This is a genomic window from Hafnia sp. HMSC23F03, assembly GCF_001816025.1.
In the GTDB taxonomy this organism is placed as follows: domain Bacteria; phylum Pseudomonadota; class Gammaproteobacteria; order Enterobacterales; family Enterobacteriaceae; genus Hafnia; species Hafnia paralvei.
The window spans coordinates 460,123-547,534 of record NZ_KV824214.1; the positions used below are offsets into that span (position 1 = coordinate 460,123).

General features: G+C 49.1%; 73 protein-coding genes, 1 tRNA gene, 1 rRNA gene and 1 riboswitch. Of the genes, 41 read left to right on the forward strand and 34 right to left on the reverse strand.

The window, feature by feature from the left end:
- Positions 1–158: 158 nt before the first annotated feature.
- The gene (gene pspG / locus HMPREF3091_RS07825; protein ID WP_070715161.1) at positions 159–383 is read right to left on the reverse strand and encodes an envelope stress response protein PspG; all 225 of its coding nucleotides are present in this window, start codon (positions 381–383) and stop codon (positions 159–161) included.
- A gap of 159 nt (positions 384–542) precedes the next feature.
- Positions 543–1,556 (reverse strand): tRNA dihydrouridine(20/20a) synthase DusA, encoded by a 1,014-nt coding sequence (dusA, locus tag HMPREF3091_RS07830; RefSeq protein ID WP_070715163.1) that lies wholly within the window; start codon positions 1,554–1,556, stop codon positions 543–545.
- A gap of 329 nt (positions 1,557–1,885) precedes the next feature.
- Between dusA and HMPREF3091_RS07835 the strand changes: the two genes are divergently transcribed.
- The 4 genes from HMPREF3091_RS07835 to zur all read left to right on the forward strand — a co-directional run bounded on the left by HMPREF3091_RS07835 (position 1,886) and on the right by zur (position 3,886).
- A complete protein-coding gene (locus HMPREF3091_RS07835) occupies positions 1,886–2,491 on the forward strand; it encodes a TetR/AcrR family transcriptional regulator (RefSeq protein ID WP_070715165.1) in 606 nt (201 codons plus the stop codon).
- Between the two features lie 121 nt (positions 2,492–2,612).
- Positions 2,613–2,774 carry a hypothetical protein gene (locus tag HMPREF3091_RS22650; protein WP_016361106.1) on the forward strand — a complete coding sequence of 54 codons (162 nt, stop codon included), beginning with the start codon at positions 2,613–2,615 and terminating at the stop codon, positions 2,772–2,774.
- A 122-nt stretch (positions 2,775–2,896) separates the two neighbouring features.
- On the forward strand, positions 2,897–3,199 hold the full coding sequence (locus HMPREF3091_RS07840; protein ID WP_004095362.1) for a hypothetical protein: 303 nt from the start codon (positions 2,897–2,899) through the stop codon (positions 3,197–3,199).
- A gap of 177 nt (positions 3,200–3,376) precedes the next feature.
- Positions 3,377–3,886 carry a zinc uptake transcriptional repressor Zur gene (gene zur, locus HMPREF3091_RS07845; protein ID WP_008814735.1) on the forward strand — a complete coding sequence of 170 codons (510 nt, stop codon included), beginning with the start codon at positions 3,377–3,379 and terminating at the stop codon, positions 3,884–3,886.
- A 190-nt stretch (positions 3,887–4,076) separates the two neighbouring features.
- On the opposite strand, the gene HMPREF3091_RS07850 is transcribed toward zur, so the two are convergent.
- The 5 genes from HMPREF3091_RS07850 to dpiB form a co-directional block, all read right to left on the reverse strand.
- On the reverse strand, positions 4,077–4,286 hold the full coding sequence (locus HMPREF3091_RS07850; protein ID WP_004095352.1) for a CsbD family protein: 210 nt from the start codon (positions 4,284–4,286) through the stop codon (positions 4,077–4,079).
- 345 nt (positions 4,287–4,631) lie between these two features.
- The gene (gene dinF, locus HMPREF3091_RS07855) at positions 4,632–5,966 is read right to left on the reverse strand and encodes an MATE family efflux transporter DinF (RefSeq protein WP_070715168.1); all 1,335 of its coding nucleotides are present in this window, start codon (positions 5,964–5,966) and stop codon (positions 4,632–4,634) included.
- A gap of 108 nt (positions 5,967–6,074) precedes the next feature.
- Entirely contained in the window at positions 6,075–6,683 is a 609-nt protein-coding gene (lexA, locus tag HMPREF3091_RS07860) for a transcriptional repressor LexA (protein WP_004095345.1), read from the reverse strand.
- 165 nt (positions 6,684–6,848) lie between these two features.
- On the reverse strand, positions 6,849–7,547 hold the full coding sequence (dpiA, locus tag HMPREF3091_RS07865; RefSeq protein ID WP_004095340.1) for a two-component response regulator DpiA: 699 nt from the start codon (positions 7,545–7,547) through the stop codon (positions 6,849–6,851).
- Positions 7,516–9,177 (reverse strand): sensor histidine kinase DpiB, encoded by a 1,662-nt coding sequence (gene dpiB / locus HMPREF3091_RS07870; RefSeq protein ID WP_070715171.1) that lies wholly within the window; start codon positions 9,175–9,177, stop codon positions 7,516–7,518. Before dpiB ends, dpiA begins: the two co-directional genes overlap by 32 nt.
- A 391-nt stretch (positions 9,178–9,568) precedes the next feature.
- Here dpiB and citC point away from each other — a divergent pair, with 391 nt between their 5' ends.
- The 7 genes from citC to HMPREF3091_RS07905 are packed head-to-tail and all read left to right on the forward strand — an operon-like array spanning position 9,569 to position 16,331.
- The gene (gene citC / locus HMPREF3091_RS07875) at positions 9,569–10,645 is read left to right on the forward strand and encodes a [citrate (pro-3S)-lyase] ligase (RefSeq protein WP_004095338.1); all 1,077 of its coding nucleotides are present in this window, start codon (positions 9,569–9,571) and stop codon (positions 10,643–10,645) included.
- Positions 10,642–10,938 carry a citrate lyase acyl carrier protein gene (gene citD / locus HMPREF3091_RS07880; protein WP_004095337.1) on the forward strand — a complete coding sequence of 99 codons (297 nt, stop codon included), beginning with the start codon at positions 10,642–10,644 and terminating at the stop codon, positions 10,936–10,938. The genes citC and citD overlap by 4 nt, the downstream gene beginning before the upstream one ends.
- Complete coding sequence (gene citE, locus HMPREF3091_RS07885) at positions 10,935–11,843, forward strand: citrate (pro-3S)-lyase subunit beta (protein ID WP_070715173.1); 909 nt, start codon at positions 10,935–10,937, stop codon at positions 11,841–11,843. Before citD ends, citE begins: the two co-directional genes overlap by 4 nt.
- Positions 11,844–11,853: 10 nt before the next feature.
- Positions 11,854–13,386, forward strand: a complete 1,533-nt coding sequence (gene citF / locus HMPREF3091_RS07890; RefSeq protein ID WP_035503931.1) for a citrate lyase subunit alpha — start codon at positions 11,854–11,856, stop codon at positions 13,384–13,386.
- Positions 13,387–13,389: 3 nt separating this feature from the next.
- Positions 13,390–13,944 (forward strand): citrate lyase holo-[acyl-carrier protein] synthase, encoded by a 555-nt coding sequence (gene citX / locus HMPREF3091_RS07895; RefSeq protein ID WP_070715174.1) that lies wholly within the window; start codon positions 13,390–13,392, stop codon positions 13,942–13,944.
- Positions 13,916–14,836, forward strand: coding sequence for a triphosphoribosyl-dephospho-CoA synthase CitG (citG, locus tag HMPREF3091_RS07900; protein ID WP_070715176.1), 921 nt, complete (start codon positions 13,916–13,918; stop codon positions 14,834–14,836). Before citX ends, citG begins: the two co-directional genes overlap by 29 nt.
- Positions 14,837–14,867: 31 nt before the next feature.
- Positions 14,868–16,331, forward strand: a complete 1,464-nt coding sequence (locus HMPREF3091_RS07905) for an anion permease (protein WP_004095329.1) — start codon at positions 14,868–14,870, stop codon at positions 16,329–16,331.
- A gap of 81 nt (positions 16,332–16,412) precedes the next feature.
- Here the strand turns inward: HMPREF3091_RS07905 and HMPREF3091_RS07910 are convergent, their stop codons facing one another.
- Positions 16,413–16,778, reverse strand: a complete 366-nt coding sequence (locus HMPREF3091_RS07910; protein WP_070715179.1) for a diacylglycerol kinase — start codon at positions 16,776–16,778, stop codon at positions 16,413–16,415.
- Positions 16,779–16,962: 184 nt separating this feature from the next.
- On the opposite strand from HMPREF3091_RS07910, the gene plsB reads away from it, so the two are divergent.
- A complete protein-coding gene (plsB, locus tag HMPREF3091_RS07915) occupies positions 16,963–19,440 on the forward strand; it encodes a glycerol-3-phosphate 1-O-acyltransferase PlsB (RefSeq protein WP_004095323.1) in 2,478 nt (825 codons plus the stop codon).
- A gap of 71 nt (positions 19,441–19,511) precedes the next feature.
- Here plsB and ubiA read toward each other — a convergent pair whose 3' ends face one another.
- The 5 genes from ubiA to malK all read right to left on the reverse strand — a co-directional run bounded on the left by ubiA (position 19,512) and on the right by malK (position 24,695).
- Positions 19,512–20,381 (reverse strand): 4-hydroxybenzoate octaprenyltransferase, encoded by an 870-nt coding sequence (gene ubiA / locus HMPREF3091_RS07920; protein ID WP_035503930.1) that lies wholly within the window; start codon positions 20,379–20,381, stop codon positions 19,512–19,514.
- 24 nt (positions 20,382–20,405) lie between these two features.
- Entirely contained in the window at positions 20,406–20,921 is a 516-nt protein-coding gene (ubiC, locus tag HMPREF3091_RS07925) for a chorismate lyase (protein ID WP_070715267.1), read from the reverse strand.
- A 207-nt stretch (positions 20,922–21,128) separates the two neighbouring features.
- Positions 21,129–22,040 carry a maltose operon protein MalM gene (malM, locus tag HMPREF3091_RS07930; protein ID WP_070715269.1) on the reverse strand — a complete coding sequence of 304 codons (912 nt, stop codon included), beginning with the start codon at positions 22,038–22,040 and terminating at the stop codon, positions 21,129–21,131.
- 146 nt (positions 22,041–22,186) lie between these two features.
- A complete protein-coding gene (locus HMPREF3091_RS07935) occupies positions 22,187–23,485 on the reverse strand; it encodes a maltoporin (RefSeq protein WP_004095308.1) in 1,299 nt (432 codons plus the stop codon).
- A 100-nt stretch (positions 23,486–23,585) separates the two neighbouring features.
- Complete coding sequence (malK, locus tag HMPREF3091_RS07940; RefSeq protein ID WP_004095306.1) at positions 23,586–24,695, reverse strand: maltose/maltodextrin ABC transporter ATP-binding protein MalK; 1,110 nt, start codon at positions 24,693–24,695, stop codon at positions 23,586–23,588.
- A 511-nt stretch (positions 24,696–25,206) separates the two neighbouring features.
- On the opposite strand from malK, the gene malE reads away from it, so the two are divergent.
- The 3 genes from malE (at position 25,207) to malG (ending at position 28,995) form a co-directional block, all read left to right on the forward strand.
- Positions 25,207–26,397: a maltose/maltodextrin ABC transporter substrate-binding protein MalE gene (gene malE / locus HMPREF3091_RS07945; RefSeq protein WP_004095303.1), complete on the forward strand. Its 1,191-nt coding sequence runs from the start codon at positions 25,207–25,209 to the stop codon at positions 26,395–26,397.
- 119 nt (positions 26,398–26,516) lie between these two features.
- Positions 26,517–28,088 carry a maltose ABC transporter permease MalF gene (gene malF / locus HMPREF3091_RS07950; protein WP_070715182.1) on the forward strand — a complete coding sequence of 524 codons (1,572 nt, stop codon included), beginning with the start codon at positions 26,517–26,519 and terminating at the stop codon, positions 28,086–28,088.
- A 16-nt stretch (positions 28,089–28,104) separates the two neighbouring features.
- Positions 28,105–28,995, forward strand: coding sequence for a maltose ABC transporter permease MalG (malG, locus tag HMPREF3091_RS07955; protein ID WP_004095298.1), 891 nt, complete (start codon positions 28,105–28,107; stop codon positions 28,993–28,995).
- A gap of 246 nt (positions 28,996–29,241) precedes the next feature.
- Here the strand turns inward: malG and psiE are convergent, their stop codons facing one another.
- Entirely contained in the window at positions 29,242–29,649 is a 408-nt protein-coding gene (psiE, locus tag HMPREF3091_RS07960) for a phosphate-starvation-inducible protein PsiE (RefSeq protein WP_004095296.1), read from the reverse strand.
- 240 nt (positions 29,650–29,889) lie between these two features.
- Between psiE and HMPREF3091_RS07965 the strand changes: the two genes are divergently transcribed.
- Complete coding sequence (locus tag HMPREF3091_RS07965; protein WP_070715271.1) at positions 29,890–31,137, forward strand: dicarboxylate/amino acid:cation symporter; 1,248 nt, start codon at positions 29,890–29,892, stop codon at positions 31,135–31,137.
- Between the two features lie 127 nt (positions 31,138–31,264).
- On the opposite strand, the gene pgi is transcribed toward HMPREF3091_RS07965, so the two are convergent.
- Entirely contained in the window at positions 31,265–32,914 is a 1,650-nt protein-coding gene (gene pgi / locus HMPREF3091_RS07970) for a glucose-6-phosphate isomerase (protein WP_008814716.1), read from the reverse strand.
- A gap of 333 nt (positions 32,915–33,247) precedes the next feature.
- Between pgi and HMPREF3091_RS07975 the strand changes: the two genes are divergently transcribed.
- The 3 genes from HMPREF3091_RS07975 (at position 33,248) to panS (ending at position 38,019) form a co-directional block, all read left to right on the forward strand.
- Positions 33,248–35,050, forward strand: coding sequence for a cation:proton antiporter (locus tag HMPREF3091_RS07975; protein WP_070715184.1), 1,803 nt, complete (start codon positions 33,248–33,250; stop codon positions 35,048–35,050).
- Between the two features lie 215 nt (positions 35,051–35,265).
- Positions 35,266–35,483: riboswitch (Lysine riboswitch) on the forward strand.
- Between the two features lie 117 nt (positions 35,484–35,600).
- On the forward strand, positions 35,601–36,950 hold the full coding sequence (gene lysC / locus HMPREF3091_RS07980) for a lysine-sensitive aspartokinase 3 (protein ID WP_070715186.1): 1,350 nt from the start codon (positions 35,601–35,603) through the stop codon (positions 36,948–36,950).
- A 118-nt stretch (positions 36,951–37,068) separates the two neighbouring features.
- A complete protein-coding gene (gene panS / locus HMPREF3091_RS07985) occupies positions 37,069–38,019 on the forward strand; it encodes a ketopantoate/pantoate/pantothenate transporter PanS (RefSeq protein ID WP_070715188.1) in 951 nt (316 codons plus the stop codon).
- 300 nt (positions 38,020–38,319) lie between these two features.
- Here the strand turns inward: panS and metH are convergent, their stop codons facing one another.
- On the reverse strand, positions 38,320–42,003 hold the full coding sequence (gene metH, locus HMPREF3091_RS07990) for a methionine synthase (protein ID WP_070715190.1): 3,684 nt from the start codon (positions 42,001–42,003) through the stop codon (positions 38,320–38,322).
- 303 nt (positions 42,004–42,306) lie between these two features.
- On the opposite strand from metH, the gene iclR reads away from it, so the two are divergent.
- Positions 42,307–43,146: a glyoxylate bypass operon transcriptional repressor IclR gene (iclR, locus tag HMPREF3091_RS07995; protein WP_070715192.1), complete on the forward strand. Its 840-nt coding sequence runs from the start codon at positions 42,307–42,309 to the stop codon at positions 43,144–43,146.
- 39 nt (positions 43,147–43,185) lie between these two features.
- On the opposite strand, the gene ynfE is transcribed toward iclR, so the two are convergent.
- The 4 genes from ynfE to parC form a co-directional block, all read right to left on the reverse strand.
- Positions 43,186–45,627: a selenate/tellurate reductase subunit YnfE gene (gene ynfE / locus HMPREF3091_RS08000; protein ID WP_070715194.1), complete on the reverse strand. Its 2,442-nt coding sequence runs from the start codon at positions 45,625–45,627 to the stop codon at positions 43,186–43,188.
- A 178-nt stretch (positions 45,628–45,805) separates the two neighbouring features.
- A complete protein-coding gene (ftsP, locus tag HMPREF3091_RS08005; protein WP_035503921.1) occupies positions 45,806–47,224 on the reverse strand; it encodes a cell division protein FtsP in 1,419 nt (472 codons plus the stop codon).
- Between the two features lie 126 nt (positions 47,225–47,350).
- Entirely contained in the window at positions 47,351–48,097 is a 747-nt protein-coding gene (locus HMPREF3091_RS08010; RefSeq protein ID WP_008814710.1) for a 1-acylglycerol-3-phosphate O-acyltransferase, read from the reverse strand.
- Positions 48,098–48,313: 216 nt separating this feature from the next.
- Complete coding sequence (gene parC / locus HMPREF3091_RS08015; RefSeq protein ID WP_070715196.1) at positions 48,314–50,593, reverse strand: DNA topoisomerase IV subunit A; 2,280 nt, start codon at positions 50,591–50,593, stop codon at positions 48,314–48,316.
- 255 nt (positions 50,594–50,848) lie between these two features.
- Between parC and HMPREF3091_RS08020 the strand changes: the two genes are divergently transcribed.
- From HMPREF3091_RS08020 to agaF, 6 genes are all read left to right on the forward strand, one after another.
- On the forward strand, positions 50,849–52,027 hold the full coding sequence (locus HMPREF3091_RS08020; RefSeq protein WP_070715197.1) for an AgaS family sugar isomerase: 1,179 nt from the start codon (positions 50,849–50,851) through the stop codon (positions 52,025–52,027).
- Positions 52,027–52,755: a GntR family transcriptional regulator gene (locus HMPREF3091_RS08025; RefSeq protein ID WP_070715199.1), complete on the forward strand. Its 729-nt coding sequence runs from the start codon at positions 52,027–52,029 to the stop codon at positions 52,753–52,755. The genes HMPREF3091_RS08020 and HMPREF3091_RS08025 overlap by 1 nt, the downstream gene beginning before the upstream one ends.
- Before the next feature lie 191 nt (positions 52,756–52,946).
- Entirely contained in the window at positions 52,947–53,420 is a 474-nt protein-coding gene (gene agaB / locus HMPREF3091_RS08030; protein ID WP_004095259.1) for a PTS galactosamine transporter subunit IIB, read from the forward strand.
- A gap of 55 nt (positions 53,421–53,475) precedes the next feature.
- Positions 53,476–54,261 carry a PTS galactosamine transporter subunit IIC gene (gene agaC / locus HMPREF3091_RS08035; RefSeq protein WP_070715200.1) on the forward strand — a complete coding sequence of 262 codons (786 nt, stop codon included), beginning with the start codon at positions 53,476–53,478 and terminating at the stop codon, positions 54,259–54,261.
- Complete coding sequence (gene agaD, locus HMPREF3091_RS08040) at positions 54,251–55,111, forward strand: PTS galactosamine transporter subunit IID (protein WP_070715203.1); 861 nt, start codon at positions 54,251–54,253, stop codon at positions 55,109–55,111. The genes agaC and agaD overlap by 11 nt, the downstream gene beginning before the upstream one ends.
- 45 nt (positions 55,112–55,156) lie before the next feature.
- The gene (gene agaF, locus HMPREF3091_RS08045) at positions 55,157–55,594 is read left to right on the forward strand and encodes a PTS galactosamine/N-acetylgalactosamine transporter subunit IIA (protein ID WP_004095256.1); all 438 of its coding nucleotides are present in this window, start codon (positions 55,157–55,159) and stop codon (positions 55,592–55,594) included.
- A gap of 48 nt (positions 55,595–55,642) precedes the next feature.
- Here the strand turns inward: agaF and HMPREF3091_RS08050 are convergent, their stop codons facing one another.
- From HMPREF3091_RS08050 to HMPREF3091_RS08065, 4 genes are all read right to left on the reverse strand, one after another.
- Positions 55,643–56,179, reverse strand: coding sequence for a YbbD-related protein (locus tag HMPREF3091_RS08050; protein WP_070715204.1), 537 nt, complete (start codon positions 56,177–56,179; stop codon positions 55,643–55,645).
- Between the two features lie 2 nt (positions 56,180–56,181).
- Positions 56,182–57,432, reverse strand: coding sequence for an ABC transporter substrate-binding protein (locus HMPREF3091_RS08055; protein ID WP_246839964.1), 1,251 nt, complete (start codon positions 57,430–57,432; stop codon positions 56,182–56,184).
- A gap of 25 nt (positions 57,433–57,457) precedes the next feature.
- Positions 57,458–58,849 carry an ATP-binding protein gene (locus HMPREF3091_RS08060; protein ID WP_070715276.1) on the reverse strand — a complete coding sequence of 464 codons (1,392 nt, stop codon included), beginning with the start codon at positions 58,847–58,849 and terminating at the stop codon, positions 57,458–57,460.
- 67 nt (positions 58,850–58,916) lie between these two features.
- Positions 58,917–59,627 carry a response regulator gene (locus HMPREF3091_RS08065; protein ID WP_070715206.1) on the reverse strand — a complete coding sequence of 237 codons (711 nt, stop codon included), beginning with the start codon at positions 59,625–59,627 and terminating at the stop codon, positions 58,917–58,919.
- 364 nt (positions 59,628–59,991) lie between these two features.
- On the opposite strand from HMPREF3091_RS08065, the gene HMPREF3091_RS22490 reads away from it, so the two are divergent.
- The 10 genes from HMPREF3091_RS22490 to HMPREF3091_RS08110 all read left to right on the forward strand — a co-directional run bounded on the left by HMPREF3091_RS22490 (position 59,992) and on the right by HMPREF3091_RS08110 (position 70,643).
- Entirely contained in the window at positions 59,992–60,333 is a 342-nt protein-coding gene (locus tag HMPREF3091_RS22490) for a hypothetical protein (protein ID WP_139146203.1), read from the forward strand.
- 366 nt (positions 60,334–60,699) lie between these two features.
- Entirely contained in the window at positions 60,700–61,416 is a 717-nt protein-coding gene (locus HMPREF3091_RS08070) for a hypothetical protein (RefSeq protein WP_246839965.1), read from the forward strand.
- Complete coding sequence (locus HMPREF3091_RS08075; protein ID WP_070715211.1) at positions 61,409–62,935, forward strand: GH3 family acyl-acid amido synthetase; 1,527 nt, start codon at positions 61,409–61,411, stop codon at positions 62,933–62,935. The genes HMPREF3091_RS08070 and HMPREF3091_RS08075 overlap by 8 nt, the downstream gene beginning before the upstream one ends.
- A 9-nt stretch (positions 62,936–62,944) precedes the next feature.
- The gene (locus HMPREF3091_RS08080; protein WP_070715213.1) at positions 62,945–64,348 is read left to right on the forward strand and encodes a B12-binding domain-containing radical SAM protein; all 1,404 of its coding nucleotides are present in this window, start codon (positions 62,945–62,947) and stop codon (positions 64,346–64,348) included.
- A gap of 3 nt (positions 64,349–64,351) precedes the next feature.
- A complete protein-coding gene (locus tag HMPREF3091_RS08085; protein ID WP_070715215.1) occupies positions 64,352–65,698 on the forward strand; it encodes a B12-binding domain-containing radical SAM protein in 1,347 nt (448 codons plus the stop codon).
- Positions 65,698–66,768, forward strand: a complete 1,071-nt coding sequence (locus tag HMPREF3091_RS08090) for an N-acetyltransferase (RefSeq protein WP_210403545.1) — start codon at positions 65,698–65,700, stop codon at positions 66,766–66,768. The genes HMPREF3091_RS08085 and HMPREF3091_RS08090 overlap by 1 nt, the downstream gene beginning before the upstream one ends.
- Complete coding sequence (locus tag HMPREF3091_RS08095) at positions 66,765–68,075, forward strand: B12-binding domain-containing radical SAM protein (protein ID WP_070715217.1); 1,311 nt, start codon at positions 66,765–66,767, stop codon at positions 68,073–68,075. Before HMPREF3091_RS08090 ends, HMPREF3091_RS08095 begins: the two co-directional genes overlap by 4 nt.
- A complete protein-coding gene (locus tag HMPREF3091_RS08100) occupies positions 68,072–69,415 on the forward strand; it encodes a B12-binding domain-containing radical SAM protein (protein WP_070715220.1) in 1,344 nt (447 codons plus the stop codon). Before HMPREF3091_RS08095 ends, HMPREF3091_RS08100 begins: the two co-directional genes overlap by 4 nt.
- Before the next feature lie 12 nt (positions 69,416–69,427).
- Positions 69,428–70,087 carry a phosphatase PAP2 family protein gene (locus tag HMPREF3091_RS08105; RefSeq protein WP_070715221.1) on the forward strand — a complete coding sequence of 220 codons (660 nt, stop codon included), beginning with the start codon at positions 69,428–69,430 and terminating at the stop codon, positions 70,085–70,087.
- Positions 70,050–70,643 (forward strand): YybH family protein, encoded by a 594-nt coding sequence (locus tag HMPREF3091_RS08110; protein WP_070715223.1) that lies wholly within the window; start codon positions 70,050–70,052, stop codon positions 70,641–70,643. The genes HMPREF3091_RS08105 and HMPREF3091_RS08110 overlap by 38 nt, the downstream gene beginning before the upstream one ends.
- Positions 70,644–70,703: 60 nt before the next feature.
- On the opposite strand, the gene HMPREF3091_RS08115 is transcribed toward HMPREF3091_RS08110, so the two are convergent.
- The 6 genes from HMPREF3091_RS08115 to nudF form a co-directional block, all read right to left on the reverse strand.
- Entirely contained in the window at positions 70,704–71,648 is a 945-nt protein-coding gene (locus HMPREF3091_RS08115) for a fatty acid desaturase (RefSeq protein ID WP_070715225.1), read from the reverse strand.
- Positions 71,649–71,867: 219 nt separating this feature from the next.
- A complete protein-coding gene (parE, locus tag HMPREF3091_RS08120) occupies positions 71,868–73,763 on the reverse strand; it encodes a DNA topoisomerase IV subunit B (protein WP_004095246.1) in 1,896 nt (631 codons plus the stop codon).
- A 108-nt stretch (positions 73,764–73,871) separates the two neighbouring features.
- Positions 73,872–74,456, reverse strand: a complete 585-nt coding sequence (gene yqiA, locus HMPREF3091_RS08125; protein ID WP_035503916.1) for an esterase YqiA — start codon at positions 74,454–74,456, stop codon at positions 73,872–73,874.
- Positions 74,457–74,458: 2 nt separating this feature from the next.
- On the reverse strand, positions 74,459–75,286 hold the full coding sequence (gene cpdA / locus HMPREF3091_RS08130; protein WP_004095244.1) for a 3',5'-cyclic-AMP phosphodiesterase: 828 nt from the start codon (positions 75,284–75,286) through the stop codon (positions 74,459–74,461).
- Positions 75,287–75,374: 88 nt separating this feature from the next.
- A complete protein-coding gene (locus tag HMPREF3091_RS08135) occupies positions 75,375–75,800 on the reverse strand; it encodes a DUF1249 family protein (RefSeq protein WP_008814697.1) in 426 nt (141 codons plus the stop codon).
- Between the two features lie 17 nt (positions 75,801–75,817).
- On the reverse strand, positions 75,818–76,477 hold the full coding sequence (gene nudF / locus HMPREF3091_RS08140; protein ID WP_004095240.1) for an ADP-ribose diphosphatase: 660 nt from the start codon (positions 76,475–76,477) through the stop codon (positions 75,818–75,820).
- A gap of 218 nt (positions 76,478–76,695) precedes the next feature.
- On the opposite strand from nudF, the gene tolC reads away from it, so the two are divergent.
- A complete protein-coding gene (gene tolC / locus HMPREF3091_RS08145) occupies positions 76,696–78,186 on the forward strand; it encodes an outer membrane channel protein TolC (protein WP_070715226.1) in 1,491 nt (496 codons plus the stop codon).
- Positions 78,187–78,412: 226 nt separating this feature from the next.
- Positions 78,413–80,302 carry a dihydroxyacetone kinase operon transcriptional regulator DhaR gene (gene dhaR, locus HMPREF3091_RS08150; protein ID WP_070715228.1) on the forward strand — a complete coding sequence of 630 codons (1,890 nt, stop codon included), beginning with the start codon at positions 78,413–78,415 and terminating at the stop codon, positions 80,300–80,302.
- An 82-nt stretch (positions 80,303–80,384) separates the two neighbouring features.
- Here the strand turns inward: dhaR and gltP are convergent, their stop codons facing one another.
- Positions 80,385–81,689: a glutamate/aspartate:proton symporter GltP gene (gene gltP / locus HMPREF3091_RS08155; RefSeq protein WP_070715230.1), complete on the reverse strand. Its 1,305-nt coding sequence runs from the start codon at positions 81,687–81,689 to the stop codon at positions 80,385–80,387.
- Between the two features lie 739 nt (positions 81,690–82,428).
- On the opposite strand from gltP, the gene acs reads away from it, so the two are divergent.
- From acs to actP, 3 genes are all read left to right on the forward strand, one after another.
- Positions 82,429–84,387 carry an acetate--CoA ligase gene (gene acs, locus HMPREF3091_RS08160; protein WP_070715234.1) on the forward strand — a complete coding sequence of 653 codons (1,959 nt, stop codon included), beginning with the start codon at positions 82,429–82,431 and terminating at the stop codon, positions 84,385–84,387.
- A 122-nt stretch (positions 84,388–84,509) separates the two neighbouring features.
- Positions 84,510–84,821: a DUF485 domain-containing protein gene (locus tag HMPREF3091_RS08165; protein ID WP_004095228.1), complete on the forward strand. Its 312-nt coding sequence runs from the start codon at positions 84,510–84,512 to the stop codon at positions 84,819–84,821.
- On the forward strand, positions 84,818–86,476 hold the full coding sequence (gene actP, locus HMPREF3091_RS08170; protein WP_004095227.1) for a cation/acetate symporter ActP: 1,659 nt from the start codon (positions 84,818–84,820) through the stop codon (positions 86,474–86,476). The genes HMPREF3091_RS08165 and actP overlap by 4 nt, the downstream gene beginning before the upstream one ends.
- A 40-nt stretch (positions 86,477–86,516) precedes the next feature.
- On the opposite strand, the gene HMPREF3091_RS08175 is transcribed toward actP, so the two are convergent.
- The 3 genes from HMPREF3091_RS08175 to HMPREF3091_RS08185 form a co-directional block, all read right to left on the reverse strand.
- Entirely contained in the window at positions 86,517–86,894 is a 378-nt protein-coding gene (locus HMPREF3091_RS08175) for a YjaA family stress response protein (RefSeq protein WP_070715236.1), read from the reverse strand.
- 239 nt (positions 86,895–87,133) lie between these two features.
- A 5S ribosomal RNA gene (gene rrf / locus HMPREF3091_RS08180) occupies positions 87,134–87,249 on the reverse strand.
- Positions 87,250–87,288: 39 nt separating this feature from the next.
- Positions 87,289–87,364 (reverse strand) — tRNA-Thr (locus HMPREF3091_RS08185).
- Between the last annotated feature and the right edge of the window lie 48 nt (positions 87,365–87,412).

Consider the following 87,412-nt stretch of genomic DNA (forward strand, 5'->3'; position numbering starts at 1 on the left):
TTGCGCGCTGGCAACCTCTCGTCGGACGCCTACGTCAGCGGTGTCATGGATGCACAAATACTCACTGGCGGACAAAATCTTTCTCGGCTTTTTCATAGACAACTCAAGATGCTTAGACATCCATCACCGTTCGAACGTAGATATAAGCACACCCAAACTTAATAATACCGCCTTGGCTGCGGTTTCTTCTGCATAGACCGGTAGATCCACACCACGACAATGGCTAAAGCCATCCACGGCAGCAGTTTAAGCATCATCACAAATAGGCCACCAAATAGCATGAGCACTGTGGCGACCGCCACGGCTGCGATGATGCCAAGCATTGAAACCCCGGTCACCATCAGCACGGCAAAAAAGCCAAGAATAAAGAGGACTTCAAACATGGTGATCTCCTGAGTGAAATTTAACGGCAATACCGTTAGCTACTCAGTCTTTTACAAGAATCATGCCAAGTAAGAATTTGTTGTAACTCATTGATTTTGATAAGACACGCTGTAACAGTCGTTACAGCGCTTGGTGAAATTTACTAACTTTTCGTTTATTTAGCCACGCGACTGATTCACGAACTGTAATGCGGCTTCGACAACCTCAACACCAGCACCCGGCTTATGCGCATTTTCACTCAAATGCCGACGCCACTGGCGGGCTCCAGGGATACTTTGGAACAAGCCGAGGATATGACGCGTAATGTGGCCTAAATAAGTTCCGTTAGACAGTTCACGTTCAATATAGGGATAGAGCGAACGCACCACATCAATACTGTTTGGCACATCAGCGGTCGGATCAAACAGTTCACGATCGACATGCGCTAAAATACTTGGGCTTTGATAAGCTTCACGCCCCATCATTACGCCATCCAAGTGCTGTAGATGGATTTTTGCTTCCTCCAGCGTTTTCACGCCACCGTTAATGGCGATATTTAGATGAGGGAAGTCACGTTTGAGTTGGTAGACACGTTCATAATCCAGCGGTGGGATCTCACGATTTTCTTTCGGACTCAGTCCGGAAAGCCACGCTTTACGCGCATGGACAGTGAAGCTATTACACTCACCTTTCCCAGACACGATACCAATAAAATCGCACAGGAACTCATAGCTGTCCTGATCGTCAATACCAATACGCGTTTTTACCGTAACTGGAATAGAAACAACGTCGCGCATGGCTTTGATACCATCGGCGACCAACTGAGCCTCCCCCATAAGGCATGCACCAAAACGACCATTTTGTACGCGGTCGGATGGACAGCCAACGTTGAGGTTTACTTCATCATAACCACGCTGTTCGGCCAAACGGGCACAATGCGCCAATGCTTCGGGATCGCTGCCCCCTAGCTGCAACGCCAACGGATGTTCTTCTTCGCTATAGGCCAAATAGTCACCTTTGCCATGAATAATGGCTCCCGTCGTGACCATTTCGGTATAGAGGAGTGTTTGGCGACTCAGTTTGCGATGAAAATAGCGGCAGTGGCGATCGGTCCAATCCAGCATCGGAGCAATAGAAAAACGGCTCTGGCTGAACGGCATTGCAGAAGAAAGATTAGTGGCGTTTTGGGTCATTATTCTCAGAATTTCAGTCAGTTTGAATCAAATACGGTAAACTGCGTCACCGCTGGTATAACGCAAGTATACCGTGAATTGACGCTTATCCTACTGACTTCCAGTATTGAAACCGTGTATCGACCACGCCGCACAGTTGATACAGGTGCTCAACTCCCCCTCGCCGGCAATGTTTGGCACCTGCTTTTTCAGCGCAACTAAGATACTCTTAGCGCCAATAACAACGGTGGCAGATTTCACCTGCGTAAAGTTTTTATTACACGCGTGTTCTCGCTCACATAATGAACCGGATATTGACTTAGACCAACCGGTCTACTATATTAAATCACATGAACAAAACGACTAGCACGACCAACAACACCTGCGAACACATCTTAGATGTGGGTGAGGAACTGATTTTAAACCTCGGCTTTACCGCCATGGGATTAAATGAACTTCTTGCCACTGCGGGAGTACCAAAAGGTTCGTTCTACCATTACTTCAAATCGAAAGAGAAGTTTGGTGAAGCTATGCTTAACCGTTATTTCAGCGATTATGTCGTCATGCTGAAAGAGAAATTTTCGGATGGGCAAAAGACACAGCGTCAGCATTTGTTAGATTATTTCTCTCATTGGATGACGCAAAGCTGTGAAACGGTATGCCACAGCAAGTGTTTAGTCGTGAAGCTGGCTGGTGAAGTTAGTGACTTATCTGAGGTGATGCGTGAAGCACTCGACTCAGGTATCACAAGAGTCATCGCCCAGTTGCAGTCGAGTATCGAATCTGGCGTTGAAGAAGGGTCGCTTGCGATTGATGAATCGCCCGAATTACTCGCAGATTCACTGTATTCTTTATGGTTAGGCGCAGCGTTACGGGCTAAGGTCAACCGATCTGATGCACCGTTTGTTTCAGCGATGCAGCGTACGGAACGCTTACTGAAACCCGGCACCATATAGAGATATTATCGCAGCACAATGAATGCCTGCGTGAAAACGTTTGGCATTATTTTTTACCCATTAACTAGACGACCGGTCTAATAAACCAGTATACAGATCACAAAATTTGAGAGATGACACCATGAAAACTATGACTTTGACCGTTCTGATGACTCTAGCCCTTGCGGGTTCTGCTTTCGCACAAAGCTTCTCTGATATGACCGCAAGCGAACAGCGCGCCACCGTAGTGAACCATTTAAACAACGGTAGCGCCCAAGCTCATCAGGTTACGTTGAATAAATAATCGGCTATGCCCAGTGCCGTTTCGTTTAAGCATGTATTTGTTATTAACACCTGCAATGTAGGCCAGTCCGCAATAACAACGCCGTCTGACCGACTTAAAAAATTTAAAGAAGAGAAAACATCATGAAAACTTCAATCGTATTATCTGCCATCGTTGCTTTAACCCTTACTGGTTCTGCTTTTGCTCAATCGTTTTCAGAATTAAGCCCCGCTGAACAAAGCACTTTGGCCTATTCAAACCATAACGGTTCCTCTTATGCTCATCAGTTGATGGCACAACAAAAATTGGAACAGGCTGGCATTGAGCGTTCATCGATTAACGGTAGCGCTACGTTTTCTCAGTTAAGTGCACAGGATCAACGTGCAACGATTATCAATAATCTGAATAACAGTGATGCCTATGCCCATCAATCTGAAATCAAATAACAGATTGAATATGAGCCACTGCCGCATGAGCTAAAAGCGGGCTGACGGGAATGACCTGTCAGCCCGTTTTGTTTTCCCTCGTTTATCAGACATCTTTCCCCCACAGATTTTGTGCTCTTCGGCCTATCTGCTATTTATGTTAAAATAACGGAATCTTACTGGCCGGAAGCAAACACCATGACCACAACCTCTTTAGAGCGACTGCTCGCACAGGCAGAACAAATTTGTCTGCAACGCAATGTTCGACTGACTCCGCAGAGGATGGAAGTGCTGCGTCTGATGGCGTGTCAGAAAGGCACTATCAGTGCTTATGATTTGCTAGATTTACTGCGGGTATCCGAGCCGCAGGCAAAACCGCCGACCATCTACCGAGCATTGGATTTTCTGTTGGAGCAGGGTTTCATTCACAAGGTGGAATCGACGAACAGCTATGTGATGTGCCATCACATTGAAGAACCTAGCCATACTTCGGCGTTATTTATTTGCCATCGCTGTGGTCAAGTGACGGAGCAAACCACCAAAGAAGTGCAGGAACATTTAGAAAAATTGGCCGCTTTGACCGGTTTTTCCCTGCAACATAGCGTGGTTGAAGCACATGGGCTGTGCCGAGATTGTGGCAAGATAGAGTCTTGCGATAGCAGAGATACTTGTCATCACGATCATTCCGAGCCCAAAAAGAAAAAATAGCACTCATTCGGAATTTATATGCGAACATAAAAAAGAGCCGCATCAGCGGCTCTTTTTTTCATCATTGGCAATAAATATAAGCAGTAGCACACTATCAATAAAGGAATATTATTTATCGCAATATTCGAGTCCATACTTTATTTATAATGCGTTTTGCCAAATGATTATTTTATGCTGGCAGACAATAATATCACCAACGATATTTATTGTGCTCTTCCCAAGCTTTGACTTCTTTCTCTGCGGCTTCTTTCTGATAGCCGTAGCGCTCTTGGATCTTACCTACCAGCTGGTCTCGTTTACCCTCAATGACTGTAAGATCATCGTCGGTCAACTTACCCCATTTCTCTTTCACTGTACCTTTAAACTGCTTCCAGTTACCGCCGGCTTGATCTTTATTCATAATAACTCCGTATCACTTATGTAATGGAATGTATTCCCCTCGCATTTGTAACTTAAAAATATTTAATTTCTAAATATAAATTTCGCTGCGAGGCATTAGTTAACGTTCACCATTAAGACTAGCGGATAATCAGAGTAAAAAAATTTTCAGCTAAAATTTCGGTGCGACTAAATAAAATATCTTACGGACAAAGCATAAAAGCAGTTAGAAAACAGGCGATAAGCAGAGAATAATTTTTTCACTTAGAATGTAAGAAAATATTAATGAAGCGCTATTTTAGGGCAACATAATAACTATAGGAATTATCATATTGCCCCAAGCTGAACCGTTAACAACTAAATGATTTTAATACATATTATTGGCTTTAAACCACGTATTACTCCGCCAATGCCTTCTCCAGACGATCCATAGCGAAAGGCCACGTAGAGATAAAAACACTGCCAACGCCAGCCATAAACCGTGATTACCTAACCAAGGTAGAGTAAAAAGCGTCAATCCATAACCCACGGCAGCTACCGCCATGCTGTTCCGCATTTCAGTTCCACGCGTCGCCCCAATAAACATCCCATCCAGCAGATAACACCAAACGCCCAGCAAAGGCAGAAGAATTTGCCACGGGAGATAGTGGGCAGCCAGCGCCTGAACATCAGGCAGCGACGTTAACATCTGAATGATATGCCCGCCAAACAATGCGTAGAGCAGGGCAAAAAATATGGCCACAATGCCAGCCTGTCGGCAGGCTGAATGCCAAATACTTTGCAGCCTGCGGCCATCCCGAGCACCATAAGCCTGTCCTGAATGGGCTTCGACCGCGTAGGCAAAGCCGTCCAACGCATAGGCCGTGAACGTGAGTAGGTTCATTAGCACCGCATTTACCGCAACAATTTCGCTTCCCATGCGTGCCCCTAAAATGGTCAGCGATGAAAAACATAATTGCAGCAGTAAAGAGCGCAGCATGATGTCGCGATTTAGAGCCAACAGGCGGCGCAGGTTGCCACGCCACGCATTACGGAAATACTCCACGTGTAGCCCACGTAACTTCATTACATGCCACACAAGGCCAATCCCTAATAAGAAAGTGGCATAATCGGCAATCACCGTCGCACTCGCGGCCCCCGGAACCTTCCAGCCCAAACCAACCACAAACCATAGATCAAGCGTAATGTTAATGAGGTTTCCGACCACAAGCAGCATGACTGGCGCACGAGCATATTGAACGCCAAGCAGCCAGCCTAAAATCACCAGGTTAGCCAATGTTGCCGGTGCGCCGAGCCAGCGGATATGCATAAACAAACGAGCCTGCTCCAGCACATCCTGATGCCCGCCAACAATGCGTAACACGCCCTCAATTAACGGTTCACGCACTGCAATAATGACAACACCCGCCAGCAAAGCCAGTAGCAAAGGCTGAACCAATGCACGGGCTAGCGCCGTTTTATCGCCAGCGCCAAATGCCTGTGCAGTCAGCCCCGTGGTGCTCATTCGTAAAAACAACAGCAGCATAAAAAGGAAGGATGTCGCCATCGCACCTACGGCAACACCGCCCAAATAGACAGGGCTATCCAAATGACCAATAACTGCGGTATCAACCAGCCCCAAAAGCGGAACTGAGATATTCGATAAGATCATCGGCAGCGCAAGAACCCATAGCGCTTTATCGGTTGGTGTCAGTAATTTCATTTTTTAACGTCATCCCACATCCACTTGTCAGCCTTCCCCCAATAAAGAAAAAGCCCCAAATAAGGGGCTTAGTCTATCGGCGTTACCACAAACACAATAGCGAGAAGTTTAGATCCAGTCGCCGTTGCGGATAACACCAACGGCCAGACCTTCAATCGTGAAGTTTTGTTCACGTAGGTCAACCACAATCGGTTCAAAATCGCTGTTTTCCGGCAGTAGCTGAACAATGTTGCCTTGTTTTTTCAAACGTTTAACCGTCACTTCGTCTTCAATACGAGCAACAACAACCTGTCCGTTACGCACATCTTGGGTTTTATGCACGGCCAGTAAATCGCCGTCTAAAATACCGATATCACGCATCGACATTCCATTAACGCGCAGCAAGAAGTCGGCATTAGGCTTAAACAATGAAGGGTCGACCTGATAGTGGCCTTCAATATGTTCCTGTGCTAACAGAGGCTCACCGGCAGCGACTCGGCCAATGAGCGGCAGACCGGTTTCATCTTCCATCAACAGACGAATGCCGCGTGAAGCACCGGACACAATCTCAATAACACCTTTGCGCTGTAACGCTTTTAAATGTTCTTCTGCCGCATTAGGAGAGCGGAATCCCAAACGCTGTGCGATTTCAGCACGCGTTGGCGGCATGCCAGTTTGTTCAATATGGTCACGAATCAGATCGTAGACTTCCTGCTGTCTGGCTGTAAGTGCTTTCATTCCACCACCTGTTTGTTTATACAGTTTTGCTGTGAGTATATACAGGTGGCGGCCATTTTGAAACCGTGAAATACATAAAGATTGAACCGTACCGCATCTGATTGGCCCTAACCGCACACTTTTTGTATTTTTAGAGTCAATATCCACCCATTTCCCGTGAATAAATTAACTGTTTTTTACAGTTTCCAGTGCGCGATAAGTTCGTTGCGGACGCCCAACTTTGCCGTATACGATTTCTGCCATGATCATGTGCCGTCCTGCACAAAACTCTAAATAACGTCGTGCCGTCGTACGGCTGAGTTTCAGCTCCTGCGCCACAGTTTCAGCAGTATGGCGAGCATCAAGATCGGCAAACAGCCCCTGCACTTTATCTAAAGTCAGCGCGTCAATACCGACAGGCAACTCTTCTTTATGTTCGCCGCGCGCATAGGCATTAAACATGTCATCAATCTGGCGCTGGCTAGCGCTATTGTTACTTGCCAGCATTCGCATCCGCTGATGGTAACGCTCTAAAGTTTGGCCTAAACGCTCATAAGCTATCGGTTTTACCAAGTAGTCAAAGACACCGCAGCGTACTGCATCAGAAACGGTATCCATATCGCTGGCAGCCGTGGTGAACACCACCCCACCAGGGAATCGAGCCTGAGTCAGCTCATGCAGCAGGGTGATACCTTTTCCATCTGGCAAATAGTTATCAAGCAGGATCAGGTCTGGCTTGAAACGCTCGACCATCATTCTGGCCTGCGCGAGATTTCCCGCTAACCAAACCTGCCCACAGCCATGAAAATGGCGAATAAATTCCGCGTGCATTTCTGCCAACGGCGTTTCGTCTTCAACTATTAGAATCGTTATTGGTTGTGTCATAAGTCTTTTTCACTTTAGGAATAAATACGGAAAATAAAGTGCCACAAGGTTCGTTGTCTTCCAGCGTAATTACCCCACCGCAGCGGCCAACATAGCTGGCAATCAGATAGAGTCCGATGCCGTGCTCACCCGCATCCTCGGTTTTAGTACTTACGCCTTGCTCAAAAATAGCCTCACGTAAAGACTCTGGAACGCCACATCCCTGATCGGCCACTTCCACGATGACATCATCACCTTCATCGCTAAGGTACAGCTCAATGGTTTTATTACCTTGCGGATTCTTCAAGCTGGCATCGAAAGCATTGTCGAGCAAATTTCCCACGATGGCAGCAAATTCAGTACTATCAAGTCCTGCTGGCAACTGGCGCAGCTGGCTTCCTTCTATCAGGTTTAAGGTCAAGCCAAGCTCACGCGCTCGCTGTGCTTTGCCAAACAAAAGCCCTGCGACTTGTCGATCGTCAAATGAGCCGCGCAGGCTATCAATAAGCTGCTGCTGTGCTTGCGACTCACCTTTTACCATTGCCAAAGCACGATCATATTCTTTCATTTGTAACAGACCGTTGAGCGTCGACATCCAGTTCAGGTGTTCGTGACGCAGTGTGCGCAAACTTTCGACATACTGTTTGATCTGCGTGAGCTGAGCATTCAGCGTGCTAATTTCATCTTTGCTACGGAAACTGATGATGGCACCCAACAGCTCATTTCCTGAATGTATCGCTGCACGATTAGCAATCACACTTAGACCATTAAAAGTGCAAATGACATCCTGACGTTTTTCTTCGATTTGTTCCGTGAAAAACCCCGCAGGTTCGACAACATCACCGATCGGTTTTCCTAGCCATTGCCTACCCGGCGAACTTAAACCGAGCATTTTTCGTGCGTTACGATTGATTGCAGTAATCAAACCATCTGGATCGACAGCTATCAATCCTTCATATACCGAGCCAAACAAGGCTTCTTGCTGGCGAACCACCCGAGCAATTTGATGGGGTTCCATACCTAGCATTTGTCGCCGAATATGGGTGGCAAACATCCATGACAGTAGCATCAGGATAATCAAAATTAAGACAAAGACGCCGCCCATCGGTAATAAGAAGTCTAATCGCCAACTGTCTATTTTGCTGACTAAATATCCCAGTGAAACTACACCGATCACGTTGCCATGCTCATCAAAAATAGGCGTTTTAGCACGCATAGCCATACCAATTGAGCCTTTTCCTGTAATGAAGTAACTTTCTCCGCGCGCTAACGCACCAGGCTTACTCCACTGCATGGGATAGCCGATCTTGGCCGGGTTGGGGTGATACAGACGGATGGAGTTTTTGTCGCCAATAACCACATAGTCAAAATCGGAGCCCGTACCGAGTTTATCGGCAATGATTGCGAGACGTTTGGTATCTCTATTTTTAACGGCCGTGACAACGCTGTCGATTGAGGCAATGATCTTAGCCTGATTCATTGCCATATCACGAACATGGTTACTCAGATAATCTTCAAAGGAAGCCGAAAGATATTTGCCTAAGGCGGCAATTAATAACGTCGAAACCAGAAGCAATAAGAGAAAGATTCGTAAAGGAAATGCGAGGCGGCTAAAAAACCTAAACTCTTTAACATTTGGTCTGCCGAACATCGGTATTTCCTCTTTTTTAGGCTAGAAAAGTGAGCTGGTATCAGGGAAATGTAATGAATTTGTTTCCTTGTTTTCTACCTACAACGGATTAGATCGTTGCAGATTCCGCAGATTAAATCAATTAAACAAATAAAAACCACTCCATTAATTCAATTAAAATTAATTAAGAAAATAAAAACCATTAAGTCTATTTAAATCTGATAACTCTTTGTGAAATAGGTCAAGATTTCCCGCCCTAATACTCCTTACGATCATTATGTCGTCGCACAAATATAAACTAAAAAGATTAAAGCGTTGCAACGAGCAATTGAAAATAAAACGTTATTAATATGCAACAAATCACAACAATTGTGATCGCTATGCATACGTGCGGCAGCTAACAGGAATATCTATGTTTGGTAATACCGTATTTTCTCAGGTAAAGCGCTCTGAAAATAAGAAGATCGCGACTATCGCTCATTTTCTGCGAGAAAATGGCCTGAGTATTGATTCCACCGTGGAAATGTTTATTACCGTCACCCGTGATGACCAGCTAATCGCCTGCGGCGGTATCGCGGGCAATATCATTAAATGTGTAGCCATCAGTGAATCTGTACGCGGTGAGGGCTTAGCACTCACACTGGCCACCGAATTAATAAATCTGGCCTATGAGAAACACTGTACTCATTTATTTATATACACAAAAACCCAGAACGAAGCGCTGTTTAAGCAATGCGGGTTTTATACCGTCACCAGCGTGCCAAATATTATGGTGTTAATGGAAAACAGCGCGACGCGTATTCAACGCTATGCCAGCTACCTAACCACACTGCGCCATGACGGCAATAAAATTGGCAGCATCGTAATGAATGCAAATCCGTTTACTAACGGACATCGTTATTTGGTGCAACAGGCAGCCGCCCAATGTGACTGGCTACATCTGTTTTTAGTGAAAGAAGATACCTCGCGTTTCCCTTATGAAGATCGCCTTGAACTGGTACGCGCAGGGACATCAGACATCAAGAACCTAACGGTGCACCGTGGTTCTGAATACATCATTTCCCGCGCCACTTTCCCTTGCTACTTCATCAAGGAACAAGGCGTAGTCGATGATTGTTACACCGAAATCGACTTAAAAATTTTTCGTCAGTATTTGGCTCCCGCGCTGGGTATTACCCACCGTTTTGTCGGTACCGAACCGTACTGTGAAGTCACAGCCAAATACAACCGTGACATGCGCCACTGGCTAGAGACGCCGTCTCTGTCTGCTCCGCCGATTGAACTGGTGGAAATAGAGCGTTTGCGCTACCACGACACGGCGATCTCTGCCTCGTGGGTACGCAAACTGCTGGTGCAAAAAGATCTTCCGGCCATCACGCCTTTAGTGCCTGAAGCGACCCGCGCTTATTTACAACGCCTGCTCGTTCCTCGCTCAGAAAACGTGACTGACCGGCCGCAGGAATCCGCATTAGCAACAGGTGAAAAATGAAGATAACTCACGCAGCCGTCGCAGGCACTCTCGAGTCTAGCGACGTAATGGTGCGCATCGCGCCCATAGATACACAGGACATTGACCTGCAAATCAGCAGCAGCGTTCAAAAACAGTTCGGCGATGCTATTCGCGCAACGGTGCTGGAGATTCTTGAGCGCCATGACATCCGCGGCGTCCAACTGATCGTTGATGACAAAGGTGCGCTGGATTGCATTCTACGTGCTCGCCTAGAAACGCTGTTAGTACGCGCCAGCGATGTTAAAAATTTACCTTGGGAGGATCGCGCATGATTTCTCGTATCGCTCAAGAGCGTAAATCCCGCACTCGCCGCAGCATGCTGTTTGTTCCAGGTGCCAATGCGGCAATGGTGAGCAACTCCTTTATTTATCATGCCGATGCGCTGATGTTTGACCTCGAAGATTCCGTCGTGCTGCGTGAAAAAGATGCCGCTCGCCGTTTGGTCTATCACGCTTTGCAACATCCACTGTATCAAGACATCGAAACCATCGTACGCGTCAACGCGCTGGACTCTGAATATGGTGTAGCCGATTTAGAAGCCGTCGTTCGCGGTGGCGCTGATATCGTTCGTTTGCCAAAAACCGATACAGCACAGGACGTTATCGATATCGAAAACGAAATTGCACGTATCGAAGCCGAATGTGGCCGTGAAGTGGGCAGCACAGGTCTGCTGGCTGCGATTGAATCCGCACAGGGTATCACTCAGGCAGTTGCTATCGCTCATGCCTCTCCACGCCTGATTGGTATCGCACTTGGCGCCGAAGACTATGTACGCAACCTGCGCACCGAACGTTCTCCTGAAGGCGTTGAGTTGCTGTTTGCCCGCTGCTCCATTTTGCAGGCCGCACGCTCCGCTGGCATTCAGGCTTTCGATACCGTCTATTCCGACGCTAACAACGAAGAAGGCTTCTTACGTGAAGCTGCGCACATCAAACAGCTGGGTTTTGACGGCAAATCGCTGATCAACCCGCGTCAAATCGAGCTGTTGCATAACCTGTACGCCCCAACTCAGAAAGAAGTCGATCACGCCAAGCTCGTTGTGGAAGCCGCGGAAGCTTCAGCGCGTGAAGGCCGTGGCGTTGTTTCACTGAACGGCAAAATGGTTGATAGCCCTGTGATTGAACGTGCGCGTCTGGTTCTGTCTCGCGCAGAACTCTCTGGCATCCGTGAAGAATAAGGCGAAAAAAATGACTCAGAAAAAAGAACTTCTTCAACGACAGGAACGCGTTTCGGCTTATGCCCGCCAAACTGAAAGCGATCTGCCAAGCTATAAAAACGTTTCAAAATTAAATCTGCAGGCACAAAAGCCACGCGATAAGAAACTGTGCTCCACGCTGGAAGAGGCGATTCGCCGCTCTGGTCTACATGACGGTATGACCATCTCTTTCCATCACGCTTTCCGCGGTGGCGATCTGACGCTCAATCTCGTGATGGCTACTATCGCGCAGATGGGCTTCAAAAACCTAACGCTGGCCTCTAGCTCATTAAGCGACTGCCATGCACCATTGGTTGATCATATCCGTAACGGCGTTGTCAGCCGTGTTTATACCTCCGGTCTGCGTGGCCCGTTGGCGGAAGAAATTTCCCGCGGTCTGCTGGATGAGCCGGTACAAATTCACTCACACGGTGGCCGTGTTCATCTGGTTGAAAGCGGTGAGCTGAATATTGACGTGGCATTCCTTGGGGTTCCGGCTTGCGATCCGTTTGGTAACGCCAACGGCTACACAGGTAAAGCCTGCTGCGGCTCGCTCGGATATGCGAAAGTCGATGCAGAGAACGCCAAGCAAGTGGTTCTGCTGACGGAAGCCTTGCTGCCGTATCCGCACAATCCAGCCAGCATCATGCAGGATCAAGTCGATTTGATCGTGCAAATTGATCAGGTCGGCGATGCCGATAAGATCGGTGCAGATGCTACCCGTATGACGTCAAACCCACGCGAACTGCTGATCGCCCGCAGCGCTGCCGACGTGGTGGTGAACTCCGGCTACTTCAAAGAGGGTTTTTCACTGCAAACTGGTACAGGCGGTGCCTCTCTTGCGGTAACCCGTTTCCTCGAAGACAAGATGCGTAGCCGCGACATTCATGCCGGCTTCGCACTGGGGGGGATTACCTCCACCATCGTCGATCTGCATGAAAAAGGCTTCATTAAGAAACTGCTGGATGTGCAGAGCTTTGACCGTGCAGCCGCAGAGTCTTTGGCACGTAATCCAAACCACATCGAAATCAGCGCTAACCAGTATGCCAATTGGGGTTCAAAAGGAGCTTCCGTTGACCGCTTAGACGTGGTGGTGCTGAGTGCGCTCGAAGTGGACACTCACTTCAATGTTAACGTGCTCACCGGTTCTGACGGTGTTTTACGTGGTGCATCCGGTGGTCACTGTGACACAGCGGTTGCTGCGGCCCTGTCTATCATCGTTGCGCCACTGGTACGTGGCCGCATTCCTACACTGGTTGACGAAGTCACAACCTGCGTTACGCCGGGCTCCAGCGTCGACATTTTGGTTACTGACCACGGTATTGCGGTAAACCCAGCGCGCCCAGAGTTAGCCGATCGTTTGAAAGCCGCAGGTCTAAAAGTGGTGTCTATCGAATGGTTACGCGAACGTGCGCAAATCCTTACCGGACAGCCTCGCGCTATCGAATTCACTGACCGTGTGATCGCCGTAGTGCGCTATCGCGATGGTTCCGTGATCGACGTGGTTCGTCAGGTTAAGGAATAAACCATGTTTTACCTGCTCCCAACTTTGGCGACCAGCCACACCGTGACATTGCCGGAACTGCTATTCAGCCGTGAATGCAGGCAGTCCCGACAGACGGAGTGGCTGGCGCGCCATACCTCTACCCTGATCTCGTTTACCGTGGTCGCTCCAGGGCCGATTAAAGATAGCGTGATGACACGAAAAATCTTTAATCACGGTCTGAAAGCGTTATGCCAGCGGGCAGAACAATCAGGTTGGGAGATCAAGGAGCAGGCCTCTTTTGCATTGGCGACTGGCCCTGAGGGGCTGCTCGCCATCGATGCGCCCGCGCGCATCGTGAAAGAAGCCATGATCGCGCTGGAGCATGAACAATTGCTTGGCCGTTTATGGGACATCGACGTACTGAATCCGCTAGGAAAAATTCTGTCGCGTCGTGATTTTTCACTGCCTAGCCGCACCTGTTTGCTGTGCAACCGCGAAGCCGCACTATGCGCTCGCGAACGGGCACATCCGATTCCTGATTTGATCACCCGCATGGAGGCATTACTGCATGATGCCGATAAAGCAGCAGCCGTCTGATTGCACCGCTATTGATGAGCATTCCGTTGCTTATTACAGCGAGCTTGCTTACCGCGCCATGTTGGCTGAGGTAAACCTCACGCCAAAACCGGGCTTGGTCGATCGTAATAACTGCGGCGCCCATAAAGATATGGCGCTGGAAGATTTCCACCGCAGCGCATTGGCTATTCGTCAATGGCTGCCTCGTTTCATTGAGTTTGGTGCCTGTAGCGCGAATCTCCCCGCAGTCGACGTATTGACCGGTCTGCGCCCAATCGGCATCGCCTGCGAAACCGATATGTTTCGCGCAACTGCGGGCGTCAATACCCATAAAGGCAGCATTTTTTCTTTGGGGTTGCTATGCGCTGCAATTGGCCGTTTACACACCTTGCAACGGCCTATCACACCGGAACTGATCTGTAGCACCGCCGCCACATTTTGCCGTGGGCTGACAGAGCGTGAACTGCAAAACACGATGAATAACCATAAAAACCAACCATCGCAAACCGCAGGACAGCGTCTCTTCCGGCAGCTTGGTCTTACTGGCGCTCGCGGCGAAGCAGAAGCCGGTTATCCGTTAGTTATTCAGTTAGCACTCCCACATTATCGCGACCGCTTAGCGCAGGGTATCGACCCGGAGTTGGCCTTACTGGATACGCTGCTGGTGCTGATGGCACACAACGGTGACACCAACGTGGCCTCACGCGGCGGTCCAAGTGGCCTTAGTTGGCTACAACAGCGCGCTAAAGCATTGCTGTGTCAGGGCGGCATTCGCCAACCCTCCGATCTCAGACATCTACATGATTTCGACCAGGAATGCATTCAACGCAATCTCAGCGCGGGCGGTAGCGCCGATCTGCTGATTATCACCTGGTTTTTAGCTCAAATTTCGCACTTAAATTATCAACATTAATCATTAAAAGTTCCTTCTTGGAGAATCAGTTATGTCTGTTTCAAAAGATAAGATATGGAAGTTGATAGCACCACTCGCCGTTATGGCAATAATGCTACTCATTCCCGTACCTGATGGTATGCCTCCACAGGCATGGCATTACTTTGCTATTTTCGTCGCGATGATAGTCGGGATGATCTTAGAACCTATTCCCGCCACGGCAATCAGCTTTATTGCGGTAACCATCTGCGTTATTGCTAGCCAATACGTGCTCTTTGACGCTAAAGAGTTGGCCGATCCCGCTTTTGATGCCAGCAGCAAAGCATTGAAATGGGGCCTAGCCGGATTCTCCAGTACCACCGTATGGTTGGTGTTTGGCGCATTCATCTTTGCACTGGGATACGAAGTCACCGGACTCGGTCGCCGTATCGCCCTGTTCATGGTTAAGTTCATGGGTAAGCGAACACTTACTCTCGGCTACGCCATCGTCATCATTGATATTATGCTGGCGCCGTTCACGCCGTCGAACACAGCGCGTACCGGTGGTACCGTGTTCCCGGTTATCAAGAACCTACCGCCACTGTTTAAATCCTTCCCGAACGATCCCTCATCACGTCGTATCGGCGGTTACCTGATGTGGATGATGGTAATCAGTACCAGCCTGAGTTCTTCTATGTTCGTTACCGGCGCTGCGCCTAACGTACTGGGCCTAGAATTCGTCAACAAAATTGCGGGAATTCAGATTAGCTGGCTGCAATGGTTCCTGAGCTTCCTGCCTGTAGGCCTTATTTTGCTGATCGTCGCTCCATGGCTGTCTTATGTGTTGTACAAGCCTGAAGTGACTCATAGTGAAGAAGTGTCTAGCTGGGCCGGTGAAGCCTTGAAAGAAATGGGTCGCCTAACCCGCAAAGAAATCACTCTGATTGGTTTGGTCCTACTGAGCTTGGGTCTATGGGTATTCGGCGGCGATTTTATTGACGCTACTGCGGTAGGTATGCTGGCCGTTTCACTCATGCTGGCACTGCACGTGGTTCCTTGGAAAGACATCACCAAGTACAACAGCGCATGGAATACTTTAGTTAACTTGGCGACTCTGGTCGTGATGGCTAACGGCCTGACTCGTTCAGGCTTCATCGACTGGTTTGCGAATACCATGAGCACCCATTTGGAAGGCTTCTCACCAAATGCGACCGTGATTGTGCTGGTACTGGTGTTCTACTTTGCTCACTATTTGTTTGCAAGTCTGTCTGCACACACTGCCACTATGCTGCCAGTGATTCTGGCTGTGGGTAAAGGTATCCCAGGCGTGCCAATGGAGCACCTGTGTATCCTGCTGGTACTGTCCATCGGTATCATGGGTTGTTTGACCCCATATGCAACGGGACCGGGCGTTATCATTTATGGCTGCGGCTATGTGAAATCCAAAGACTACTGGCGTTTAGGTGCCATCTTCGGCGTGATTTACATCACTCTGCTGCTATTGGTTGGCTGGCCAATTCTGGCGCTGTGGAGCTAATCACTCAGCGACATGTCTTGCTTAACATTAAGGCCACCCAAGGGTGGCCTTAATTATTATGGATGTAAGCACACACTTACATTACATGTAGTGTCCCCAGAGGATACTGACCCAGATAAATGCAGACAGCCACAGGGCAACAAAAACAGCGGCCGACCCCATATCTTTGGCACGACCGGAAAGCTCATGAAACTCAGAACCGATACGATCAACAACCGCTTCAATAGCGCTGTTAACAATTTCCAAAATAACCACCAACGTGACGCAACCAACCAACAAGATGCGTTCTACAATAGTGACATCAAGCCATGCTGCAATCACAACGGCGACAATCATCAGCCCCAATTCTTGACGGAACGCTGCCTCATGTTTCCACGCCGCTTTCAGTCCTTTTACCGAGTAACCGGCAGCTTTCACAATTCGAGTCAATCCGGTAGTACTATTCATTTTATTTCCATAAAAGATTTATAGGTATGTACCCTTACAATTCGCGCTGCAACTAACGCGGGTGCAACGCGAAATATGACGGATATAGCAATTTTAGCGACTTCTCATGCAATCATCACCACAGATCTCAACCAGTGTTTCTGGTATCCTTTCGGCGAATGGCTAACAAGAGGCTTTCTGTTTTATGTCAGGTTGGCGTAAAGTTTACTATAAGTTATTGAATCTACCGCTAAAGCTGCTGGTTAAAAGTAAGGTAATCCCTTCAGAACCAGTAGCGGAGCTACGTTTAGACACCACCCGTCCGGTGCTGTATGTCTTGCCCTATAACTCAAAAGCGGATTTATTGACCTTCCGCGATCGTTGTTTGGCTCAGGACCTGCCTGATCCACTCGACGATAATGAAATTGACGGCACTATATTGCCACGCTACGTCTTCATTGACGATGGTCCGCGTGTATTCCGTTATTACGCGCCAAAGCAAGAATCCGTCAAACTGTTCCACGACTATTTAGACTTGCATCGCAACAACCCTGCACTGGATATCCAAATGATCCCGGTGTCGGTTATGTTTGGTCGCTCTCCTGGCCGCGAAGGCCACAACGGCGCGCCACAACTGCGTTTGCTTAACGGCGTTCAGAAATTCTTTGCCGTTATCTGGCTGGGACGTGACAGTTTTGTCCGCTTCTCAAACGTAGTCTCACTGCGTTATATGGCAGATGAGCACGGCACTGACCAAACCATCGCGCAAAAACTGGCGCGCGTGGCGCGTATGCATTTCTCTCGCCAACGCTTAGCCGCCGTAGGCCCAAGCCTACCGGATCGTCAGGCGCTGTTTAATAAACTGCTCTCATCCAAAGCGATTGAAAAAGCGGTTGAAGATGAAGCGCGCAGCAAGAAAATCTCTCGTGAAAAGGCTCAGCAAAACGCCGTTGCCTTGATGGAAGAGATTGCCGCGAACTTCACCTATGAAGCCGTACGCTTATCTGACCGCGTGCTGAGCTGGACGTGGAACCGTTTGTATCAAGGGATCAACGTTCACAACGCCGAGCGTGTGCGTAAGCTTGCGCAAGACGGCCACGAAATCGTTTATGTGCCTTGCCATCGCAGCCACATGGACTATCTGTTGCTGTCATACGTGCTCTACCACCAAGGCTTGGTTCCACCGCATATCGCGGCAGGGATAAATCTGAATTTCTGGCCAGCAGGGCCGATTTTCCGCCGCTTAGGTGCGTTCTTTATTCGTCGTACGTTTAAAGGCAACAAACTCTATTCCACCGTATTCCGTGAATATCTCGGCGAGCTGTTTAGCCGTGGTTATTCCGTTGAATACTTTATGGAAGGTGGTCGCTCACGAACCGGACGTTTGCTTGAACCGAAAACCGGTACTCTGGCAATGACCATTCAAGCCATGCTACGCGGTGGAAAACGTCCAATCACGCTGGTTCCGGTATATATCGGTTATGAGCATGTGATGGAAGTGGCAACCTATGCCAAAGAGCTGCGCGGGGCAACCAAAGAAAAAGAAAGCCTGATTCAAATGGTTCGCGGACTGCGTAAGCTGCGTAACCTAGGACAGGGCTATGTGAACTTTGGTGAGCCAATCCCGATTAACAACTGGCTGAACCAGCATGTTCCTGAATGGCGTGAATCCATTGATCCCATCGAAGCGCAACGCCCAAGCTGGCTGACCCCAACGGTTAACGCGATTGCGAATACCGTGATGGTGAACATCAACAAGTCGGCAGCAGCTAATGCGATGAACCTGTGTTCAACCGCATTACTCGCTTCACGCCAGCGTGCATTAACTCGCGAGCAGTTGCTAGAGCAGTTGGATTGCTACCTGCAATTGCTGCGTAACGCACCTTACGCTGAAGATGCGACGACGCCAAATCAAACGCCTGAAGAGTTGCTGCAACACGCACTACAGATGGACAAGTTTGAAGTGGAAAAAGATAACATCGGTGAACTCATCATACTGCCACGTGAACAGGCCGTATTGATGACTTACTATCGCAACAACATTCAGCACATGCTGGTGCTGCCGTCGCTGATTGCAAATATGGTGATGAACCATAACCGCATTTCGCGCACGGAGTTGCTGCGTCAGGTCGATCTGCTGTACCCAATGCTGAAAGAAGAACTTTTCTTACATCATGAGCGCAGTGATTTGCCGATGGTTATTGAGCCGATTATCACCGAGCTATGCCGTCAGCAGTTGATTTGCGCCCAAGGTGATGAACTGGTGATGAATCCGGGCCGTATTCGTACCCTACAGCTGTTAGCTGCAGGCGTACGCGAAACACTGCAGCGTTATGCGATTACCTTCTCTCTGCTCAGTGCAAATCCAAGCATTAGCCGTGGTGCACTAGAAAAAGAGAGCCGTATTATGGCGCAGCGTTTATCGGTACTGCACGGTATTAATGCACCGGAGTTCTTCGATAAAGCGGTTTTTGCAACGCTGGTGGGAACCTTGCGTTCCGAAGGTTATATCAACGACGTTGGCGATGCGATACCCGAACACACGATGGAAATTTATAATCTACTGAGCGCAATGATTACGCCAGAGATTAAGCTCACCATCGAAAGCGTCAGCGCACCAGAGATAGAAACCTTACCTCCAGCGCAAACAGAAGCAGTGAAAGAAGAAGAGAAAGACGATTAATCGATCGTCGATCTTCGATATAAAAGAGGCGCCTATAGGCGCCTTTTTTATATATGCATGTCACGGCATATTTACGACCAAATCGAAAGTACGATACCGATAAACAGCACTAAACCCGCATAGTTATTATTGAGGAAAGCCTGAAAACACGGCATACGTTCGCGCTGTGCAATCAGCTTTTGTTGATGGATAAACAGCGCGCCCGCCAGCAGAATCCCCCAATAATAAGCACCGCTTAGCTGGTTGAGATAACCAATCCACACCATCAACAAGAGCGTCGCCAGCTGCAGTAGACCAATAATCAGCTTGTCGAAACGACCAAACAGGATCGCCGTCGATTTAATACCGATTTTCAGATCATCATCTCTATCAACCATCGCATATTGGGTGTCATAGGCAACTGTCCAGCAAATATTCGCCAAGAACAACAGCCAGCAGCTCAGAGGCAAACTCTCGCTAACGGCGGCATACGCCATTGGAATTGACCAGCCAAACGCCATGCCCAATACAACCTGCGGCAAATGAGTAAACCGTTTCATAAACGGGTAAACCCATGCCAGCGCCAACCCAGCAACCGATAGCCAGATCGTCATCGCATTCAGCGTTAAAACCAGCCCAAAAGAGATCAGCACCAGAATGACAAATAAGGCTTTACTCTCTTTTTCCGTCACTGCCCCACTGGGAAGTGGACGCTGCGCGGTGCGTTTTACATGCCCATCGACGCGTCGATCGGCAAAATCATTGACCACACAGCCAGCCGCTCGCATGAAAAATACGCCCAGCGTAAAGACCACCAGCAGCTTCAGACTGGGAACTTGACCACCCGCCAGCCACAGAGCCCAATATGTTGGCCAAAGCAATAACAGCGAACCAATAGGCTTATCAATTCTCATCAGGCGACAATAGGCCTGCCACTTGGTTTGAGTCACGAATCCCTCCAGTCATTCATTCCAATGATGACGACACTACAATTCATTATTAACACCATACAACGGAGACTCAGACAAAAAAAGTTCGGTTAACAACAAAGGTTTACCTGATAAACGTAAACGGCTACGCCGCGCCCATAACTCACCCTGCTCACCAACCTGAATAAAGTCACGCGTCAGCTCTGCGGCCTTGAACAAATAACGACCCAGTGGAACCGTACCGAGCGTGAGCAAAGAGACCTCTTCCCCCGTCAGTGAGGTTTCAGGTATGAGTGTGCGACCAAATAGCCAAGGCACATTATCACCACACAATAAAACCTCGCGTAGCCAAAAGCGCTCACAATCAGGAAGCTGGGTGAGTTCCTCACCTAAAGAGTCTACGCCGATAAAGCCTTCGCGCTGCGGAACGATGGTGACTTTGCCACAGTGACGTTCAAAACGAGCGGTCATAGACTGGCATTCCCCCAGCCAGCTCTGCTGCGTCGCAGTTAAACTGACTTCATGGATAGGGTGCCAATGAGTTACGTCCAACGACGGATGACAATCTGCCATTCCGGTGACTCCAAAGCTGAAAATAGCGCCAGCCCTCGCCCACGCTGAAAATTGGATGGTCATTGTAACTCAGTTTACGCTGTGTAGGCAGAGCAGTAGCAATAGATGATCAGTTTGATAACAATTGCAGGATTGGATTCAGCTGAAAAACAAAAAAGGGTGCCCCAAAGGACACCCAGTCAAAGAGCCAGCTTCCGCAGCGTGGGTTTACCCCTTGCCTTTCACACTACGGATAAAGGTTTCACGGGCAGTGGTTGAACCTAATTGTTCCGCTTCATTCATCAGTTTCAATGCCTTATCAATATCCCCGCCCTTAACGGCAGCACGAATACCGCTATTGAAATATTCATCAGTGTCTTTAAGCATTGGCTGCGCCGGCTTAGCAGGAGCGGCTATCGGCGTCGAAACCGGAGCACTAGAGCCTACGACGACCGGCTGTTCTTTGGGTGCCATAGGCAAGATCCCACCGATCATCACGTTGCCAGTGTTTTGCTCTGCTTTCACTTTGATCTTGATCGTGCCGGTAGACTGATGGATCGCGATCGGATCGGGAATATTGGGCACTGCATTGCCAACGCCAGCGGCATAGGCTTTAGCCGGATCAACCATCTGCGTTGTTTTTGCCAGATCCTGAGACGTGGTGTAGATGACCATATAGATCTGCTTTTGGCCCAAAGCTGGCGTCAGTTTTAATGTACCTTCCAAGCGATCGCCGCTCATGACACCCGGTTGCTGATAGCTGAAATAGCTGCTGGGATAAAACGCCGCTGGGCGCATATTTTCGTCCAGAACCATCACGCTTGGCGCATACACTTTCTTGGCGTCCACTAAACTACTGATCGTTATTTCTAGCGATCCGCGATCGGCAGGCAGAGTAAACGCGCCGACAGCACCTTGAATATCGCCTACGTGCAGTTGCGCACTGCTGCCGTTAAGCATTGCCGTTTTGGTTACCGGTGGAACCAGTGGCTCCCATGGCAATTGTTGCAGCGTTGCGGTTGGGATCGCTGGAGCCGTCGCAACGTTCGCTGGCTGGATAGTGCTCTCAGCCTGAGCGCTGAGCGGCATTGCACTGAACATCGCTAAGGCGACGCTCAAAGCGACGATATTTTTTGTCATGACAGCTTTGATTTTATTATTCATTTTGCTTTTCATTTTATTTTTCATTGTAGAGCCCCACCTAGAGATGGCTCGGCCACAGTGGCAAGAACGTGGCCGAACCCAATGAAGTGCGGCGGAATAATTCCGCCGCCGTCAAACAACTGTTACCACCAAACTTCCATCTGTGCGCCGAAGGTGACTTCATCGTCGTTTCCGCGGCTGAATTTATGGGTATTGTTATCGTTGTACGCGACGCCATCGCTATAACCCGTGTCGTCTTTCGTGGCGTAGCCCCATTTCTCATCCCATTTAGCGTAGGTTGCGAACAGTCGAATGGCTGGACGAGACCAAATACTGTCACCAGCCTGCCATTGCTGTGCCAACGTCACTTTGTACTGGTTGTTATTGTCGCCGGTACGCTGAGATTTCACGTTGTCATAGCCAAATTCCAACAGGGTGCTCATGATTGGCGTCCATTTGTACATCGGGCGAATACCTGCGGTGTACCATGTGGTGCCGTTCTTATCATCACGATCAATGTCCTGATACATACCCACGTACATCAATGCCCACTTATCGTTGAAGTCGATACCGCCGTGGTCAAGAATTCGGATCATGTGGCCATTGTTATTGATGCTGGAACCTTCAGAGTGACCTGAGTTATTTGAGGTCATAGAATCGGTGGCATACTGAACCACAAATTTGTTAAAGCCGCTGTAGATCGCCTGAGTATGCTCTGCCGTCACCATCACGCCATCTTTTGAGGCATCTTTCGCACGATGGTAACCGTCGGTCGGATTAGAACGACCGTAGTCAAAACCTAATTCCAGCGTACCACCAGGGTTAGTCTCCAAGCCGGCTAAGCGCACGTCATACACATCGTTCGCGGTATCTTTAATCAGGTCGCGTTGGTCCTGAGAGCTGAAATTGGTGGAGCCACCGGTTTCAGTATTGCGCGTTGCAGCCACAGACAATTTACCGAAGCCCAAATCGATATTTTCTAAACCAGCACCTGGACCAGAGATATCCCAATAGTAGAAGTCGATCATGTGAACGTCGTGGCGCTGATAGAAGCGTTTACCTGCCCACAGCGTAGAGCCCGGAGCCCACTCAATAACGTTTTTAGCCTGAATATTGGCTTCACGGAAGGCTGGATCTGTCGCTTCCCAGTCATTGGTCTGTTGCACGGAGTACGCAACGTTGGTGTCAAAATAGAAACTCTTGTCGCCGTCTTTCCACAGCTCCTGACCCAACTTTAATTCTGCGTAAGTTTCACATTCGTTACCCAAACGGTATTTGCTCTGAGCGCCTGTCGCTTTGAAACATTGCTGCTCGCCGCCGCTTGCGGTCCAACCGATACCTGAACGTGCGTAACCATGGAAATCTACAGCCAGTGCCTGTGTTGACAGCACCGCACTCGCAACAGCCAGTGCTAAAGGTACCTTGCGCAAAGTCATCATCATTCTCCTGATAGGGTTGCCTGACGGCATAAAGTTATAAGTGTTCTCTATCTAACGTTTTCTCACTCAACACATTGTTAACTAACAACTCTCTAACCAAGAGCTAGACACCTAGCTCTTTATGCAGCCGTCGGCAGGCGACACCGTCTTCTCGGAATAGATGACAGCGTTCAGGTGGCAAGCCAATGGCAAATTTGGCGCCCTCATCAACCAACACCACGTCGTTCTGGCGATAGACAAGGTTTTGACGAATAGCGGGAATTTGAATGTGGATTTGAGTTTCATTGCCTAACTGCTCTACCACCTGAACATCACCTTCAAGAGTGACTTCGGCGTCATGGCTTGGCAGTAAATGCTCAGGACGGATACCCAGAGACAGGTTGCTCCCCACCTGAACATTCGTTCCTTCCACGGGTAACCAGACCTGCTGGCGATTAGGCAACTCAATTTGCACACGCTGCGGCTCAGCGGCGGTGACTTTAACCGGTAGGAAATTCATTTTCGGCGAGCCGATAAAGCCCGCCACAAAGCGATTAGCCGGATAGTGATAAAGCTCTAAAGGCTTGCCAATCTGCGCTACGCTACCGCCGTCGAGAACAACGATTTTGTCAGCCAACGTCATGGCTTCGACCTGATCGTGGGTGACATAAATCATGGTGCGTTCTAAACGCTTATGCAGGCGTGAAATCTCAATACGCATTTGTACGCGTAGAGCGGCATCAAGGTTGGATAGCGGTTCATCCAGCAGGAATACGTCTGGCTCAGCCACTAACGTACGTCCAATCGCCACACGCTGACGCTGCCCGCCAGAAAGCGCTTTAGGGCGGCGATCCAGAAGATGTGCCAATTGCAGAACTTCAGAGACTTGATTAACGCGTTGGGTAATTTCCGCTTTTTTCGTACCTGCCAGCTTGAGGCCGAATGACATGTTATCGGCTACAGAGAGATGCGGATAAAGCGCATAGGATTGGAACACCATACCGATGCCACGCTCTGCCGGAGGCACTTCATTCATGCGTTTACCGCCGATGAGTAATTCGCCGGAAGTGATATCTTCTAAACCAGCAATCATGCGCAGCAACGTCGATTTGCCGCAGCCTGATGGCCCAACAAACACCACAAATTCGCCGTCCTGAATCTCAAGGTTCACGTCTTTAGAAATAACGACGTCTCCGTAAGCCTTATATACGTTGCGCAGTGCTACGCTCGCCATGCGTTACTCCTGTCTATCACTCGCTAAAAAGGTCCACTAACGCGGCATCTCACACTGGCCTAATCCGTAGCCATGCGTTTTCAGCAGATGCGCCTTATCGATTGCTGCCGATAGTGCGTGAGAAGCAAGCAAGCGTAATCATCCGTAACAAGGTTTTTCGTGGGGGAGGAGATGGGAGGATGAGAGAGAATGGCTAATAATGAAAAGTTCATACCTTTCAGTGAATTCGTGATCCTGCTAGCAAAAATAACCCTGCGATTTTGTGCCTACATCCACAGAATAGGCGGTAGTGTTAACCAGATCACAAGAAACCCTCTAGGGGCGTAGAAGGGGGGAGGATGAGAAGCAATCTCGTGTAATAGAGTATGGCACTGCATCAGAAATCCCTTAACCACGGGGTCAAGCAACGAATTCGTGCTCTACGGCTTATCTGAACTGTTTTGCCTTCCTCGCAAAGCCGGACAGACATCAAACTCATACCTCGACAGAACAGAACAAGAAGGATTGGATAATGACTAAGAAATCAGGCATCAGAACGCTCGCCCTCTCGGCACTGGCTACGCTGGTTCTCTCCTCTTCCGCGTTCGCTAAAATTGAAGAAGGCAAACTGGTTATCTGGATTAACGGCGATAAAGGCTATAACGGTCTAGCTGAAATCGGTAAAAAGTTTGAAAAAGAAACCGGCATTAAAGTGCTGGTTGAGCATCCTGATAAGCTGGAAGAGAAATATCCACAGGTCGCCGCCACCGGTGATGGACCTGACATTATCTTCTGGGCGCACGATCGTTTCGGCGGCTACGCGCAGTCTGGCCTGCTGGCCGAAATCCATCCTTCTAAAGCGTTCCAAGACAAACTCTATCCGTTCACTTGGGATGCCGTACGCTATAACGGCAAGCTGATTGCCTATCCTGTCGCGGTTGAAGCGCTGTCGCTGATTTACAACAAAGATATCCTGCCGGAACCACCAAAGACTTGGGAGGAGATCCCTGCACTGGATAAAGAGCTGCGTGCAAAAGGCAAGAGCGCCATCATGTGGAACTTACAAGAACCGTACTTCACATGGCCAATTATCGCGGCTGATGGCGGGTATGCGTTCAAATACGACAACGGCACCTACAACATTAAAGACGTCGGGGTGAACAACGCGGGCTCTCAGGCGGGTTTGCAGTTCATCGTCGACTTGGTGAAAAACAAACATATCAACGCGGATACTGATTACTCCATCGCCGAAGCGGCGTTTAACAAAGGCCAAACGGCGATGACCATTAATGGTCCTTGGGCTTGGTCAAACATCGATAAGAGCAACATCAACTACGGTGTCGCGCTGTTACCGACCTTCAAAGGTCATCCGTCAAAACCCTTCGTAGGCGTGCTTAGCGCAGGGATTAACGCCGCCAGCCCGAATAAAGAATTGGCCACCGAGTTTCTGGAAAACTATCTGATGACCAACGCAGGTCTGGAACAAATTAACAAAGACAAACCGCTGGGCGCCGTCGCGCTGAAGTCTTATCAGGAAACCTTAGAAAAAGATCCTAAGATTGCCGCCACCATGCAGAACGCCCAAAAAGGCGAAATTATGCCAAACATTCCGCAAATGAGCGCTTTCTGGTACGCAGAGCGTAGCGCCATCATCAATGCGGTGAATGGCCGTCAAAGCGTGAAAGAAGCATTAACCGGTGCAGAACAACGCATGACCAAGTAGTTGACATGAGATGCCCCCTAACGCCACAAGGCGCTAGGGGGAGACAGTTCTTGTATGTTTCAGATGAAAAATAGTTGTCCGTAACCGCCTTCGGCGTAAGAGAAATGAGGGAGTGTTTTATGTCGTTATCCCATACAGAATATCCAATCGCGAAGCCGGATAAATGGTGGCAGAGTGACATATTGAAGTGGATAGTTATCGCCGCAATGTGTCTATTTACGGGCTACCTCACCATCGTGATGTATGCACAGGGTGAATATCTTTTCGCCATGCTGACGCTGGTTTTACTGGGCTCAGGATTATACATTTTTGCCAACCGTAAAGCCTATGCGTGGCGCTACGTCTATCCCGGTCTGGCAGGAATGGGGCTATTCGTTCTGTTTCCTCTGATCTGCACTATCGCGATTGCGTTTACCAACTACAGCAGCACCAACCAACTGACATTCGAACGTGCGCAATCTGTACTGATGCAGAGACAATTTACCACGGGGAAAACCTACGGTTTTGGTCTCTATCCAGAAGGGAATCAGTGGCGCTTACAGCTCGCCGACAGCGAAAACGACCAGCTTTATATCTCGGAACCTTTTAGCTTCAGCGCCCAAGAACAGCGGCTGACCATGAAGCCAGAAAGCACAGAACTCGCCGGAGAGCGAGCCACTCTACGTGTTATTACTCAGAATCGTCAGGCGCTGAATAATATTGTGGCAGTCCTCCCGCAAAACAGTGAATTACGCATGAGCTCTCTGCGTCAGTTCGCTGGCACAAGCCCGCTCTACTCACTTGAAAAAGATGGCGAAACACTAAAAAACAATCAGACTGGCACACTCTATCGCCCTAACACCGACATTGGTTTTTATCAGGCGGTGAATGCCCAAGGACAATGGGAGAATGAGCAGCTCAGCCCCGGTTTTACCGTCTCGATAGGCTGGAAAAACTTCATGCGGGTGGTGCAGGATGAAGGTATCCGTCAGCCCTTCGTCAGCATATTTATTTGGACCATCATCTTCTCGGTGCTGACCGTCGTTTTCACCGTCGCCGTCGGCATGGTATTGGCCTGCGTCGTTCAGTGGGAAGCGTTGAAAGGTAAAGCTATTTATCGCGTGATGCTGATTCTGCCCTACGCCGTTCCTTCGTTTATTTCAATATTGATCTTTAAGGGATTGTTCAACCAAAGCTTTGGTGAGATCAACATGCTGTTGAGTCATCTGTTTGGCATCAAACCCGCTTGGTTCAGCGATCCGCTGACGGCCAAAAGTATGATTTTGATCGTCAATACCTGGCTCGGATACCCCTACATGATGATTCTGTGCATGGGCTTGCTGAAGGCGATTCCTGACGATTTATATGAGGCTTCGGCAATGGATGGTGCGGGGCCGATGCAAAACTTCTTTCGCATCACATTACCGCTGCTGATTAAGCCGTTAACACCGCTGATGATCGCCAGTTTTGCTTTCAACTTTAACAACTTCGTTCTGATTCAGCTGTTAACCAACGGCGGGCCTGACATGCTGGGTACTTCAACGCCTGCGGGCTACACCGACCTGTTGGTCAGCTACACCTACCGCATTGCGTTTGAAGGCGGTGGCGGACAAGACTTTGGTCTGGCGGCCGCGATTGCCACTCTGATTTTCCTGTTGGTTGGCGCGTTGGCGATTCTCAATCTGAAAGCCAGCAAAATGAATTTCGATTAAGGAGAGGGACCACGATATGGCAATGGTTCAACCAAAATCCCAGCGTTTACGACTGCTGTTTACTCATCTGATGATGCTGGCATTTATCTGCATGATCATGTTCCCACTGCTGATGGTGATTGCAATTTCGTTGCGCTCCGGCAACTTTGCCACTGGTAGCCTAATCCCAGAGAAAATTTCGTGGGAACACTGGCAATTAGCGTTAGGTATGACCGTCACCAACGCGGACGGCAGCGTCACGCCACCGCCTTTCCCCGTTCTGCTTTGGCTATGGAACTCAATCAAAATCGCCGTCATTACCGCAGTGGGTATTGTCACGCTTTCCACTACCTGTGCTTACGCCTTTGCCCGTATGAAATTTAAAGGCAAGAGTTCGCTGCTCAAGGGCATGCTGATTTTTCAGATGTTCCCTGCAGTTCTCTCTTTAGTCGCGCTATATGCCTTATTTGACCGTATCGGCCAATATGTTCCGTTCCTCGGATTAAATACCCACGGCGGCGTTATTTTTGCCTATATGGGGGGGATTGCTCTGCATGTTTGGACCATTAAGGGTTATTTTGAAACTATCGATAACTCGCTAGAAGAAGCCGCTGCGCTGGATGGCGCTACGCCGTGGCAGGCGTTTCGCTTGGTTCTGTTGCCGCTTTCGGTACCGATTTTGGCGGTGGTATTCATTCTGTCATTTATTGCCGCGATTACCGAAGTGCCGGTTGCCTCCCTGCTGTTGCGCGATGTGAATAGCTATACGTTGGCAGTCGGTATGCAGCAGTATCTCAATCCGCAAAACTACCTGTGGGGCGACTTTGCCGCAGCGGCTGTGCTGTCGGCCATTCCGATTACGGCCGTATTCCTGCTTGCGCAGCGTTGGCTGGTAGGCGGACTGACGTCCGGTGGTGTGAAAGGGTAATGCGTGGAAAAACCTGTGTCTTTGTTATTGCCGTTTTTATCATTAGCTCGAGGTTATAGCCATGTGCGATGACCTCTTTGGCGGCCATTGGCCTAATGCTGATCGTTTAAGAGATCGAGATACACGGGGCTAGCACACCGCGGGGCGCTCCGGCAGCTAAAGCTGCTACGACCCCATCGGTGTACTTCCCCTAAAATCACGATTAAGTGACCAGCCTTATCCATTGGCCGCCTTTTCTTTTTAGCTCTACTCGCGCTTTAGCTTTTCTGTATTCGCAAGGTATAACGCAACCACCAGCACCAAAATGGCAGCAGAATAGATCAATGTATCTGCCGGGTTTTTGTGGTCAACAATAATCAGACGAATAATCGCGGTTATGCCGATGTAGATAAAATAGCGCAGCGGGAAATGGTATCCCGATTGGAAATACTTCACGATCAGCGCAATAAACTCGAAGTAGAGAAAATAAATCACAATCCCTTCGATCAGTAGATAGGATGACGCGGTTTCGCTGGCGTTAAACAGCACCGTACCCAGCGTAAATGTCTCCTTTCCAAGAAAGACCACCAGAATCACGGCCAGCATCAACAGCCCCGCGTTCAGGATCCACTGTAAAATCTTGGCGATAGTGCTCGATTGTTTGCTACCTGGCATTAGTGTTCCTTTTGCCGTTGAAGTCGTTTATGTGATCAAGTTAACAAAATGACTATTTTGCCGTCTATCCCCAGTGAAAAATAAATACCCAAATCCCCTGAGAGAAATCCAACCAGTTCCACATTTTGCGACATTTTTTTGTTAATCGTTTTACTATGGCACCCGGCTAAAATTCGCCAAGAAACGAATCATTGCCGTAGCTTATACCAGGGCGTTCCAACGATTGAGAAACAAAATAATATGAAAATACTGCGTCATTACGGTTTTACTATTTGCTTACTGCTAGGGATTATTCTTGGTGGCTTATCCGGCATCATTTTCGGAGAAAAAGCGGCGATCGTGCAGCCAATCGGCGATCTGTTTCTTAATCTGATGTTTGTCGTCATTGTGCCGCTCGTGTTCCTCAGCATTTCATCGTCGATTGCAGAAATGAAGCAAATGGCTCGGCTCGGGAAAATCATGGGGACGGTCTTTGCCGTATTTCTTAGCACCGCGCTCATTGCCGCCGTTATCGCCTTCATTGGCACCCAAATTTATAATCCATTCCAAAACGTAGACGTCAGTACGCTGATTGCCCATTTGCCACCTGCGCCAGATTCGCACGGTAAAAGTTTGGGGGAAATCATCGTGAATACGTTCACGGTGCCTGACTTCCTTCAGTTGTTTACTAAATCCAGCCTACTGCCGTTGATTGTTTTCTCGGTGCTACTTGGTTTGGCGACCTCAATGTCAGGTGAAAAAGGCCAACCAGTGGCTGATTTTCTTACTGCAGGTACGACCGTTATTCTGCGCATGGTCAAGATTATCATGTACGCCGCGCCTGTAGGTTTAGGCTGTTACTTTGCCGCCACCGTAGGTCACTTAGGTCCACAAATTATCAATGGCTACCTGAACGCGTTTCTGTTGTATCTGATGCTAACGGTTATCTACTTCTTCGGCGCAAATACGCTGTATGCCTTCGTGGCCGGCGGAAAACTTGGCGTCAAAGTTTTCTGGTCAAACGTTTTGACTCCAGCGATTACCGCCGTGGCAACGTCATCAAGCGCAGCCTGTATTCCAGCCAATCTGGTCGCAACGAAGAAAATGGGAGTACCCGATGATATCGCTGAAACCGTGATCCCTTTGGGAGCCAACACCCATAAAGATGGCTCGGTCATTGGTGGCATCATCAAAATTGTGTTTCTGTTTACGCTGTTCCATAAGGATATGAGCGATCCCATGAGCATCGCGGCCATTATCAGCGTGGCATTCTTAGTCGGTGCGGTCATGGGCGCTATCCCAAGCGGTGGTATGACGGGCGAACTGATGATTTGCTCAGTCTTTGGCTTCTCACCAGAACTGGTCGGTACCATCATGATTATCAGCACGATCATCGACGTTCCAGCCACGCTGCTGAATTCCACCGGTAATACCGTGTGCGCCATGATGGTCACTCGGTTTGTGGAAGGAAAGGATTGGCTAAAACGCAGGGTATGTATTCAAGGTTAAGGCCACAAGGAATCTGGGGATTTCCATATAATATCGTGCTTCAGGTTTGAGAGAAGAACCAAATCAAACAAAAATGCCATCCCAAGGGATGGCATTTTTTACACGTTAATTTAACCCATTAACTCGCCTATGCGCGCCAGTTTTTGAAACGGTTAATCAGCGCATTGGTTGAACTATCGTGGCTCTTCACGTCTTCACTACCGTTCAATTCCGGCAGGATACGGTTAGCCAGTTGTTTGCCCAGCTCAACGCCCCACTGGTCGAACGTGAAGATATTCAGGATTGCACCTTGGGTGAAGATTTTGTGTTCGTATAGCGCAATCAACAGACCCAAACTGTATGGCGTGATTTCACGCAGCAGGATGGAGTTGGTCGGGCGGTTGCCTTCAAACACTTTAAACGGCACGATGTGCGCCACTTCAGCCGCAGTTTTACCTGCTTTAGCAAACTCCTCTTCCACTTCTTCACGCGATTTACCGAAAGCCAAAGCTTCGGTCTGAGCAAAGAAGTTGGATAACAGCTTGCTGTGGTGGTCTCCCAACGCATTGTGACTAATCGCTGGAGCGATGAAGTCGCAAGGAACCAGTTTAGTCCCCTGATGGATTAGCTGGTAGAAAGCATGCTGACCATTAGTCCCCGGTTCACCCCAGATAATTGGACCTGTTTGATAGGTGACTGGATTGCCGTTACGGTCAACGTATTTACCGTTGGACTCCATATTCCCCTGCTGGAAATAGGCAGGGAAACGATGCATATACTGGTCATATGGCAGAATGGCTTCAGTTTCAGCACCGAAGAAATTGTTGTACCAAATACCGATCAGCGCCAGCTGCACCGGCAGGTTTTGTTCAATCGGTGTATTAGCAAAATGCTGATCCATCGCATGTGCGCCGCTCAGCAGCTGTTCAAAGTTATCGAAACCAATGCTCAGCGCAATAGACAACCCGATAGCGGACCATAGGGAATAACGACCGCCGACCCAATCCCAGAATTCAAACATGTTGGCAGTATCAATACCAAACTCGCTAACCGCTTTACCATTGGTAGACAGCGCCGCGAAATGCTTAGCAACGTGGGCTTCATCACCAGCAGACTTCAGGAACCAGTCACGTGCGCTGTGGGCGTTCGTCATGGTTTCTTGTGTGGTAAAGGTTTTTGAAGCCACGAGGAACAGCGTGGTTTCTGGATTTAACGTTTTCAGCGTTTCGGCAATATGAGTACCATCGACGTTGGAAACAAAATGCATGTTCAGATGGTTTTTGTAAGGTTTCAGCGCCTCGGTCACCATGTATGGGCCTAAGTCAGAACCACCGATACCAATGTTTACTACGTCAGTAATCGTTTTGCCGGTGTACCCTTTCCACTCTCCACCGATCACGCGCGCGCAGAACTGCTTCATCTTCGCCAACACCGCATTCACTTCAGGCATCACATCTTTGCCATCGACGATAATTGGTGTATTGCTGCGGTTACGCAGGGCGATGTGCAGCACGGCACGATCTTCAGTACGGTTAATCTTTTCGCCCGCAAACATGGAGGCAATCGCCCCCTGCAAATCCGTTTCTTTCGCTAAAGCCTGCAGCTTTTCGAGGGTCTCTGTGGTAATGCGGTTTTTAGAAAAATCGACCAGCATTTGGTCATCAAAGGTAGCAGAGAACTTAGAGAAGCGGTCGGCATCTTGAGCGAACAGATCGCGCATCTGCACAGATTTCATTTGCTCGAAATGCTGCTGCAGAGCATGCCAGGCAGCGGTTTGACTAGGATTGATATTTTTCATAGCGACGCCTTTATGCTTGAGAATAAAAGAGAGTTTGTTCTTCAGACATGTGTTCTTCTGAAAATCGAGACAAGCAAGCTACCGAACTCGACGGTTCCATGAAAACCGGAATGACGACGGGCAGGTACTGAGTCATCTTTTCCCAACGATTTATCAAATTGTATCCTTTTCCCCTCCGGTTGCGATCACTTTTGTTGCGATAGTTGAAAACTGTTAATCCCTTTTCACACCTGATACTGACTCCATTCAGCCAAATCCTCACGTTGCGCCATAATGTTGCTAAACTGTCATGATAACCATCTGTTTTTGTTAATCGTTTCTAAGGTTCATATCATGGAGCTATCAACACCATTGATGCTGGTCATTATTGGCATCAGTTCACTCGCGGCCCAGTGGCTCGCGTGGCGATTACGCATTCCGGCTATTTTACCTCTGCTACTGATCGGTATTGCGTTAGGCCCCGTGACGCATGTCATTGCTCCCGACGCCCTGTTTGGCGAACTGTTGTTCCCTCTGGTTTCACTTTCGGTTGCCATTATTCTGTTTGAAGGCTCACTCACCCTGCGTTTTGAAGAAATTCGTGGGCTAGGTGGCATCGTTCGTAATCTCGTTAGTATCGGTATGCTCGTGACCTTTGCCATCATTTCAGTTTCTTGCTGGTGGCTGTTGGGTTTTTCTGCCGAACTTTCGGCACTGGTCGGTGCCGTCACCGTCGTGACGGGGCCAACGGTCATCGCGCCATTGATGCGAGTGGTTCGCCCTAAAGCAAGTATAAACCGTGTGCTTCGATGGGAAGGGATTGTGATCGATCCCGTTGGCGCAATTTTTACGGTACTCGTCTTTGAATTCATTGTGTTACGCCAAAATTCGGAGGCTTGGACGCATCTATTCGTGACCTTTGGCAAAACCGTCGTGCTTGGCCTGTTAATCGGTGCCCTATTTGGCTATGTTCTTGGCATTGCCTTACGGAAAGTGTGGATCCCACGCTATCTGCAAAATCTCGCCGTACTGGCCGTGATGCTCAGCGCATTTGGATTCTCTAACGCCGTTGCAGAAGAATCCGGCCTGCTTGCGGTTACCGTCATGGGAATATGGCTGGCTAATATGCGAGATGTCGATATCAGCGATATTTTGGCGTTCAAGGAAGAGTTGTCAGCTATCTTAATTTCCGCGCTGTTTATCATTCTGGCTGCGCGCTTAGATATTGGTGCATTGTGGGCGATGGGATGGCCGCTGGTTATCGTTTTGCTTATCGTGCAGTTTGTGGCGCGTCCATTGTGTATTGCCGTCTCCACCGCCGGTTCCTCGCTACGATGGCAAGAGAAAGCGCTGCTTTCATGGATTGCGCCTCGCGGTATCGTTGCAGCAGCCGTCAGCTCATTATTTGCCCTCACGCTACAACGAATGAACTACCCCGAAGCGGATAAACTGGTTACCGTTGTCTTTGCCGTAATCATTGGCACCGTGGTGCTGCAAAGTTTAACCAGCGCCCGACTCGCTCGTTGGCTTGGCGTTCAGCAGCAAAAGCCACGTGGAGTGCTCATTATTGGCGCCAACACCGTTGCGCGTGCCGTAGCTCAGGCACTGATGAAGCTAAAAATTCCCGTCATGGTGACGGACAGCAGTTGGGAATATTATCGTCAAGCGCGCATGGACGGCATTCCTGCTTATTATGGCCATGCCTATTCGGAACATGCTGAAAACTATCTCGATCTTAGCGATACGGCTCAGGTACTGGCGCTCTCACCCAATCGGCATCAGAACGCGCTTGCGGTTTATCACTTTGGCCATATCTTCGGCGAGCGAAAAGTCTTTTCCATCCGTTCCAGCGCCCAGCTAAAAGGCCGCTCTAACGGTGAAAGCAGCCGTTTCCGTCGCCATGAAATTCTGTTTAATCATGAGGCCACTTACTCACGCCTGAGTACATTGTTAGGCAAAGGTGCCGTAATTAAGGCCACCAAGCTCAACGAAAACTTTGGTTGGGTTGAGTATCTGGAAAAACATCAAGGCGTCATCCCACTATTTGCGCAAAAAGAGGATGGCTCACTTCAGCCCGTGAATGAAAACAGCGTGCCTGCCATGCCCTGTACGTTAGTTGCGCTGGTTCAAGGGGAACAAGTAACCCCCTCAAACTAACATTTTATTAGCATGGCTTATCAACTCTACGGTAGGCCATGCGCCCCGCTAATAACAGAGTCATTCTCTATTAAATTATATTATTCAAGAAGATATAACTTAACATTCGCCGTTGTAACTTATTCCCTTTCAAATTGAAAATAGCTCATGTTAATGACGTTGACATAACTTCAATAAGTCGCTATTTCTAAAAACCTACTTGTACATCACGTGTACAAGCCAGAAGAGGCGCGTTGCTCAGGTAACGTATCGAAGGAGCCGGTTTCCACATCCCTAATGTTTAGGGAGAAACGATACGCAAGGGGATGTGACGCCGAGACGCAGCAGCCCACCGGAGAAACTGCTACGTCGGCTACAAGGGCTGAATCCCTTGGGCTGTCACCTCGATTCTCTGTATTCCGGGGGATCGGCAAGGTGGGGCGCTTCTGGGTGTATCGTAGCTTTAATCCCTACGTCTGCTCCCGTATACCGCTCTCTCCTTGTGCCAAGGTAATGGAATTTCTAGCCCGATTAACTGAATTAACGCGGGCTTCCCTGACACGAGGCTTATATGAAAAATACCATCGTCGCAAAATTTGGCGGCACCAGCGTGGCTAACGCTGACGCGATGCAAAACAGCGCCAATATCGTTCTTTCCAACCCGAATGTGCGCGTGGTGGTGTTATCTGCCTCTGCGGGCGTCACCAATTTACTGGTTGAACTGGCTGACGGCTGCGATCAAGAGAAGCGTCATTACGTTATCGATGAAATTCGCCGTATCCAATACAGCATTCTTGATTCACTCCATCAGCCAAGCGTACTGCGCGAAGAAATCGATCGTATGCTGGAAAATATCGCCATGCTGTCAGAAGCCGCAGCTCTGGCAACGTCTCCAGCCTTAACCGATGAATTAGTCAGCCACGGCGAGCTGATGTCGACCTTGCTGTTCGTGGAGCTACTGCGCCAGCGCGACGTCAATGCCGAATGGTTTGATGTGCGTAAAATCATGCGCACCAACGATCGTTTTGGCCGTGCTGAGCCAGACACGCACGCGCTCTACGAATTAGCGCAGCAACAGCTAGTACCGCGTATTCAAGATGCCATTGTCATCACTCAAGGCTTTATCGGCAGCGAAAGTAAAGGCCGAACCACCACGCTTGGGCGAGGCGGCAGCGACTATACCGCGGCATTGCTAGGCGAAGCGTTGAATGCTGCGCGTGTTGATATCTGGACAGACGTTCCCGGCATTTATACCACCGATCCACGTATCGTATCGGCAGCGCGCCGTATCAGCGAAATTGGTTTCTCCGAGGCCGCTGAAATGGCCACCTTCGGTGCCAAAGTTTTACATCCCGCCACATTATTGCCTGCGGTTCGTAGCGACATCCCCGTTTTCGTCGGTTCAAGCAAAGATCCTTCGGCCGGTGGCACCTTAGTGTGCAATAAAACCGAGCAGCCGCCGTTGTTCCGTGCGCTTGCTCTGCGCCGTAAACAAACGCTGATGACGTTACACAGCCTGAACATGCTGCACGCCCGCGGCTTCTTGGCAGAGGTATTTGGGATTCTGGCGCGTCACAACATCTCCGTCGATTTGATTACTACGTCTGAAGTCAGTATTGCCTTAACGCTAGACACCACCGGCTCGTGCACGAGTGGTGCCAGCTTGCTGACAACTTCTCTGCTGACTGAGCTCTCCTCCCTTTGTCGGGTGGAAGTAGAAGAAAATCTGGCACTGGTGGCGCTTATCGGTAACAAGCTCTCTTCCGCCTGTGGCGTTGGCAAAGAGGTTTTCGGGGTCATGGAACCGTTCAACATTCGTATGATTTGCTACGGTGCCAGCAGCCATAATCTCTGCTTCCTCGTTCCCGGTGAAAATGCCGAAAACGTGGTGCGCGCGCTACACACCAATCTCTTCGAGTAACCCTTCCTCTGCCGCTCCGGCCTTCCCGCCGCGCTCTGCGGCGGGGAAATCAGTACCTGTTGTTCATTCTTATAAATTTCCAATAACACACATCACAACATACTAAAAAGGCCTAATCATGCTGGCATTATTTACACGTTTATTCCCTCTGTGGGCAGTTTTGCTGTCTATCTCTGCCTATTTCACGCCCACCACATTTACGGGGATAGGACCCTACGTTAGCCCGTTACTGATGCTCATCATGTTTACCATGGGGGTTACACTAAAAATTGATGATTTCAAACGTGTGCTATCTCGACCAGCCCCCGTTGCAGCCGGCATCTTCCTGCATTATTTGGTGATGCCGCTAGCAGCGTTTCTGCTCGCGAAAGCCTTCCATATGCCGCCAGATTTATCTGCCGGTATGGTTCTCGTCGGCAGCGTCGCCAGCGGCACGGCATCAAACGTAATGATCTACTTAGCCCGTGGAGACGTCGCGCTTTCAGTCACCATTTCGTCGTTCTCAACGCTGGTAGGCGTGTTTGCGACGCCCCTGCTGACGCGTTTATACGTCGATGCCACCATTAGCGTAGATATCATAGGAATGTTAATCAGCATTCTACAAATTGTGGTCATTCCAATCGCCGCCGGTCTGGCTATTCACCACATGTTCAACAAACTCGTCGCACGCATTGAACCCTTCCTGCCTGCGCTATCAATGGTGTGTATCTTGGCTATCATCAGCGCAGTGGTTGCCGGCAGCCAAAGCCATATTGCCTCGGTTGGCCTGATGGTGATCGTCGCGGTGATCTTGCATAACAGCATCGGGCTGCTCAGCGGATACTGGGGAGGTCGTTTGTTCGGGTTTGACGAATCCACCTGCCGTACCCTCGCGATCGAGGTTGGAATGCAAAACTCGGGTCTAGCGGCCACCTTAGGTAAAATTTACTTCTCACCGCTTGCTGCACTACCAGGCGCACTGTTCTCCGTATGGCACAACCTGTCTGGTTCCCTATTGGCAGGATACTGGCAGGGACGCCCTACCGGGGATGAGAAAGAGAACAAAAAAGTGGTGTCACCGGAGAGTTGAGTTTGCTTGCCGGCACATTACCGAACAGCCGAATGAGTCATGTAGGTTAGGATTCGCCGACAGGGATGTCGGCGAAAGAACGGAGGAGCCAGGATGGCGATTGCCGTTCGTTCCGTTAAAACCGAAATGGCGAATGAGGGAACCTGCGTAGCAGGCTGGAAGGTGGTGCCAAGCCGGGTTGTTAGGGGGCGGCGATTGGCCCCCTAACACGAACGCTGATACGATGCCAAAGTAAGCTTCAGTGATAAACAGCGTTCGTAATGTTACACCGTACATGACCGATAAAATCTAAATTAGCCGTTAATCCGCATCATACCCAAGGTTCGGCGCCAACCAACGTTCAACCTCGGCAACCGGCATTCCTTTACGTTGAGCATAATCTTCCACCTGATCGCGTTGGATCTGCGCAACCGCAAAATATTTGCTTTCAGGATGGCTGAAATACCAACCGGAAACCGACGCCCCCGGCCACATCGCGTAAGATTCGGTGAGCTTCATCCCCACCGTATTTTCAGCATCCAATAGCGTCCAAATTGCCGCTTTTTCAGTATGCTCAGGGCATGCCGGATAGCCAGGTGCAGGGCGAATACCTTGGTAATTTTCGCGGATTAGCTCTTCATTACTGAGGTTTTCATTAGCCGCATATCCCCAATAAACCTTACGTACTTTTTCATGTAGGTATTCAGCAAAAGCCTCAGCTAAACGGTCAGAGAGCGCCTTCACCATGATTTTATTGTAATCATCATGCTGCGCTTCATAGGCATCAGCCAACGCATCCTCTTCCAGCCCACCGGTAACCGCAAATGCGCCGATATAGTCTGATTTACCACTGGATTTTGGCGCCACGAAATCCGCTAAGCAGTAGTTAGCAAAATCTGTTTTTTCAGTCTGCTGACGTAGATGATGACCCGTAACAAGCACCTCATCACGGAATTCATTGCTGTATATCTCTACATCATCGCCCACCCGATTAGCAGGGAAAATGCCATACACGCCACGCGGATTGAGTTTGCCGCTGCTCGCTAAATCATCCAGCATCGCATTAGCATCTGCAAAGACTCGCTTGGCTTCTTCGCCAACCACTTCATCCTCGAGAATGCGTGGGTACTTTCCTGCCAGCGACCACGTCATGAAGAACGGCGTCCAGTCGATGTAATTACGTAAAGTATCAATGCTCGCGGTCACCTGATGCACGCCCAAACGATGCGGAACAGGCGGCGTGTAATCTGACCAATCAAGCGAAGTCGCATTTTCACGCGCGGCCTCCAGTGAAACTGGCGGCGTGCGTGGCTTTTTGCGTCCGTGTTGAATACGAACCGTTTCATACTCTTTACGCGTACGAGCCACAAAATCAGGTTTTTGCGTTGGGGATAACAGCGCAGCAACAACGCCTACGGTACGTGAGGCGTTCGACACATAGGTGGTTGGCCCACTGTAGTTCTGCTCGATTTTAACCGCCGTATGCGCCTTAGACGTCGTTGCTCCGCCGATCAACAGCGGCAGATCGAACCCTTGGCGCTCCATCTCTTTGGCCACGTAAACCATTTCATCCAACGACGGCGTTATCAGCCCAGACAATCCAATAATATCAACGTTTTGCTCACGTGCAGTTTTCAGGATTTTATCGCAAGGCACCATAACGCCCAGATCGATGATTTCGTAGTTATTGCATTGCAGCACCACGCCGACGATATTCTTACCGATATCATGTACATCGCCTTTCACCGTCGCCAGCAGCACTTTCCCCGCCGATGTACCTTTCTCTTTGCTAGCCTCAATAAACGGCTCAAGGTAGGCTACGGCCTGCTTCATCACACGGGCAGATTTCACCACCTGCGGCAAGAACATTTTTCCATCACCGAACAGATCGCCAACCACGTTCATGCCGTCCATCAGCGGGCCTTCAATGACCTCAATCGGACGTTCGGCTTCAAGACGAGCCTCTTCAGTATCCGCTTCAATAAACTCGGTAATGCCTTTAACCAGTGAATATTCCAAGCGTTTTTTTACCGGCCAACTGCGCCACTCCGCCTGAGGTTTATTGCTATCGTCATCACTCTTGCTACCACGGTATTTTTCCGCCAGATCCAGTAAACGCTCGGTACCATCCTCTCGTCGGTTTAAGATCACATCTTCAACCGCATCACGGAGATCCGTCGGGAGATCGTCGTAGATCGCCAACTGCCCGGCATTAACGATCCCCATATCCATACCATTACGGATCGCGTAGTACAGGAATACCGCGTGGATCGCTTCACGTACCGGATCGTTGCCACGGAAGGAGAATGAAACGTTAGACACACCGCCAGAGATTAGGGCGTGCGGCAGCTCGGCTTTGATATCTGCGCAGGCTTCGATAAAGTCCACGGCATAGTTGTTATGCTCTTCGATACCCGTCGCCACCGCGAAAATATTGGGGTCAAAAATAATGTCTTCAGGAGGGAAGCCGACTGTTTCAGTCAGCAGTTTGTAGGCACGGCGGCAAATTTCAATTTTCCGCGCGCGCGTATCCGCCTGCCCAACTTCATCAAACGCCATTACCACCATCGCCGCACCATAGCGACGAACCTTACGCGCGTGCTCGATGAATTTATCCTCGCCCTCTTTCATCGAGATCGAGTTCACAATCCCCTTGCCCTGAATGCACTTCAGACCTTTTTCGATGACTTCCCATTTGGAGGAATCAATCATTATCGGTACACGGGCAATATCAGGCTCGCCGGCGATCAGATTAAGGAAACGCACCATTGCCGCTTCGGCATCGAGCATCCCTTCATCCATATTGATATCGATGATCTGAGCACCGCTTTCTACCTGTTGCAGCGCAACTTCTAGCGCTTCAGCATATTTATCTTCTTTAATCAGACGCTTGAACTTGGCTGAGCCCGTAACGTTGGTACGCTCACCGACGTTAACAAAGAGCGTATTGGCATCAATGGTCAGCGGTTCTAAACCCGCTAAGCGACAGGCGACGGGAATATCTGGCAGCACGCGTGGTTTTACACCGTCAACCGCCCGACTGATTGCTGCAATGTGCGCAGGTGTCGTACCACAACAGCCACCGACGATATTCAGAAAACCAGCTTGAGCCCATTCGGCAATATGCTCAGCCATCTCTTTCGGGCCAAGATCGTATTCACCAAAGGCATTCGGCAGACCCGCATTTGGGTGTGCCGTGACAAAGCATTCAGCAATGCGTGATAGCTCTGCGACGTACTGACGCAGCTCATCCGGCCCTAATGCACAGTTCAAACCAAAGGTCAGCGGCTTCACATGACGCAGAGAGTTGTAAAAAGCCTCGGTAGTTTGACCGGACAGAGTACGGCCTGATGCATCAGTGATCGTGCCGGAAATCATGACGGGCAGTTCAACACCCATCGCTTCGAATTCGGTTTCAACAGCATAGATTGCTGCTTTGGCATTCAGCGTATCGAAGATAGTTTCGATCATGATCAGATCGACGCCACCCTCAACCAGCGCACGGGTTGATTCACGATAGGCTTCAACTAACTGGTCAAAGGAGATATTACGGAAAGCGGGATCGTTAACGTCTGGAGAAATTGACGCCGTGCGGTTAGTCGGGCCGAGTACACCTGCAACATAGCGTGGCTTATTCGGGGTTCGCGCCGTCCATTCATCGGCGCAGGCTCGAGCTAAACGTGCAGCTTCATAGTTGATTTCCGCGGATAGGGATTCCATATGGTAATCCGCCATCGCAATGCGCGTAGAGTTAAATGTATTGGTTTCTAGAATGTCAGCGCCGGCTTCGAGATAGTCATAATGAATCGCGCTAATAATATCCGGCTTGGTCAGAACCAGTAGGTCGTTATTGCCTTTAAGATCGCTCTGCCAATCGGCAAAACGATCGCCTCGGAAGTCCTCTTCGGTCAGCCGATAGCCTTGAATCATGGTTCCCATACCGCCATCCAGCACCAAAATCCTTTGGGATAGCTGATGACGTAATCTCTCAACGGTTGTGCTCACTGTTGCTCCTAGTCTTTCATTTACCCTGATATCACCCGTCTTTTAGTGCAGGTTTTTTATTCAAAAAAATGGCGTTTCCTCATCCTAACATAGGTTTCAGTTCTGTTGGCGGAGGCGATCTTGAGACTTTTTCAGGTGACTTTTGCGTACCGCCTCTGACTTTGAACACGTCGGAGCAGTTAAAACCAACGATTACATCCATAATGTCGAAAACGAAAATAGATTCCATTTTTATAACATTTTTTTAATAAGAATTTGTTCAATAAAAATAATTATTTACGACTGTCTCAGGAGAGCAACACGATGGCGACGACCGTGCCCGTAAAACGTGGGAAGAAACCACGTGCCACCACGCCAACCGCAGCGCCTGCGGCCACCGGACAGGTTCAATCCTTACAACGAGGATTGAGATTGTTGGAATTAATTGCCGAATCTCACGGTAGCGTTGCGCTCACGGATTTGGCTCAACAAGCAGGACTACCAAACTCCACGACTCATCGCTTATTGAGCACCATGCAGCAACAAGGCTTCGTCCAACAGGTGGGCGATTTAGGTTTGTGGACCATCGCTTCTCATGCCTTTTTCGTTGGCAGTAGTTTTCTACAAAGCCGCAATCTGCTGGCGATTGTCCACCCGATTTTGCGCCGTTTAATGGAAGACTCGGGTGAAACCGTGAACTTGGCGGTGTTAGACGTCAGTGATTTTCAGGCCGTGATCATCGATCAGGTGCAGTGCACGCAGTTAATGCGCATGTCTGCGCCAATCGGTGGCAAACTACCGATGCATGCATCAGGCGCGGGTAAAGCATTTTTATCCACCGTGAGCGATTCTCATCTGGTTGAATTACTGCATAAAAAAGGTCTGCATAGCTATACACCGCATACCCGTAGCAACCCTACAAGTTTGAAAGAAGAACTGGCGCATATCCGCAAACAGGGGTTTTCTTTCGACGACGAGGAGCATGCTTTGGGACTGCGCTGTATCGCAGCCTGCATCTATGACGAACATCAAGAGGCTTTCGCTGCCATTTCTATTTCAGGCCCCGTTTCACGTATTACAGACGATCGCGTTATCGAAATTGGCGCTCTGGTCATTAAGGCGGCTAAAGAGGTCACACTGGCCTACGGCGGTAGACACTCATAACGTATTAGGCTCCCCTGAAGGGGAGCCAGATTGGGCAAATTATACTTTTTCGATTTCCACTAAATTTGTGTGCTGCGGATTACCTTTCGCTAACGGTGATGGACGCATCGTAGTCAACGTATTGATACAGCCACCGTGGTCAACCTTATCCCCAGCCATATCAGCCTGATGCCAAGCTCCCTGCCCCATTGCGCTGACTCCCGGCATAATGCGCGGCGTGACTTTAGCATTGATAATCACCGTTCCACGCTTGTTAAATACGCGAACTTTATCGCCGTTTTGTATACCACGTTTCTGTGCATCGATAGGGTTAATCCACACCTCCTGGCGACAGGCGGCCTGTAGCACATCAACGTTGCCATAAGTAGAGTGGGTGCGCGCCTTGTAATGGAAGCCAAACATCTGCAACGGATAGATAGCACGTAGAGAATCATCCCATCCTTCAAACGTCGAGGCATACACCGGTAACGCACTAATGGTTTCGTCTTTTTCCAACTCCCACGTAGCGGCAATTTCTGCCAGTCGCTCAGAGTAAATTTCGATCTTTCCTGAAGGCGTTTTTAGGGGATTCGCGTCTGGATCTTGGCGAAATTTTTGGTAAGCAACAAAATGGCCATTGGGATCTTTACGTTTATAAATTCCCTGCTGACGCAGGGTTTCATAATCAGGGAGCAGCGGATCACGCGCCTGCATTTTGGCATACAGATAGTGTAGCCAATCAGACTGCGTACGCCCTTCGGTAAATGCCTGCTCTACATCTGGCCCGAGTCGTTTAGCAATCTGTGACATGATTTCATAGATCCCCTTACGCTCAAACTTGGCGCTAGTCGCAGGCTGACTAAAGATTAAATACCCCATATTTCCCGCATAATCATTAGGAACAATATCCTCCTGCTCCGTGGTCATCAGATCCGGCAGCAAAATATCGGCATACTTGGCCGAAGAGGTCATAAAGTTTTCAATGACGATGATCTTTTCGCATAGGGTATCGTCCTGCAAGATTTCGTGGGTTTTGTTGATATCTGAGTGCTGATTAATCAAAGTATTACCGGCGTAGTTCCAGATAAATTTGATGGGAACATCCAGCTTATCTTTTCCGCGTACCCCGTCGCGTTTCGCCGTCATCTCCGGTCCACGCCGGATGGCATCGGTCCACGTAAATACAGATATAGAGGTTTTGACCGGATTGGTAAGTACCGGCATCAGCTCAATCGTGATGAGATAAGTCGATTCTCGTGCTCCACTGTTGCCACCATGAATACCGACATTTCCGGTCAAAATCGGCAACATAGCAATTGCTCGGGCAGTTTCTTCCCCATTAGCCTGTCGCTGTGGGCCCCAGCCTTGGCAAATATAGGCAGGCTTCGCAGTACCGATTTCACGCGCCAGTTTGATAATACGTTCGGCGGGAATACCTGTTATACGAGATGCCCACTCTGGCGTTTTGGCTATCCCGTCTGGCCCTTGACCTAAAATATAGGCTTTGTAGTGCCCGTTTGCGGGAGCACTATTGGGCAATGTTTTTTCGTCATAGCCTACGCAATAGCGATCTAAGAATGGCTGATCGACCAGATTCTCACTGATCAACACATGCGCTATCCCGCCCACCAGCGCAGCGTCTGTTCCTGGACGGATCGGGATCCATTCATCTTCGCGCCCTGCGGCGGTATCGGTATAGCGAGGATCGATCACGATCATTTTGGCATGAGAGCGTTCACGTGCTTGTTCGAGGTGATAAGTGATCCCGCCGCCGCTCATCCGCGTTTCAGCGGGATTATTACCGAACATAACGACCAGTTTGGAATTCACAATATCCGACGTGCTGTTCCCATCGTTGCTGCCGTAGGTGTATGGCATGGCTGCAGAGATTTGTGCAGTGCTATAGCTACCATAATGGCTAAGATAGCCACCGTAGCAGTTCATCAAGCGGCCAATGATCGAGGCGTACGGTGATGAGCGGGTGACGTTGCCGCCGATGACCCCAGTTGCATAGTTTTGATAGACCGCTTCATTGCCATATTTTTCAACCGTGTATTTCAGGCTGTTGGCAATTTCGTCATAAGCCTCATCCCAGCCAATGCGCTTGAATTTCCCTTCTCCCCGCTTGCCAACGCGTTTCATGGGGTAATTCAACCGCTCTGGATGATTCATACGGCGGCGAATGGAGCGCCCACGCAGACAGGCTCGAACCTGATGATCGCCATACTCATCTAAGCCGGTGTTGTCAGTTTCAACCCAATACACTTCATTATCGCGGGTATGCAGACGTAACGCGCAGCGGCTGCCGCAGTTGACCGAGCACATTCCCCACGTCACTTTATCTGGCGGAGGCGTTGCAACGGTCGCAGCCTGAGCATTACGCATAAACGGCAAATTCAGCGCGCCACTTGCTAATGCTAGCCCACCCAAAGCACTGCCTTTAACCAAACTGCGGCGCGTTATCGATATCCCTTCATTATGTATTTTTTCTTTATTATTCATTTCGATGCCCCCTGCCAGAACGATTGCTCAATTAGCTATAGCTACCAAATAAAATATTGAGTTAGGTTGGGGAGAATCAAAAAGAAGCGACTTTTTACACAGAGATGATCAGAAATGTGAGAGCAGATCGATTTATGACAACGCCCTTTCACACAAGAGAAAGGGCGTTATAGAAGAGTTATTGAGCGGCGTTGACGACCAGTTGCCCTACGCTACCGCGGGTAGCAAGTTCTAACGTTTGGCTATAGTAGATGAACGGGAAATGTTCAGAAGACGCCTGAGGGAAGTAGACCATCAGAGATACTTCACCATCGACCCACACCGTGTCTTTCCAGCCACGGTCTTCAACCATTGGCGGCGCATTGTTGACGCTTTTCACCAAGAATTTAGCACCCTGAATGTAAAATGCCTGCGGCGTGTCTGCACGCACCGTCCAGCGTTCCCATGTCCCCTGCTGTGCCTGAATGTCTGTCCGGTGTAAATCCCAAGTTGCGCCGTTTATGCCTGGCTGGGAAGCACTGCCAAGACTAATGCTGCGCGTATTGACTACGCTGCCTTCCATCATGTCATCAGACAACAGACGCGTTGGCAGATTATCCGTCACCAGCGGCAACAGGCCGGTTGGACGCAGGGTAAGTACGGTAGTAGAAATCAGAATGGAAGAGGGCTCAAACAAGCCACGCAGACGATCCATAATACCTGCTGCAACACCCGCAGTAATCGATACCTCTTCGCCTTTAGACATATCGACCAGTACTTCGCGGCGCTCTCCCGGAGCCAATGTTAGGCTGCTGGCAATCACTGGCGCTGGCATATAGCCTTGATCGCTGGCAATAACGCTGAATGGACGATTATCGCTCATGGTCAAAGTGTAACGACGAGCGTTAGAAGCATTGAGCAAACGTAAACGTACCCAGCCACGAGAAACCTCAACAAAAGGTTCCTGCACGCCGTTGACCAGCAGAGAATCTCCGTAGAAACCACCGGACGAAGGCGCTTCGTATTCTGGTGTACCAAAGTTATCTAAGCGCTTGTCTTGGATAATGACAGGGAAATCATCCACGCCATAGTGGTTTGGTAAAGGCAGATTTTTGCTGTTCTCATCTTCAACCAACCACATTCCCGCTAGGCCGTTGTATACATGTTCGGCCATATGTCCAGGGGTATTGGCGTGATACCACAGCGTGGCCGCAGATTGGCGAATAGGCAGCACTGGCGACCAATCCACATTCGGTGACATTAAACGTGCCGCACCGCCGCTTAAAGCGCCGGGAACTTGCAGCCCACTGATTTCCATCGAAACCGACTCAGGCAGACGGTTGCTATAAATTAGCTTCACGTCATCACCGCTATAAACACGTACGGTCGGCCCCAAATAAAGCCCATTGATACCCCATGTGCTGGCCTTACGCCCGCTCATGAAAGCCCAATGTGAACGCTGTAGCGTCAGAAACAGAGGCTGACCGCGCTTTGATTCCAATAGAGGAGGAATGGGCAGCGAAACTTGCGATCCACTCGCATGCGCCCTCAGCGGCAATGCACTTGCACACAGTGCCAGACCCGAAGTCTGAATAAACCGACGTCGACTGAGTGACATAACTTCTCCATGAATTTGCTATGCAAACTGAAATGCCAGAAGGGATCTCAGCATCAACGATTGAATTCAATCGTTTAAATAAAAGACCTGCCAAACGCTGACAGGCCTAAATAATATTCTTTAGAATCAAGACTTAGCTTCGCGCATCTGAGCTTCACGAGCAGCCACTTCTGCATTCAGCTCATTGATTTTAGCTTCCATCAACGCATGACAGTAGGCTGACAGTTCACGAACCTGATCTTTGCCGTATTTAGTCACATCGATCGGTGGCAGCATTTCAACAATAACCAAACCGTTATTCCAGCGATTAAGCTTAACTTTGTCGTTTGTATTAGATGCACATACCGGAACAATCGGCACCCCAGCGGCAATCGCGGCATGGAAAGCACCGGTTTTGAACGGCATCAAACCACGACCACGGCTACGAGTTCCCTCAGGGAACATCCAGAAGGAGATCGTCTTGGTGCGGAATTGATTCACGACCTGCGCAATCGTGTTATGCGCTTTCGCACGGTTCGCACGGTCAATCAGCAGGTTCCCCGTTAGCCAATAAAGCAGGCCAAAGAACGGGATCCAAATCAGGCTTTTCTTACCCACGGTGACCGTGTTGGTCTGTACCGCATTCGATATCGTTACCATGTCATAGTTATTCTGGTGGTTAGCGATATAAATGGAGTTGCCGTAGTTCTTTGCTTCAGCCGGAATGCGAGTTTCTACTTTCAGGCCAAACAACGGCGACAAGCGCCCAAACATGTGGCCGAAGGTCGCAACGTGGCGTGGATTACGCGGGCTAAACAAGCAATAAATACAACCGAAAATGCAGGCCAAAATACAGTATAGCGTGACCAGCACAACGCGAATGATGGATAACATAACAACCTCATAAACATATAGCCGGAGTTAGTATACCGACTTAGCTGCAAAACACACCGGAGATTCCTTGGCTGCAGCGTTAAAAAATCATTGGAAAACAAGCGAGGAGATGCGCCGACATGCGATCAAGTTCGGTGCCAGCGCCCGACTCCGACGTGACGCTATGTCTCGCCACGTCGGCTCGTCCTCCAAGATAAACGTTTAAATCCTCAACATTTACTCTTCACTATCGCCTGGGCCGACTTTGATCTGCTCTGGCATTTCTACATCAACACGTTCGATGCGCTGCAAGCCACGCGGTAACAGCGTACCTTTGCGTCCGCGTTCAGCGCGGAATTTCTGTAGCTCCTGCGGCTTCATCACCAGCTTACGCTTGCCGACATGCACCGTAATTGACGTCTGCGGCGGCAATACAAACAGCCACGCCAGCTTATCTTCACCCGATGCAGCTTGTGCAGAAGGAATTGAGACAATCTTGTTGCCCTTACCCTTCGACAGCTGTGGCAAATCATTCACTGGGAACATCAACATACGACCAGCCTGCGTAATGGCCAGCAACATGTCATCGGCACCGTTGATTTCAATCGGTGGCAACGCCTTAGCATTTTCTGGCAAGGTAATCATCGCTTTACCCGCACGGTTACGTGCGACCAAATCGTTGAAAGTACATACGAAACCATAACCTGCATCTGAAGCCATCAACAGTTTTTGGTCATCCGCAGCCATTAATACCTGCTCAATGGTAGCTCCTGGTGGTGGCGTCAACTTACCGGTTAACGGTTCACCCTGCCCACGTGCCGAAGGCAGCGTCGTTGGATCAAGCGCATAACTGCGCCCCGTGGAATCGATAAAGACCACAGGCTGATTGCTCTTACCACGCGCAGCCGCACGGAAGCTGTCACCCGCCTTGTAACTCAAGCCGGTAGGATCGATATCATGCCCCTTGGCACTGCGCACCCATCCCCCTTCTGACAGAACAATAGTCACCGGCTCGGATGGAATGAAGTCGTGCTCGCTCATGGCTTTAGCTTCTTCGCGCTCTTGCAGTGGAGAGCGGCGATCGTCGCCGTAAGCCTGTGCGTCAGCCTGAATTTCTTTCTTGATCAACGTATTCAGTTTACGTTCAGATGCCAGCAATGCCTGCAAATGGTCGCGTTCTTTAGCTAGCTCATCCTGTTCACCACGAATTTTCACCTCTTCCAACTTAGCAAGGTGACGCAGTTTCAGTTCAAGAATAGCTTCTGCCTGTGTTTCTGAAATATCAAAGCGTTCAATTAGCTTCGGTTTGGGTTCGTCCTCGGTACGGATGATGTGGATCACTTCATCAATATTGAGGAATGCCACCAGTAAACCTTCCAAAATGTGCAAACGCTTCAGCACTTTTTCCAGACGGTAGTTTAAGCGGCGGCGCACCGTATCACGACGATAAGCGAGCCATTCAGTCAGAATTTCGAGCAGATTTTTGACCGCCGGACGATTGTCCAAGCCGATCATATTCATGTTAATGCGGTAGCTTTTTTCCAGATCGGTGGTGGCAAACAGGTGAGTCATCACCTGATCCATATCTACGCGATTGGAACGCGGCACGATGACTAAACGGGTTGGGTTTTCGTGATCGGATTCATCACGTAAATCTTCAACCATCGGCAATTTCTTCGCCCGCATCTGGCTGGCAATTTGCTCCAACACTTTCGCGCCGGAAGTCTGGTGCGGCAGCGCACTAATCACCACCTCGCCGTCTTCTTTTTTCCAGATTGCACGCATGCGAACCGAGCCACGGCCGGTGCGATAGATTTTACGAATCTCTTCACGCGGCGTGATAATTTCGGCTTCGGTTGGATAATCTGGGCCTTGGACATGCTCGAGAATATCGTCGAGCGTCATACTCGGCTTATCAATCAGCTCAACTAAGGCTTTCGCCAACTCACGCACGTTATGCGGAGGAATATCCGTTGCCATACCAACGGCAATACCGGTAGTCCCATTCAACAAAATATTAGGCAGGCGCGCAGGCAGCGTTTTTGGCTCCTGCAGGGTGCCATCAAAGTTTGGCGTATAGTCGACGGTACCCTGTCCTAACTCGCCCAATAGCACTTCAGCATACTTGGACAGGCGTGACTCGGTATAACGCATCGCAGCAAAGGACTTCGGATCATCCGGAGCACCCCAGTTACCCTGACCATCAACCAGCGGATAACGGTAGGAGAACGGCTGGGCCATGAGCACCATGGCTTCATAACAAGCGCTATCGCCGTGCGGATGATACTTACCCAACACGTCACCCACGGTACGTGCGGACTTTTTAAACTTGGCGCTGTTGTTTAACCCCAGCTCCGACATCGCATACACAATACGACGCTGTACCGGTTTTAAACCATCACCGATAAAAGGTAACGCCCTGTCCATGATGACGTACATGGAATAGTTGAGATAGGCGTTCTCTGTAAACGTATGCAGCGCTTGGCGCTCGCTGCCGTCATGGATCAGATCGCTCATTAATAATCCTCTGGCCGCCGCCATAACTGAATGAGTAAAACAGTCCGCAGCGGGACTTAACGACTGTCTTGGTCTTTACACAATTGCCCGCGATAGTAACTCATCTTTTATAGGCCTGTCACAGGTGATAGTAGGATCACCCGACTTATCCTTCTTGTAGGGCTTCTAATCATAAAACCGATCGTCGTCACAGACAGGCGTATTTTTTTTCTCCACCATTAAACATCATAACGTTCGAATGTTTGGAGATTAATCATGCAGAAATCAAGCATCACACTGTTTAGCGAAGCCGAATGGCAGTCAGCCGGTGGATTATTGACACTACAATCTATCTGCAATCAGCCTCGGCTATGGCGTGAAGGCTTTGCTCTTGTACAGCAACACCGCGCGGAAATTGAGCGTTTCTGGCAACAGTTGGCAGATGAGCCGCGCAATATCATTCTATGCGGTGCCGGTTCATCACTTAGTGCCGCACGCGTTGCCGCGCAGTGGCTCCGTCAACAAACCGGAAAATCTATTCAGGTTCTTGCCAGTACCGATATCGTCGTCAAACCTGAGTTGTATCTGGAAAATAAACCGACACTACTGGTTTCCGTCACCAGCTCCGGCAGTACTCCAGAGAGCACCGCGGTGTTTGAACTGGCTGAACGCCTGATCGATGACTGCTATCACTTGATCGTTGCGAACGATCCGCAGGGAGAATTACCTAAACGCAGCCAGCATCACGCCAAAACCCTCTATATCCCAGCGCCTATCGGCACCAAAAACGGCTCTTTTGCTGCCGCCGCGGAATTTACGCTACCGATCTGGTATCTGCTGCTCATCTTCTTGCCTCAGCAATGGGATATCGCCCAGCGCGCCTTAGATGTTTACCAGCACGGAGCTGACTATTTTCTTTCACAGCAGGCTGAAAAAATTGCGGCCATCGCCAAACGCGACGCCCCCGTGGTGGTCAGTTTAGGCTCATCGTCGCTACAGTTTATCGCTGCCGATGCCAGCCTGAAATTACTGGAGATGTGCAACGGACGACAGGCTACCGATGATTTCTCAACGCTGGCATTTCGTCACGGTCCTAAACTAATCGTTAACCAGCCAGTCACCGTGGTTTGCTATCTTTCGCCCGATCAGGAGATCCTTCGTTACGATCTGGATATGGCTACCGAGTTAGCCGCGCAGCGCCATCCACAGGGGAAAATCATAGGTATTTCCGCGGCAAACGACGAACGTGTCGCGCAAGCCTGCGATGAGTATCTGCATTTTGACTCACCAGAATTGACCCAACTACCTGAAGTCTTTAGCGGTTTGTTGTATGTTATGTTCGCTCAGCTACTTGGGCTATTGCGCGCACGCCAACTGGGTGTAACCCCCGATCTCCCTTCCAATGACGGTAAAGTGGCCAAGGTGTGCAAAGTGACCATTTATGGACAGGATTGATGCATAACGAACTCGAACAGGCTGCCCCTCTCTATTTGCATATCGCAAAAGATCTGCGTGAAAGAATCGAAGCGGGAGAATTCCCGCTCGATACTCTGCTGCCGCCAGAGCCTGTGCTCTGTCAGCAATATCAATGTGGCCGAGTTACGCTGCGCACGGCGGTTGAAATGTTAGCTCAGCGGGGATTTTTGACCAAAAAACAGGGGCGGGGCACTCTGGTGACCACGCCTGCGTGGTTGGCAGACAACACGCTGCCAGTGGGTTTTAGCGAGAAAATGACTCAGGCCGGTCTTGCTCACCACACGCAAGTAGTACGCTTCGAGCACTGTCTGGCTACGCCAGAACAAGCCCAGAAATTAGGCATCAATGCCACTCAGCGCGTGATAATCCTTGAGCGTTTGCGATTTGTCGAGCAACATCCGGCGCTATATGAAATCACCGTTTTACCCGCCGAACGTTTTGCCACTCTGAATCGCCAGCACGTAGAGCAGCACGGGCTTTACCATACGCTTGCTCATGACTTTAACCTATTGAGCATGCAGGCTCAGGATGATTATCGTCCCTGTATCGTCCCAGCACCGGTGGCCGCTCTATTACAGCTCGAACACCAACAGCCTTGCATTGAAATTGTGCGCCTTGCCACCAGCCACGGCCTGCCTTTCGAGTTCACGGTGAGCTATACCAACACCGAACATTACCCGCTTCGCTTCCGCTATCTGCGGGGATAAAACCGCTAATATTACAGCGCTGCAAGATTCGCAGACTTACCTTGCAGCCGCGTAATAATTCAATAGCATCATGTAGCCTTTGGGAGATTTCCTCGCCTTAGACTGATTACGTCCCTTTTTCTGCCTGCCTAGCTATTTAAGAAAGCGGGCAGAGAAAGGGAAACGATCATTCTTTTGCAAGGAGATACATTATGGCTACCCCGAACATCCTACTGCTGCGTATTGATAACCGTCTGGTTCACGGACAGGTTGGCGTGGCCTGGTCCTCTTCTCTTGGCGCTAATTTGCTTTTGGTTGCCGATGACGGCGTGGCTCAAGACCCTCTACAACAACAAATCATGTCCATGACGGCTGAATCTATGGGCATTGGTATTCGCTTTTTCTCTCTGCAAAAAACCATCGACATCATCGGTAAAGCATCGGCAGCACAAAAGATCTTTATCGTCTGCCGCACACCGCAGGAAGCCCGCTTTTTGGTTGAGGGAGGCGTTCCAATCAAAAGCGTGAACGTCGGCAATATGCATTTCGTCGAAGGGAAGCGTTCCATCACGAAAAAAGTCTATGTCGACGATCAGGACCTCGCGAATCTGCGCGCAATTCAAGCCAAAGGCGTGGACGTTTTCATTCAAGACACCCCAAGCGATAGCAAACACAGCATCGACTGATTTTAGTAATGCGCGGTTTTATCTCTATAGGTTTAACTAAACGATAGGACACATCATGCATGAAATAACCTTAATGCAAGGCATGGGGCTCGCCATCATGGCCCTGATTGTCGGCATCGACTTCTGGCTTGAAGCTCTATATATCTTCCGCCCACTGATTGTGTGTACGCTCACCGGCGCGATTCTAGGCGATATCCAAACCGGTTTAATTACCGGTGCATTGACCGAATTGGCCTTTACCGGACTCACTCCTATCGGGGGAACTCAGCCGCCAAACCCTGTCTTAGCGGGGATCATGACAACGGTTATCGCCCACAGTACCGGAGTGGATGCGAAAACGGCCATCGGGCTTGGATTACCGTTCAGCTTCCTGATGCAGTACATCATTCTGTTCTACTACTCAGCATTTTCGTTCTTCATGCAAAAAGCCGATCGTTACGCAGAAGAAGGCGATACTCGCTCGCTGGGTCGCTTGAATCTGCTGTTAACCAGCATCGTGGCGATTACCTATGCCGCGGTCACATTCTTCTGTGCCTACGTTTCACAGGGCGCCATGCAAACGCTGGTGCAATCCATGCCAGCATGGTTAACCCACGGCTTTGAAGTCGCCGGCGGCGTATTACCCGCAGTCGGTTTTGGTTTACTGCTTAAGGTCATGATGAAGACACCATTTATTCCGTTCTTTATCGTCGGCTTCCTGTTTGTCACTTTTATTCCCGTACAAAACCTACTGCCGGTTGCGGTGCTAGGCGCCGCATTTGCGGTATATGAATACTTTAACGAACAGAAAAAAGCAGCGGCAACAGTCGTCGTAGCGGAGGATATGGAAGATGGCATCTGAAATCGTCAATACTGAAAATACGTCCGTACCCGCGACCACTGCGGGCCAAGATAATCCGCCCAAAACCGTGCTGACCCGTGGCGATATCACTCGCTTAGGCTTCCGTTCAGCTCTGCTTCAGTCAGGTTTTAACTATGAGCGTATGCAAGCGACGGGTTTTGCCAGCGCGCAATCTCCGCTGCTGAAAAAGATTTACGCCAACGATAAGGACGCCCTCAGTGCGTCCATGAAAGACAATTTAGAATTTATTAACACCAACACTAACGCAGCCGGATTCCTGATGGGGTTGCTGATTTCTCTAGAGGAACGACACGAAAGCCGTGACCTGATTAAAGGTCTGAAGGTGGCGCTGTTTGGCCCTCTAGCGGGTATCGGTGATGCGATTTTCTGGTTCACGTTGCTGCCGATCGTTGCTGGGGTGTGTGCGTCTTTCGCCAGCCAGGGAAGTATTCTCGGTCCATTGATTTTCTTCGTTGTCTACGCTGCGCTGTTCCTACTGCGCGTGGTCTGGACGCATCTGGGCTATTCACTCGGCGTGAAGGCCATCGATAAATTGCGTTCAAGCTCTGGCGCAATCTCACGAGCGGCGACCATATTAGGGGTCACCGTGATTGGGGGGCTTATCGCATCCTATGTTCACCTTACCGTAACCGCCAAAATTGCGGTCACTGCCGGACATGAGGTTTCGATTCAAGAGGCCTTCTTCGACAAAGTGTTCCCGAACCTGCTGCCGCTGGGCTATACGCTGCTGATGTATTATCTGCTGCGCGCCAAGAAAGTCAGTCCGGTAACGCTCATTTTAGTCACGTTTGTGCTCTCCATTGCCCTCTCTTGGTTGGGCGTACTGTAAGTTCACAGCGCGGTTCGCCGCGCTTGTTTTTTTAAGAGATTAAAGATGATTAGTCTTATTATTACCGGACATGGTCGCTTCGCCAGCGGTCTGTTTAGCGCGGTTGAGCAGGTTATTGGTCCACAGGAACAGTGCGTCGCCGTCGACTTTCCACCTGAAATGAGCACTCAGCAACTGGATGAAAAACTGACTCAGGCACTCGCCTCGCTACCTCAGCAAGATGGCGTGCTATTTTTCACCGATTTGCTCGGTGGCTCGCCGTTTCGCAGTTCCGTTATCTTGAGCCAAACATTAGCAAATAGCGATGTGGTGGCGGGTACCAACATGCAAATGCTGGCGGAAATGCTGATGGAACGCGAAGAGATCGCCAGCACACAGGAGTTTGTCACACAGGCACTCGCCTGCGGGCATCAGGGGATGCTGAGTTTCAGAGAGAAAGCGGCGGAAAACGCATCCGCAGTTGAAATCGATGAAGGGATTTAATTTCTGATGTTCATATCCTGAATAGATGAGCTGTAGGAATAAGACAACTCATCTATTCTGCAAGGCACAGTATCTGGCCATATTTTCTCGTGTTTCTTTATCACTATCGCCATATCGTGATGGTGAAATCAGAGTGAGTACATATATGTATCCAGCTTTCCCTGTGGCTTTACCAATAAGATAAAAATGTTCGTCATCGCCTTCCTCAGGTACTTTCGCTAATTTGCACCACCCCTGGGTTATCCATTCATTTTGAAGGAATTTGATTCCCGCATCAGACATCTGGACAGTAAAGGTTTTATCAAACTCGGATGCTGCGTTTTTTTCTAAACGGAAGGTCACCTGCAAATAATCGTGCTCTACAATGGTTGAAACACCGATATCTTTGGCCTGCGTCGGAAAAAAATCCGGTAACCAAGTATGAATGCCATCATCATTGGGTATATCTGAATAAGTCGCATATGTTTTACTGACCTCGCCGCTATCCCTAAAACTGCCCGAGAATAGTGCCAAAAGACCAATAAAAACGATTATTATCAATAAAATAGGCAGCAGAGAAAAAGTTTTTCTTATATGAGAATCCATAATTAATAACCTTTCACCGCCATTAACGCAGTGTTCAACTGCGTCACCGCCTGCTCTGGGGTTTGATTAGGGTGAGTGAAAAAGTCATTAAGAACGCGGAAGAAAACCTCTTTTGCCTGCACATCAACCGCCATTGAGTGCGCCATGCTTGGCAGTAGACGATTCGTCTTCTCGGCATCTTTAAACACCTTCGCCGCTTGCTGGGCGCAAACATCGAACGTGCTCATATCAATGTCGTTACGAACCGGAATTGAGCCTTTTAACTGATTAAAGCGGCGCTGGAAATCGGGATCCATCAACACATCCGCGAGTCGGCGCTGAGCCTCCACCGCGGTGGCATTGCCGTTTTGCTGCAAAATCGCAAAACTGTCAGTGCCGTAAATAAAGTAGCCTTCTGTACCTGGCGTTGCCACACAGAGAAAATCTTTGTTTGGTACAGCTCCCATCTGCATCAACTCACCTTTGGCCCAGTCTCCCATAATCATCATAGCGGCTTTGCCACTGTACAGAAGCTCTGCTGACTCATGCCAAGGCCGACCCGCTGATTTAGGATCTATATCATCATGTAACTGACGAAAACGCTGAAGTACGCGGATCATGCGATCGCTAGTGATTGCTTTGCTATCTAGCTTTTCGAATACGTCACGATAGAACAGACCACCTTCTAGGCCGAGCAGAATATTTTCAAACAACGTTGCATCCTGCCACGCCTGTCCACCGTGCGCTAACGGGATATAACCTGCCGCTTTGAGCTTATCGGCAGCTGCGAAAAATTCATCCCACGTTGTAGGGATCGCCAAATGCAGCGCGTTAAAAGGCTTGGGATTAATCCACAGCCAGTTAATCCGATGATTGTTTACGGGAACGGCAACGTACTCACCATGATATTGAGTGATCTGGCGAATCAACGGAGGTAACACGCGATCCCAAGCTTCGGTTTGCTCTTTGGTATAAGGACTGGATAAAAAACCCAGTGCGCTCCACTCCTGAATAAATTTGCCTTCCATCAGCGCCGCTGTCGGTGGGTTGCCTGCAATCATTCTCGTTTGCAGTACGCTATAGGCACTTTCACCCCCGCCACCTTTTACCGTGAAATCCTGCCAAGTATCTCCTTTGGCCGCTAACTCCTGTTTGAGCAGGTTTAGCGCGGCGCTTTCACTCTCCGATGTCCAGTAATGCAAGACCTCAACCGTTGCAGCACCACAGTTCATCGCCATCGTTAGCAAGGCGGTGGTCAGTAAAACTTTTTTCACCAGCGATTCTCCGTTACCTGTGCGATTACTGTAAATAACGCCTTAAGCGCAATACGGCGATCAGACCACCACAAGGATGGTTATACAGTGTGATATCGCCGCCGTGAGCGCGGGCGATACCGCGAGCAATTGCTAAACCTAATCCACTTCCCTGGGCATCACTATGTAATCGATAGTAAGGCTTAAACACGTTCTCTAACTGAGCTTGCGGAATGCCAGGGCCATAATCACGGAAACTCAGCGTCATATGTTCAGGATAGTTTTCCACGCTGATTTCAAGCCGATCTCCGTACTTCAGGCCATTATCCACCAGATTATTAATACAGCGTTTCAACGCCAGTGGGCGGCCAAACAGATAGTGCGGTGTGCCACGCAGGCTGATATTGGTATGTGCATCCATCAGCTGTGCCAAAAGGTGGCGTAGGTCGATACGCTCCATATTCTCGTGAATATCCGTATCCTTCATACTTTGCAGCGCACCTTTGACCATCATTTCCAGATCGTGCAGATCCTGCTCCAGCTTTTTCTCGAGCGGAGGATCGTCCAGCATTTCCACGCGCAGCCGTAACCGCGTCAGCGGCGTTTTCAAATCATGACTAATCGCAGTAAAAAGGATTTCTCGATTATGTAAATAGGCACGCAGTCGATCCTGCATTTGGTTGAAGGCTCGCGTCGCGCTAACTAATTCTGCGCTCCCTTCTTCAGGTAACGGAGGGCTATCCAACTGAGTGTTTAACTGATGTGCCCCCTGCGCTAAACGCGCTAACGGCCTCAGCTCTCTGCGTATCAGCCAGCCGCCAAACAGCGCTACCAGCAACATACTGCACAGCGTGAATCCCAGCTGACGAGAACCGAACAGCGGCAGATCCAGTTGATCATATGGCGGCGGTAGCGGTGCAGCAATAAACAGCCATTCGTCCTTGTTCAACGCTAACTGAAGCGCTAACACAGGCTCATCGCCACGTGATGTAACCAGCCCAAAACGCGCCCACCCCGGCGGCAAATCCACCATCAAAACACCCGCGTTAAATACCCGTAGCTGATTGGCTGCAGTGAGAGAAATCACCGAATTCAGCCTATCACCCTGCTGATTGAGTACCTCACTTTGCGCCAGCGCGAGTACCCTTTGCACATTACTGCTGTCGGCAAGCGGCTGCTGTTTGAGGGGATGGCTATTGATGGAGATGAAAAACTGCGAGCCCCCCAGCTCTAGCTGTTGCTGGAGTACCAGATGACGATAATTACGCGGCAGAGATGACATGAAATTGTAGGTCGAAAGCATACTCTGCGTCAGGCTACGAACGGTGCTCTCAAGACCCGCATTATTGCGTACGCTGTACTGTCGATACCAAAAAACCCCAGAGATAATCTCAGCCAAGAGCAAAGCGCACACCAGCATACATAACATGCGGCTCATCAAAGAACGCGGCCACAGGCGCTGATACCAACGCAATGGTTTTGGACTGGGATCAAACCGCCGGAACTCAGTATTCACGGCTCACATCGCAGCACAGCATATAACCCTGATTTCTTATCGTGCGCAGCAGACGGCGGTCGACGTCATGCAAGCGTTGACGTAGCCGACTAATCTGCACATCAATTCCACGCTCCAGAGGATTATTTTCACGCCGGCGGGTGATCTCCGATATTTGGTCACGATCGAGGATCTTGTTTGGAAAACGCAGAAAAAGAGATAACAAGGCAAACTCGATCCCAGAGAGGATCTCAGCGGCGCCTTGAGAATCGATCAATTCTCGGCGTAGCAGATCCAGTTTCCAGCCGTTAAAACAGAGATAGCGTGCTTCTGCCGTTGGACTTTGCGCTATCTGGTTGCGCCGCAACAGCGCCTTAACTCTTGCCAACAGCTCGCGTGCGCTAAAAGGCTTGGCGAGATAGTCGTCAGCACCTAGCTCCAGTCCGATCACTTTGTCAGTTTCATCAGAGGCTGCGGTAAGCATGATGATCGGCACCGAAGAGGTATTCCTCACCATCCGGCATAGCGTGAAGCCATCCATACCCGGCATCATGACATCAAGAATGATCAGATCGACGCTTTGTTGTTGGAGCGTTTGCATCAATTTTTCACCGTCAGGCAGCGCAATAACGCTAAATCCCGCGCGAGTGAAATACTCAGTCAGCAGAGTACGAATTTCTGCATCATCATCAATGAGCAACAGCGTATAGGGCAACATCATCGGTAAGGCCTCAGCAACACTCTAATCAGCACAGATGAACAAACACACGAGCTACCATAAGCCTAATGCACCTGATTTCATCTTTTACACATTTTGCTGTCGATTGATTTAATCTTGCAATAGTTACTTTCAATACACAATGAATCACCATGAGTGAGATAGCTAATTCATCGGTATAATGATTATAGTCCCCCCTTTCAAGCTAAGTGATGTGCTAGCAATGGAAGCTCTAGGCTAGAGCAGAGAGATGGTTCGATACGTCTAGAAGAACTAGCGGATATATGGGATTTCATGCTCAACATGCTGAGTAAAATACTAAGTATAATTCATCCATAGCTCGGATATTTTTAGCAAAAAGTAAAAAATGAATAAGACACCCAAACCAATTGGCGCAGCGAATTCATTGTCACTAATGAACAACCAAGATACAGAATTATCACCGGAGAAATATCCACCGCATGATATATTGCAAGCGTATTTTCATCAAAAAAATAAAAACAGAGCACATAATTTTATCAAAAGATCGCATCCGCGTAACAAAACCATCTGGAAATATGAAAATAATACCTCACAGCCATCTATACCTTGGCTAACAGAAATTAATGATGATTACTTTAAATTCCCTAAACCTATTACCAATATGAGAGTCCTCTACAGTGTAGTCTTCTCGTTTTTTCACTTGCTAATACTTTATTCTTTTTCATGATGATATCTGATGGCCATGGCGAGGTTCTTACATAATGGCACTAAGTCTCCTCGATTTATTCTGTTTTTATATTTATTAACACTCACAGTAAGACATGCTTATTTTAAACCCCAAACATTGCCTGCACTATATGGCATTCAAGCCAGCGTCATATCGCTTTAAAGAATATCCATCACCTTCATTTTCTCCCCATAAATGGTTAATTAAATGCCCTACAGATATTGATCATGAATCTCGAGGTTGATTTGAGTGATATGACGCAGAGCCCAGTTTGTTATAATGGACTCACATGTTATTGCATCGTTAACTACGCTACGATATCAAAACAACTTACCTCGTCAGTATTTTCATACAAGCAGGCGGTCAATGATGGAATATCAAGCCTATTTTCAGAAAATAAGTACGCTTTCAGAGGCTAAACGGGCACAAATGGCTGAGATTTACTTTCAGTCTTACGCGGGGAGCGATGCCCAACGCTTTTTCACCGATCTTCAGAACAAAGACGAAGTGCTACTTCTGAAGTTCAGCGGCCATGTGATTGGCTTTAGCACTATACAAATCTACCGGCACGCAGATGCGATAATCATTTATTCAGGCGACACCATCGTGATGCCAGAGCACTGGAAGCAGCAAGTACTGCATAAAGCGTGGATCAACCGAATGGCGCTGCTCAAGCAAGAAAACCCAGACCTGCCAGTCTATTGGTTACTGCTGGTCAAAGGGCTGCGCACCTATAAATACCTGAAAGTGTTCGCCAAAACATTCTACCCTCACTGGAAAAAACTAGAGCCAAAACTGAAGCATTTAGCTGACTCATTGGCGGCGGAAAAATTCGGCTCGCTGTATAATCCGCAAACGGGTGTCGTTGAATGTCCCGAGCATTATGGCTATTTGCAGGCATCACTGGCGAATATTTCACCCACGCTGCATACAAAACCGGAAGTGAATTTCTTTATGCAAAAAAACCCACATTACGCCCGTGGGCACGAGTTAGTTTGCCTATGTGAAATTTCGCCAGAAAACGTGGCTGAACGCTATCGACCATGCTTTGTCGATCCCTGCGTAGAGTTTCGCAATGAATAATCCTTGGCATCATTTTCGGAAGACAGATTCGGTGGTTTTGGGCTCAATAACCGAAAGGCAGAATCGCTGGTTAATGGCCTGTTTGAGCAACAATCAGAACTCAGCCTACGGAATGCATTATGGGTTTTCGACGATAGCTTCAATAGAAGAATTTCAGCGCCAAGTCCCCATTGTCGAATATGAAACACTGGCTCCATGGATTGATAACATTGCCAATGGTCTTGATGAACAGCTATTTTGCACCAGCGTAGTGGCGTTTGAGAAAACAGGCGGTAGCCACAGCGGCGGTAAACTTATCCCTTACACCGCACGCGGGCTGGCGGACTTCCGACACGGGCTTATCGGCTGGCTTAATTCAGTTATTACCCAGTTTGAACTGACCGAAGGAAAGGCCTACTGGGCTCTCAGCCCTGCGGCAACCCACACTGATACCACCAGCAGCGGTATTCCCATCGGTGCCGGAGACGCGCTCTATCTAGGAGAGGAAAACCTGAGCATGTTTGCCGAACTAAGCGCCGTTCCCTTAAGCCTTAGCACGGTCAAGGATATGGGGCATTGGCAGTTGCTCACGCTCTATTTTCTCATTCGTTGTCACGACCTGCGCCTAATTTCAATCTGGAGCCCCAGCTTCCTCTCGTCATTGCTAACAGCCCTGCATGAAAAACAACACACGCTGTTGATGCTTCTGGCACAAGGAGGAATAGTGGCAGATCACCCTCTGTGTGCGGATGCAGATGCCCTGCGCCGCTATCAGGATTATCTTGCGCAAAACAACACTCACATATTGTGGCCGAAGCTTAAAGTGATCAGCTGTTGGGCTGATGCGTCTTCGCAGCCGTTGGCGCGTGTGCTAATGAGCCATTTTCCCAATGTTGTATTACAACCCAAAGGGCTACTTTCAACTGAAGCTATTATCACTGTACCAGATACTCACGATAACCCCTGTTTGTGCATAGATAGTAATTTTTATGAATTTATCGACGACAATGGGGTAGTTTTCCTCGCGTCTGAGGTTAGGCCCAATGATGAATACCGCGTAATTATCACAACCAACAGCGGGTTATATCGCTACCAAACGGGAGATCGGGTGAAATGCATCAGCCGGCAACAAAACGGCGTGTCTTTGCGTTTTATCGGCCGAAGCGGCGTATGTAGCGATCTGGTTGGGGAGAAACTAACTGAACCCTTTGTGATTCATTGCCTAAGCAAGTTGGAAGGATTTGCGGCATTAGCCCCAGATACCGCTCGCCTCGGCTATGTGCTGCTGCTGGATGAGGAGTACCGCCAGCAGAATCAACCTTGGCTTAGCGGCGTTGAACTACAATTACATAGTAACCCGCAATATGCTTACGCTAGACGACTTTCTCAGCTTCACCCACTGCGCTACACGTTTATTGAACAACCAATAGAGCGCTACCTTCGCTGGCAATATGATAAGGGCAAAAAACTTGGAGATATCAAACCTCCAGCACTTCTGCCCCACGACAGCTGGCGTGATATTTTTCAAATACAGGGTTAAAACGTCAGAATGGAACCTTCAATATACAGTCCGCAGCGTAAGCTGAAATTATTATTGATCTCGCCAAAAGGACCGCTTTATCGCAGTCGTGGGGGGATATTTAAGCGTTCGTTACGCTACCAGCCGTTGACACTTACCACGCTTGCCGCACTGGTGCCCAAATCCCTGCCGGTGGAAATTACATTGCTCGATGAAAGTATCAGTGAAATCCCTGACACCATCGACGCAGATATGATCGGCATGACGGTCATCACGGGTAATGCTCCTAGAGCCTATGAGCTGGCAGCACGTTTTCGCGCCAAAGGCATTACCGTCGTGTTAGGTGGCCCTCACGTTACGCTGCTTCCAGAAGAGGCTACCCTACACGCAGATTCCATCTGTGTCGGTTATGCTGAGCAAAGTTGGCCACGCCTAATCCGTGATTTGCTGGCTGGTGATCTGAAACCCCTCTATCAACAGGATACTGACTTTCATCTGGATGATCCTGATCTCCCCTTTCCAGAACGTCATCTGTTCGATGATAAAAACTTTCTGACTCAAGCTGTATTTGAAGCAACACGCTCCTGCGCCCACAACTGTGAGTTCTGTGTTGCACCTAGCGCTTGGGGCCGTAAACAGTTTCAACACCCTGTGGAATGGGTTGTTAATGACATCCGACAGTTCATCGCTCGCACGGGGAAACGCAAGCTAATCTTTGTTGACCTAAACCTTGTGTCTGACATTGGTTACGCTAAAGCGTTATTTACAGCGTTGATCCCGCTGAGAGTTCAGTGGTTCGGCCTATCAACCGTGCTGATCGCTCATAATCATGAGCTGATGGAGTTGATGGCTCGCAGCGGCTGTAAGGGATTGCTACTTGGGCTGGAAACCGTCAGCGACGGCAGCCTAAAAGACGCTGGAAAGAAATTTAACGACTCAGTGGACTATAAAACTCTGATTGGTGATTTACATCGATTGGGGATCTCTGTTCAGGGTTGCTTCGTATTCGGCCTTGATCACGATACCATCGATGTGTTTGACCGCACCGTCGAGCTAGCCATTGATGCAGGCATCGATCTACCACGATTTTCAGTGTTAACCCCCTTCCCCGGAACACCTCTGTTCCAGCGGCTAGAACAGGAACAGCGCATTATCACTAAGGATTGGTCACTGTATGACGCTCAGCACGTAGTGTTTCAGCCTAAACTGATGAGCATGCAGGAACTGGAAGCGGGTCATGAATATGCATGGAAAAAGGTCTATCGCTATAACAACATCGTTCGGAGGCTGTGGAAGGCAAAAAACTTCTGGCCACTGGCGCTAACAGCAAATCTCGGCTATCGCTTCTACGCCCATCATCTGCATCAGTTTTATACCTGTGACTGGCCGATTGAGCATTCATCGTTACAAAATACCTCGACGCGGAATAGTTAATCTATGCGACTGACATTTATTCATCCGGCTATCGGCCATAGAAAAAATGAATCCTACCTGCGTTCTTGGCAGATGGAACCATTGCCTGTCGCAACGCTAAAAGGATTAACACCCGCTGACATAGAAACGCGGTTTTATGACGACCGCTTGGAGCTAATTCCGTTTGATGCCCCCACCGATGCAGTTGCCATTTCTGTAGAAACCTATACAGCCAAACGCGCTTACCAAATAGCCAGCGAGTACCGCAAACGCGGAGTGCCAGTCATTATGGGGGGGTTTCATGCCACGTTGGTGCCCAATGAGGTCGCTCGCTATGCCGACACGCTGGTCACTGGCGAAGCAGAGGCGATATGGAACGAAGTGATAGACGACCTGCGTCACAATACGTTGAAAAGCCATTATCAAGGCTACCAGACCGACCTAACTCAGGTTCAGGTTGATCGCAGCTTGTTTAAAGGGAAACGATATTTACCTATTGGACTGATTGAAACGGGTCGTGGATGCCGTTTCCCTTGCGAGTTTTGTGCTGTCCAAACCTTCTACCAACGTCGCTACCGCCGACGTGATATCGACAGCGTACTGAAAGAGCTGTCACTGCTGAAGCAGGAAAAAAAAATATTCTTCTTTGTGGATGATAACTTTGCGGGCAGTTTGCGTGAAAGCCGAGAGATCTTACCCGAACTAGCACAGGCTGGGGTCCGCTGGGTCACACAGATGAGCATTAATGCAGCCCATGATGAAACCTTCGTGCAACAGCTAGCGCATGCAGGCTGCCGAGGTGTGCTGATTGGCTTTGAGTCTCTCAACGAAGATAACCTGCGTCAGATGAACAAGCAGGTTAACACTATACAAGGAGGATTTGGCAGCGCCTTAGCTAATCTGAGAAAACATGGTATTGCGGTATATGGCACCTTCGTTTTTGGCTATGACCATGATACGCCGGAATCATTTGGCGAAGCCGTAAGTTATGCCCGCGAGCAAGGGATGTATATCGCCGCCTTCAACCACATGACGCCCTTCCCTGGTACACCGCTATACACTCGGCTGGAGCGGGAAAAACGCTTACGCTTTGAACATTGGTGGCTGGATGACAACTACCATTATAACGATCTTCCCTTCTTCCCCGCTCACCTGACGCCACAGCAAGTCACGGACGGTTGCTTGGAAGCAAGGCACGCATTTTACAACTGGCGCTCTATTTTTCAGCGTAGCTGGCACAACCGCAGTGATTTCTTTATGTTTCGCAACTATTTCCCTATCAACATGATGCACCACAACGAAATCAGCAGCCGCAATGGTTATCCCCTCGGGGATGAAAATTGGTCGGGCCCATTGTTGGAAGCAAAATAATGCGTGTAATCGCCGCAACACACGAACACGGAGCTCGCTTACTGGGCCTATTAGAAGAGAATGCAATGCTGGGCGATATCGATCTCATCATGACCCGTCGGCCAGACTACTTTTCGGCCCAGCAGCATAGCTGCGGCGTTGAACGCCCTGTCATTGCACTAGAAGGAGAACACGCTATCGGCATGTGCCAGTTAACAGAGCATTCGGGCTTTGCTAACGGCCAACAATGCCAGCTTGGCTATCTCGGCAGTTTGCGAGTGACACAGAACTATCGCCACCGCATTCGCGTACTACAGGCTGGATTTGACTACCTGCGCCAGCTTTCTTTATCGGGCTCTTCAGCAACAGATTATTGCTATACCAGCATCGCCGCAGATAACCATACGGCACGACGCTTGCTGGAGCGTGGCCTGCACGGTTTACCTCATTACCAGCCGTTAGGCGAAATGCACACGCTAGTCATGAACCGCAAACAGGGAAAACGTCGGGGATTATGGCGTCTAATTCCACCCAAAGAGTATCCCCAATTTGCTGATTTTTATAATCGTTTGGCAGTGCAGCGCCAGCTTGCCCCCAGTTTGAATGCGCAGTGGCTTGCTGCCGAAGGCTTATCCGTTCTGGGGGCTTACGATGCACAAGGACTTCATGCTTGTGCCGTGATCTGGGATCAACGGAGATTTAAGCAGGTACTGGCGGCACGTTATTCTTCCCGCGTTCGCAGGCTTCGCCTTTTATGGAATAGCTATGCCACCCTCACTGGCAAAGTTCCTTTGCCCAAAATGGGGCAGCCACTTGATCAAAGTTTTTTAGCCTATTTTGCTACGAATTTATCTGCGGATAACTGCACTGACGATGATAGCGAAAAAATTGTCGCACTCGTGGAGGATGCATTAAGCCTGTGTACCACACAGGTCATGACGCTTGGACTACCCGCTACTTTGCCTTGCATGGCAAAACTCGTCGCCCGAACTCGTCCAATGGTTTATCGCACCTGCCTATACGGTGTGAATTTGACAAACAATCCGGTGTGGGACAAACGCACTATCTGGCCCGAGGTAGCCTTATTGTGAATATCGTTCTTTTGTACCCTAATATGGGCGACTACCGCACAAAAGATGCAATGACTCCACTGGCAATGGGTATTCTTGCTGCACTTTCACCCGGCCATGACATCACTTTCTATGATGAGCGTCTGGAGGCGTTGCCACAGACTCTGCCCAATGCAGATCTTATCGCCATCTCGGTTGAAACATTTACCGCACGGCGCAGTTACCTGCTGGCCGACCGTTATCGTAAACAAGGTAAGAAAGTAGTGATGGGCGGGTATCACGTCACGTTTATGCCCGAAGAAGCCCTACAGCACGCGGACAGCATTGTCATTGGCGATGCTGAAGGAGTCTGGGAACAGCTGCTGCTGGATGTAGATAACGAGACGCTGAAAGAGAGCTACGTAGGTTCTCGCGCACGATCACTAGACAACTATCCACTTGATCGATCTATCTTTGCAGGCAAACGCTACGCTCCTCTGGAGCTTATCCAATATTCGCGTGGTTGCCGCTTTGCCTGCGATTTCTGTTCGATTCACGCGTTTTATCCCGATGGAGTGCGTACTCGTCCCGTAGAACAGCTAAAAAAAGAAATTGAGCGTCTACCTGCAGGGCGTTTTCTAGCATTCGTTGATGATAATTTATTCGTCAACCGCAAAAAACTGGATGCCCTGTTGACCATGCTAGCTCCGCTCAAACGACGGTGGGGATGCCAAATCAGCATCGATGTTGCCCGCAATGAAGAACTGCTGAATAAGCTAGCCGAGGCAGGATGCGGTTTTGCACTTATCGGATTTGAAAGCCTTAACCCCAGCAACCTCCGCCAGATGGGAAAATCATGGAACAACACCGCCGGTGATTACCAGAAAGTTATCAATGACCTCCATACTCGCGGTATCGGCGTGTACGGTACTTTCATCTTTGGCTACGATGACGACACCCCAGAAACTGTGCAACAATGCCTGAAATTTGCACAGCAAAACCATCTGGAAATCGCCAACTTTAATCTGCTAATTCCTACACCCGGCACCGCGTTATATGACCGACTGAAGAGCGAGGGGCGACTTCTGTCACCCGAATGGTGGATTGACGCGGATTACCGTTATGGAGATCCAATTTTTCAGCCTAAAGGCATGTCGCCTAAACAACTTACCGATCTCTGTTTTCAGGCTAAGACACAGTTCTACAGCTACTCCTCTATTTCTCAGCGACTGCTACGTTTTAATAAAAAACGTAGTTGGAAAAATGTGCTCATCGCGCTGCTGGCTAATTTAGTGTCGCACAAGGAAATCGCCCGCAAACAAGGTAAACATTTGGGGGAAAAAGGATGAAGCTGACACTAATTAAACCCAATATCGGACGCAGAGAACACAGCCTATACGTTGATGAAGGACGTATGGAGCCGCTGATGCTAGGCATTCTTGCCGCACTGACACCACCGGATGTGGACGTGATGCTGTACGATGATCGTATGGAGGATATCCCTTATGACGTATCCACCGATCTTGTGGCGATTACGGTAGAAACTTTTACCGCCCGCCGTGCTTACGAGATCGCGGCAGAATATCGTCAACGCGGTGTCAAAGTGATCCTCGGAGGTATGCATGTCTCGTTGTTACCTGAAGAGGCAGCCCTGCATGCCGACAGCATATTCATCGGCGATGCCGAAAGCCGTTGGGTTGAAATGGTAGAAGACGCACGATGCGGATGCCTCAAGTCTCGTTACGATTCGCTCGTCGGCATCGCTCAGGTGGATGCCTGCCAGCAAGCATTGTTGCCTCGTAGAGATCTTTTTGTCGGCAAGGGTTATCTACCCATTTCATTGATGCAATTTTCTAGAGGCTGCCGCTTCGCCTGTAGCTTCTGCGCCGTAAGCCAGTATTTTGGGCGACGTAGCTACCTACGCAAGGTGGATGAAGTAGTAAGGGAGATAGAAACCCAAGGGCATAAGTTTATCTTCTTCGTCGATGATAACATCGCCTCAGACCATCACGCACTGGCAGAACTATGCCATGCCCTCATCCCGTTAAAAATAAACTGGATAAGTCAGACTAGTCTTGACGTTACCCAAAATCGGCCACTGATGGATCTGATGCAAAAAAGCGGCTGCTGGGGCAACGTGGTAGGTTTCGAATCAATTAACCCGCAAAACCTTCGTGACGCGAGAAAATCGCCAAATATTAGAGGATTCTCCCATTATCGTGATGAAATTGCCGCTCTACGCGACTTTGGGCTGCAAACATGGGCAGCCTTTACGCTGGGATACGATCACGATACGCCTGATAGTATTGAACAAACGGTAGAATTTGCCCTAAAAAACCGCTTTGCTTTTGCCGCCTATAATATCCTGATGCCCTATCCAAGCACGCCGCTTTACCAGCAACTGCAGCAGCAAAATAGGTTGCTGTTTGATGGGAAATGGTGGCTACATCCAGAATATCGTTTTAACCAGGCCGCATTTATCCCACAGGGCATGACACCGGAGCAGCTCACAACGTTGTGCCATCAGGCGCGTAGCCACTTTAACAGTCTGCCTTCAATCGTAAGGCGTTTTTCCGATCTGCGAATGACATTCCAATCGTTGTCACGCCTCACCACTCTGTGCCGCTATACTTTGCTGTTTCGCAAAGAAGTTCACAAAAAACACCGCATGCGCTTTGGGATGAAATAGGATGATGCTGCAATGAAATTTTCAATATTTCATCAAACCGAACCTTTTAGCTGTCGCTTGAAGAGCTATCTGTTATGGATGGTGCCGGTGGCAATCGTCTTTTTCAGCTTATATCCCACCATCAATACTTTTACCGCCGCCCGACACGATACTCTCGCTCTCTGGATACCAGCAGAGCTCGGCATTCCGTTGATTCCAGCCTTCATTTGGGTTTATTTTTCTTTTTATCTGATTATTCTTGCGCCTGTGTTTTTTCTAACCCAAAGTGAGCAGAAGCGCTTAGCCATCGAGTTGATGGTAATAACCGTCATTGGAGCACTTTTTTTCTTGCTGTTTCCCGCTAAGTTGGGCTTTGTACGGCAGATACCGTCCGCTCCACTTTATCAGTCACTGTTCAAACACCTGTTTATGCTAGACCAGCCTCACAATCTAGTTCCGTCTCTGCACGTAGCTTGGTCTTGTACGGCCGTGCTGGCGATTACGCGCAAGCATGTAGGATGGATCGCTTGGGGGCTGTATAGCTGGCTTATTCTGATCGCACTCTCAACCCTGTTTGTGCATCAACACCATCTGCTGGACGTCATTACCGGCGGGTTATTGTCATTCACCACCTGTTACCTCACAGGGATCGTATATGAAAAAAATACTCGTACTGCTGCTAACGTTGGTTAGCCTTAGCGCCTTTGCCACAGACCCCGATGAAGCTATTCATCAAGAACTACGTCAGGCCGTCAGCTTGATTGAATCATCCATTAACAGTGGCGACTATGACAAAATGTTGCCTGTAATGAGTGACGATCTCCGTGCTACGCCCGTTACTCAGGAGTTCATCAATGGCAAAAGTGAAATATCTCCCTATTTTCATCGTTGGTTTGGCCCCGATAAATTTTTAAAAAAAATGACTATTTCCTTCACGCCTGATGTTGCAACAGAGCTTTCAGCGGATAAAACGTGGGGGGTTGTTTATGGTCGAGGTACTGAGAAATATTTGTTGGGAGATGGTCGTACCTACGATTTACAAACTCGTTGGACCGCTACTGTTGCCTTAGAAGGTGGTCACTGGAAAATCAGAGCCATACATATTGGCACTAATTTTATTGATAACCCATTAATTAACGAAGCCCGCAGCGGTATCAACAAAGCGCTCTACGGCGCTGGTGGTGGAGGTCTGTTATTAGGCTTGGGCCTCGGCTTCTTGCTGTTTCGAAAGAAAAAGAAGTCAGTCTAACCTTAGAAGATCATACGGTCAGACCGCTGCGCTTAGGACAGGCAGCGGCCATCTTCATGTTTAGCGCATCTTCCTGGCTGAATTCGAAAACTCATCAGAGAAGAGAAAATCTAAGTCTGCGGGCGCATCCATCGGAGGAGCGGGCCGAACGCCACTACGCCATAGGCTAAACCAAACACGCCAGAACGTCGGCCGTGGTTGATCATCAACTAGAGATGGCAACTCATACCACGGTGCTGCTGGGTGCTGATGATGTGCAAGATGACAGTGATAGTTCAATGCTAACCAGCGAGAAAGCGGAAGAACTTTTAAATTCCACGCTCCGTTTTGCACATTCCGCCCAGTCCAAGCATGGTTAACGTACTGTAGCGCCGACCAGTGAAGGCCAAATGCCCATAAACAGAGAACATAGCTTAAAACGTTCAGATCCAGTAACCAGAACAACAATGCCTGCCAAGCAAATGCCAGAGCTAATTCACACCATACAGCCAATGCGGGTAAGCTAAGCAATTCAGGAATTTGCGCGCCAAATCCGAGCGCTGGGCCTATTTTCTTCACAAAGAAAGCCGAACGATAAAACCACCATGCCACTAGCCAGATAGCGTTGCCCAGCACGACAAAGAAATAGTACAAACCCAGTAAATTCCCCAAATAGAGCCATGCATTACGCAACCATCTGGATTCGTGTGGCAGATAGTAGTCATACAATTCTTTGTCTGTACGGTTGTTTTGATGATGATTCAGATGTGCTTTGCGCTGTAGCAAAAACGAGGTAGGAAACGCCCAACCAGCCACTACTCCGATCAACCGATTTCCCCAACGAGAATCAGCAGCCACGCCATGTACGGCTTCATGCATGATAGCGAACGGCATATTGTTGATTAACGCAAAAAACCAAATTGCGGGCAGAGCCCAATACCACATAGCGTGGCTGGCCGCCCACAGACAGAAACCTGATAAGGCCAAAGAAACCAGCAATAATGCCGTATTTAGTAAAAATTTCATGATTGTTCATCCAGAACAGAGGACTGACTGAAAAATAAGGGCACTTAAGACCTCAACCAGCTATATAACAATAGCCACTACAAGATCGTGGCTACAACTTTATTGCTGTTACCTATTGAATGGTCTGAACGCTATATAGCGTTACCAAAAACCAGTCGGCCTCTTTAAGCGTCCATGCTCAAATGCGGGCTAATTATACTATTAACTCAGCGAAGGAGACTAGACGTCCAGATCCGCCAGATCACCTTTTTCCTGTAGCCAGTTACGACGATCTTCGGAGCGTTTCTTCGCCAACAGCATATCCATCACCGCCATCGTTTGATCGACATCGGTATCATCGATGGTTAACTGCACCAAACGACGCGTATTTGGATCAAGCGTTGTTTCACGCAGTTGGAGTGGGTTCATTTCGCCCAACCCTTTGAAGCGTTGTACGTTCGGCTTACCCTTTTTACGCTTGAGCTGTTCCAATACACCGGCTTTTTCTTCTTCATCCAGCGCGTAATAAACCTCTTTGCCGAGGTCGATGCGGAACAGTGGCGGCATGGCGACATAAACATGCCCACCGCGTACTAGCGATTGGAAATGACGCACGAACAGCGCACATAGCAGCGTGGCAATGTGTAAACCATCGGAGTCAGCATCCGCAAGGATACAAATTTTGCCGTAGCGTAGCTGGCTGAGATCGTCGCTATCTGGATCGATACCAATCGCCACGGAAATATCGTGTACTTCCTGCGAGGCTAGCACTTCGTCAGAAGAAACTTCCCACGTGTTCAGGATCTTACCTTTTAACGGCATGATAGCCTGATATTCACGGTCACGAGCCTGCTTAGCAGAGCCACCAGCGGAATCCCCTTCCACCAGAAAGAGCTCGGTGCGGGAAAGATCCTGTGCGGTACAGTCGGCTAATTTACCCGGCAGCGCTGGGCCACTAGTCAGCTTTTTACGTACCACTTTTTTAGCGGCACGCATGCGGCGCTGGGCGCTGGAAATCGCCAGCTCAGCCAGTTGTTCGGCCACCTGCACGTTTTGGTTAAGCCAAACGCTGAAAGCATCTTTAACGATGGCAGAAACAAAGGCCGCGCACTGACGCGAAGACAAACGTTCTTTCGTTTGACCCGCAAATTGCGGATCCTGCATTTTCACCGAAAGCACGTATGCACAGCGTTCCCAGATATCGTCCGCCGACAGCTTAACGCCACGCGGCAAAAGATTACGAAACTCGCAGAACTCACGCATGGCGTCGAGCAGGCCTTGGCGCAAGCCGTTAACGTGCGTTCCGCCCTGCATGGTTGGGATCAGGTTGACGTAGCTTTCAGTCAGCAACTCACCGCCTTCCGGTAGCCACAACAGTGCCCAGTCAACGGCCTCGGTATCACCTGAGAAGGAGCCGGTAAATGCCTGTTCTGGCAGAGTGATAAGACCGTTCACAGCCTCCATCAGATAGTCGGTCAGACCATCCTGATAGCACCAGCGCTGTTCGGTGTTGTTCAGCTTATCTTTAAAGACAATCTCGACGCCCGGACACAATACCGCTTTAGCTTTCAGCAAATGATTGAGGCGAGAAACCGAGAATTTAGGGCTGTCAAAGAACTGTTCATCAGGCCAGAAGTGTACGCTAGTACCGGTATTGCGTTTGCCGCAGGTGCCGGTTACATGCAGATCTTCGACCTTATCACCGTTCTCGAATGCCATCTGATACACCTGTCCATCGCGGCGTACGGTGACTTCAACGCGTTTGGATAAGGCGTTTACTACCGAGATACCCACGCCGTGCAGACCACCGGAGAACTGGTAGTTTTTATTCGAGAACTTACCGCCCGCATGCAAGCGGCACAGGATCAGTTCAATGGCAGGTACGCCTTCTTCAGGGTGAATGTCCACCGGCATACCGCGCCCATCGTCAATCACTTCCAGCGATTGATCGGGATATAAAATGACCTCTACGCGAGATGCGTGGCCAGCCAGCGCCTCATCGACACTGTTATCTATGACTTCCTGACCCAAATGGTTAGGACGCGTGGTATCGGTGTACATACCCGGACGACGGCGCACGGGTTCTAGGCCGCTGAGAACTTCAATAGAATCAGCGTTATAGCTGGATTGAGTCATGGTATGAATCGTATAAGTCGTTAGTTATCGTCGACCGAGCGGCGCAAAGCAGTACTTTGCTCTGGCGAAGCCATATTCCGCTCGGTAGGTATAAGCTGTCCCACCCGGTTAATAATCGGTGGCCAGCTCTAAGAAATCGACGATCTGTGGGAAAAATCGCTCGAAACCAACAAAACTGTGTGACCCCTCAGGCTCAATGGTCTGGCGGCATAACGCGTAGTAAGCCACAGCTTGTCGATAATCCAGAACTTCGTCACCAGTTTGCTGTAACAACCAGAGGAGATCCGGTGATTCCAATGGTTCAACCTGCATGACTTTCAGATCGTAAACGTGGCGAGACTCTAACACATATTGTTGGCCGGTGTAGGGATTCTCGTTTTGCCCTAAAAAGTCAATTAACAGCTCATAGGGCTTAACTGCGGGGTTTACCACGACCGCCGGTAGCGTGAAGCACTGTGATAGCCACGTGGCGTAATATCCACCCAGAGAAGACCCCACTACTCCCAGAGGACGTCCAGAACGAGACATCACTATCTCCTCCAACATTTCCGCCGCATCCGACGGATAAGGCGGGAGTTGAGGAACCAGCATGGTAATTTCTGGGTGATTAACCGCTAGCCACTGTTTCAACGCAGTGGCCTTGGCAGAACGGGGAGAACTGTTAAATCCGTGGAGATATAAAAGCGTGGGCATCATTAATAGCCGTCAGAGTCGAGATCCGGTCTGAATTCTGTACCGTCTAAACGATGCAGTTCAGTCGTGAGCGTCCCATCTGGATGTAGGTCCAGATAACGCCACCCGGGCGATAGAGTGTCAATCGTGAAATTGGTGCATAACGGTTTGAATTGAATACAGGTTGATGGCGTCGCTAACAAACGGCGGCCTTCCCACTGTAAATCCAAATCCTGATGAATATGTCCGCATAGCAAGGTTTTCGCCAGAGGGTAATGTTGCAGAACTTCCCCTAGCATATGTGCATTACGCAGGCTGTGCTGATCAAGCCACGTACAGCCTGACGGCAACGGATGATGGTGCAGCAAAATCAGAGCGTGGCGCTGCGGGTACAGCGAAAGCGTACGCTCCAACCATTCGAGTTGGTAGTCGCTTAGCTCTCCGTGGGGAACACCAAAAACTTGGCTATCTAACAAAATAATCTGCCAGTGGTCGCCCAACAGCATATGCTTCGCGGGATTCACACCGGCATTGGCCAACGTATCGACCATTGCAGGCTGAAAATCATGATTACCCGGAAGCCACAGACAGGTTTTATTCAGCGTCGCAATACCGTTCGCAAAATGCTGGTATGCCGCCACAGAGTGATCCTGCGCCAAATCACCAGTGGCGACAACGATGTCGTACGGGCGAGCTTCGGCATGGATCGCCTCTAGCACTGCGTGGTAGCTGCGGTGAGTATTGACGCCTAATAACGTCTCATGTTCACCCGCAAACAAGTGAGTGTCTGTGATTTGTAAAATCCTAACCGGAGCCCCACGTGCCACGGTTAGTTGAAACAGGCTTTCCAAATGGTGTCCTTTATGACTTTAGTCTGCCAAGAATCTGTAAAAATAATCATTGCGTCGATTGTTAGGGCTCAGCGCAGCAAAACAGGCTCTAATATACAGGAATTGCCATAACTCCATGCGTCAGACAATAGTGCAACCAGTCTGCAAGAAACTGGTTAATTTGATGCTTTTCGTCGCGTTGATGCAACTTTTTATTCGGATAATCATAACGTGCTTTAAACCGAGAGATCTGTTGGCTTGCACACACTTCCGCAACCATGGCGTCATGATACAGGCGCACACTCATTGAAGGTAACCCCCAATGTCCCGGTTCAGGCTGGGTCTGGGTGATTTCAGCCATTGAGGTATAGCGCGTCGACTCCGTAATTTTTATCTGATAACTCGCGCCATTGACCTGATATCCCTGCGATTCGCCAACTTCGTCCTTGCGCGGTAACAAACGGCGCAATTGCGCATAATTAGTCTCACACAGCCTCATCATTAGAGGAAAATCAGGGGAATAACGCTTCATCATATGTATCTGTATCCAAATTAGTTGGCGCTGCTACAACCAAGGGGTGGACTCATCCACTCGCGGCGAAGCGACTCATGGTGCAACGCCAGCCACTGTAATGCAATAACCGATGCAGCATTGTCGATCACCCCTTCTTCCACCCAGCAATACGCCTGCTCGCGGCTCACAACATGCACTCGAATGTCTTCATGCTCTTCTGGTAAGCCATGGATGCCGGAGGCTTTTTCCGCGTCAATCTCACCAACCATAATAGACAAGCGTTCGCTTGTACCGCCGGGGCTTGCCAGATAGCTCAGTACCGGCTTACAGCGTTGCACATGAATGCCAGCTTCTTCCTGCGCTTCGCGACGGGCAACATCTTCTACTGTCTCACCGGGCTCAATCATCCCTGCCACCATTTCCAGCAACCAAGGCGTTTGGCTAGAGTCCAGCGCAGGAATGCGAATCTGTTCCACGAGCACAACTTCATCACGCACAGGGTCATAAGGGAGCAGAACGGCAGCATGTCCGCGCTCAAAAACCTCACGTACAACTTCGCCACTCATGCTGCCATCGAAGAGACGATGCCGAAAACGATAACGTTCTAGCGAAAAAAAGCCGCGATAGAGCGATTCCCGTGCAATAATTTCAACATCATTTTTACTAAACGTGACGGGTGACGGATTTTTTTCGCTCATACGGCTAAATTCCTAAAAGTGGTGTGATGGTTAGCATGAATAATATTGATTTGAGGTCAATCTGAAAATACTCAATCACTTTACTGTTTATTTAGGTAAATTAAGGGGGATGGCACGTAAAGCCACGCTCCTTAAGATACGGTCTCTGGTAGAATCGGCGGCTATATGACTTTAGTCAGCGTTACAATAGCAACTTTGCTGCACAACAAGGAATGCAAATGAAGAAACTGCTCCCCCTTCTTATTGGCCTGAGCCTTGGTGGCTTTACCACTTTAAGCCATGCAGAAAACCTGATGCAGGTATATCAGCAAGCCAAGGAAAGTAACCCCGATCTGCGTAAAGCTGCGGCAGATCGCGATGTGGCTTTTGAGAAGATTAACGAGTCCCGTAGCCCGCTGTTACCACAGCTTGGCTTGGGCGCAGATTATACTTATACCAATGGGATGCGCGACAACGACGGCTTGAACTCGAATAACTACGGCGCGTCGCTGCAATTGACCCAAACCATTTTTGACATGTCAAAATGGCGTCAGCTTTCTCTAACTGAAAAACAGGCGGGTATCCAAGACGTCTCTTATCAGTCTTCCGAACAGACGCTGATGCTGAATTCAGCAACGGCTTACTTCAACGTGCTGCGCGCTATCGATGCGCTGTCTTACATTGAAGCTAATAAAGAAGCGATTTATCGTCAGTTAGATCAAACCACCCAGCGTTTTAACGTGGGCTTGGTTGCTATTACCGACGTACAGAACGCCCGCGCTCAGTACGACTTGGTGTTAGCTAACGAAGTGACGGCACGTAACAATTTGGATAACTCTCTGGAAGCACTGCGCCAAATCACCGGTCAGTACTATGGTCAGTTGGACTCTCTGAACGTAGAGCGTTTCTCAACCACTAAACCAGAGAACGTGAATAGTCTGCTGCAAGAGGCTGAAAAACGTAACCTGTCATTATTGAGCGCTCGCCTGAGCCAAGACTTGGCTCGTGAGCAGATCAAATATGCACAGACAGGCTATATGCCAACGTTGGATCTGACTGCATCTTCTGGCGTTAGCAATACAGACTACAACAGTTTGTCTAACAGCCAGAAAGCGCAGAACCCAAACGGAGCCAGCAGCTATCAGGGCCAAAACACTATCGGCCTACAGTTTAACCTGCCGCTGTACTCCGGTGGTGCAACCAATTCTCAGGTTCAACAGGCACAATACAACTTTGTTGGTGCAAGTGAATCTCTGGAAAGCGCGCACCGCAGCGTAATTCAAAACGTTCGTTCTTCCTTTAACAACATCTCTGCCTCTATCAGCGGTGTTGAAGCTTATCGTCAGGCCGTCGTGTCTGCGCAAAGCTCCTTAGAAGCGACCGAAGCCGGTTATCAGGTTGGTACACGTACTATCGTTGACGTGCTGAACGCAACCACCACGCTGTATAGCGCGAAAGAAAGCCTGTCTAACGCACGTTACGATTACCTGATCAGCCAGCTCAATATCAAATACGCCTTGGGTACGCTGAACCAAAACGATCTGATGGCGCTTAACGGCGGCCTGACTAAGCCTGTTTCTACCACGCCGGACATTATTGCTCCGCAGGGTAAAACACAAGCCGACCAGGTTAACAGCGACTACAGCGCTGCACCTGCAGCACCAGTTGCACAAGCGACCCCAGTATCCAGCACCTCTAGCAGCAAAGGTAAGAATCCTTTCCGCAACTAACCTACGATGTTAGATGCCGCTGTAGCGAGATAACAAAGGGGCGAATTTTCGCCCCTTTGCTTTTTTGGCGCTATCAGCCCTCCCTTTGCATCCAGCTCACGGAATTGTTCCTCTTTTCCCGCTTTAATAACCACTTGTCATTTACTGATGGATTTTATTTGTGCAGCCAGATACTTCTTCCGACCGTTGGATCTATTTTTTCTCTCACGGAAATTTGCCGGAGACAATGCGTCCTGCACAGCCGATTTATCAATCTTGGGTGCGCTGCCAAAAGCTGATGCAGCCCATGCCGTGGAAAATGCCTCACCGCGCAGCAGGGGCAACGCTACGCTCCATATGCCAACGTAAAAACGACCTGCTGGTATTAGGCCAAGCGGCGCTAGAAGATGCCTATGAATATATGGAGTCACGCCCCTGTGTTTTGCAGATCCTCGATGAAAGCGGCTGTTTGCTTTGGCAATGTGGCCACGTAAAAACACGAACCGCACTTGCCGCACTTGGTTTTGATATCGGCAGCTATTGGGCCGAAGGACACATTGGTACTAACGCTCCAGCGCTAGCAATGCGCGATGGCAATCCTGTTCAGGTACATGGTGACGAGCATTTCAAACAGGCATTACGTGCATGGCACTGCAGCGCAACACCGGTGTATGACAACAGCGGTCGACAGCGTGCCGTTATCGTCATTGCGAGTCTGGCTGCGGACTATGCTGTCAGTGATTTACCGTTAACATTAGCCATTGCTCGAGAAATTGGTAATTCGTTACATACCGATGCGTTGCTGTCAGAAACCAACCGTCACCTCAACGAGCTTTACGCGCTGTTAGACGGCGTGGAAGATGGTGTCCTTGCATGGGATCACAACGGCTGTCTGCAATATTTGAATCACCGCGCCGCGGGGATGCTGCTGTTAGATGAACAAAATAGTTTAGGCCGCCCGCTTCCCTCTCTGCTTACTCTGCCTTCATTGTTGCAACATGCCATTCAGCAACGGCTACCGCTTAATCATGTCGAAATGACGTTTGAAAGTCGCAAACAATTTATCGCTACGCTGCTCACACTGAAACCCGTTCCCGACGGCGAACACTGCGGCTTTATCGCATTGCTGCATCCGCTAGATCAGCTGCGAAGGTTGGTGAATCATCAGTTGGGAAAGGTTAGCCAAACCTTTGAACAAATGCCGGCTGGTTCGCTCGATATGCGGCGCCTGCTGAGATACGGTCGTCAGGCAGCACGCGGTCAACACCCCATTCTGCTACAGGGGGAAGAAGGCGTCGGCAAAGAGCTACTGGCTCAGGCAATCCATAACGCCAGCGAACGGGCTAACAGTTCATACATCGCCATTAACTGTCAAACCCTCGTTGAAGGCCAGTTCGCTAAAGAATTGCTCGGCAGTGACGCGACCGAAACCGATGCAGGCCTGCCCAGCAAGTTTGAGCTAGCAAACAGCGGCACGCTGTATTTGGAGCAAATAGAATATCTGCCACCAGAGATGCAGTCTGTACTCCTCCAGATAATTAAAACGGGCGTTATCATGCGCCAAAACTCCAGCCGAATTATTCCGGTCGATGTACGCATTATCGCCGCGACTGGCGCAAATCTACCGCTGTTGGTTAAACAAGGTCGATTCCGTCGTCAGTTGTTCTATACCTTGCAGTCGTTCGAACTACAGATTCCACCACTGCGTCAGCGCCAGTCGGATATACCGCTGCTGGTGACTCATCACTTGAATATTTTGGGGCAACATTTCCATTGCCGTTATCAAATCGACGAAGCCGTTCTGCTTCAATTACGCGACTACCCGTGGCCGGGTAACGATCAGGAGTTGAAAGGTGTCGTCGAACGCGCGGCGATGATTTGTCAGCACAACCATATTCGAATGGCCGATCTGCCCGAACATTTAATGACGGAAAAACTGACGGTAGAACCGGAAAGCCCCTTGTTGACGCCGGTAATGTCATTGGAGGATGCAGAGCGCCAAGCGATTATCCGCGCGGCTCACGCAGCACAGGGTAAACCTCATGATATGGCAAGAATGTTGGGAATTGGGCGCACGACGCTATGGCGCAAACTGAAGCAGTATCAGTTAGAAATGGAACAGTTTAAAAGTGACTAATTCATTTTGATAACCGCCCCCTCATCTAAGGGGAGGCGGTTAAATAGACTTGGTATCTAAGAACAAGGTCGATAGTTCGCTTTTAAAACTGTTCGGCCTTCACCAACATATTCTCTTCATAAGCTTTCGCTTTCTTGCGGTCGAACTGATGCTCCCACTTGGCAATCACGAGGACCGCCAACGCATTCCCAACCACGTTCAACGCAGTACGAGCCATGTCAAGAATACGGTCAACGCCTGCAATAAACGCTAACCCTTCTAATGGAATACCTACGCTGCCAAGCGTGGCTAACAACACAACAAAAGATACGCCTGGTACACCAGCGATACCTTTAGAGGTCACCATCAGCGTCAACACCAAAACGATCTCCTGCCCAATAGATAAATCAATGCCGTAAAGCTGAGCAATAAAGATGGCCGCAATACTTTGGTACAAGGTAGAACCATCTAGGTTAAAAGAGTACCCCGTCGGCACGACAAAGCTGGTGATGGACTTAGGCGCACCGTAAGCTTCCATTTTCTCAATGATACGCGGTAGCACCGTTTCGGAACTCGCCGTGGAGTAAGCCAGAATCAGCTCATCCTTCAGAATTTTGATCAATGTCCAGATACTGAGTTTGCATAACTTAGCCACTGATCCCAGCACCACCAACGCAAAGAAGATAATGGCGAAGTAAACCAGCACCACTAATTTAGCTAATGGTACTAGAGAGGCAAAACCAAAGTTCGCCACGGTCACAGAGATCAAGCCAAACACCCCGATAGGAGCATAACGCATGATCATGTGAGTCACTTTAAACATGCTTTCCGATACCGCCTTAAATACCTTTAACAGCGGCTCTTTAGTTTCTTTTGGTAAAGATGATAATCCTAAGCCAAACAGCACTGAGAAAAAGATGATAGGCAGAATGTCGCCTTTAGCCATTGAGGCAAACAGATTCGATGGGATCAATGCCAGAATGGTTGAAACAAGGCTATGAGATCCGCTCTGCACCTGTTCCGTTGTTTTTTCATACTGAGAGATGTCCACCGTTGCCAACGTAGACATATCAATGCCATGCCCAGGCTGGAACACGTTGGCCAACGTGATCCCCACGATAATCGCAACCGTAGTGATAACTTCAAAGTAGATGATAGTTTTGAGGCCGATTCGTCCCAACTTCTTCGCATCACCCACGCCAGCAATACCCACAATCAGCGTAGAGATCACGATGGGGATAACAATCATCTTAATCAGACGAATGAAGATATCGCCCGCAGGGCTCAAAATATTGCTCACCAACCAAACGCGTGACTCTTCCTGATTGTGCAATACAGCGCCAACGATGATACCTAAAATTAATGCAGCGACGATTTGCCAAGCAAGTGTAAATTTAAATTTCTTCATTCCCGAAAATGTTCCTCAATTATAATAGAGCCTACCCAGCTTCTTATATTTATCTGCAGCTGTAGTTTTTATTCCGTAAAGTATTTACTCATTTCCTATCGCGACCTGTCTAAACGCGACCTATATTCTGTATCATTTTGCGGTGGCTTTCCGCAAGCCAATATTGAACTGCAATGTACGCTGAAATCACGTGAATGTTTGTACAAATTGCATTACAAAAACAAATAACACATTGTTACAAAAGGAAAATAAAACAACTCCCCATTGCTAACACCGGGTGATACTCCATCGATTAATTATGCATGTTTTTTGATATAATTTTGAGATTAAACGAATAATTAACCAAGAACTATCGATGTATTATGCACCATGATGGTGCAATGAAGGATATAGTGGAAGATAATAATTCCAATTATGATGAGAAAATAGCCCTCCCTGTTCTTACTTTTTATTATCTGATTATTTATCTCGCTAGGTACTCTGTTTAATTTCTTTATCACTGACTATTAACTTATATATTGTTGCTCTACGTTATTTTCTTCATCTACTTATAATTCTATTGTCCTTCACTGACTCATCCTAGATGAGCACATGCTAAGCCAACCTTCCACGTTATCCCCTTGCTAGATACCAATATTTTTATTGCGTGATCAATCGCGCAAAAAAGACACAAATCGAACGCGCTAATCATTTTTAACCTTATATTGACATAATATTAACATCCGCAAGGAGGATAACGATGAGCCAGATCCATAAGCATTCTATTCCTGCAAACATTGCAGAACATACCCTGATTAACCCACAGATGTACCGTGAACTCTACCAACGTTCAGTCAGCGATCCCGATGGATTCTGGGCTGAGTACGGCAAAATTATCGATTGGATGAAACCTTATAGCAAAGTAAAAAACACGTCATTCGATCCTGGTCATGTCAGTATCCGTTGGTTTGAAGACGGTACTTTGAATTTGGCAGCTAACTGCCTAGATCGTCATTTAGAGGAACGCGGTAATCAAACCGCGATCATCTGGGAAGGTGACAATCCACAGGAAAGCAAAACCGTAAGCTACCGAGAGTTACATCACGACGTATGTCGCTTTGGCAACGTACTTAAGAAACTTGGCGTCAAAAAAGGCGATGTTGTTGCTATCTATATGCCTATGGTGGTTGAAGCCGCCGTAGCAATGCTGGCCTGCGCGCGCATTGGCGCCATTCATTCCGTCATTTTTGGTGGTTTCTCACCAGAGGCCGTTGCAGGCCGCATCATCGACTCTAATTCAAAAATCGTCATTACCGCTGATGAAGGATTGCGCGCAGGTCGTCCTATTCCTTTGAAAAAGAATGTGGATGACGCACTGAAGAATCCACATGTGAAAAGCGTCGAGCACGTAGTGGTGTTCAAGCGTACCGGTAAACAAGGTGAATGGAATCCAGAACGCGATCTGTGGTGGCACGATCTCATTGAACAAGTCGATGCTAACTGTCCACCGGAAGAGATGAATGCTGAAGATCCGCTCTTCATTCTGTATACCTCTGGCTCAACGGGCAAGCCCAAAGGCGTTTTGCATACCACCGGCGGTTATTTAGTTTATGCCGCAACCACATTTAAATATGTCTTCGATTACCATCCCGGCGATATCTACTGGTGTACCGCTGACGTTGGCTGGGTCACTGGCCACAGCTACTTGCTGTATGGGCCATTGGCGAATGGCGCAATTACATTAATGTTTGAAGGCGTACCTAATTATCCTGGCGTAAACCGCTTATCGCAGGTGGTTGATAAGCATCAAGTCAATATTCTATACACCGCGCCAACGGCTATTCGTGCGCTGATGGCCGAAGGTGATAAAGCCACTGAGGGCACTCAGCGTACCTCATTGCGTATCATGGGCTCGGTAGGTGAACCCATAAACCCTGAAGCCTGGGAGTGGTACTTCAACAAAATTGGTAATAGCAAATGCCCAATCATGGACACATGGTGGCAAACCGAAACCGGTGGTTTCATGATCACACCGCTGCCGGGCGCAATTGAACTCAAAGCCGGTTCTGCCACCCTGCCTTTCTTTGGCGTTCAGCCAGCATTAGTCGATAACGACGGAATACCTCAAGAAGGTGCCTGTGAGGGGAATCTCGTGATGGTCGACTCATGGCCGGGGCAGGCGCGTACATTGTTTGGCGACCACGATCGCTTTGAACAAACCTATTTTTCCACGTTTAAAGGCATGTACTTCAGCGGCGACGGCGCTCGTCGGGACGAAGATGGGTATTACTGGATCACCGGACGCGTTGATGACGTCCTCAATGTGTCTGGCCATCGCCTAGGAACCGCAGAAATTGAGTCAGCGTTAGTTTCCCATCCAAAAATTGCCGAAGCCGCCGTGGTCGGCGTTCCGCATAACATTAAAGGTCAGGCAATTTACGCCTATATCACACTCAATCACGGAGAAGAGCCAACGCCAGAGCTCTATACCGAAGTACGCAACTGGGTGCGCAAAGAGATTGGCCCGATAGCCACACCTGATATTTTGCATTGGACTGACGCGCTGCCTAAGACCCGTTCGGGGAAAATCATGCGTCGTATCCTGCGCAAAATTGCAGCCGGAGACACTAGCAATCTGGGAGATACCTCAACACTGGCAGATCCGGGAGTCGTAGAGAAGTTGTTAGAAGAAAAACAATCAATGGAAGTTTCATCTTAATTAGTCGCACGACGTGTCGCCGCCTGAGCGCGGCAAAGAGTTGACCACATTGGCATAGCCTTTCAAGGCTATGCCTGTGGGACAGCTTTTATTCAATCAATGCCTTACTAGGAGTCGCTCTGATGAATGATGCCATTTATCAAAGGATTGAAAATAACCCGCGCTTCAAGGAACTGGTGCAAAAACGTGAAAGATTCGCTTGGACTCTTTCATGGATAATGATGATTTTATATTTCGGTTTTATTTTACTGATTGCTTTTGCACCTGGCTGGCTGGGAACGCCAATTTCTGAAGGTTCCAGTGTAACCCGCGGGATCCCTATTGGCGTTGGCCTGATAGTGGTTTCCTTTGTATTAACCGGCATTTACGTCATTCGTGCCAACGGTGAGTTCGATCGCCTTAACCATCAGGTTCTTCAGGAGGCAGGGCAATGAAATCACGCCTTTTGACGCTGTTTGCTCTCACCGCCATGTCTTTTTCGAGCCATGCCGCAGATGCTATTACTGGCGCAGTCGAACGACAGCCGTTAAACATCCAAGCCATCGTGATGTTCGTTATTTTCGTCGGAGCAACACTCTATATTACCTACTGGGCCTCAAAGCGCACACGCTCACGTAAAGACTACTATACCGCAGGTGGCAATATCACAGGCCTGCAAAATGGCTTAGCGATGGCTGGCGACTTTATGTCTGCCGCATCGTTTCTGGGGATTTCAGCTCTGGTATATACCTCAGGATACGACGGATTAATCTATTCGTTAGGTTTCTTGGTTGGCTGGCCAATCATGTTGTTCCTCGTTGCTGAACGCCTACGTAACCTGGGACGTTATACCTTCGCAGACGTTGCATCCTATCGTTTACAGCAAAGACCCATTCGAACCTTATCTGCCTGCGGCTCATTGGTTGTCGTTGCCCTGTATCTGATTGCTCAAATGGTAGGGGCCGGTAAGCTAATCGAATTGCTATTTGGCCTGAACTATCATATCGCCGTGGTATTAGTCGGTGTATTGATGGTGATGTATGTTCTTTTTGGCGGAATGCTAGCAACGACATGGGTTCAGATTATTAAGGCTGTACTACTACTTGCTGGCGCATCATTCATGGCGATCATGGTCATGAAATCCGTAGGTTTTAGCTTTAATACCCTGTTTAACCAAGCAATGGAAGTCAACCCAAAAGGCGCTGCGATTATGCGTCCTGGAGGATTGGTGTCAGACCCAATTAGCGCGCTTTCTCTGGGATTAGCGCTAATGTTCGGCACCGCAGGATTGCCTCATATCTTGATGCGTTTCTTTACCGTCAGCGATGCGAAAGAAGCACGTAAGAGCGTGTTCTACGCGACTGGCTTTATGGGCTACTTCTATTTTCTAACCTTCATCATCGGCTTCGGCGCCATCGTGTTAGTAGGTTCAAATCCAGCCTTTAAAGATGCTGCGGGCGCACTGATTGGTGGCACGAATATGGCAGCCGTTCATTTAGCAGATGCAGTTGGTGGAAGCTTCTTCCTCGGATTCATCTCTGCGGTCGCCTTTGCCACTATCCTTGCCGTCGTTGCTGGTTTAACTCTCGCGGGTGCTTCTGCGGTCTCCCACGACCTCTATGCCAATGTCTTCAAGCAAGGCAAAGCCACTGAACGCAATGAGCTGAAAGTCTCCAAAATCACTGTGTTAGTGCTCGGTGTGGTCGCTATTGGCTTAGGCATTTTGTTTGAAAATCAGAATATCGCGTTCATGGTTGGCTTAGCGTTCTCAATTGCGGCCAGCTGTAACTTCCCTATCCTGATCCTTTCCATGTATTGGTCGAAATTAACGACTCGCGGTGCGATGGTTGGCGGCTGGTTAGGACTACTCACAGCCGTCGTCTTGATGATCTTGGGCCCAACTATTTGGGTCAAAGTCTTGGGGCATGCAACGCCAATCTATCCTTATGAATATCCGGCGCTGTTCTCAATGGCGGCTGCATTTATTGGCACCTGGCTCTTCTCAATTACTGATAATTCAGAGGCGGCAGTGCAGGAGCGTGGGCGTTTCTACTCACAGTTTGTACGTTCACAAACGGGTGTAGGGATCTCGCAGGGTACTTCTCATTAATAAATAAGGGCTCTTCGGAGCCCTTTTCCCTTTAGCAGATTTAATTATTTCTGTACTGTTCAAAAATCGCTTTAGCTTCCATATCGCTCAACGTTCTCTCACCAGCATAGACAACCAAACCACTGTTTCTAGGCGCAGTGCGAGCCGTGATTTCCTTTAACACCCGATCTTCTATTTGAGACAGCCCACCTTCGAACATATCTAATGCATGTACAAGCAGGCCGGGGCGATTAAAAGGAGTATTGAAGCGCGGCATCACTTGCTGAGCTAATTCGTGCAATAGTTTTTCAGCAGGAAAAAATTGGCCTACCAGCAAACGTTCTGTCGTAAATAACGCGGACCCGGTAATTTCTTGTTGGGTCTCGATATTCCGTACCGTTATGTTATTTATTCGTATCTGAATATAGATTAAGCTCACAAAACGTATCCTTGTTTTGGTTTTGGAATAGCAACAACACCCGCTTAAAGAGCGAAGTTTTTTATTTAACGTCTGCTCACTCCGCTGAACTTCCCTGAAAATCGACTTGTGAGTCAATGCATAGCGTCGCTCAGCCTCGTTTCCGACAAGGTTATCCTACTCTTTCAAGACACTTACCGACAAGCTTCAGACAAAACAAAAAGGCCATCCTTGCGGATGGCCTTTTTGTTTTATTTAAAGTCTGGCAGTTCCCTACTCTCGCATGGGGAGACCCCACACTACCATCGGCGCTACGGCGTTTCACTTCTGAGTTCGGCATGGGGTCAGGTGGGACCACCGCGCTGTTGCCGCCAGACAAATTCTTTTTAAGCCGAACATTAACCACTAATTAGAGTGGTGCTGATACCCAGAGTCGAACTGGGGACCTCACCCTTACCAAGGGTGCGCTCTACCAACTGAGCCATATCAGCACAACTAATTTGGAGCCTGGCAGTTCCCTACTCTCGCATGGGGAGACC

Bases quoted from the DNA above. Each gene is read 5' to 3' on its own strand.
- pspG (WP_070715161.1), bottom strand. From the start codon at position 383: ATGTTTGAAGTCCTCTTTATTCTTGGCTTTTTTGCCGTGCTGATGGTG.
- dusA (WP_070715163.1), bottom strand. From the start codon at position 1,556: ATGACCCAAAACGCCACTAATCTTTCTTCTGCAATGCCGTTCAGCCAG.
- HMPREF3091_RS07835 (WP_070715165.1), top strand. From the start codon at position 1,886: ATGAACAAAACGACTAGCACGACCAACAACACCTGCGAACACATCTTA.
- HMPREF3091_RS22650 (WP_016361106.1), top strand. From the start codon at position 2,613: ATGAAAACTATGACTTTGACCGTTCTGATGACTCTAGCCCTTGCGGGT.
- HMPREF3091_RS07840 (WP_004095362.1), top strand. From the start codon at position 2,897: ATGAAAACTTCAATCGTATTATCTGCCATCGTTGCTTTAACCCTTACT.
- zur (WP_008814735.1), top strand. From the start codon at position 3,377: ATGACCACAACCTCTTTAGAGCGACTGCTCGCACAGGCAGAACAAATT.
- HMPREF3091_RS07850 (WP_004095352.1), bottom strand. From the start codon at position 4,286: ATGAATAAAGATCAAGCCGGCGGTAACTGGAAGCAGTTTAAAGGTACA.
- dinF (WP_070715168.1), bottom strand. From the start codon at position 5,966: ATGAAATTACTGACACCAACCGATAAAGCGCTATGGGTTCTTGCGCTG.
- lexA (WP_004095345.1), bottom strand. From the start codon at position 6,683: ATGAAAGCACTTACAGCCAGACAGCAGGAAGTCTACGATCTGATTCGT.
- dpiA (WP_004095340.1), bottom strand. From the start codon at position 7,547: ATGACACAACCAATAACGATTCTAATAGTTGAAGACGAAACGCCGTTG.
- dpiB (WP_070715171.1), bottom strand. From the start codon at position 9,177: ATGTTCGGCAGACCAAATGTTAAAGAGTTTAGGTTTTTTAGCCGCCTC.
- citC (WP_004095338.1), top strand. From the start codon at position 9,569: ATGTTTGGTAATACCGTATTTTCTCAGGTAAAGCGCTCTGAAAATAAG.
- citD (WP_004095337.1), top strand. From the start codon at position 10,642: ATGAAGATAACTCACGCAGCCGTCGCAGGCACTCTCGAGTCTAGCGAC.
- citE (WP_070715173.1), top strand. From the start codon at position 10,935: ATGATTTCTCGTATCGCTCAAGAGCGTAAATCCCGCACTCGCCGCAGC.
- citF (WP_035503931.1), top strand. From the start codon at position 11,854: ATGACTCAGAAAAAAGAACTTCTTCAACGACAGGAACGCGTTTCGGCT.
- citX (WP_070715174.1), top strand. From the start codon at position 13,390: ATGTTTTACCTGCTCCCAACTTTGGCGACCAGCCACACCGTGACATTG.
- citG (WP_070715176.1), top strand. From the start codon at position 13,916: ATGATGCCGATAAAGCAGCAGCCGTCTGATTGCACCGCTATTGATGAG.
- HMPREF3091_RS07905 (WP_004095329.1), top strand. From the start codon at position 14,868: ATGTCTGTTTCAAAAGATAAGATATGGAAGTTGATAGCACCACTCGCC.
- HMPREF3091_RS07910 (WP_070715179.1), bottom strand. From the start codon at position 16,778: ATGAATAGTACTACCGGATTGACTCGAATTGTGAAAGCTGCCGGTTAC.
- plsB (WP_004095323.1), top strand. From the start codon at position 16,963: ATGTCAGGTTGGCGTAAAGTTTACTATAAGTTATTGAATCTACCGCTA.
- ubiC (WP_070715267.1), bottom strand. From the start codon at position 20,921: ATGGCAGATTGTCATCCGTCGTTGGACGTAACTCATTGGCACCCTATC.
- malM (WP_070715269.1), bottom strand. From the start codon at position 22,040: ATGACAAAAAATATCGTCGCTTTGAGCGTCGCCTTAGCGATGTTCAGT.
- HMPREF3091_RS07935 (WP_004095308.1), bottom strand. From the start codon at position 23,485: ATGATGATGACTTTGCGCAAGGTACCTTTAGCACTGGCTGTTGCGAGT.
- malK (WP_004095306.1), bottom strand. From the start codon at position 24,695: ATGGCGAGCGTAGCACTGCGCAACGTATATAAGGCTTACGGAGACGTC.
- malE (WP_004095303.1), top strand. From the start codon at position 25,207: ATGACTAAGAAATCAGGCATCAGAACGCTCGCCCTCTCGGCACTGGCT.
- malF (WP_070715182.1), top strand. From the start codon at position 26,517: ATGTCGTTATCCCATACAGAATATCCAATCGCGAAGCCGGATAAATGG.
- malG (WP_004095298.1), top strand. From the start codon at position 28,105: ATGGCAATGGTTCAACCAAAATCCCAGCGTTTACGACTGCTGTTTACT.
- psiE (WP_004095296.1), bottom strand. From the start codon at position 29,649: ATGCCAGGTAGCAAACAATCGAGCACTATCGCCAAGATTTTACAGTGG.
- HMPREF3091_RS07965 (WP_070715271.1), top strand. From the start codon at position 29,890: ATGAAAATACTGCGTCATTACGGTTTTACTATTTGCTTACTGCTAGGG.
- pgi (WP_008814716.1), bottom strand. From the start codon at position 32,914: ATGAAAAATATCAATCCTAGTCAAACCGCTGCCTGGCATGCTCTGCAG.
- HMPREF3091_RS07975 (WP_070715184.1), top strand. From the start codon at position 33,248: ATGGAGCTATCAACACCATTGATGCTGGTCATTATTGGCATCAGTTCA.
- lysC (WP_070715186.1), top strand. From the start codon at position 35,601: ATGAAAAATACCATCGTCGCAAAATTTGGCGGCACCAGCGTGGCTAAC.
- panS (WP_070715188.1), top strand. From the start codon at position 37,069: ATGCTGGCATTATTTACACGTTTATTCCCTCTGTGGGCAGTTTTGCTG.
- iclR (WP_070715192.1), top strand. From the start codon at position 42,307: ATGGCGACGACCGTGCCCGTAAAACGTGGGAAGAAACCACGTGCCACC.
- ynfE (WP_070715194.1), bottom strand. From the start codon at position 45,627: ATGAATAATAAAGAAAAAATACATAATGAAGGGATATCGATAACGCGC.
- ftsP (WP_035503921.1), bottom strand. From the start codon at position 47,224: ATGTCACTCAGTCGACGTCGGTTTATTCAGACTTCGGGTCTGGCACTG.
- HMPREF3091_RS08010 (WP_008814710.1), bottom strand. From the start codon at position 48,097: ATGTTATCCATCATTCGCGTTGTGCTGGTCACGCTATACTGTATTTTG.
- parC (WP_070715196.1), bottom strand. From the start codon at position 50,593: ATGAGCGATCTGATCCATGACGGCAGCGAGCGCCAAGCGCTGCATACG.
- HMPREF3091_RS08020 (WP_070715197.1), top strand. From the start codon at position 50,849: ATGCAGAAATCAAGCATCACACTGTTTAGCGAAGCCGAATGGCAGTCA.
- HMPREF3091_RS08025 (WP_070715199.1), top strand. From the start codon at position 52,027: ATGCATAACGAACTCGAACAGGCTGCCCCTCTCTATTTGCATATCGCA.
- agaB (WP_004095259.1), top strand. From the start codon at position 52,947: ATGGCTACCCCGAACATCCTACTGCTGCGTATTGATAACCGTCTGGTT.
- agaC (WP_070715200.1), top strand. From the start codon at position 53,476: ATGCATGAAATAACCTTAATGCAAGGCATGGGGCTCGCCATCATGGCC.
- agaD (WP_070715203.1), top strand. From the start codon at position 54,251: ATGGCATCTGAAATCGTCAATACTGAAAATACGTCCGTACCCGCGACC.
- agaF (WP_004095256.1), top strand. From the start codon at position 55,157: ATGATTAGTCTTATTATTACCGGACATGGTCGCTTCGCCAGCGGTCTG.
- HMPREF3091_RS08050 (WP_070715204.1), bottom strand. From the start codon at position 56,179: ATGGATTCTCATATAAGAAAAACTTTTTCTCTGCTGCCTATTTTATTG.
- HMPREF3091_RS08060 (WP_070715276.1), bottom strand. From the start codon at position 58,849: ATGAGCCGCATGTTATGTATGCTGGTGTGCGCTTTGCTCTTGGCTGAG.
- HMPREF3091_RS08065 (WP_070715206.1), bottom strand. From the start codon at position 59,627: ATGATGTTGCCCTATACGCTGTTGCTCATTGATGATGATGCAGAAATT.
- HMPREF3091_RS22490 (WP_139146203.1), top strand. From the start codon at position 59,992: ATGAATAAGACACCCAAACCAATTGGCGCAGCGAATTCATTGTCACTA.
- HMPREF3091_RS08070 (WP_246839965.1), top strand. From the start codon at position 60,700: ATGATGGAATATCAAGCCTATTTTCAGAAAATAAGTACGCTTTCAGAG.
- HMPREF3091_RS08075 (WP_070715211.1), top strand. From the start codon at position 61,409: ATGAATAATCCTTGGCATCATTTTCGGAAGACAGATTCGGTGGTTTTG.
- HMPREF3091_RS08080 (WP_070715213.1), top strand. From the start codon at position 62,945: ATGGAACCTTCAATATACAGTCCGCAGCGTAAGCTGAAATTATTATTG.
- HMPREF3091_RS08085 (WP_070715215.1), top strand. From the start codon at position 64,352: ATGCGACTGACATTTATTCATCCGGCTATCGGCCATAGAAAAAATGAA.
- HMPREF3091_RS08090 (WP_210403545.1), top strand. From the start codon at position 65,698: ATGCGTGTAATCGCCGCAACACACGAACACGGAGCTCGCTTACTGGGC.
- HMPREF3091_RS08100 (WP_070715220.1), top strand. From the start codon at position 68,072: ATGAAGCTGACACTAATTAAACCCAATATCGGACGCAGAGAACACAGC.
- HMPREF3091_RS08105 (WP_070715221.1), top strand. From the start codon at position 69,428: ATGAAATTTTCAATATTTCATCAAACCGAACCTTTTAGCTGTCGCTTG.
- HMPREF3091_RS08110 (WP_070715223.1), top strand. From the start codon at position 70,050: ATGAAAAAAATACTCGTACTGCTGCTAACGTTGGTTAGCCTTAGCGCC.
- HMPREF3091_RS08115 (WP_070715225.1), bottom strand. From the start codon at position 71,648: ATGAAATTTTTACTAAATACGGCATTATTGCTGGTTTCTTTGGCCTTA.
- parE (WP_004095246.1), bottom strand. From the start codon at position 73,763: ATGACTCAATCCAGCTATAACGCTGATTCTATTGAAGTTCTCAGCGGC.
- yqiA (WP_035503916.1), bottom strand. From the start codon at position 74,456: ATGCCCACGCTTTTATATCTCCACGGATTTAACAGTTCTCCCCGTTCT.
- HMPREF3091_RS08135 (WP_008814697.1), bottom strand. From the start codon at position 75,800: ATGATGAAGCGTTATTCCCCTGATTTTCCTCTAATGATGAGGCTGTGT.
- nudF (WP_004095240.1), bottom strand. From the start codon at position 76,477: ATGAGCGAAAAAAATCCGTCACCCGTCACGTTTAGTAAAAATGATGTT.
- tolC (WP_070715226.1), top strand. From the start codon at position 76,696: ATGAAGAAACTGCTCCCCCTTCTTATTGGCCTGAGCCTTGGTGGCTTT.
- dhaR (WP_070715228.1), top strand. From the start codon at position 78,413: ATGCGTCCTGCACAGCCGATTTATCAATCTTGGGTGCGCTGCCAAAAG.
- gltP (WP_070715230.1), bottom strand. From the start codon at position 81,689: ATGAAGAAATTTAAATTTACACTTGCTTGGCAAATCGTCGCTGCATTA.
- acs (WP_070715234.1), top strand. From the start codon at position 82,429: ATGAGCCAGATCCATAAGCATTCTATTCCTGCAAACATTGCAGAACAT.
- HMPREF3091_RS08165 (WP_004095228.1), top strand. From the start codon at position 84,510: ATGAATGATGCCATTTATCAAAGGATTGAAAATAACCCGCGCTTCAAG.
- actP (WP_004095227.1), top strand. From the start codon at position 84,818: ATGAAATCACGCCTTTTGACGCTGTTTGCTCTCACCGCCATGTCTTTT.